Here is a 115,343-nt window from a genome sequence, read left to right on the forward strand (position 1 = left end):
ATCCAAATCCATGCCGCGCACGCGCCAGTAAAGCGGCTTTTTGCCCAGCAAATCTGCCGCAAACGACTGCAGCGGCGCATTATAATGATTCTGGAAGATGGCATAACTGCGGAAAATCGCCTTATCCGACTCCTGGGTCGGCGACAAAAACATTGGCTTATCGGCAAAAAACTCTATCTCATAATACACCGACTCGCTGTCCTTATCCCAGGCCAAAACCGGTGAATACGAGAGCGGCTCTGTGGCCGTTGTCTCCGTAAGTCCTGTCGGTTTTTGCGCCAGGGCAAAGTAATCCTGTTGTGCCTTAATAAAAAAGCCCAGACAGATACATATTACGGCCAGCATCACCACCAGTCCCGAATATTTGATGTATTTCTTACGGCTGCACATATACAAGGCATACCTCTCTTTCTTGTCAAAGAACACTATCTACTATTATATACGAAAAGATTAAAATTACCAAAACGTATTCGGGATGACGCCAAACTATTTTTCGTATATAATGTCAATAAGCAACAACGAATTAACAGAAAGACAGATGAGTGGGATGAAACCAAAAGATAATTTCATGCTGGTAAAAAACCAGCGAATCGAAAGCAATCGGCGCCTCTCGGCCAAAGCCAAACGCCGTCTCGAAAAATCGAAAGCCGATAATACCTTAAAAGCCTATTCCTCCGATTGGAGTGACTTTTCCGATTGGTGCCAGCATCACGGAGAACGCGACTTGCCGACAGCGCCGGAAACCATCGTCAACTACATCAATGACCTTGCCGATGATGCCAAAGCCAACACCGTATCACGCCGCGTCACGGCCATCTCCGAGAACCATATCGCCGCAGGTTACGGCGGCAAAAATAATCCGGCCAAAGATGGCATCGTGCGCGCGGCCATGGCAGCCATCCGCCGCGAAAAAGGAACGTTCCAGCGTGGCAAATCGCCGATTCTCATGGAAACGCTCTATCTGCTCGCCGACTGCTTTGAAGATAATGACCTCGTCTCACTGCGCGACCGCGCGCTTATTTTCCTCGGCTTTGCCGGGGCCTTCCGCCGCTCGGAGCTCGTGCGCATCCAGTTCGAGGAGCTGACGTTTACGCCGCAGGGCCTGATGATTTTCGTACCGCAGTCCAAAGGCGACCAGTACGGCCGTGGCTCGACGATTGCCATTCCCTACGCCCCTGACGAAGAAATCTGCGCCGTACGCGCCCTCAAGGCGTGGCTCACGGCCGCTCAGATCCATAGCGGCCCCATCTTCCGTCCGTTCACCAAAGCCCACAGCCTGCGCGACACGCAGCTCTCGGATAAATCCGTGGCCCTCGTTGTCAAGAAATACGCCAAGATGGCTGGACTCGACGAAAAACAATTTGCCGGCCACAGCCTGCGCCGCGGCTTTGCCACCAGCGCCGCCCAACACGCCGTCGACGCCCTCTCCATCATGCGCCAGACCCGCCACAAATCCGAAAAGATGGTCCATCGCTACATCGAGCAAGGCAACATCTTCAAAGAAAACCCGCTCAATCGCATGTATGGGAAGTAAAAAACTGGCCCAACGAGCTGACTTTTTCAAACACGAAAACAAGGGGGTAAAAACCATGTGTGAATTAATGCAAAAACTACAGGACGAAGGGCGTGCGGAGGGACGTGCCGAAGGACGGCTAGAAGAACAAACTTCGCTTGCGATAAGCATGCTACGTGACAAGGAACCCATCGATAAAATTATAAAATACTCACGTCTTAGCCCTGAGCGAATACATGAACTTGCTGAACAAATTCGCTAAACATTTTCCAAAAATGACCGGTCAAATTGACCGGTCATTTTTTTGCCCTCTGGACAGCGTCTCCCTTTGGCATATCCCCCAGCGCATACTCACAACACTGCTGTACCAGATTGTTGACCGACACGTCTTGAGATTTCGCAACCTCCGTGAGCCGCTCCACCAAATCCACTGGCAAACGAAACGTCTTATTGATCATCTCAGAATTTTTCTTTACCACAAACATCCAATCACCTCACGATACGAATCAACTCTAGTTGACATGTCATTTTTGACAAGTCAAAAAATTGACAGGTCAATTCCCCTGAAAATAAGCCATCGTCCGCCGCAAACCATCTGTTAACGAAACTTGCGGCTCCCAGCCAAGACCTTCTTTTGCTTTCTGATTCGAAAGCATTGAACGATAAATATCTCCCTCACGCACCGAACCAAATTTCGGCACAATGTCGCATCCCGAAACCTTACCCATGATTTTCACCAAATCAAGCAAACTTGTCTCGGTCTGTGTGCTAAGGTTATACACGGTATTTACGTTTTCTGTCGTCATCGCTTTGCAAATGCCGCTCGCTATATCGCCGGCATACACGAAATCACGCGTCTGGGTACCGTCTCCATAGATAGTAATGTCCTTACCCGCGGCAATTCGCTTCGCAAAGATGCTGATTACACCACCTTCGCCGGTATCTCCTTGACGTTCGCCATAAACATTAGCAAACCGGCAAATCACATAATCAAGACCATAGTGCCGATGATAGAGCTCCAAATATTTCTCAACACCGACTTTCGTCAATCCATAAAACGACTGCGGGGAAAGCTCCTGTGACTCTACCACTGGCAAATCATCTTCAAGCACATCGCCATAAGCAGCTGCCGTTGAAGCAAAAACGACTCGTGCTCCACACTGGCGTGCAGCCTCTAGTACATTAAGTGTCCCCATAATATTTTCAGATGCATCAAAAACCGGATCTTTTATGGATGAATCTACCATTGTTTGAGCTGCTAAGTGAACAATAACATTTGGCTTTTCATCGACTATTTGTTTTACTATTTTCTGATCACAAACATTTTTCTTGATGAGATTAACATCACATGTTCTCATACGTATAATATCACCAGTATAACCATTATCTACTACGGTTACAATATGCTTTTTTTCTATTTTTCCAATAAGATGCGAACCAATAAAACCAGCACCTCCAGTAACTAGAACATTCATATCTACGCCTCCTAATCCATCCCTAAAGCACAAAATATATTTTAAAATTTACTTATCCTCATGGATTATAAAACATTCATAAGACTATTTTCATTTATCTGTTGTCATTGAATATACCTTATCGCACATCAAAATCACTACCACTTATATTACTTACAGTAGTTAGGAAAAAATCAGTATACTTAAAGTAACCAAGCAATGGAACATAATGAACATCCCAATAACCGTAGAAAATAAAAGATGCTAAAACCAATACTAATGTAGACGCACGATTACATATATATTTTGCTGTCAAGAAAAAAGCAGCAAAGGTTACAGGCAGGTAAACCAAAATAGACACATACGAATTAAAAAGCACAGAAAATCTACTTCGAAGAGCACCTTGAGTTATCCTAAACTCACTCTTTTTTTGCTTCAGACTTTATATCCTTCCATACTTTCTTTAAAATTAATCTGCATTTATTTTCTTGGGCACGAATACGACATAATAACTTTGCAGTTGCGCCTTTATCCGTTCCTTTTATTATGGCTTTAACATCATTTACCAAACAACATATCTCGTCACAAAACACATTTTCGTCATACGGAAGGTATAAAATCAATTGTGAACTATATAAGTCAATATCTTTAATAATCTTGTACCTATCTTCTCTGTTTTCCATAGTATAAGTTATATATGTTCTTTCCGATGCATGAAGCTTAGCCATAACCAAACGTGTCTTTTCAAGCCATTGATAACGATTTTCTGTAATTATTTTTTTAATCATTTCATTCTTTTTTATTTTTCGCTCTCTATAGGCATTAGCTGCTGTTACTACAGATGCAACAATCACCGCTATAACAGAAATATTTGTTATATTCTTTTCGATAATATAGCTATATCCAAGCAAGTATAAAACTAAACAAATAAACGAAATTATTATGAATAGACTTAACCCACCTATAAGACTAGACAATACAAAATCTCTAGCTACATATTTCATAGGTTTAGAAATCATTTTCATTGATAATCTCTCCTACCATAATGAGTAAATAAATGAGCATACATATAACTTAACTTAACAAACCATCACCCAGTTTTGTTATCTATTAGACATGTAAATCTTACTTTTTAGATAAGCTAGTCCGCCGAACAATAATTGACGATTAGTTTTTCTAACGATTATTAGCAATATATAACAAACAATAAATACTAATATAGCACTCACTATCGCGAATAAATCATAAACATCAACTAATATTGCACGAGTTTCCCACGCGAAAAAACCCGCACCCCCTGCCGGTATTGCAGCATTTACTATACCGACCATCATTTTTCGTAAGGAACATCCCAAGACCTGTCGAAGAATAACTCCTTTAACAAGGTCGAGCCAAAGCGAACTTGCACATAATCCCAATGCTACAGCATCAAAACTATATTTTGATCCATACCATAAACCGAACCACAACACTGGAAAATGCAATGCCTGCGATAATGCAGACAAACGAGGCATTCCCTTTGCACGCAAAGCTTCACTAGCAAAAGAGTTGATAAGAATAGAAACTGCAGAAGTAAGCGCTCGCAGTCCAAAGAAAAAGTCTCCTTCGTGCCATTGGTTTCCTAGCATAATTCCCACAAATACATCAGCAAATACAAAGAGAAATACTCCTAATGGCAATATTACCAAAGCAGTCTTTTGTTGCACGTTATAAAACATCTGTCGGAACGCTGACATATCATTCTGCAATCTGGACAATGCCACAAAGAATACTGGAATAATCGCTCCACTAATCAAAGATAAAGCCGCTCCGGTCAAAGTCAACATCCCACGGTATAGCCCCAAGTAATAACTGCTCAATAGCGTGCCCACCAAAAACATGCCACCATAGGTACTGAACCATATGGTAACAGATTCCAGTAATGTCCACAGCGAAAAGCTCAGCATCTTTTTAAGCATTGATAAATCTATACTCTTAGACAACGGCATGCCAGTATAATGCCCTTGTATTATGCATGTTGCTCCTTGCTGTACCAACATTCCCCATACCAACGCCCAAAATCCAGCACCAAAATATGCCAATGGGATCGTAACCAGTAACGGAACCGATAACGTAATCATCCTCAATTTGAACAACAACTTAAATTGGAATCCGCGCTTAAAAATTGCTGCCTGCATTCCATTAAAGGAAGTAAGTACCAACCCGAAGCCTGCAACCCTTATGCCATCTGCCACTTCCTTTGTCCCCAGTAACGTTGCTATTTCAACCGAAAACACTGCAATCAATAACCATATAAAAGCAGCAGCCAAACATGAAGTCAACAAAGCCGTCCCAAAGCACTTACGTTTCTCTGCTTCATCGTAGAATTCATGCTGCATAAAATATTTCTGAAAGCCCGCATCCGCAAACATTTCCGCAAAGGAAGTCACCACCATAATGGCAGCCATCACACCAAAAGCCTCCGGCGTAAGCAAACGTGCTAAGACCATGCCCGTTATCGGCGTAATAAACTTAGCCATCAACTCGGTCAGAAATGACCATTTGGTGGAGTTTTTCACTTTGCTATCAATATCGTCTTTAATTCAATCCACTCTCCCAACCTGTAATCCCATTTCTCGGGCGAAAATTCTTCGGTTCCATTTCCCGGGAAAAAAGTAATCTCGCCAAAGTAAATCCTGCCGTTTATCTCATAAAAGTCTACTCTGGCAAATTTCAACGGTGCCGCTAATTTTTCTGCCAGCTGCACCATTTTTTCATAATTGCGCGGCTTGGGCATGGCTGCTCGTTCTGCCGGATAATGACGGGCAAAGGGCATTTTCTGCCAATCCCTGTCATAAAAAGTAACGTGCAGGCCTGCCTCCGAATTGCGATTCGTACAGGTAAAACTGCATTCTACTTTGCCGTTAAAACACATCAGCTTATAATCCGTCAAATCACTTTGCGACTCGGCTATCCGAATTATCAGAATATAGCCATCACCGATCAGCAACCCCCCCCCTGAATATTCACACAATTTCCTAATTTCTCATCAATTTCTTCAGGAGTCCATTTGCCGAAACCAGCTTCAGGATAGAACGTCATTTCACCAAAATACAACTTATCGTCAATACTGTAAAAATCCGTTCGCAGAAAAGGATGTTTTTCAGCAAGCTTGCGAGCAAGGTCTAACATTTCAGCAAGCTTCTGCGGGCGATTCACCTCATGACCTGAATTCATGGCGTACATCAACGCATACTCCAGCTTCTCCCAATCCGCACTATACAAGTCCCGCTTATGCTCCACGAATCTATCATAATCAACCTGAATTATCTTCGGCTCACCGTTGAAATTAAAGACCTTATAATCCTTCAGCTCCGTCCGGGATTCATCCACCATAAATTTTTCGGCTATAATCCGTGGCTTCACATTTTTATACGGCCATTCAAAGCCACCGCGATAATAATAATTATAGCGGAGCCCCCGCTCCAATTTTTCCCTGGCCGCTTTTTTATCCAGCTTATCCTTATCCTTGCAAATCACGATGCTGCCGCTGTCGTGAGTACATTTCAACACAAACTGCTGCGGCAAAGTGTCAAAATCGATTTCATCGAAATGCTCCCAAACACCTAAAGTTGGGATAATATATTCCTCACCGATAATCTCCGCCACATACTTTTTCGCTTCATACTTATCCACCATTTTCGTATACAACGGATTGCGGTCATGCAGTTTCAGCCATTGCAGCTTCTCATTGAACGTCCGCGGATTGTCCAGATTCAGCGGATACCCCACCAATTTCTCAAACTGCCGCTTCAGATACCACTCCTCCGGCACCACATGCATAGCAGCATAATGCACATCATCATACACCCGTCGCAACGGCTCCAACATGGCTGGCGGCAAAGTTTCTTTTAGCATTGTCCTGATACTCAAAAATATTCCCCCTTTACACGCCGTAATACTCACGATACCACCGCGCAAAATTACCTAACCCTTCAGCAATGGCAGTACACGGCCGGAAATCAAAATCCTTCTCCAGCTCGCTGACATCGGCATAAGTCTGGTACACATCTCCCGGCTGCATGGGCAAATATTCTTTTTCCGCCGTCTTTCCTAATGCTTTTTCCAGCGTCTCAATAAAGTCCAGCAGCTTCACGGGGCTATTGTTACCGATATTGTAGACCTTGTAGCGGTCGCCATCTTTATTGGCCTTGGGCGGGTTGCAAAGCATATGCTCGATGCCCGTGACAATATCATCCACATAGGTGAAATCCCGAAGCATATCGCCATTGTTGTAAATCTTGATGGGCTTACCCTCGCGAATCAGATTCGCAAATTTAAAATAGGCCATATCTGGGCGACCATAGGGACCATACACCGTAAAGAACCGCAACCCCGTTGCCGGAATGTTATATAAATGACTGTATGTGTAGGCCATCAATTCATTGGACTTTTTCGTTGCCGCATAGAGGCTGATAGGATGGTCAACATTATCCGTTGTGCTGAAAGGCGTTTTCTCCTGATTGCCGTACACCGAGGAACTGGACGCGAACAACAGATGTTCAACCGGATTATGCCGACAAGCTTCCAATATATTGAAGAAGCCAATCACATTAGAATCAATATAGCTACGCGGATGATCGATACTGTACCGCACGCCCGCCTGCGCACCGAGATTCACCACAATATCTGGTTTTGACTTGTCAAACAGAGCCTTGATTGCTGACTCGTCAGCCAAATCCCCCTTGATAAACTCATACTTCGGATATTCTTGTAAAATAGCCAGCCGACTTTCCTTCAACGACACGTCATAGTAATCATTGCAATTGTCAAAACCTACTACTTCTGCACCAAGCTCAAGAAGCCGCTTTGACAGATGGAAACCGATAAAGCCAGCTCCGCCAGTCACTAATACTTTTTTGCTGTTATCAAATTCTTTGTATTTTGCCAATTTATTCACCTCATCCAAGCTCTACATGCCATCTTTCTCAGACAGAAAGACTAATTTCAATCTCTGCTGAAAATATCTCTTGTAAAAACCTTGTCTCGCACATCACTAAGCGCATCATTCCAACGGTTGGCCACAATCACATCACTTCGATTCATAAAGTCTTCCAAATCGTTGACAACTTCAGACCGGAAGAAATTATCTTCCTTAAGTGTCGGCTCATATACAATGCAGGGAATACCTTTGGCCTTGATTCGCTTCATGATGCCCTGGATGGCACTAGCGCGGAAATTATCCGATGCCGTCTTCATCGTCAGACGATAAATCCCTACAACCTTTGGCTGCTTTGCGATAATCGCATCAGCAATAAAATCTTTACGAGTACGATTAGCTTCCACTACTGCCCCGATGAGATTTTGGGGCACATCCTTATAGTTAGCTAAGAGCTGCTTTGTATCTTTTGGCAAGCAGTAACCACCATACCCAAAAGATGGATTGTTGTAGAAATCACCGATACGCGGATCAAGACTAACACCACGTATAATCTCCGCTGTATTAAGACCACGAGCCTCCGCATAAGAATCAAGTTCATTAAAGTACGCCACTCGCAACGCCAAGCAGGTATTCGCAAAGAGCTTTATAGCTTCTGCTTCAGTAGAGCCCGTAAACAGTGTGGGAATCTCTTCTTTTACGGCCCCTTCTGCCAACAAACCTGCAAATAACTTTGCCCGTTCCGACCGTTCGCCAACAATAATCCGGGATGGATAGAGATTGTCGTGCAAAGCCTTCCCCTCCCGCAGAAACTCCGGCGAGAAAATGATATTATCCGCCTTATACCGCTTCTTCATCTGCTCCGTATACCCAACAGGAACAGTAGACTTTATCACCATCACCGCCTGCGGATTAATATCCAACACTTCCTCAATTACTGACTCTACCGAAGAAGTATCGAAGAAATTTTTATCCGGGTCATAGTTGGTCGGCGTGGAGATAATCACGAACTCTGCCCCCTCAATCGCTTTCTGCGCGTTCAAAGTAGCTCGGAAGTTCAGCTCCTTATGCGCCAGAAAATCCGAAATATCCCCATCCACAATCGGAGACTGCCCCTGATTCAGCATATCCACCTTCTCTGGCACAACATCCAGCGCCACTACCTCATTATGCTGTGCCAATAAGATACCATTAGACAGGCCAACATAACCTGTACCTGCAATTGCGATTTTCAAAACACACTACTTCCCTTCAATTTTTCATGATATAATATAGGTAAAGGAGGTCATTATCATGTATGCTATACAAGAAGATCCTAAGATTGAACTGATTCAAGGACGTGAAATAGCTATGAGTCCAGCTAGCATTAAGCACATACTCATACAACGAAATCTTTCCGGTATACTTTGGCAATTTTTACGTGGTAAAAAATGTCAAGTACTAACCGAAGCTGAAGTTATCTTCGATGAAGACAATCACTTCATTCCAGACTTAATTGTTGTCTGCGATCCGGACAAAATCAAAAAGAACAATATCGACGGTGCACCAGACTTTATCGTAGAAGTTCTATCCCCCAGCACCCACCGACGTGATATAACCATCAAAAAAGAAATTTACGAAAAGTACGGTGTCAAGGAATACTGGATTATCAGCCCTAAAGATGAAGCTATCGAAGTCTACATCCTCCGCAACGGAAAATACGAACTCGATAACATCTACCACCACTTCGATGAAGAAGACTGGGCAGCCCTCAGTAAATCTGAAAAAGCTGAACAACAATTATCACTAAAAATCAGCCTTTATGATGATTTAGAAATCCAAGTAAAGGAAATATTTGAATAAATTCTTACCGCCGTATATCCGGCGGTTTTTATTTTTTATAGACATTATATATAAAACCTACCACGCAACATACATACCAACAAAGAAATGATTAACTTTATAAAAAATTCATGTTAAACATTTTATTATTTTTATACTATCGATTATGTCCATTTATAACAAATCTAGGATTAAAATGTTCATCATTTCCTAATATATATATATCATCTATAGTCATACCATTTTTCCATAATACATATGGTAAACTTATCTGATCACGAGGACTATATTTAATAAACTCATCCCACCAATCCTCCATCACTTTTATACATTTATTATGATTATGTTTTCGTACAATAATAGTTGCTTCTAACAAAGGGATATCATCATTATAACCACGGCTTTTATATTTATGGATCTGATTGTATAAGGTTTTTCTATCAATATTCTTTTTTGTTTTTACAATAGCCTTTGCCTCAGTTTTTATATATTTTCTTATGCCATGTTTATGTATTCCTATAAAACTACCTGACTTTATCATCTTTAGCACCAACGGAACAATATCAGCTACAATTAAAACGCTGCCATCAATATAAACAGAATATTCATATTGAGGAAAAATGTTATGTGGGTGCATTTTACACCATCTATTTATGTATGTAAAATTAGTTTTATTCTCAACATGTGGTATAAATTTTTCATACTCAATTCTATTCCATATACTTTCACTATCTATATCAAAATCTGTAATTGCATAATAATCACAATAGCTACTTCTATAAAGAGGCTCCCATAATTTATCATATCCACCAAGAACACATGTATAAACAGCTATTCGTGGTATATGTTGCAAATCAATATCTACAACTTTATCCGTATTACTCATCTCTTCTAATGATAAATGATTTTCTTCATCTATAATTGACGCTCTTAATATTTTTGCTATAAACTTTTTTATATACCAAGAAAAACAGTATACAAGATCACTCTTTGTTTTATTAGGGTTAATTATCGGATTATATAATTTTATTAATCTATCTTTATTTAATTCATACAACTGCTTACTTAATACACTTTCTCTATATTTCATATTGCCCTCTCTCACCCAGCAATTATTACTTTTCCAATCTATCATTTGCATAATATAGTTTAGAATACCATCCAAATGGTTCAGAACCAAAAAGTGGATTACCAAAGCATGACAAAAGCAGTATTAACAATAAATAAATTTTCTGTATATAATTTGCTACAACAAACCAACTAATCATTATCATCAACAGTGTACTAAGTCCAATTATTCCAAAGAATAAATAATACTGCATCAAACCGCAAAAAAACAATCCGTTATCGTCAGGCAATTCAAACATCCCTTGGCCAAAAGGATTTGTAATTATCCAATTCATATTTGGAGTATATTCCAAGAATCCATTTATCCTTTGATATATCCCAGATGGATATCCACTATCATTCATATCTGAAAGCAAAATATGATCTAAAATTCTATTTGTAATGCCCATATTTATAGCTATATAACATAAAATCATCACTATTATCGAAACAGGAATTACTTTATTATAATGTTTTCTAATTCGAACTTTAATCAAAGCAAAAAGAATTATATCAAAAAACAAAATTGTAAATCCAGCAGACGAGACTGATACTATTATTCCAAGCACCAAGAGTGAAATGATTATTTTATTATTTTTTCCTTGAAATAAATACAGCAATAAAAAAGCCCCTACATACGTTCCATAATGAGATGGTTCTGCAAAAAACGACGAAGGTCTATAACGTGTTGAATCCCATCCTTGCATCTTCACAGTATCGTCAGTATAAATCGTATCAAGGAATGGTAAATATCCAGATATAATCACTCCTGTTGTCCAAAACACCGTCATTTGAACGAGAATAAAGATTGATGAAACAACAGCAAATAACTTCCATAATTTGTATCCTAATATTGGTTCATAATTTGATCGGCCACAGAGAGCTGTAACCAACAAGAAGAATATGTAATTTATTAACGAATTATATTTTAAGTCTATTTCATTATTTAAAGTCATAAATGCAGAATTAATTATTATGAGCAACAACAATATAAATAAGCCTAAATCTATATTTGGTTTTCTTAGTTCTGCTTCTAATAAAATATTCCAAAACTTAAAAATTATCCAAATTACCATCAAAATACTTATAAGTGGGACTGTTCCAATATAATAAAACGACAAAAACGGAGCACATATAGATAACACTGTATATATTTTTTTTAGAAGAAATTCCATTATAATCTCCTTGATTATAATACTTAAATTTTATATTTTCGCCTAATGTCCAAAACCTTTTCTAAAAAATTATAAATACTAAAGGGTAAGTATTTAAAAAAAGCTCTCCGTATGCGAACTTTCCTTGGTAAGGAAGTATTTGAAAAATCAACTTTTATTGGTGAAAGTCTTATCATCCATCTAAACACCCCTGCATATGGATGCTTACATGGCAAATTCATAGGTTTTCCATACAAAAACTTAGTAAAATGCACTATCACCGGATTATATACAGCTTCATCAACTTGATGCTGTGTATAATATTTATAAAAATCATATCTTTTTTTTATTTTTTCCACACTACGTATTGCGAACAATTCAGCTAACACATTAAATTTAGGGGGTAGTACATATATACTCCCATTACATACTTCATTTATAATCCCTTGATCATAATTCAATATCTTCTTAGTATCCAATAAACGCTTCATTATTTTTTCATTAATCTTTTCGTCTCTCCATTTCTTCAAATTCATTAGCAACATCCCACCATTCACATAGCTGTCTTTCCAATTCATTTTTGAAGCTATTCTATGATATGCTGGTAAATTTTCGACAACGCCCGCAATAAGATAATCGTCTATACATGTCGAATATAATTCATACAAATCATCTAAAACTAGTACATCTGGATCTAAATACAAAATCTTGTTTAAATTAGGAAACATTTCACAAAACCAAAATTTTGCATAAGTCGTATTAGTCGTTTCAATAACATTAGGCAACGAATCATCCATAAATTTAGGCAATATCTTGTCATATGGAGAAGGCAATTTAAACGGTATAACTGTTATTTTTATATTATTTTTTTGAAGTTCTTTTAAATATGATAAATTTTCATCAGTCACATTATCTTCAATATAGTATAAATCTATTACATTATTTTCATTAGATTGAATAAGTGTTTTTATGGCAACATATATATATGGAAAATAATTATTGTCACTTGCGAGTACTACGTGTATTACATCTTTATTATTCATACTTCTCCCTACCGTTTAAATTACTGATTGTTTTTTTCAGCCTCGGATAATAACTGAATAAAACGTTTTATGTTCTTGACCATTAAATTCTTCTTTAAAACGTGTGATATTCTCCATTTTCTTATCCCGAGATACTCCTCCCCAATCGTAAAATGACACTCCACGCTCACGCAATGAACACATGTCTTTAAAATGCAATAACCTATTTGCCCAACCAATCATCATTTTTTTCTCAGGTTCTTCGCGAAAAACACTAACTGTATGTAACAATCTAGCAATTTTTTCTCCAATAACATAGCTATGATACGCTGCAATTGTCCCATCCGGTAAATAAGCAATACTAATAACCAATTTTCCCACTTTTGCTATACCATATAATCTATGTGCAATACTTTTCCCTTTTTGACCTTTATCATAGTACATTTCCATATACGCCGCATCGAACTCACTTATTATGTTATTTTTTAATATCTCTCTTGATTCAAATACCTTGACAGTTATACCTTCTCTTGTGGCTCGTCGTATCTTATTACGCAATCTACTCTTGAAATTTGCTAATATCTCTTCCGGAGTTTTTGAAATATCTGAAACCAAAGTTTGACTTTGCCACTTCTTTAGTATGATTCCTCTCTCATCCACAATAGGCTTATAGAAGTTATACGCTATATTGATAAAACTAAAATCTACGGCCTCATGTGTATTGGTAAACCATATATCACGAATTGGCACTCCCCATTTTTTCCTAATAAAATCCAACATTATACCTCCTAACCACATATACTTCTATATTTTTCATTTATTTCTTCTGTAACATTTTTAACTATATAAGGGTTATTAATCATTTTTATCGTATCATTGTCTTTTCTTAATGTTTCTATCTTTTTTGCCCATTCATTAGCAGATAAAGTTAACTGTAAAAATTTTATCTTATTCGATATGACTACTTCTCTTGGAATTACATCTGAACCTAAACATATTTTCCCGTTAATCTGAGCCTCTATCATAGCTACTGATAGGCCTTCATACAACGATGGATAGCAAAATACGTCTATCGCAGATAAGTAATCAGCAGGATTCTTCACTGCGCCGATAAAAATCACCTCATCCATCAATCCCATTTCTTCCGATTTTTTTTTTATATCTTTCCGCATTGGCCCATTACCAAGCAACAACAGTTTTGAATCCATATTTATCTGCCTATATGCTGCAAAAATTTCCAATAAAAACTTGTGATTTTTGGCAGAAACCATACGTCCTACATGACCAATTACCACTGTATGTTCCGCTATACCAAGTTTTTTTCGATATTCTTTTCGTTTCTCCGCTGAAAATTTAAATTTTTCCGTATCGATAGCATTATGCCAAAGGAAATAATTACTACGATTATGCGTACCTTTACCAAAACGATAATCAGCGGCAGCTGCCGAGCAGGCACAGAGATAATCACTTATATAGCGCAACGGATATTCCAACAGGCGCTTCACTCCATACACGATTCGTCCCCCGCTTGTGCTTGTACTATGGCTATGCGCAATCGTTATGCGGCCATATTTTTTCGCTAAACATAAATAAATACTGGCGGTAGATGTCATATGCCCGTGGATGATTTTCAACTCAGGATGACAGACAAACAAATTTCGCCATGCAAGTAGATATGTAAAAATATTTACTCCAACAAATTTAGGCAAGTGATATATCTTACCTCCTAATTCTTTAATTTTTGGCTCATGGATTCCAATAGTCTCACCATGAACAGCAAAATCAAAAATTATCCCTTTTTTCCGCATATAGGGCATTAAAGTCATCAGCATATTTTCAATACCGCCAATATTCATTGCCCCAACTACATGTAGAACGTGTAATTCTTCTGCCAAGATTATCCTCTTTTCAGCCTACGTCTTTTCCGATAAAAATACATTTCATGAATTGCTTTATCCAGCTTTCCATAAGGCCGAGCCTTTATTACACTACTAAAATCCACAAATTCTTTGCCATGCTTGATCAAAAAATTTTCTAATTGAATAAAGTCCACTGGAGTCATTTCATTGGGATGGTAACAAAAAGTTGTAACTTTAAAAGGCAAAGCACGGCATTTACCAGATTGCTGTGGCACAAAAGTTATGTCATTTTTTACATACACATCATTTGCTACCGTATCGGAAATGATACGAATTGGTGTTACTTCTTTTAATGCTTTGATTGTATTGTCATCAAATGTATGGGATGGTGCAAAAAACGTATCGACTGTGATTCCTTCTATCAATAGCTTTTCATAGCCCTTCTTCAGCATTTTTATTTGCGTATCCAAAGAGACACCTGCAAACTCTGACCGCTGATTTACTGGATTTATCCCACCACTTGTTGTGTGGTATACATGCTGATATCCATGCAGCGCTAAATGGGCAAAACCTGAGTTTTGCCACTCTCTCATCTTCTGCCAAAAATCTTTATTTTCTTCATATACAATAAGATCTTTATCCTGCACATCGGGAATTATGCCAATAAGGGGATGGATATAAAACTTACGTAGTATAGCTTCCATTTTGTTCCATCTAAAATGGTGCATGCGTGGAGCCGCATCATCCAAGCGTATTATATAGGACATTCCAAACCTTCTTTCCTCAATACTCTGCCAGTCTGTTGATCTCTTTCATATAAGAATTAACTACTAACTGCCGATCAAATTGATTTTCCATTTTCTTCCGGCCATTTAATCCCATCGTTACTTTGTCCGAATATGGTAATTCGATAAATTTCTTTATTACTTTAACCAACGCAGTAACATTGCGAGGCTCGAAGATATATCCGGTTTTGCCATCGTCTACAGTTTCCTTGCATCCTAACCAGTTAGTAGTAATCACTGGTCTCCCCGTTGCTGCTGCTTCCAGACAGACATTTGACATTCCCTCCATGTAAAAGGACGGATGAATAAGCGCATGTGATTTTTTCATAAAACTATGTACATCCGGCTGCGCACCGTGGTAAATGATATCGCCCTGCTCGGCCCATTTCGCTACCTGTTCTTCATAACCAAATTCACAATTGCCAATCACATGAAACTCCGCCTGCGGATATTGTTTGCGAATAATCCGAGCTGCATCTACATATTCATGGATACCTTTATCCTTCATGATTCGGGCTACAAAAAGAAATTTGGGTGGTTCATTTTCTGCTGGATATGGTTCCAAGGTATTTGCTTCCAAATTCACCCCCGAGCCAGGAATTATCTCCGAACAAGGGAAGCCTATCCCCAAACGAATGAAGGTGCTGCGATTCGTTTTGTTTTGAAAGAACACGCAAGTTGCATGCTTCATTACCCGACGGTAAAGAACTACGATGGTCTTTTGCAACATATTTTTATTATCAAAAACCACTCCTAAACCTGTAATATTCACCAGGTATGGTATGCGTAATAATCTCGCTGCCATCCCGCCATAAATATTGGGCTTAATGGTATAGGTAAGCACACAGATAGGTCGTTTTGCCTTCATCACACGAAAATATTTCATAAAAAGCGCCATTTCCTGAAAAGGATTCTTGCCATGGCGATTAACCGGGATTTCGATAACTTGACAACCAGCTTTTTGCTTATAGGGTAGCAATCTTTTCCCTGCGGGTGATACGATGATGACTTCATAATTCTCTGCCAGCAAGCCTTCAATAATCTCATTACGAAAATTTGCCAAATTCGTGGCAGCATTAACGATAATCATAACTTTACGATTGTGGCGTCGTCTCAATTTGTCATCCCCCGTCACACGTTTTCTTCTCGTTTATAGCATATGAGTCCATAACCAAAGCTAATCAGACAGCCAATGACAAAGCCAATAATTGCAATAAGCATTTTGCGTGGTGCTGCCGGCTTGTCTTCGTCGGGGAGATTGGCGGCGTCGATTATCTGGATATCCATGCTCTCCATGGCTTCCTGGATTTTATCCTGTTCGCACTGCTGGACGAGGCTCAGATATATCTGTTGTTTGATTTTGGCATCGCTTTCGAGCTGGATATAGTTCATCATGGCATCGGGAAGTTTGCCAATTTCGGCTTCTTTCTCAGATTTTTTTGCTTTGATGGCTTCTTCACTGGCAGTAGCGGCACTAGCCTCGGCTTGGGCCACCGCCTGATTCTTGAGGATTTCCATCTGCGCTGCGTTAAGGCTGGCAGCGTTGGAGCCAACGACTGCGCCAACTTCATCGGAAAGTGCCTGCTGGAGCTGGGCTAGCTGATTCTTAGCGGCGATTACATCGGGATGATTATCGGTATATTTCTGACGTAGACCGACGAGTTCGACTTCCTTCGCGACAATCTGCGCACGGATGCTCTGGACGGTGCTGTTATCGTTGATGTTGTAGCTAGCGGCTCCAGCTTTCTGCTCCCCGAGTTTCTGGGTAGCGACGTCGTACTGAGCCTGGGCCGATTTCTGCGCTACCTGCATTTCACCAATGGTTTTGTCATAGGCGTTTAACTGTTCGATAGCGAGCTTTGCCTGGTCACTGGGACTATAGAGCTTATGCTCTTTCTGGAAAGCAGCCAGTTTTGCTGCCGCATCGTCAGCTTCCTGTTTGGCATTTTCGATGCGGTCGTTTAGGAAGGTTACCAAGAGGCTCTGCGTCTGCTGACTGTTCTCGGTCTGCATGGTGAGGAAATTATCCACGACTCCCTGCGAGATTAGCTGAGCTTCTTCTGGCGTACGGCCCGTGGCCGTTACCGTGATGAGATTGGTCTGCTTGGTATTCTCGATTTTGAGGTTCTTCTTGGCAAAGGCCTTTGCATCCGGTTTCTTATCATCCGGCCACTCGATTTCATCGATGATTGGTTCGAGAACACGGCGGCTTTTCATCAGCTCGATGTAATTGAGCGGCGAAGCATTGGAGCTGCTGCCACCAATGTTTATTCCCATAGCGGCAGCCATGGCAGCCGCACCACCGATGTCCTTACCCGCGCTGCGCGTCTGGACGAGGGTTGTCGATTCGTACTGTTTCGGCAAGATAAATGCCGTACCAATCGCCAGTGCCGTACAGCCGGCGACGATACCCCCTACTACCTTCTTTCGCTCCAGCATGATCTGCATGAGTCGTCCCAGGTCAATGCTCTCTTCGTTTTCCATATCGTTACGCTGCTCCTTTTCCTACGGTTCAATTTCATGTAGTTTATACATCTACGAATAAGTGCTATATTTATCAAAAAGTGTACTTTTTGAGACAAGATAATCACAAGGATTATTATAGCATTCACACTGACATATGTCCATTTTTGTTTGTTTTTAGCTCTTTATAAGCCCCAAAAGGCAAAAGATTAAAAGTAAATAAGAAAAATGCACCTTTATCAAAAAGTACACTTTTTGAGACAAAAAACGGCCCTACATCCTAGTGCTATTAGGATGTAGGGCCGTTTCTGGTCTATACGGGTGATATTATTTATCCCTTTCTATAAATTCCAGGCTGGAAATACTCGCCTCCATTTCGTAATCTTTTCCTTGCTTCTCGCCGGTGAAAGAGTAATGCCGGACACCGATGTTCGACTGATTCGTTTCCCCCTGTATGACGTTAAATTTCATACCATCGGCACGGCGAATCCCCGTATCATTTACTTGCAAATTCCTGGCTCGCGATAAATATCCCCAATCAATCAATTTGAAAAGATTTTTGTACTCGCCGATAATCTTTACGATGTATATACAAATGTTGTATAATATAGTTACGGAGGTGTTAGATATGGCACAGGCAACCATTAATCTGCGTATCGATGCGAATTTGAAACGTGAAATGGAAATAATCTGCAAGGCAATGGGCATGAATCTTACGACCGCCTTTACCATCTTTGCCAAAAAGGTTACCAATGAGAGACGTATTCCTTTTGAGATTACAGCTCCCGCAGATCCCTTTTATAGTGAAGAGAACATTGCTAGACTCAAAGAATCCATCTCGCAATTAGAAAAGGGGCACGGAACCATTCATGAGGTTGACTTATGATAAAATCATGGTCGGATGCCGCTTGGGATGATTTTTGCTATTGGCAAAAGCAAGACAAAAAAACGTTAAAACGAATCCTTGCACTTATAAAAGATATTGACCGCAATGGCTATACTGGCATTGGCAAACCGGAACCATTGCGAGCGGATTTGTCAGGCTATTGGAGCCGTCGTATTGATAATGTAAATCGCATCGTCTATAAAATATTGGATGATACCATCTTTATTGCCCAATGCGGCAGTCATTATCGGGATAAATAACAAAAGACGCTGATGAAATGCTTATCCATTTCATCAGCGTCTTTTTCGATATCGTTTATTGAATTAGAGACAAGCCTTATGGCTGAGGTTTACGCGGCCTTTGTCGTCGATTTCAACGACTTTGACCTGCAGCTGATCGCCAATCTGGACGACGTCTTCGACTTTTTCGACACGATGGTTCGAAAGCTGCGAGATGTGGCAGAGTCCTTCCTTGCCCGGCAGCACTTCGACGAACGCACCGAATTTCATCAGACGCGTTACTTTACCAGTATATACCTCACCGACTTCGACTTCGCGGACAATGTCTTCAATCATCTGTTTTGCCTTCTTCATGCCTTCCGCATCAACGGAGGAGATAAAGATATTGCCGTCTTCGTGGATGTCGATTTCGACACCAGTCTCATCGATGATTTTCTTGACAACTTTGCCGCCCGTACCGATGACGTCGCGGATCTTGTCGACTTTGATCTTGATGGTCTCCACGCGCGGTGCATACGGCGAGAGGTCAGCAGCCGGCTCAGCGATGCATTCGAGCATCTTGCCGAGGATGAACGCACGGCCACGTTTTGCCTGCTGCAGGGCCGACGACAGGATGTTGCGGTCGATGCCAGCAACTTTGATATCCATCTGGATAGCAGTAACGCCTTCGGTCGTACCAGCGACCTTGAAGTCCATATCGCCGAGCGCATCTTCCATGCCCTGAATATCGGTGAGAATTGTATAGGCATCGCCCTCTTTGACAAGGCCCATAGCAACGCCGGAAACCGGACGTTTGATAGGAACACCGGCATTCATCAGCGACAGCGTGGAGCCGCAGACCGAGCCCATGGAGCTTGAGCCGTTGGACTCGAGGATTTCCGATACCAAGCGAATCGTATACGGGAATTCTTCCGTGGACGGGATAACCGGTACGAGTGCGCGCTCTGCGAGGGCACCATGACCAATTTCACGGCGGCCCGGGCTGCGGATTGGTTTAGCCTCACCGACCGAATAGCCAGGGAAGTTATAGTGATGGATGTAGTGTTTCTTTGTCTCAGGTCCAAGGCCATCGATAATCTGCTCGTCACCGAGAGAGCCGAGCGTCGTAACCGTAAGAACCTGCGTCTGACCACGCGTGAAGAGACCGGAACCATGCGTGCGCGGCAGCAGGCCAACTTCGCAGCTTACCGGGCGGACTTCTTCGACTTCACGGCCATCCGGACGAATCTTCTCATGGGTAATCATGTGGCGGACAATGGATTTTTCGAGGTCATGCAGTGCCATGGCAATCTCTTTATCCATTTCCGGATAGTCGACGAGGAAGTGCTCCATGACGTCGGCATTGATGTCAGCGATATGCGCATCGCGGTCGAGTTTATCCGGGTTGCGGGTTGCCTCGTCAAGACGGTCTTTGGCGTAATCGCTGATAGCTTTTTCGAGCTCTTCCGGCACCGTAAACAGTTTGACTTCGCGTTTTTCCTTGCCGCAAGCCTGCTGGATTTCTTCCTGCCAAGCGACGATGCGCTGGATTTCCTTATGACCATAGAGGATAGCATCGAGGATGACGTCCTCTGGCAGTTCGTTGGCACCAGCCTCAACCATCATGACGGCGTCTTTCGAGCCGGCAACGGTCAAGTTCAGCGTCGAAACCTTGCGCTGTTCTTCAGTCGGGTTGATGACGAACTCGTCATTGACGCGGCCGACGCGGACACCGGCAATCGGGCCCATAAACGGAATATCCGAAACCGTCAGCGCTGCCGAAGCACCAATCATAGCCGCGAGCTCCGGAGCATTGTCCTGCTCTACCGACAGAACCGTAGCGACAATCTGGACGTCGTTGCGGAATCCTTTCGGGAACAGCGGACGAATCGGACGGTCGATAAGACGCGCGCAGAGAATGGCGTCGCTCGACGGACGGCCCTCGCGTTTGATAAAGCCACCCGGAATCTTGCCGGCAGCGTACATCTTTTCCTCATAATCAACCGTCAGCGGGAAGAAATCTACCCCCTCGCGCGGTTCAGCGGAAGCCGTAGCCGTAACCAGCACAACCGTATCGCCATAGCGAACCAGTGCCGCACCATTTGCCTGTTTCGCCATTTTGCCGTTCTCAATGACGAGCTTGCGGCCACCCAGTTCCATTTCGAAACTCTGCATGAATCTATTCCTCCTAGTATGTTAGTACGATAATTATTTCCAACGTAATGTATCTTGTTCGACGTATTTGGGAATAATCCTTTATGGTAAAGTAAAAAAAGCGGGAATAAACCCGCTTTTTTATCAGGAATCGCCTGTTAATTAGCCAATCGTAGCGCGGATGCCGAGCTTAGCGATGATGGAACGATAACGCTCGATGTCCGTCTTGTAGAGGTAGCTGAGGAGACGGCGACGATGACCAACCATTTTCAGCAGGCCACGACGGGAATGATGATCCTTTTTGTGCTCCTTCAGATGGTCCGTGAGGTACTGGATGCGAGCCGTGAGAACAGCGATCTGTACTTCCGGCGAACCCGTGTCACCCTCGTGAACGGCATACTTCTGCATGATTTCCTGTTTTGCTTCCTGAGTTAACATGTGAAAACTCCTCCTATAAATAAAATATTAGCCATCAGCTAAGGGTGCGTCGGAGTACTTCGCAAGCTGAGCTGAGGTCCTATGGTGAAAAATCACCTTTGCTAGTATAGCATAAATACGCGTGTTTTGTAAATGCCTGCGGCAAAAAAACGCCAGCATTATTCGTTACTCGATTGCACGCCAGTAACTCTGCGCGTTTTCTTTATCGCGGTGCATTTGGGCGACCAGTGCGTCGATACCGTTAAATTTCTTCTCCTCGCGCAACTTGCCAAGAAAACGTACCTCGATGACTTTATCGTAGATGTTCTGGTTAAACTGCTGGATGTTTACCTCGAGCCGGCGGTTGCAGCCTTCAAAGGTCGGATTCGTGCCGATGTTGGCAAGGCCGGCGTAATGCTTGCCATCGTAAACGACTTCACAGGCGTAGACCCCGTTCGGAAGCATGACCCGTTCATCGGGGATGGCAAGATTGGCCGTAGGAAAGCCCAAAGTCCTCCCCCGTTTGTCGCCATGAATTACGCGGTCAACGACCGTAAAGGGATAACCCAAAAAGTCATTTGCCTCGGCCAGATTTCCGAGATCGAGAAGCGCGCGGATGCGCGTACTGCTGACTGGTCTGCCATCCCGCAGGATTGCCTGACAGACTTCGGCTGTAAAGCCGTAGTCTTTGCCCTCGCGGAGCAATTGGCGCTGCGTACCTTTGCCTTTGGCGCCAAAGGTGTAATTAGGGCCCGTCACCACATAACGAGGCGCAAAATACGATTTTAACATGGCCAGAAATTCTTCGGGGCTTTTGGCCGCAAAGTCTTTCGTAAACGGAATCGATACGAGCGCATCAACACCGATTTCAGCGAGGCGGCGCTGCCGAAGCAAATTGTTGCCAATCTGTTTCGGCAAGGCGATGGGAGCAATGACGGACATCGGATGATTGCTGAAGGTAAACACCACGGCCGTTCCATCGATTGCACGAGCCAGCTCTACCGCCCGGCGAATGATACTCTGATGCCCGATGTGCACGCCGTCAAACATGCCTAACGCCACGACAATATTTTGATATTCCTTGCTCAAAGCAGTAAGCTTCGAGTAAATTTTCATGATATCACCTGTTTATAAAGAAATTTCCATCGATATATTATAACGCCATTGTCCCAATTTTGCCAAGGGCAAAACGGAAACAATGGCGTTTGATCAGTCGGTATTGAGTTCGGTAACATCGGCGAGATAAACGTAATAGACGTATTCCGTCCCGTTAAATACCTTGTAGCCCACATCGGCCACATGGCGGATGGCACCATCTTTGCGGATAATGTCGTAGTCGATATAGTCGAGGTTGTCGCCCGACTCCTGCTGCTGGGCCTCAATAGACTGCTGCACGGCAAAGACGTCTTCGACATGAACCATCGTTTTAAAGGACCCGCCGACAAACTGCATAAACTCGGCTACCGTTGAGCAGCCAAAAATAGCTGCCGTATCGGCATCGGCATAAATGATTTGTTCATCAAAGCCAGCCCGATAGACAAAAAAGCCGCATAGGCAACCAAGCTGCTCATATTTCTCACGAAACGCTTCGAGTGCGTCGTGATGGACGTAGCGGTCTTTTTCAAGTAACACCTCTTCAATGGTATCGTAGAGTTTATCGATCTCAAATGGTTTGGGCACATGGGCATTCATTCCGGCCAATACGGCACGGTGCTTATCTTCATCGAAGGCATTGGCCGTCATGGCGATAATCGGGATTCCAGTCTGATAGGGCTTCGGCAGTTTCCGGATCTTGCGCGTTGCCTCATACCCATTGAGCCTTGGCATTTGGATATCCATGAGGATCAAGTCGTACTGTCCCTCCGCAGCCGCTGCCATCATCTGCACGGCAATCTCGCCATCGGCTGCATGTTCAACGTCAAAGCCTTTCTCGCTTAGAATCGCCATAGCGATTTCGGCATTGAGCTCGTTATCCTCGGCCAGCAGGATTCGCATGCCACGGAATTTCGTGTAATCCCGGACGACGTTTTCCTGTTTGCCAGCGTACACAACGCGCTCGGTAATGCGGAACGGGAAAGTTACAACAAAGGTCGTTCCTTTGCCAAGCTTGCTGGACACTTCAATGGTCCCGCCGAGCAAATCGACGAGTTCCTTGACGATCATCATGCCAAGGCCCGTGCCCATAATGCCGCTCTGTGTCGTCGTCTTCTCGCGGGAAAAGGCTTCGTAAAGATGCGGCAGAAATTCTTCCGGCATGCCCATGCCGGTATCGGCTATCGTAATCTGATAGAAGGCCACGCCCTCCTTAACGGACGGAATCTCGCGGATATCCATCGAGACGCTGCCGCCAGCCGTGGTGTATTTATAAGCATTGCTTAAAAGATTCAGCATGATTTCGCGGAACTTGGTAAAATCCACGAGCAAGTCTTCATGCTTGACGTCGAGCGTATGCGAAAACGTCAGATTCTTTTCGCGCATCTGCGTTTCAAAAACCGAGCAAATCGCATGATAAATCTCGCGGGCATTGCCATAGGATTCGTCAATCGTCGTCTTACCGCTTTCAATGCGGGCCATTTCGAGAACATTGTTGATAAGCGACAGCAAAAACTCATTGGATGCCTGGATTTTTTTCAGATACTCCCGTACCTGTTCCTTGTCGTCAAGATTTTTTTCGATGAGATTCGTGAAACCGATAATGGCATTCATCGGGGTACGGATATCGTGCGACATGTTAAAAAGGAACGCTGTCTTGGCTTTGTTGGCCGCATTCGCCGCATCTCTGGCAATTTCGAGTTCGTCATTGAGCACGCGGATTTCTTCGAGCTGGGCTTCCTGTGTCTCGTAAGCTTCGGCCAGCTGGCGGCGCCGCTCCTGAATCTCATCCTGCTTTTTCTTTTCCTTCTCGACAATATCACTGACATCACGGCAGCCATAGAAAAAGGCAACGTTGTCGTTCTCGTCAATAATGCGCGAATACGTCCCCTGATAATAACGCCGTCGTTCGCATTCATCTACGAGCATAAAATTGATATGATACAAATTGCCGTTTTTCGTTTTTTCCATCAAGGAATCGATGGCGACATCGCGTTTTATCCGGGCACGGTCCTCGGGGATAATATACTTTTCACAAAGATTTTCAATGAACTCCTCATACGAGCCGCCATCGAATGCGGCGAGTTCCTCGTTGGCATTTTCCGCTTTACCGTCATTGCGGACGACTCGTATGCTATGATTCAAGGCGTCAATAATATAAGTCGTCAAAAATTCCTGCGCGAGCACTTTATACATTTGCCGCTGTAATTCGAGCTGTTTCTGCTCGGTAACATCCGTGATAATTCCAGCGGCCAGCCACGGATAACCGTCCTGATTCCGAAGTTTGCGCACAGCAATATGAAACCAGCGGGCAATATTATCCTTGCGCCACATGCGAAATTCGATATGAAAAACAGCGCCATTCTGCCGGCAATGATCGACTTCCTCGATATGTTTAAAAATGCGTCCCCGGTCTTCGGGCAAAACATAATCGAGCCAATGCATCATAACCTTGGTAAATTCCGCATCATCTTCATAGCCCAGCATGACTTTGAAAGAATCACTCCAGGACATTTTGATGATATTGCCCTGCTCATCATACCCAATCTTCCATTTTCCGGTATTGCGCGCCGAATAAAGCACCTCAAAAGGATTTTCATTGGCTAGCATATTTAAAAAGCTATCACTGGTCTTTTCGATTTTGTCGTTAAATTTATCCATGATTCAGCCCATCCCATCGCGATAGAACTCTTACGGACATCTTTCGTTTTCTTAGGTAAAAAATTAGACAAAACTAGCGAAATTCCTTTTTATGGCGCAAAAAAGACCCGACTCCCATGAGAAATCGGGTCTATCGTTATGTTATTGCTTTAACACCTTGACGGGAACGACTTCCATCGTTGACCGGTCAAAACGGCCAATGCCGATGAATTTGCCGCTGGCATAGACTTTTAATGTGTCATGCTCCGGAATATGCTTCCGCTCGCCGGTCGAAAGGCCATTACAAAAAGCCTTTTCGCGCAGCGGATTCAAATCATAGCGCTCCAGATGACTCAAAAAATTTGACGGGTCAAGCAAAGCGTTTATCCCCTGCTCCTGGAATTCTTCCAAGGTCAGTGCATCTTCCAGGCGAAAATCCCCCACGCGGCGGCGCACGAGAAAGGCCATTGTCGCAGGAATGCCAAGCGCGGCGCCAATATCGGCACAAAGGCTGCGGATATAGGTGCCCTTGGAGCAATCCGTATCGATAAGGATTGTATCGGCTCGCTGAGCGAGCAGCTCTAACCGATGAATCATGATTTCCCGCGACGGTATCTCGACGCTTTTGCCTTCGCGAATCAAGTCACAAGCCCGGCGGCCGTTAATCTTGATTGCTGAGTGCGCGGGCGGCACCTGCGTGATGCGGCCCGTAAACTTTTTCAGCACAGCCTCAATTTGTGCTGCCGTTGGCGGTACAAAATCCGTCATGGATTCGATGATTTCCCCGGTGTCATCGCCACTATCCGTGGCAATGCCCAGCTTTACCTCGGCCCGATAGGTTTTATCAGCCAATTCGAGGTATTCAATCAGGCGGGCTGACTGGCCGACGGCAATTGGCAGGACACCTGCGGCGGCAGGATCAAGAGTTCCCGCATGACCAACGCGTTTGATGTGCAGTACGCGCCGCACGAAGCCGATGACATCATGGGAGCTCATGCCTGGTGGTTTTAAGATATTTAAAAAACCGCCGATTTCGGGATTCACCGGAAATTCCGGTCGTCTCTCCCTCATGCTTGCTGCTCCAGAGCGTCATTGATTGCCGCCAAAAGTTCGGCCTTTGCCTCGGCAAACGGCTTTTTAATGGCACAGCCAGCCGCGCGGACATGACCACCGCCGCCAAACTTCGTGGCAATCTTCGTGACGTCCAGGCCCTTTGAGCGCATGCTGACGCGGCAGCTGTCCTTTTCCTTTTCCTTTAGCACGACGGCAAGCTCCGTGCCATCGATGACGCGAATCATATCGATAAGTCCCTCAGTGGATTCGAGTGCCTCAATCGTTGCAAAATCAAGGAAGACGCCAACCGCCCTGCCCTCATGGAACAGTTCGATATGCTGCATAGCATCGGCCAGCCCCTTGACGCTTTCATACGGCTTGCGCTCAAGCGCCTCGGAAATGATATTCGGCTCGACACCAGCTTCTATCAATTCCGCCCCGGCCCGCATGGTCGCCGGCGTCGTATTGGAGTAACGGAACCAGCCGGAATCCGTTGCTAGCCCCGTATAGAGGCACATGGCGCATTCCTTCGTGAAGGTTCCCTCCATTTCTTTTACCAGTTGATAGATTATTTCTGCGGCAGCTGCACAAGTTCCATCGAGATAGAGCATATCGGCCGTATCATCATTGGTGATGTGATGGTCGATGTTAAGGACCGGCGCTTTGACCACTTCGCTGACTTTGCCGATGCGGTCAAGACTCACATCGAGCGCGACCAGCAGGTCGGCTTCGATGCTCTGTCCCTCTTCCGGTTTCCCTATATGCTCATATCCCGGCAATACATCAAATATTGCCGGGATATCATCATCGATGAGAACCTGCGCCTCTTTGCCAAGCTCCTGCAAAAAATGCATCAATCCGAGCGACGAGCCGATAGCATCGCCATCGGGATTCGTATGCGCCGTGATGATAATTTTCTGCGCCGCTGACAATTTAGCCGCAGTTTCCCTCAATGAAATTTTCATGTATTTTTATTGCTCCTCAGTCGGATTCGCTTTTTCTTCCTCGTCTGCTTTGATTTTAATCAGCAGTTCCTGGATATGCGCACTGTAATCAAGCGACTTATCCAGCGCGAAAGAAAGCTCCGGCGTGAAGCGCAGGCGGATGCGTTTGCCGATTTCGCGGCGGATGAACCCGAGACTGCTCGTAAGTCCAGCCCAACAATCCTTAACCTGCTGCTCGCTGCCCATGAGGCTCACGTAGATTTTTGCTTCCCGGAGGTCCCCCGTACACTCGACGGAAGTAACCGTCACAAACCCAATGCGCGGGTCTTTCAACTCCTGCAGGATAATCTGGCTGATTTCCTGCTTCATGAGCTCCTGTACTTTTTCTACTCGAAGCTGACTCATCGGCACACGCCCCCTTTATCGTTCGTCGTAATTATCAATCTTCCATCTCTTTCTTGGCTTCTGCCTGTGCCTTGCGTTTCTCAGCAGCTGCCTTGTTGGCCTCGGCGATAGACGTAGCAATCTCTTCCATCGTGTAAGCCTCGATGATGTCGCCTTCCTTGAAGTCGCGGAAATCGACAATCGAGATACCGCACTCATAGCCCTCGCGGACTTCCTTGACCTCATCCTTGAAGCGGCGCAGCGAATCGATTTCGCCATCGAACACTTCGATGTTGTCGCGGATGATACGGATTTTCGAGTTGTTGCAAATCTTGCCTTCGAGGACATAAGAACCAGCAACGAGAGCCTTCGAGAACTTCATGACCTGACGGATTTCGACGCGGCCCTGAACGACCTCTTTGTATTTCGGCTTGAGCATGCCGCTCATAGCGTCTTTGACATCGTTGAGTGCATCGTAGATGACGCGGTAGGTGCGGATGTCGACATCCTCAGTGTCAGCTACCTTGCGCGCATTGGCATCCGGACGGACGTTGAACGCGATGATGATAGCATTAGCAGCCGAAGCGAGCATGACATCGGACTCGTTGACGGCACCGACACCAGAGTGAACGATGGAAACGCGAACCTCGTCGTTCTTGTTGAGTTTGAGGAGCGAACCGCAAAGTGCCTCGACCGAACCCTGAACGTCGGCTTTGACGACGATGTTGAGGTCCTTGATTTCGCCTTCCTGAATCTGCTGGAACAGCGCATCGAGGGAAACCTTCTTGCTCTTCATGAGCTGGTTGCGCTCGCGCTCTACGCGGGCTTCCGCAATGCTGCGGGCCTGTTTCTCGTCGAGGACAGCCAGGATATCGCCGGCAGCCGGTACATCGTTGAGACCAAGGATCTCAACCGGAACGGACGGGCCAGCCTTCTTGACGTTGTTGCCGCGGTCGTCGGTCATTGCACGGACCTTACCGTAAGTCGTGCCGCAAACGATGGAATCACCGATGCGCAGCGTACCGCTCTGAACGAGAACCGTAGCCACCGTACCACGGCCTTTATCGAGTTTTGCCTCGATGATTACGCCGCGAGCCTCACGGTTCGGGTTAGCTTTGAGCTCCTCGACCTCAGCGACGAGCAGGACGTTTTCGAGAAGGTCATCGATACCCATCTGTTTCTTGGCCGAAACCGGAACCATGATGGTATCCCCGCCGTATTCCTCCGGCACGAGACCATGCTCCATGAGTTCCTGTTTGACGTGGTCCGGATTAGCGCCCGGTTTATCAATCTTATTGATAGCCACGATGATAGGAACCTCAGCGGATTTGGCATGGTTGATAGCCTCGATGGTCTGCGGCATGACACCGTCGTCAGCAGCGACGACGAGGATTGCGATATCCGTAATCTGGGCACCGCGCGCACGCATAGCCGTGAAGGCCTCATGACCCGGGGTATCGAGGAAGACAATCTTCTTGCCCGAGCAGTTGACCTGATAAGCACCGATGTGCTGCGTGATACCGCCAGCCTCGTGCGTCTGCACATGCGTGTTGCGGATGCAGTCGAGGAGCGACGTCTTACCATGGTCAACGTGACCCATGACCGTTACGACCGGCGGACGGAGTTTGAGGGATTTCGGATCGTCCTCGATCTCCGGGATTTCCGTTGGGTCTACATCTGGCGGCAGTTCCTCACAGGTAACGCCGAACTCCGAAGCAACGAGTGCTGCCGTATCGAAGTCGATTTCCTGGTTGATGGTTGCCATTACGCCCATCATGAAGAGCTTCTTGACGACTTCGGCAGCCGTGTAGCTCATCTTCGAAGCGAGGTCTTTTACTGCGATGCTCTCCGGCAGCTTGATGTGCTTCGGACGAGCGATCTCGACCTTCGGTGCCGGCTGCTGGTTGCCGCCACGGCGGTTGTTGCGGCCATTGCGGCGATTGTTGCGGTCGCCTCGATTGTTGCCGCCACGGTTATTGCGCTCATTGCGATTGTTGCGGTCGTTACGTTTGTTGCCGCGTTCGTTGCGGTCATTGCGCTCATTACGGTCGTTACGGTCGTTACGGTCGTTGCGGCCGCCGTTGTGATTTCCCCCATGATTCTGGCTGCTTTCCGTACGGCGTTCCCCATTGTTATGGGCGCCATTGCCGCCATTGTTATGGTTATGGTTGTGGTTGTGGCTGTTGTTGTTATGCGAATTGTTCTGCTTCTCCGCATGAGCCGCCTGTTTCGGCTGCTCTTTTTTTACTGGAGCAGCTTTTGGCTGACTCTTGGCAGCTGGTGCCGATTTCTTCTCGAAATGTGCTTTGATTGCGTTACGTTCTTCGTCACCGACACTGCTCAGATGATTTGCCACTTTATAATTACCTTTCTTCAGGATATCCAGTACTACTTTGCTCTCCGTATGGAACTCTTTAGCCAATTCAAAAACTCTGTATTTGGACATCAATCCACCCCCGATTATATCATAGCGATTCCTCCATAAGCTGGTGCAGTTTCTTGGCAAAACCCGCGTCAGTAAGTGCGGCAGCGGCCCGGTATTCTTTCCCGAGGCAGCTTCCGAGCACTTCGCGGTTAAGCCCTTCTGCATAAGGAACCTCATATCTATTTGCTAAACCTATGTAGGTCTTTTTCGATTCATCAGCTGCATCTGCGGCAATCAAAAGATATACTGCCTGTTTTTTCTTCATCGCCTGCTCAACGGCAAACGAACCGGAAACAATCCGGCGCGCCCGCTGGGCCATGCTCAAAAGATTGGTGATGCGCTGTTCATTTGTAAATGCCATAGTTATTCCTCTGTCCGAACCGTCGCAAGGTTCTTGAGCTGCTGCTCGAGCTCCTCATAAACGGCAGGATCGATAGCATTCTTGAAGGAACGCTCGAGGCCGTGATTCTTACGAGCGGCCTCAAAGCACTCCTGCTTTGGACAGATATACGCCCCGCGGCCGGCTTTCTTGCCCGTGGTATCCACAGAATACTCGCCTTCCGGACTGCGTACAATACGAATTAGTTCCTTTTTCGGATGACTTTCCTGGCACCCCAGGCACATCCGCTGCGGAATTTTCCTCGTTTTCAAAATCATTCACCCTCTGCCGTGAAAGACTCATCGCTCTCGACCTCGACTTCGTTCATGTTGGCATCAAGCTGTTCATCAGCAGCCTGAGACTCACTCTTGATATCGATTTTCCAGCCGGTAAGTTTGGCGGCCAGGCGTGCATTCTGGCCCTCTTTGCCGATGGCCAGCGAGAGCTGATAATCCGGAACGACAACGCGGGAGACTTTCTCCTCTTCGTTGACGGCAACCGATACAACCTTAGCCGGGCTCAGTGCATTGGCAATGAACTTGGCCGGGTCTTCGCTCCATTTAACAATGTCGATTTTCTCGCTGCCGAGTTCATCGACAATTGCCTGAACGCGCATGCCGCGGTGACCGACGCAGGAACCAACCGGATCGACATCCTCATCCTTGGACCAAACGGCAATCTTCGAGCGGTTGCCCGGTTCGCGGGCAACCGACTTGATTTCTACAATGCCTTCCTGAATCTCCGGAACCTCGAGCTCAAAGAGGCGCTTCAAAAGGCCTGGATGCGTACGGGAAACGACAATCTGCGGGCCCTTGTTGGTCTTTTTGACTTCGACGATATAGGCCTTGATGCGATCGCCATGCTCATAGCTTTCCGTCGGAATCTGCTCAGCCGGCGTGAGTACCGCTTCCGTCTTGCCAAGGTCAATGAAGACATTGCGGTTTTCGATGCGCTGAACAAGGCCCGTCAGGATATCGCTCTCGCGGCTCTGGAATTCTTCGTAAATAATCCCACGCTCTGCCTCACGGATGCGCTGTACAACAACCTGTTTTGCCGTCTGGGCAGCAATGCGGCCGAAGTTAGCCGGCGTTACCTCGATTTCGATAACATCGCCAACTTCGTAATCCGGACGAATCGTGCGAGCCTGAGCCAGCGAAATCTCCGTAATCTCGTCTTCCGTATCCTCGACAACCGTCTTGATTGCGTATACGTGATAATGCCCCGTCTCGCGAGAAAGCGTAACACGGACATTCTGGGCCGAACTGAAGTTGCGCTTGTACGCAGAAATCAATGCTGCCTCGATAGCTTCAAACAGCACCTCTTCATCGATGCCCTTCTCCTTACCGAGCTCACGCAGTGTCTCTAGGAACTCCTGTCCATTATCCTTCGCTTTCGTTGTTTTTCTTGCCAAAATCTTATCCTCCCAATTATAAAAGGCCTTTGGTTACAGCCTTAAAAATCAATATGCAGGCGAATCTGCGCTGCCTTCGAAAGTTCTACCACCGTAGAATCGTCCAGCGTAATGGCTTTGCCATCAAAGCCGGTCAGGACTCCAGTCAATTCCTTTTTGCCATCCATTGGCGCATAAAGGGAGACATCAACCTTCTTGCCCTGCTCGCGCTCATAGTCGCGCGGCTTGCGCAGTACGCGGTCAATTCCCGGTGATGATACCTCCAGGATATAGCTGTCCGGAATCGTGTTTTTCTCGTCCAGCACTGCTTCCAGCTTTTCGCTGAGCTCCTGACAATCCTCGATATCAATGCCACCGTCTTTATCGATGTAGACACGCAGATACCAGTCGGTATGCTCTTTGACGTACTCGACATCAACGAGCTCTACGACATCCTGTCCCGCTAAAAGTTCAGCTGCCATAGCCTCTACTGCCTCTTCGATATTCTTCGCTGCCATACATCCACCTCCCAATAAAATCTGTTTCCATACATACGATTAAAGAGTGGGTTTGCACCCACTCTTTAACATAAGATAACTTAAATTAACTTTTAATAGTATAACACGCGCCAGGCCTTGTGTAAAGGGCTTTTTATGCTTTGCGCGAAAGCTTTTCGCCGCCATCAATGGAAATGTGTGGCTCTACATAGGTGTTATTCTCCCAATAACCGCCTTCCCACTGAATGAACATATCATGCTCGCCGTTTGCTTCAAGAATGACATAATGCCCCGAGCCCGGATTCGTATTCGTGATTCCGTAGGTACGGATGATACGGCAGCTGTTAATGACGCCCGGCTGGATGTTTACGACGAAATGGCCATCTTTGTCATACCATTTCCCCGTGAAGGACTGTTCTGCCGATGCGGCACTGGCCGTAGAAACCATGCCCCAATCCGGTGCCACATCGGACACCGCACCAAAAGAAAGTACCGATACTGCCACTGCTGCCGCTACACAAAAACGTTTCATAATATATACCTCCTAGTGTTGATATATATGTTATTCGCGGGACTTAGGCAATATCCTTCTTTTTTCTTTAGCCCATGGCCACAACATAACGGCTTTGTACGGCATCCATCATCTTTTCATAGCAGGCAAAGAGATTTTCGAGAACCGTCAGGCTCTCATCGTACTCGCGGCGGCCAAACATATTGCGGATTTCCTGCCGGGCGGCAATGTTGTCATCGTCGTAGATGTCCAATAGCAGCCGCATGCTGACGCGATGCCCCGAACTCCGGTCACTGCTCAATTTGTTAAGCAGCAGGCTGTAAAGGACTTTGAGCCGTTCGGTAAAATCGTGAAGACCCTTTGCCGGATAGCGCTTGAAGTGAATCGAAATGATTTGACCAGTCAATAATTTAAGCTCCTCCCACTTGTCATCATCGAACACCCAGTCATCACGCAGCCGCAGGTCTTTCTCAATAAATGCGTACGCACGCATACGCTCGGTCCAAGAGGTCGACAACAGCCATCGATAAAACCTTTCCACAAAACCCCCTCACTTTCTTAGTGCTCTTCTGCAGAATCCTTATCGATTCCAGTTCCACCTGAATTGGTTGCTGTCTTCTAGTTCTCTAGACCTATTATACTGTATTTTTTTAATATTCGCAATATGGTCAGGATGTATACACCGCCCATACATCGGCCAGGTTTTGTAAAAAAAATCACTCTCCGCTGCCGGTGGCTTTAGAGAGTGATTTATCCTTGTATTTATGCTTTGGTTATTGGCGCATATTTCTGCATGAGACCTTTAACGCCCTGCCCTGGGAAGGCAATCTTGAGCTCGACTTCTTCGCCGCTGCCCTTGACCGATACCACGGTGCCGACGCCCCATTTGCCATGGCGCGCCTTATCGCCGACTTTCCACTGGATGCTCGTGTCCGGACGAATGACGCCGCCGCTTGGCTGTACGTTGACGTTCTTCTTCTGCAGAGACGCCATCGCCTCGAGCGCCGACTGCGGTTTGCCACGGAAATGAACGCCATTTCCCATCTGGTTGGCACTGGGCTTGAAGCTCATAAAGCCGCTCTGCTGCTGGGCGCCATAATGGTTGGCATTGGCAAAGCCATAGGCATTGGCCCTGGCTACCAGCCGTTCCACATAATCGTCAGGAATCTCCTGCAAGAACCGCGACGGCGGAAAAGCATTGGACTTGCCATAAATCGTACGCTGACGCGCATTGGTCAGATAGAGCTTGCGCTCGGCACGGGTAATGCCGACATAACAGGTGCGGCGTTCCTCCTCAATCTCATTTTCATCCATAAGCGTGCGCGAATGCGGGAAAAGCCCCTCTTCCATGCCAATCATGAACACAATCGGAAATTCGAGTCCCTTGGCCGAATGAAGCGTCATGAGTGTGACGCGGTCGTCTTCCATGTCCGCATTGTCAATATCAGAAACCAGTGAGAGCTGTGACAGGAACGTCTCGAGATTCGGGTTGTCTTCCGTCTTTTCAAAGTCTTTGGCCACGCCGATGAACTCGCGCAAGTTTTCAATACGCGACTCGTTCTCGGGCTTATTTTCCGACTTGAGTTCCGCCAGATAGCCAGACTCTTCGAGCACCTTATCGATGAGGTCGTCAAGATGCATATTGGCCTGATAGCCCATAAACTGGAAAATAAACGTCGAGAAAAGCTCAAGTGGTTTCTTGACGCGGGCCGTTATCCCCGGAATCGAATCGAGCACCTCCGGATTGGAGATAACATCGAACAGCGACAAACCATTTTCATCGGCATAAGCCGTAAGTTTTGCCAGCGAAGTTGCACCGAGGCCGCGCTTTGGCACATTGATGATGCGCAAGAGGCTCACCGTATCGAGCGGGTTATAAATCACGCGCAGATAGGCAAGAATATCCTTGATTTCCTTGCGGTCGTAGAACTTGAGGCCGCCGACCATCGTATAGGGAATCCCTGAGCGCATGAACATTTCCTCGATGACACGCGACTGGGCATTCGTGCGGTACAAGATGGCCATATCGCCATACGACGCATTGAAGATGGTCTTCTGCTTGGAAATCGTCGTGGCGATAAACTGTGCCTCATCGCGCTCGTCACGGGCCTCGTAGCTCGTAATCTTCTCGCCCGTCGCATTTTCGGTCCAGAGGTTTTTCTTCTTGCGGTTGATATTATGCTCAATGACCGCATTGGCTGCCGCCAAAATATTTTTGGTAGAGCGGTAGTTCTGCTCGAGTTTAATCGTCTGCGCTTCCGGATAATCCTGCTCGAAATCCATGATGTTGCGGATATCGGCACCGCGCCAGCCATAAATCGACTGGTCGGCATCACCGACGACACAGAGATTGTGATGCTGCGCGGCGAGAATTTTCGTCAGCTGGTACTGGGCGCCGTTGGTATCCTGATACTCATCGACGAGAATGTATTTAAAGCGGCGCTGGTATTTCGTGCGGATTTCCTCATTTTCCTCGAGCAGGACAACCGACACCATCAAGAGATCATCAAAGTCGAGCGCGTTGTTGGTGCGAAGTTTCTGCGCATAGAGTTTATAAACTTCCGCGACCTTTTTCTGGTAGAAGTTATCGGCATCGCGCTCCATGGCCTTGGGGCCCATCATCTGGTTTTTCGCATTGGAAATCGCATTTTGGATAGCGCTCGGCGCATATTGCTTCGGGTCGAGATTGAGCTCTTTGAGGCAGTCCTTGATAACTACCTGACTGTCGCTGGAATCATAGATGACAAAGTTTTTCTTGTAAAGGTCTGTCGCCTCAATCTCGCGGCGCAGGAAACGGGCACAAAAGGAATGGAACGTACTGAGCCAAACATCTTTTGCTCCCTCGCCAATCATGCGGTCGACACGCTCACGCATCTCGGTGGCAGCTTTATTGGTAAACGTGATGGCCAAAATGTTCCAGGGCTGTACCCCCTGCGCCAGCAAATTGGCAATCTTGCAGGTAAGTACCTTCGTCTTTCCTGAACCGGCACCGGCCATAATCAAAAGCGGACCGTCCGTATGCTTTACTGCTTCTGTCTGCGCGGGATTCAAACCTTCAAAAATATCCAAAATGTCCTCCTGTATCCTAAACCTACGGAATAATAAGCCTTCCCCATACGGGGAAGGCTTTAATTGCTATCGTATTGTACCCTGCCTTAGTTGGCGATGCGTTTTACTGCCTCGGAAAGTGGCGGGATAATCTGCTTCTTGCGGCTCATGACGCCCGGCAGATAAACATGGGTGCCACTGGCATCCTTCTTGAAGGCCTCGCCGATAAGCGTCTTCGGCGAACCAGCGTACAAGAGATACGTTGCCTCTTCGAGGATATCCGTAACCATGACCAGGCTCATGTCGAAGCCCTCTTTTTCGCAGATATTCGTCATAGCTTCGATCATCTGCGGCTCCAGGTCCATAACTTCTTTCGGGTCCATAACCGAAATCTGGCTGACAATAATGCGGTAGTCACCAATCTGGAATTCCTTGAGGTCGTTCTTAGCAATTTCGACCGGTGTCATATCGCCAATGCCCGAACCGGCTTTGAGCATAGCCATGCCGTACTCGTTAATGTCAACGCCAGCGATTTCAGCCAGGCGCTCCGCCGTCTTCTTGTCGTATTCCGTGCAGGTCGGGGACTTGAACAGAACCGTGTCGGAAAGGATAGCCGAAAGCAAGAGGCCGGCAATCGAAGCTGGGATTTCGACATCGTTCTGCCAATGCATGTTGGCAACAATCGTCGCCGTGCAGCCAACCGGCTCAGCATGCGTGTAAATCGGCTCGCTCGTCTGGATGCCACCGAGGCGGTGATGGTCGATAATCTCGACAATCTTAGCTTCCTCAATGCCTTCAACGGCCTGGCCGCGCTCGTTATGGTCGACGAGAATGACCTGCTCACGCTCCGGCATAACCATGTTGTCACGGGAAATGATGCCGACAAGACGGCCATTTTCGATAACCGGATAGTTGCGGTAATTCGTCTCTTCCATTGCACCCTTGATATCCGAGAGCATGTCGAGCGGCTTGAAGCAAACCGGGTCAGCATGCATGATACGGCGGATTGGTACGCACTGGTTAATCAGGCGGGCAATCGTATAGGTGTCATACGGCGTCGACAGGACGAAGGTGTTCTGTTTCTCAGCCATTTCCAGGACTTCTGCACACACGCGGCCGCTGCCCGTGATAATCATGCAGGAAACGCCCTGTTTTACGATATCAATCATCGTCTCATCATGACGGTCACCGACGAGAACGATGTCTTTCTTATCGATAACTTTCTTGATGGTCTCAATGCTGCCAGCTGCAATGCGGACACTGCCCTCGATGAAAGCGCCTTCATCTCCGGCAACGAGCACTTCACTGTCCGTAGCGGCGATGATATCACGATAGCGCACGCGCATCTCCGAAAGATTCTGCATCGAAAGTTCCTGGAAGTAGCGCTTCGCAAGATCCGAAACCGTGACGATACCAACGAGCAGCCCCTTGCTGTCCGTTACCGGAACCGATTTGAGCTCATGCTCGCGCATGACTTCGCCCAGATGACGCAGCGTATCATGCTGTTTTACCACAATCTTGCAATCCATCGTGATGTCTTTTACGCGCGGGTAAAGATCCGTCAGCAGCAGCGGCTGCTCAACCTTGAAATATTCCAGCGCGTATTTCGTCTCAGCATTTACTTTGCCAGCACGAGCCGGAACAACATTCTGTCCCAGCGCCTGCTTCAAGTGAGCATAGCCAATAGCCGAGCAAATCGAGTCCGTATCCGGATTGCGATGTCCGATTGTGTAAATTGGTTTCGTATTCTTCATGGTTTGGAAAAACCTCCTCAAAATATCTAAGCGTGACCTGCGCCACGATTTTTACAAAGTCTAATAAGTATTATAACGCCTTCCGTCTAAACTCGTCTAGTCATTAGAAATAAAAAATCTGCCATAAGCTGGCAAAACCAGACTGGCAGATTGAAAAAACAGATTATTTGACAAGCTCGCCATAAAGTTCCGGACGGCGGTCGCGGAATATGCCCCAGCTCATGCGGTCTTCCTGGCATTTGTCGAGGTCAAACGATACGGTGAGTATCGTCTCGTCGCTGCGGTTGGCTTCAGCGATGATGGCACCGGTGTCGTCGGTGATAAATGACGAACCGTAAAAGCTAAGCGACGACGACTGGCCGCCGTTTGCTTCGCTCGGTTCCACGGTCTCGACGCCGACACGGTTGGCGGCAATGACCGGCACGAGGTTGCAGCCCGCATGGCCCTGCATGCAGCGTCGCCAATGCGGCATGCTGTCCGCGCCTAGGATTGGCTCGGAGCCGATGGCCGTCGGATAGAGCAAGAGCTCGGCGCCTTGTAATGCCATCGCGCGCGCGGCCTCAGGGAACCACTGGTCCCAGCAGATGCCGACGCCAATCCTGCCATAGCGCGTCGCCCAGACCTTAAAACCGGTATTGCCTGGCGTAAAGTAGAATTTTTCCTGATAGTAATGGTCGTCAGGAATATGCGTCTTGCGATAGACGCCGAGCACCTTGCCGTCCGCATCGAGCATCGCAATGCTGTTAAAGAGCCGCGTGCCATCCTTTTCATAGAAACTGATGGGCAGTACGACCTCAAGGTCACGCGCCACCTGCTGAAAATGCTGCACCGCCGGATTTTCCTCGACCGTTGTCGCAAAATCATAGAACTCATACTGCCGCTGCTGGCAAAAATACGGCCGCTCGAAAAGCTCGGGCAGCAGGATGACATTTGCCCCCTGCTTGGCCGCCTGCCGCACCAGCGCATCGGCCTTTTGGATATTTTCCTGTACATCAGCCGTCATCTGCATCTGCACGGCAGCTACGGTCACATTTCGCATCGAATCACCTCGTAAAAATCATACTGCTGGAATCTGCTGGGTCAGGCAATGGAAATTGCCGCCGCCGACGATAACGGCCCGCGCGGGAAGTCCCACGACCTTGCGCGCAGGGAAACACTCCCCTAAGATACGCAACGCCTCAGCGTCCATCGCATCGCCAAACTGCGGCACGATGACCTTGCCGTTGCAGATATAAAAATTGACATAACTTGCCGCGAGCCGTTCGCCGGGCTCGCGCATGTCTTCGCCATCCACAAAGGCAAAGCTAGCCGCCTCTTCGGCGGTAATGCAGACAGGCTGCGCAGGAATCGGCAGCTTATGCACCACAAACTTACGTCCCTTGGCATCCGTTTCCCGTTCAAGAACGGCAAAATCTTCCTGACTAAGCGCATACTGCGGGTCTTTTTCGTCATCGGTCCAGGCCAGCACCACTTCGCCGGGCCGGATAAACGCAAAGACGTTATCGACATGTTCATTGGTTTCGTCGTTATAAATGCCGCGCGGCAGCCAAATGACTTTGGTGACGCCCAGATAGTCCTTGAGTTTCTGCTCAATTTGCGCTTTACTGAGTTGCGGATTGCGGCCGGCGCTTAACAGGCAGGCCTCCGTCACCACGGCCGTGCCCTCGCCATCGACGTGGATAGAACCACCCTCGAGCACGAAATCACTAGCATCGTAGCATTCATCCCCTAATGCGTCTGCCATCAGCGGCGCCGCCGCATCGTCGCGCGCAAAGTCTGGATAGAGACCATCGACAGCGCCGCCCCAGGCGTTAAACCGCCAATTGACGCCGCACCGGCTGCCCTTGTCATCGACGACATAGGTCGGCCCCATATCGCGGGCCCAGGCATCGTCGGTCGGAATCGCCAGATAATGGATATGTTCCTGCGGCAAATGGGAAAGCATTGCCTCGGCCTGCACGCGGTGTGTCTCGTCAACGAGCAGATAGAGTTCCTCCACCGCCGCGATTTCTTCGATGAGACGCACAAAGACCGGCTGCACCTCACGGCCGCCATTGGTCCAGGAACCTGGCCGCACCGGCCAGATCAAAAACGTTCCCAGATGCGGAGCAAATTCCGCGGGCATGTAAAAGCCATCATCTACTGGCGTAGTATTTTTAATCAACATATCACGACAGCCTTCCCTTGAAATCCTCATAGCCGAACTTCTTCACGAGCGTGCAGGCACCGTCTTTATCCATGCGCCAGATAGCCGGCAGCGCCATGCCGTTAAACGTATTGTTCTTGACCATCGAGTAGATGGCCATATCCTCAAAATAGAGCCGGTCGCCACTGACAATTGATCGGTCAAACGAGTAATCGCCAATGATATCGCCCGCAAGACAAGTGCACGAGGACAGCCGATAGGTATAGGCCTTCTCGCCGGCCTCGCCAGCATCTTTGAGCGGCGGCCGATATGGCATCTCGAGCACATCGGGCATATGGCAGGCCGCTGACGCGTCAAGCAGCAGGATATGTGTCCCGTGATTTTCGACGATATCGAGCACCTCGGTCACAAGATAGCCTGCATTGAGCGCCACGGCTTCGCCCGGTTCCAGATAGACCTCGACGGCATATTCCTGCCGCGCCTTCTTGACAAGGTCAATGAGCAATCCTCGGTCATAATCATCACGCGTGATATGATGACCGCCGCCCATATTGAGCCAGCAAATATTATCGCGCACGAGCCAACTGCCAAACTTTTCGCGCACTGCGTCCAAAGTCACGGCTAGTGCCTGGCTGTCCTGCTCGCAGAGCGTATGGAAGTGCAGGCCGCTGAGCAGGTCAAAAAGCTCGGGCGTTTCTTCTACGGCCTTGGCAAAGGCTTCGGCCGTGACGCCAAGGCGCGAGCCCGGCGCACACGGGTCATAGATCGCATGATCCTGTGTCGAGCATTCGGGATTGATGCGCAGGCCGATGCCATGCTTTACGCCGCGCATTTCCTGAATGCGCTTTACGAGCGGGCCAAAGCGGCGCAGCTGATTAAAGGAATTGAAGATGACATGGTCGCAGATGGCCGCAATCTTTTCGATTTCTTCAGGACGGTAAGCGGGCGAAAACACATGGTTCTCGCCGGCCATCTCCTCATGGCCAAGTCTTGCCTCATAGAGTCCGCTGGCCGTTGCGCCGTCTAGATAGCGTCCAATCAGCGGATACTCGGCAAACATCGAAAAGCATTTCTGGGCCAGAAGAATCTTGCAGCCCGCCTGCTCCTTGACGTCTTTTAATATCTGTAAGTTCTTTTCCAGTGCCCCCTCGTCGACCACATAGGCCGGCGTCGGCACCTCTTTGATTGTTATGGACATGCTTTCTACCTATCAGTCGACGAGTACCGGATTTTCCACGACCTTCCATGGCAGGCCCCATTTGTTGAGGGCATCCATATACGGGTCCGGATCGAACTCATCGGTCGTGAAGACGCCCGGCTTCTTCCACTGCCCGGTCACGACAAGCATCGCGCCAATCATCGCCGGTACGCCCGTCGTATACGAAATGGCCTGCGAGCCGACTTCCTTATAGCACTCCTGATGGTCGCAGACGTTGTAGATGTAGATGGAGCGCTCCTTGCCATCCTTCTTGCCCGTGAAGATGCAGCCGATATTCGTCTTGCCCTTCGTACGCGGGCCGAGCGATGCCGGGTCCGGCAGCAGAGCCTTGAGAAACTGGATTGGCACGATTTCCTGCCCGTTGTAGTTAATTGGCGTCGTCGAGAGCATGCCGACGTTTTCGAGGCAATTCATATGCGTGAGATAACTCTGGCCAAACGTCATGAAGAAACGGATGCGCTTGACTTCAGGCATGTTGCGGCCGAGGGCCTCGATTTCCTCATGATGCAAGAGGTACATATCCTTCTTGCCAACGCCCTCGAAGTCGTATTCCCGCTTGATGCTCATGGCCGGAATCTCCACCCATTTGCCGTTTTCCATATAAGACCCCGGGGCCGAGACCTCGCGCAGGTTGATTTCGGGGTTGAAGTTCGTGGCAAACGCATAGCCGTGGTCGCCGCCGTTGCAGTCGAGGATATCAATCGTATCAATCGTATCGAAGTAATGCTTCTTGGCATAGGCCGCAAAGACCGACGTAACGCCCGGGTCAAAACCCGTGCCTAACAGGGCCGTAAGGCCAGCCTGTTTGAATTTATCCTCATAAGCCCACTGCCACGAATAGTCAAAGTAGGCCGAAAAGCCAAGCTCCTTGCAGCGCTTGTCGTAAATCTTGCGCCATTCCGGATCTTCGGTGTCCTCGGGCTCATAGTTTGCCGTATCGATATAGTCAACGCCAGCAGCCAGGCACGCATCCATGATCGTAAGGTCCTGATACGGAAGTGCGACATTCAAGACAGCATCGGGCTGATATTCCTTGATGAGCTTCGTCAAGGCCTCTACATCATCGGCATCAATCTGCGCCGTCGTGATTTTCGTCTTCGTCTGGCCCTGCAGTTTATCTTTCAGCGCATCGCACTTGGAAACCGTACGGCTGGCAATCAAGAGTTCATCAAATACACCATCATTCTGGCAGACTTTATGGATGGCAACACTTGCCACACCGCCACAGCCGATAATCATCAATTTGCTCATTTTCTCGTCTCCTCCTCGGACAGAATATCTTCAACATACTTGGGCAGCATAAAGGCGCCCTTGTGCAAATGCGTGGTATAATACCAGGTCTTGAGCTCGCGCTTGTTCCAGCGCTTGGCATCAAAATCCCTGAGCGGATGATATTTCTTCGATGCAAAGCCAAACATCCAGATGCCTGCGGGGCAGGTCGGGATGCTCGCCTGGTAGACGCGGCTTACCGGAAAGCTCTGATAGGCCTTGCGGTGCATCGCGCGAAACGCCGCCTCATCCTCATCGTAGAACGGGCTGCCATGCTGATAGACCATGATGCCATCGTCATGAAGCGCGCGATAGCAGTTGCCATAGAACTCGCGCGTAAACAGGCCCTCGGTATGACCGAACGGGTCAGTCGAATCGTTTATAATGAGATCATATTTATCGCGACAGCGGCGCAAGAAACGCAGGCCATCCATATTCGTAATCTTGACGCGTTCATCGTCAAAACCCTTAGCCGTCTCGGGGAAGAACTCCCGCGAGACCTCGATGAACATCTCATCGGGCTCGACGACATCAATCGACTCAATCTCGGGATACTGCGTGAGTACTTTCGCCACACCGCCATCGCCACCACCGATAATCAGAACGCTCTTTACCTCGGGATGAACAGCCATCGGCACGTGCACGACCATTTCGTTATAGATGAATTCGTCAGCCTCCGAGAAGATGATTTCGCCATCGAGCACAATCATGCGGCCAAATTCATTTGACGCAAAGACATCAATCCGCTGATACTCGCTCTGCTTCGAGAACAGCTGCTTATCCACACGCACGGAAGTCTTGACGTTTTCCGTATCCATTTGTGAAAACCATATTTCCATTGCTTCGGTTCCTCCCCTTTTGACAAGTCAATCTGACTTGTCAAGTTTCCGTCAAAATGCGCAGTTCCCGGCACTCCGGGTCCTGCGTTCCCTGCAGGGAACAGCCTTTTTCCCGCGCGTATTCGATATAGGTAAGAATCTCTTCGGTAATGCGCTCGCCCGGCGTCAAGATAGGAATGCCCGGCGGATAGCACATGAGCATCTCGCCCGAGATACGCCCCACCGTATCCTTCAGCGGCAGACGCTCGCCCTTGGCATAGAACGCCTCCTTCGGACTCATGACGAGCTCAGGCGCGATAAACTCGCCGCAGTAAAGCTCGCGCTTGTCCTTGGCAAAACGGCCCGCAATGTCCTCGAGCGCGCCGACCAGCCGCTCGATGTCGCGGATGCGGTCGCCAATCGAGATATAGGCCAGGATGTTGCCGATATCGCCAAACTCAATCTGGATGTCGTACTCATCGCGCAGCATGTCGTAAACCTCAATGCCCGTCATGCCAATGCCCTGGGTGAAAACCGAAAGCTTCGTCACATCAAAATCGTAGACGCTGTCGCCGTCGATAAGCTCGCGGCCATAGGCGTAAAAGCCGCCAATCTCATTGATTTCCGCCCGCGCATACTCGGCCATCGAGCTGACCTTCTCGAACGCCTCAGCGCCGTGCAGCGCTAAGTTGCGGCGTGACAGGTCAAGACTTGAAATCAAAAGATACGAGGCACTCGTCGTCTGCGTGAGGTTGATAATCTGCTGGACATACTCGGCATCGACGCCCTCGCCGCAGAGCAAAATAGAACTCTGCGTCAGGCTGCCGCCCGACTTATGCATCGATACCGCCGCGAGGTCGCCGCCAGCTGCCATGCCCGAAATCGGCAGATTCTTGCCGAAGTAGAGATGCGTGCCATGGGCCTCGTCGACGAGCACCTTCATGCCAGCTGCATGGGCGACGCGCACGATGCCCGCAAGGTCCGAGGCAATGCCATAATACGTCGGATTGTTGACAAAGATGGCCTTGGCATGCGGATGCTCGCGAATCGCCTTTTCAACATCGCTCAGCGCCATGCCCGTTGCAATGCCAATCTGATGATTGACGCGCACGGGCACATAGACCGGAATGCCGCCGCAGAGCACGAGCGCATTGATGACGCTCTTGTGGACGTTGCGCGGCAGCAGGATTTCGTCGCCAGCACGCACGGTTGCAAGCACCATCGCCTGCACGGCCGACGTCGTGCCATTGACCATAAAGAACGCATGCTGCGCACCAAAAGCATCCGCGGTAAGCTCCTCGGCTTCGCGGATGACCGATATCGGATGACTGAGGTTGTCGAGCATCTTCATCGAGTTGACATCGACGCCTACACATTTCTCACCCAAGAAATCGAGCAGCTCCGGATTGCCGCGTCCGCGTTTATGACCGGGCACATCAAAAGGAACCATGCGGCGCTTTCTAAGCTCCAGCATGGCTTCATAAACCGGTGCCGTATGTTGATTGATTCGATCCAATTTAGTCCCCCCGGGCAAAACAATCTGACGATTATTACTTTTTATTCTTCTGTTTAGATTTTATCATCTATGATTGAACCAGTCAATTTTTTGCTTTACACTGAAACACCTTTTCAAAAATCAAAACACTTGCCGCCTATTGCTGCAAATTCCATACGAGCTTGCCGTCCTTTATCACTTGCTGAACCAAATTCATTCCTGTCTGATACGCCAAGAAACGATAGTCCGGCGCCGCAAGCAAGAGAATATCTGCCTTCTTCCCGGCCTCAATGCTGCCAATCTCAGCGGCTCGGTTCAGAGCGGCTGCACCATTCAGGGTCATGGCGGTCAGCGTTTCTGCTGATGTCAATCGCATCTGGATAACTGCCAAGGCGAAAAGCAACGCCGTTGAATAGGTAAAACAACTCCCGGGATTGAAATCGCTGGCTAAAGCCACAGCCACATCATGCGCAATCAGTTCTCTCGCGGGCGCATAAGAGCAGCGCATGCAAAAGGCAGTAGCTGGCAATAAGACTGCTTTCGTATTTCCCGTTGACAACCGCAGGATATCCTCCTTACGTATCGACAGCAAATGATCGGCCGATACCGCACCTAATTCATGGGCTAAACCTGCTCCGCCCATGGAACTCATTTCATCGGCATGAAGTTTTACGGCAAAGCCCAACGCTTTTGCGCGCGTCAAGATTCGCCGGCTTTGCTCAAGCGAAAATACGCCCTGCTCGCAGAATACATCAACAAAATCAGCCAAGCCTTCCTTCTTTATCAGCGGCAGCATCTCCTCAAGCATGAAGTCTACATAGCCATCACTGTCTTCCCGGTATTCTGGCGGAACAGCATGTCCCCCCAGATACGTGCTTACGATATCAAGCGGCAGATCCTTATCGAGCCGCCGCATGACACGCAGCTGCTTCAGCTCATCCTCACGATTAAGGCCATAGCCGCTTTTCCCTTCCACGGTCGTGATGCCATACCGTAACATATCCTGAAGGATTTTCTTCCCTGCATGGAACAACTCTTCTTCCGAGGTTTCGCGGACTGCCTGCATCGTACTGCAAATGCCACCGCCACGAGCTAACAGCTCAAGATACGGCACGCCAGCCAGCCGGTCATCAAATTCTTCGGCCCGGCTCCCGGCAAACAGGAAATGCGTATGGGCATCGACAAAACCAGGGATGGCACATTTCCCGCTGCCGTCAATCCATTGGATAGCGTCTTTTTCCCCAATAGCTGCCATGACCTCCTTATCGGTACCTACCATGCGTATCCGGTCTTGCTCAATCCAAATGGCACCATCGGCAATCAGATGCAGCTGATTCATTTCCTTTCCCTTGCGTTCCGTTTTTCCCTCTGGCGTCGCAATCTGCTGGATATGGCGCAAAACAATCTGTTCCACAGCACTCACCTCACCTTGGAGAAATATTTTTCTACTGCTGCTGCGACAGCAGCACCATCAGCCAGACATGGTTCTGTGATATGGCTTTCGTCCGCATAATCTTCATTATATTTCCGCACCGTTTCCAGCGAATGCTCGTTGCGTGCCCAGCTGCGACGAGCCACACCGCCCATAACATCCCAAAGCATGGCACTGCGAATGATTTCATCCACGCGCGAACTGCCATCCAAGACCAAACCAAAACCACCATTTATGGATTTGCCGATACCAACACCGCCGCCATTATGCAAGGCACAAAGGCTCATGCCACGAGCAGCATTTCCGGCAAAACATTGGACGGCCATATCGGCCATGACATTGCTGCCATCCTTGATATTTGCCGTTTCACGGAACGGCGAATCCGTGCCACTGACATCGTGATGATCACGGCCAATCATGACCGGGCCAATCTTGCCTTCACGGACAAGTTCATTGAATTTCAACGCAATCCGCATACGGCCTTCCGCATCCTGATATAAAATGCGCGCCTGCGTTCCTACCACCAGCTGGTTCTTTTCTGCATCACGGATCCAATTATAATTGTCAAGGTCCTGATAACGCCGCGCCGGATTGATGCAAGCCATCGCCGCCTTGTCGGTAGCAATCAAATCTGCCTGTTTACCGCTGAGGCAGACCCAGCGGAACGGGCCATAGCCATAATCAAACAGCTGCGGCCCCATGATGTCTTCTACATAAGAGGGTAAGATAAAACCATCCTTATCATCGATTCCATTTTTGGACAGTTCTTTTACTCCGGCATCGTACACAGCCTTCAGGAAGGCATTCCCGTAGTCAAAGAAGTACGTACCATCTGCTACACAAGCCTTGATGAGCTCATAGTGATGGCAAAGGCTTTCCTTGACTTTGTCCACAAAGCCTTCGCGGTCATCGGCCAGCATCGCTGTGCGCTGCGCAAAGCTTATCCCCTGTGGGCAATAACCACCATCATAAGCTGCATGGCAAGACGTCTGATCGCTCAATAAATCCACATGGATATGGTGAGCCACCACATACTCGAGCAAGTCAACCACATTGCCATGATAGGCAATGGACACTGCTGTTCCTGCCTGCTGATGCCGCCTTACCGAACCGAAAACAGCATCGAGGTCATCATAACTTTCTTTCACCCACCCTTGTTTCCTGCGCGTTTCGATACGTGATACATCGACCTCGGCAATAACACCGATGCCATTGGCGATTTCAACCGCCTTAGGCTGGGCGCCACTCATCCCGCCAAGACCGGAACTTACAAACAGCTTGCCGCGCAAATCACCATCATGCGGAATCCCTAGATGCAAGCGGCCAGCATTGAGCAAAGTATTATAGGTACCATGAACAATGCCCTGCGGGCCAATATACATCCAGCCGCCGGCTGTCATCTGCCCATAATTGGCCACGCCCATCTCCTCAGCGATTTCCCAATCCTTCTGGTTGTCAAACATACCTACCATCAGAGCATTTGTGATGATAACGCGCGGTGCATTCGGGTGCGACTTGAAAAGCCCCAACGGATGACCAGACTCTATTACGAGCGTCTGTTTAGCAGTCATGACCTGCAGGTATTTTTTGATCAGACGATACTGCAGCCAGTTCTGGCAGACACTTCCTGTTTCGCCATACGTTACCAACTCATACGGATAAAGCGCCACCTCAAAATCCAGGTTATTGTCCATCATGACCTGAAACGCTTTGCCTTCGATACAATTTCCCTGATATGCATCGATTGGTTTGCCGAAGATACGCCCCTGCGGCCGGAACCGATACGCATAAATCCGCCCATAAGTAGTCAATTCTTCGAGGAATTCCGGAATCAATGCTTCGTGCAGGCTTGGATCGACATACCGCAGCGCATTCTTCAAGGCAACCTCCGTCTGCGCCTTGGTCAAATGAAAACCACGCGATGGCGCCCGGCGGATACCAGGCTCAAAACGCGGTTTTTCCGGCAATTCTTTTTCCGGCTCTATCGCATAAATTTTTTCTTCACGCATTTTTTCCAACTCCTCATGCTTCCAAATACTTCATTGTTTTCTGCACTTGCTCTACGATACATTCTTCCGTCTTCTTTTGAAGTTGCCCCCCGCGTACGGTTTCTATGCCATTGACCATAACCCGGTCAATGGCCGTGGGCTGCAGCGAGTAGACAAGATTGGGCAGGAACTGTCCGGCCGAGCTAAGTGGCTGCAACGAAAAATCGGATAACCGTACTCCCACAAAATCGGCTTTTTTACCAACGGCGACTTCACCAATCGGCAAATCGAGGACAGTTGCGCCATTCTCTGTTCCCATCGCCATGGCGTCATGATAATTGACGCAGAGCGCATCCAAAGTCCTCGCTTTTTGCAATAATGCTACCATCCGCATTTCTTCAAAAACACTGATGCGATTATTCCCGCAGGCACCATCACTGCCTAGGGCAATCGTCACTTGCTGTTTCATCAGTGCCGGGATATCGGTAATGCCATCTGCTAAAAACATATTGCTGGAGGGACAATATATGAGCTTGCAGCCGCGTTTCCCCATGAGCTCGATTTCGTCTGGCTCCAGCCAGACACCGTGTATCATGCACATGCGTGCATCGGCTACCCCCAACTGATCCAGATAGCGTAAAGGTGTCGTGCCGTACTCCTTGCGCACCATTTCCACTTCAAACCGTTCCTCTGACACATGGATATGAAATGGCGTGTTATACGCCTTGGCCAAAGTCCAACCAGCTTTTATCATCGCGGGACTTGCCGCATGCAGGCTGTGCGGTGACGGAAGTACCTTAGTCATCTCCCCGTTATACGTTTTCATGAGCTGTTCGGTATTATCGTAAGCTTGCTGCACACTTTCCACATAGCCAGCTGGTGCCCCCTGCCAATCATACATGGTACGTGCCAGCACCAGCCGTATGCCAACATCCTGGGCAGCGCGGATGACTGCTTCATCCCCAGCGATTCCATTGTTGTGTAAATAAAAGAAATCGCATACGGTAGTGACACCGCATTTCATCATCTCAGCAAAGGCGAACAAGGCACCTGTATAAATATCCTCAGGCCGCATCTTGGGCGAATATTTATAGAGGGATTCATCGCGCCATTCCAAGAAAGGACGATCGGCAGCTATCCCGCGCAATAAACTCTGAAAGCTGTGATTATGCGCATTGACGGTTCCTGGAACAAGTGCGAGCTCTTCCCAACGAATCACTTCATGCTGAGGATATTTTCTTTCCATATCTTTGGCCGCCCCGATAGCAACAATTGTTCCCTCTGCAACTACGACCCCTAAATCTGGCTGGAGTTTCCCTTCCCAAAAGCAAAACAATGGCTCAATGATTTTAACTGTCATACGCATCCAATCTCCTATCCAGTATACGAACAGCTTCCAACATGGTATTGGCAGCGATTTCGATTGCATCTGCCGCAGCTTCTTCCTGCGGGCAATGACTGTAACCGTTTATAGTCTGTACAAAGAGCATGCCAGCTTTCGTCACCCTGGCCATATTCGCCGCATCATGACCAGCCATACTCACCAAGGCTTCCGGCTCCTGTCCATTTGCAGATGCAGCATCTTCCAAAGCCTGGATTACCATATCATCCATCTTTTTCTCCGGCTGGTCAAGATTCATCTCCCGCTGTATGTTTACCGCGCGGCGGCTGCTGATGTCGCGGAGCTTCCCCTGCCATAACGCCAATGCTTTTTGGCGCAGTTCTGCATCAGCAGTCCGCATATCAAACGTCATGACCACGTTTCCGGGAATGATGTTTGACGCATTTGGCGTCAGTGTCAGCCTGCCTATCGTAACCGATACACCAGCAAAGGCCGGATCTTTCATGATGGCTTCGGCCGCCAAAACGACTTCTGCTGCTGCCGCTAAGGCATCACGCCTGTCCTTTGGCTGTGTCGTACCAGCATGATTAGCCTCACCGCAAACCGTAATGACTTCCCGATAAATGCCCGTTATGCAGGAAACTGCTGCCACAGCATGCTGCTCATCATAAAGCACACGCCCCTGTTCGATATGACACTCTAAAAATGCGGCCAATGCATCTGTTCCTAAGCGTGCGGCATCGACCTTATCGATATCGCCGCCCAAGCGTTTCAAGGCATCCGGCAAGGACTCACCAGTCTTGCGATGCTTCATTTTCCTGACATCATCTGCGGTAAGCCGTCCCGCGATAACCTTTGACCCTAGCGTCGATACCGAAAAATCATTTGGCTCCTCTCCCGTAAAGGAAAGCAGCCAAAGCGGATGCGCTAGTTCCACCTGCTGTTCCTGCAAGGTCTGCAGGACTTCTGTGCCCAGCAGCACCCCCAAGGCTCCATCATACTTGCCGCCATTTGGAACCGTATCATGATGCGACCCCAGGACAATCGGACGCTTGCCGTCTTTTCCCGCTTGCTTGCCCCATAGATTGGCAATGCCATCTGTTTCAACCGTCAGCCCCAACGACTCTTGCCAGCATTGTGTCAGCCACGCCCGCGCCTCTTCATCGGGCAAACTCCCCAACTGGCGGTCAATGCCGCCTTCATCATTCCGGCCTATGCTGCTGAGCGCGTCAAGACGCGCCAACAAACGCTGCCGGTTTATCTTTATACCTTCTGCCATGCTTTCATCACCTTTTCACGCCTGTCACAGCATATTCCGCAAAAAATCCTGTGTACGCTGCCGCTGTGGGTGGTCAAAGATTTCTTCCGGCGTCCCGGCTTCCACGACATTTCCATCGGCCATGAACAAGACCTTATTTGCAACTTCGCGAGCAAAATTCATCTCATGGGTCACCACCACCATCGTCATATGTTCCTCGGCCAATTCGCGCATCGTATGCAGCACCTCGCCAGTAAGCTCCGGATCGAGTGCCGATGTTGGTTCATCGAAAAGCATGATATCTGGCTGCATCGCCAGCGCTCTGGCAATCGCCACACGTTGCTGCTGCCCGCCGGAAAGCTGGCTCGGATAAGCGTCCTTCTTATCCGACAACCCCACGCGCGCCAACAAGTCTTCTGCCAGTGGCAGGATTTCTTCTTTCGGCTGTTTCTTTACATGAATCGGCGCTTCGAGCAGATTCCCCATGACAGTCATATGCGGGAATAGATTGAATTGCTGGAAAACCATCCCCATACGACCTTGGATTTCTTTTGATTTCTCCTTTGGCGCATATATGACCTCGCCAATATCATTTTCCTGAACAAACATATCGCCTTCAATCTGGATCCAGCCGCCATCGACTTCCTCCAGGCGGTTCAGGCAGCGAAGAAGGGTTGATTTTCCTGAGCCGCTGGGACCGATGATAGCCAGGACATCACCCTGCTCGACTTCGACATCGATACCGGATAAAACGTTTTGTCCATGGAACTGTTTACGGATACCATGCGCATTTATCATCTTCTTTTTCATTACGTCCCCTCCTATTCATATTGGCTGAAATATGCCTCTAAACGCTTGAACATCCAGGTCAGCACAAATGTCATCAATAGATAAAAACCAGCTGCCACGACAAATGGCGTCATATCGAACTCCCGCTGGACAATTGTACGGGCAGCACGCAACAAATCATTCATAGCCAAAATGTAAATCAAAGAAGTATCTTTTACGAGATTGATGGTTTCATTGCTCATTGGCGGCAGTACCCTGCGCACCATCTGTGGAACAATGATGCGCCACATCGTCTGAGAATAGCTCATCCCGAGCATCTTCGCCGCTTCATATTGTCCTTTGCCAATCGATTGGATGCCGGCCCGGAATATCTCCGCAAAATATGCCGTATAGTTGAGCGTAAAGGACAATAGTGCTGCAACCATATCTGGCAATTTGATTCCTGCCAGCGGCAAAGCGAAATAGACAAATAAAAGCTGCAGCATAAGCGGTGTCCCACGCATGACCCAAATATATAGTTCGAGCAGCCACTGCAGCGGACGGCACTTCGCTGTCCTTCCTAACGCTACGAGCAAGCCAATTGGCAATACCATGATAAAGGTAAGCAGGAAAATCTCCAGTGTTACCTCCGATCCTTCCAACATAGGCTGTAAATACTGCAGAATCTTGTCCATATAGCTATGCCCCCTACCAGCGAATCATTTCTTCATGATATCCTTGCCAAACCACTTTTCCGAAATCTTGGCCAGCGTACCATCGGCCTTCATCTCATCCATGACTTTCTGTACCTCGGCACGAAGTTCCGTATCTTCTTTCCGGAACCCAATGCCAAAATCACTGATGGGGCCGACAACGATTTCCTGTGCTGCTAAATTTTCCGGATGTTTGCTCATATAATAACGTCCAGTAATCTCATCGGCGACAATCGCATCAAGACGGCCATTTTCAAGATCCATGAACGCCGAAATATAGTCCGTATATTTCTTGACATCTTTCATGCCCTGTTTGAACGATTGATGTTCATCGATATATTCCTCGGCAGTACCACCGCTCTGAGTGCCTACAACTTTGCCCTGCAGATCTTCAACGGATTTGATGCTGTCTGCCTTATCTTTCCGCACAAAGACAATCTGACGATTTTCCATATATGGTTCCGAGAATGCCATATTCTCCTTGCGCTTTTCGGTAATGTCCAGACCATTCCAAAGCACATCGACACGTTTGCTCTTCAGCTCTGCTTCCTTGCTATCCCAATCAATTGCCTTGAATTCTACTTCGCGTCCCAAACGCTTTGCTGCCTCTTTGGCTACATCGACATCAAATCCTGTTATTTCATTGTTTTCATCCTTAAAGCCCATCGGCGGATAATTGTCATCAAGCCCCACGACAATCTTTCCCGAACCACTGCCTGACGACGAGCCAGACTCTGCTGCCTGATTGCCGCCACAGCCAGCTAAAGCAACCAAACTAAATACGACCATCGTTGCTAGCATAAATAATCTTTTCATTTTCTGTCCCTCCTGAACGAAATATCAAACCTTCAATGAACCTGTTTCTGTTTCAACCATTTTGACGAGCTTACCACTGGCAATGAAATCATGGATTGCTTTGATTTCCGGTGACAAGAACCGGTCTTTTTCCAAATGCGGCAGGATAGCCCGCACCGCTTTATGTGCAGCTCCTGTACCCTTGCCCGGCTGCAATGGTTTCAGGAAATCAATGCCCTGCGCAGCTGCCATGACCTCAATGGCCAGCACATTGAGCACGTTGTCAAGGATTTCCCGCACTTGCCGCGCGGCAATCGTTCCCATGCTGACATGGTCTTCCTGATTGGCTGATGTCGGAATGGAATCCGCACTTGCCGGATGGACCAAGACCTTGTTTTCCGATACCAAGGATGCGGCTACATACTGCGTAATCATCAACCCTGAATCCACGCCTGGAAAAGCAGTAAGGAATGCTGGCAAATCACTAAGATGCATATCCAGCAGACGATTGGTTCTGCGTTCAGAGATGTTTCCCAGTTCAGCAATCGCCAGTTTCAAATAATCCATAACCAAGGCAATCGGCTGCCCATGAAAATTGCCCCCGGAAATGGCCTCGCCGGTATCGGGCATAATCAGCGGATTATCCGTAACCGCATTGATCTCGATATGCAACGTCCGCGTGGCCTGTGCCAGTGCCTCTTTCGATGCTCCATGAACCTGTGGTACGCAACGAAGGGAATAGGCATCCTGGACTTTATGGCAATGCTTATGCGAGGCAATGATGGCACTGTCCTCCGTCAGTTTCAATATATTTTCTGTCGTCGCCAACTGGCCAGGATATGGCCGCACCAGACTGATTCTCCGATCAAAGGCAGCACGGGTTCCCTTCAGTCCTTCCAGACTCAACGCTGCGGCTATATCAGCGGCCTTCATGAGATTCACGGCTTCTTTCCAGGCAATACAGCCAACAGCCGTCATGATCTGCGTGCCGTTGATCAGCGCCAGGCCTTCCTTGCCGCTCAATACGACCGGTGACAGGCCCTTGGCTTCCAATGCCTCCCGCCCTGACATCCGCTTGCCGTCAACATAGGCCTCGCCTTCGCCGAGCATCACCAGGACCATATGCGAAAGCGGTGCTAAATCGCCGCTGGCACCGACAGACCCCTTGCAGGGAATAACTGGTGTGATTTTCTGATTCAAAAGCTCCAGCAATAGGTTTACTGTATCTAACCGGATTCCTGAATACCCTTTCGCCAAGGAATTTGCCCGCAATACCATGGCAGCCCGGACGACTTCCTGGTCTAAGGGGGTTCCCACGCCTGTTGCGTGACTCAAGATCAGATTCCGCTGCAGCTTCGAGCGTTCTTCCTTTTTGATGAACACCTTGCTAAAATCGCCGAATCCTGTCGAAACACCATAAACAGGCTTTTCCTCCTCCAGGATGCCATCGACAATCTTGCGGCTTGCAACGATCTGTTCTTTCCCCTCAGGACTCAGCTCTACCGCCTCGCCTTCACAGGCAACGCGTATGACTTCTTCTAACGTTAAAGAATTCCCATCTAAATAAACCATATTTCCTCTCTTTCTCACCGCAACCGGCTGCCATTGATGAAACATTTTATATTTCCTTTAGTTGATGAAACCATTTATCTTAGGCTAAATAAAAAAGCGTCGAGACAAAAATGTTGCCTCGAACGCCATTGTTCACCAAAAGGAAATAAAAAAGGCAAAGCGACTGATATGTCCATATCAGACCACTTTGTCCTTTGCATGTGTATAAATTAACACATATACCACGCTATGTCAATATGTTTATACTCTTTTTGTAAAGTATACATGATACCGCTCTTCCATCGCTTCCACTGCCTCCAAGCGTTCCTGGATTCCCGGTATCCCCGCTGCTGTCTCGCGCAATAGCAGATTGAAGTAAGTAAGCGGCGCACTATATGAATCAAACACAGACGAGGTTACCACGTTGATAAAAACCGCTGCATCCGCGTAGCGATTCAATGGCGACAACCGGCTGTCAGTCACAAGCTGCAGCGAGAATCCTCGCTGATGAAGTTCCTTGCATTTCCGTATGAGCTCATTGGCATAACGGGGAAAAGACACGACAAGGATATTGATATCTGTCGGCTGGCATAACTCCAGCTGTTCCCATTCCATTGTCCCCGGCGTTGCTACAAAGACATTTTCGCGCATTTTCTTCAGGATATAGGCGATATACGGCAGGATTGTCGCCGACATCCGGGCTGAAACAAGATACAGCGGCGCCGGCGATTGTAAGATCTGGATTATCTTTTTACTAGCTGCTTCCTGCAAGATATCATCCAAGGCCAATATATTCTGGATTTCCTTATCCAAAAGACCATTCCATTGCTGACGCCCCCGCTCACGGCTATATGCCAAGCGTCTTGGGGCCGTCAGCTGTTCAGATACCACCTGCTGCAAATTGCGCAGAAAATCATTATAGCCATGATAGCCCAAGGTCATGAAGAAACGCGACACGCTGCCCTGGCTTACCCCCATCTGTTCAGCCATTTCACTTGCTGTCAAAAAAACGACTTTCAGGTAATTCTTTTCGATGTACAAAGCAATCCGCTGAAACGTTGGTGATTCTTTCGCAATACGTTCCAACAGGTGCAGTAACTCATCCGTATTTTCAAAATCTCTCTTACGCATAGATAATCTACCACTCCCTCTTATATCGCAAAATCTTTAACCAGTATATCATAAAACAGCTGTTTACTGTCCCGAAAAAGAAAAGAACCCGATACAAAAAGTATCAGGTCCTTATCGCTGTCCACATTTCAAGTCATGCTTACCAGCCGCCCGAGGCACCACCGCCGCCTGAGCTGCCGCCGCCATAGCCGCCGGAGTCATCGGAATCCGAGCTGCTGGAGCTGTCATAGTCCGAGCCGCTGTCGTCAGCAGAAAAACTACGCGAGCCGCTGCCAAACGAGAAACTGCCCCAATGGCCGAGTGAAATAATGTAGAGCAGCGCATTGCCGACAAAGAACAGCACCATGAGGACGAACGATGCCAAAAAGCTCGTGATGGGACCGAAGAACAACACGCAGAGCCCTATGAGCAGGAACAAGGCTGCCGTGATGATGAGTTCAATCAGCTCCCCATCCTCGTCATTGCTTAACTGCAGCGCCTCGGGCGGTGCGGTATCATACTCAGTGTAAATCTTCTTGGCCAGGCGCTGATAGGCACTGCTTATGCCCGCTGAATATTCGCCGTCCTTGAATTTCGGTTTCATATCATCGAGCACTTCACCGGCAAAACCATCAGTGATTGCCCCCTCAAGACCATAGCCGACTTCGACACGGAACTTGCGGTCATCTTTTACAATCAGCAGCAGCACACCGTTATTTTTCTGCGCGTCGCCAATGCCCCAGGTGCGGAACAGGCGGTTGGCATACGACTCGATAGCTTCGCCAGCCAGCGTGTCCACGGTCACGACCACGAGCTGCGCCCCAAAGCGCTGGTCAAGGTCTTCGCCAAGGGCAAGGATTTTCTGCCTGTCCATACTGCGCGTCAATCTCAATCCGTGCACTCTTGACCGAGTTGTAGGTGCTGATACCAAAGACAGCCACAAAAGCCACCAGGACCAGCAGTATCAAGCCTGACTTATTCATAGCGGTATTGCCCTCCTGTCAGTCTCACTTTTCGCGGATTACTGGCACCTGCAAGTAGCTGGCGTACTTGCCGCCTACATGCAGGATATGTTTCCCCTTATTGCGCGAAGGCGGTACCGCAACAACATCCTGCGGAGCACCGACCTCCGTTTCATTGCCGCCGAGCGTCTTCATCGCTACTGGTTTTGCCGGATCATACGTATAGCCGTCAGCCGGAACCGTGACCTTGGCCTTGCCAAACGGCGGCACCGTGTTGCGATCCGGCGCCTGATACGGCGCAATCGTCAGCCGCAGTTTCTCGCCCTTATGGTATTTCATGCCCATCGGCCAGATGGCGATATCGACGGGCACAACCTGACCTGGCTGTAAGAGTTCCTCTTTGGTACTTGCCAGTACCGGGTCGTAATCCGTCGAGAGTTTCTTGTCGAGCGCGCGCTGCGATACGCGCAGGAATCCCATGGACTGGATCGGCTGACCGGTCATCTTATCGGGAATCTGCTTGCCATCCTTATCGAGCTTTTCGGTCAATACGACAAGCTCCATATCATCCGAGCCGTCCGCCTCAACATAGGCATGGAGTTTCGTATAGCCCGTAAGCTCCGTGTCCTTGTCAAACGTCATGGTAAACGACGTGCCAAACGGCTGGCTGACCGGATACGCGACGCTTGCCGCCTTGGCCGCAGGCTTAGCACTCAGCGAGTTATCGGCCTGCAGGTAGAGCTTTTCATAACGCGTCTGCGGCAACGGGAAATCCTTCTCGACGCGGTCAACGACATCCTCATGGCCTGGGTCTAAGACCGAGATGCGCACGCGCGGCGTCTTTTCCCAATCGTTATCCACGCCGCCGAGATAATGGTCAAAGAACTTGCGCAACTCCTCGACAGGCTCAGGCTGATAGTAGTCCATCCACTCGTTGGTGTTATGGACGCGCAGCCATTTATCCTTGCTCGGAATCTGGCGGAATCCTGCAAACGTGCCATGCGTATGCACAGGGTTCGTGTAGCTGGCCACGACATAAGCAGGGATATGAATGTTCTGGAGCTTGGCAATCTTATCCTGCCAGTAGTCATCCATCAGCGTATGCGTGACGACCATGCGCGGCTGATCCTCGATGAGATTGCGGCTTGCAAACGTGCCGAAGATGAGTTCCGGAAAGACGGGGTTGGCGATGCCGCCGCGGTTGGCTGTCTCACGGAAATGGTCGACAAAGCCCTCCCAAGGCGCAATGGCCGCCAGATGCTCCGGCTGCTCGCCTGCGATGAACCACTGCGAAACCGTCAGCCACGAATTGCCCGACATGCCAATCTTGCCATTTGACCAGGGCTGTTTAGCCGCCCATTCGATGGTATCCTTGCCATCGTTGGCGTTCTCAGCCCCCCAGTAATTGAGATTGCCGCCCGACTCATAGGCACCACGGCTGTCGGGATTGATGATGACATAGCCATGAGCGACCCAGTACGCAGGGTCCGGGCCCTCGAATTTTTGCAGGCCTGACACGGCATCTACGGGCACCCCCGAGCGCCCCGGCACATCGTCAAGCCACTGCCCGCCAATTTCCTTGCCATAAGGACTCCACGCCATGATGGCCGGATGCTTTGCCTCATCGACAGGACGGAAGATATCTGTGTAGATGACCGTGCCATCGCGCAGCGTAACCGGCACATCCTTTTCAAACAGGATGTCACAGCTGAGTGGTTTTGCCCCTGGCATGCGCACCGTACCAGCTTTCAAGATCATCGACTCCGTCTTGAAGACGCTGCCGCGGGCTCTTGCCGCCTCAGGCGAAAGTCCCTTGCGGTAGTAGACATCGATGGTCTTGCCATTTTCCATGACCTTGGGCATCGTCACGACAGTCGATGCATTCCCCTCAGCACCACAGACACCGCCGAGTGCCCCCATGGCCAGCAGACTTCCGAGACATACCGCCGCTTTTAGTTTCCGTTTCTTTCTCTTATACATAAAACATCCCCCTTTTGACAACTATAAGTATTCAAGGAAAATCGGCCGATTCCTTCATGGGATATTATGAAGGTGTTTTCCCTTTTTTGTCGAAACAAACAGCAGATTCACCAGTAAACATAAAGGAGGAATACTCTATGCGTGACATCACATCGCCCACCGAAACAACCACAGCCAATCGCGACAGCATCATTATCAAAACCAGCATCATTGGCATCCTGACCAATGTGCTTCTGGCAGCGTTCAAGGCAGCGATCGGGCTTATGTCCAATTCGATTGCCGTAATCCTCGATGCGGTAAATAATCTGTCGGACGCCCTTTCGTCCATCATCACGATTGTGGGAACAACACTAGCAGGAAAACTGCCGGACAAGGAACATCCCCTCGGCTATGGCCGGATTGAATACTTGAGTGCCTTGACTGTGGCGGGGATTGTGCTCTATGCGGGTATCACCTCTGCCGTAGAATCTGTAAAGAAAATCTTTAACCCCGAGGTGCCGGACTACGACACGATTGCCCTTGTCATCATTGCGGCTGCCGTGGTTGTAAAGATTGTCCTGGGGAAATATGTAAAAGCGCAGGGCGAAAAAGTAAACTCCGGCTCCCTTGTTGCCTCTGGGGCGGACGCCATGTTCGATGCGGTTCTTTCCTTCTCCGTGCTGGTTTCGGCCATCCTCTTTCTCACTACCGGCATCTCTTTGGAAGCCTATGTGGGTGCAATCATCTCTGGCTTTATCATAAAATCCGGCATCGATATGATACGGGAAACCTTGGACGAAATCCTGGGAAAACGTGCTGACAAGGAACTAGCAAAACAAATCAAGGCTATCCTGAGCGCCGAGCCAGAGGTGCGTGGTGCCTATGACCTTGTCCTATACAACTACGGCCCCAACAAGGATTTAGCTTCCGTCCATATCGAGCTTCCCGATACCATGAGCGTCAAAGATGTCGACAAGCTCACGCGCAGGTTGGAGACCAACGTCTATAAGCAGACAGGCATCATCCTTGCTGGCGTTGGGGTATATTCCTACAATACCAACGATAACGAGACAGCCAAAATACGGAATGATGTGCAGGAAAAGGTACTCGCCCACGACTGGGCATTACAATTCCATGGCTTTTATGTTGAAGTTGAGAGTAAAGACATGCGGTTTGATGTAGTTATGAGCTTTGACATCAATCCCCAGGAAGGTCTAAACATTCTCTATGAAGAATTGGCGCAGGCCTACCCGGATTACACCGTTCATATCGTACCAGATGTAGATATATCAGATTAAAATAGGGTTGTCACCCACTTGCTGTCAGATAAGATAGCAACATGCGTGACAACCCTTATTTATGTTTGGCACTGCTTCAGCCTGCTTCAGCCTGTTTCAATCAGCGTTTAACGTCATGCCTGTACTTTGACGCGAATGGCGATGTCTTCCTTCTCCTTTGGCTCCGGCTCGGCGACGATGCCGCCAAACGGCATCTGTGCGATGAGTTTCCACGATGCGGGCAGGTCAAACAAATTCTGCACAGCCTTATCGATGACTGGATTGTAGTGCTGGATATTGGCACCGACATCCAGATCGCGCAGTGCCGTCCAAATCGCGAACTGCAGCATGCCATTTGCCTGCTGCGCCCAAATCGGGAAGTTTTCCGCATACATGGGGAACTGGCCCTGCAGGTTCTTGACGACTTCCTCATCATAGAAATAGAGCACGGTGCCAGCGCCAGCCTTGAACCCGTCAATCTTCTCGCGTGCGACCTTGCCGCCGAACGCATCATAGACAGCATCCCAAAGCGCGTCCTGTTTCACACCGAGTGCGACGACAACGCGGGCCGATTTCATGTTGAACGCATCAGGCGTAAGCTCTGTTGCCTGCTCCACTACCTCGCGGATTTTCTCTGCCGCAACCGGCAGCTCCTTATTGATCTGATAATACGTGCGGCGCTTGCCGATGGACTCCAGGATTCCCATAGAAAAACCTCCCTTAGCATGTATGATTTTCTTCACTATACGCTAGTATTCGCGTATGGAATGGAAAATCCTGCCAAGGGAGGCTGTCGTTATTTTTTAAGTATTTGCCGTCTTGACGAGGCCAGACGAACGGCTGCCATGCAGCTTGAGCACGGTTGCAATCAGGAAGTTGAGCACAAAGCAGCCGGCAAAGAACGTCAGCGTCGTCGTATAGCTGTGCGTATGTTCCCAGAACCACGAGACAATCGTCGGACCGACGACACCGGCAACGCCCCAGGCCGTAAGCACACGACCATGGATGGCGCTCAGCTCACGCGTGCCGAAGATATCAGAAAGATAGGCTGGCATGCACGAAAAGCCGCCGCCATAACAGCTGATGATCAAAAACACGAGCAGCTGGAACAGCATCGCATCGCTCGTGCCAGCCAGCAGATAAAATGCACCGACCTCGAGCGCGAAAAACACCATGTAGGTAAGCCCGCGGCCAAGATAATCGGAAAGCGTCGACCAGACGATGCGCCCGCCGCCATTCAAAAGGCCAATGATGCCGACCATCGACGCGGCCTGCGCCGCATCCATGCCGACAACCTGCTGAGCCATCGGCGAGGCCACGGCCAACAAGCCGATGCCGCAGGTGATGTTGACGAAGAACACCCACCAAAGCGCACCAAACTGCCAGGTCTTCACGGCCTCAGCTGCTGTAGCCCCATGCTGCAAACGCGTAACCTGTGCCTTGCCCGTTTCCTGCACGGGCGGTTTCAAGTAAAGGGCCGACGCCCCCATGAGGATCATGTAGACCGCACCCAGAATCAGGAAATTATTGACAAGACCGACGCGTGCCACCAAAAACTGCATGACGGGCCCTGCCACGAGCGCAGCAAAGCCAAAGCCCATGATGGCAAGGCCGGTTGCAAAGCCGCGATGATTGGGGAAATACTTGACGAGCGTCGACACCGGCGTGATATAGCCGACGCCAAGGCCGATACCACCAATGACACCGTAGAAAAGATACAAGAGCGTAAGGCTGTGCAGCTGCAGCGCCAGCGCCGTGCCAAACATGCCCGTACCCAAAAACAGCATGGCCAGAAGGCCGCTCTTCTTCGGTCCGTGTTTTTCGACAAAGCGGCCGAGGAAACCAGCCGATGTGCCGAGAAACAGGATTGCCAGAGAAAACGTCCACGTCGTCTCCGCCAGCGTAAATCCCATCTCGTTCATGATAGGACGCGTCAGGACACTCCAAGCATAAACACTGCCGATGGATATGTGAATACCAACAGCTGCTAACGCAATAAGCCAACGATTTCGCATGAAAACCATCCTTTCTGCTGCCAGGCAGCAACGAGAAAAAGAGCTTTCATCCAAACAAAAACCGCCTGGACAAAAACTCTCTGCCCAGACGGTCGGCGTTAAAAACTCTGCAGTACATGTGGTCAATTCCACGAATCCGTCAGTCCTGCAAAGCATTATTTACTTGTTACACTCAGTTTAGCAGGTAGTATTTGACCTGTCAAGCTTTCTCGTACTTGACGGGTCAATTTTGACCGGTCAAATCTGACTTGTCAGATTGACTTGTCAAACCGCATCCTCAGCGATTGGCCGGGTCTTCGACGCCGTTGGCACGGAAGGCGGCGGCGCGGTCGATGCAGGTGCCGCATTTGCCACAGGGCTTTTCGCCGCCCTCATAGCACGACCAAGTAAGTTCGTAGGGCACGCCGAGTTCAAGGCCAATTTTCACGACTTCGGCCTTGTTGATGTTGACAAACGGCGCCTCAATCTTGAGCTGATGGCCCGAACCTTCCCAGATGGCTTTATTCATTGCATCGTTAAAGACTGGCGAACAGTCGGGATAGGCAAAGCCAGCGGCGTCGTCCGCATGCGCGCCGTAATAGATGATGCCGCAGCCTTTGCTGAGCGCAATGCTGGCTGCCGTCGACAGGAACAGGCCGTTGCGGAACGGCACGTAGGTGCTGACCGGTGCCTCGCCCTTCGTTTCTTTTATCTGCTCAGCGTAGCTTTCCTCAGGGATTTCTTCATCCGACTGCTTTAAGAGCGAGCAGTTGCTGTACTGGAATATCTTGCTGAGGTCCAAGAAAAGCTGCTCGATGCCATAGTGGGCGGCAACTTTTTTGGCCGCTTCAATTTCCTTTTCGTGTTTCTGTCCATACGAAAGCGACAGGGCAATCACATTTTCCCTGCCGTATTTTTTTATTGCGAGCCCCAGGGCCGTCGTGGAGTCCACGCCGCCGCTGCTGAGTACCATTGCTTTCATTTGTCTACTTCCCTTCTTTTACGGATGCTGCATTCAATATCTTGATTCTACTCGCTCCCCGGCCGGTTCGCAAGCGGTGGTCACCAGTTAAATCAAAATTCCCTGGCAATGGTCGATTTCATGCTGGATAATCTGTGCCGTAAAGCCGCTGAACTTTGCCTTTTGCTTTGCAAAGTTCATATCGCGATATTTGACCTCTATCGTCTCGAACCGTTCCGTTTCGCGCTCCCCAACCAGCGACAGACAGCCTTCCGTCGTCTTGTACCTTTTGGCCGAATGCTTTACAATCTCTGGATTCAACATGGCGATATCCGTATCGCCAAGATTTACGGCAATAACGCATTTGGCAACACCAATCATATTAGCTGCCAGGCCGACACAGCCCTCGCGATGCGCCGCGAGCGTATCCAAGAGATCCTGGGCCACGGCAATATCGTCTTTGGTTGCCTTGGCCGATTTTTGTTGCAGGAAAAACTCATCACGGACAATTTCTTTTACCATTTTTCTATCCCCTATATCATTATTTCAACAACGAAAAAGCGCGCTGTTTTGTCCCCCAGCCTTTCAGCCGCCAGAAGAAGAACACGCAGATGACCACCGAAACCACCGAACCAGCACAGGTTGCCAGTCCCATCGGAAAAAGTGTGTCGGGATACCAGTTAGACGCCAGCCAAACCAGCGGTATCCTCGCCGTAACGATGGCAATCAGATTGTGCAGGAACGAAAACTCCGATCGGCCCAGCGCGCAGAAAAAACCACTGAAGGAAAAATGTATTCCGGCAAAGATGCAGTCAAAGATATAGCCTTGCAAATACAGGGCTCCTGCCGCGATAACAACCGGTTCCTGGGTAAAACAACCGACAATTTCATCCGCCGTAAACTGCGTGATCAGTGAAACCAGCAGGCCAAAGACGATGCAAATATCGAGCGCATACCAAAGCGTCCTGCGGGCGCGAATCATCTTGCCTGCCCCGATATTCTGCGCGCCCAGAGCTGACACCGTAGCCAGCATCGAAGACGGCACCAGGAAGACAAAACTGATGAACTTTTCCACAATGCCGACCGCGGCGGCATCCGTAAGCCCGCGCATATTCGCGATAATGGTGATGACCAGAAAGGCAATCTGGATGAATCCGTCCTGCAGCGAAATCGGAATACCGATGCGCAGGAGCCTTCCCATGACTTTCCGCTGGGGGCGCAAATCCGGCCACTCAATCGCAATGACCTTTTTCCGCCCAACGTATAACAGTGCCAGCGCCACACTGATGCCCTGCGCAATCAGGGTACCATAGGCGGCTCCGACCGGCCCCAGCCGGTAGTATCCCATAAACAGATAGTCGAGCAGAATATTGCCAACGCAGGCGATAGCCACGAAGTACATCGGCGATTGGGAATCGCCAAGACCGCGGAAGATGCTGCTTATGATGTTGTACGCCGTTATCAAGGGTATCCCGAGGAAACAAACGAATAGATACTCACAAGTTCCCGGAACCGCTTCCGCCGGAGTCGACATAAGGCGGGTGATGGGCTCCGTGCCAAATACCAGCAGCATCGCTAGTACCAGCGACACGAGAAAAAACAGCGTGATGGTATTGCCAATCGATGCCCGGACACTGCGCTTATTCCGCGCCCCGACAGCCTGGGCAATCATAACCGTCGTGCCCATGGCCAGCCCCACGAGCATGACCGTAATCATGTGCATGACCTGACTGCCAATGGAAACCGCCGTGATACTGGCCGCCCCTTCAAATTGACCGATGATAAAGAGATCGGCCATGCCATAGAGCGTCTGCAAAAAATAAGAGCAGAAAAACGGCAGGGCAAACACGAAAATGTTACGAAGCACACTGCCAGATGTCAGATTCTTTTCCATCGTTCCCCATCTCATTTAAATATGAAAATATTTTTCCAAATCGTTGCGCTTGCCGATTACGAGCACCGTATCCTCTTGGTTCATCGTGGTCTCAGCCGTTATCTCCACATCGAGTATGCCCGCCTTCTTGATGCCGAGGACGTTGACATGATAATGCTTGCGAACCTGAAGCTCTCCGAGCGTTTTGCCATCCCACTCCGCTGGAATCGGCAATTCGTAGACGGCATAGCGGTCGCTTAAACGGAAATAATCCAGAATATGGTCATAACCAAAGCGGATAGCCGTCCACTTGGCCAGCTGCTTTTCGGGATAAACCGCCTCATCAGCGCCATTGCGCAGCAGGAATTTTTCGTGAATGCCCCGCGAGGCACGGGCAACGACGTATTTTGCCCCGAGTTCCTTTAAAAGAGAGGTCGTCTCCAACGAACTCTGGAAATCATCGCCAATGGCCACAATGCACAAATCAAAATCGCGGATTCCGAGCGACTCCAGGAAACTTTTATTCGTACTATCGGCCATCAGCGCATTCGTCACATAGGGCAGCACCATATTGACGCGCTCTTCATCCTTATCTACCGCCAGGATATCGTGCTTCATTTGGTAAAGTTCCTGGGCTACATGCCGTCCATAACGGCCAAGACCAATCAGTAATACAGATTTTTTCATGAGAACCTCCTGCCGTCATCCGACGGTAATCTTCTCCTGGGGCAGACGCCCCGTAACGGGAATACTTCGCTTATTCAGCGCATAAATCATCGTCAGCGCTCCGACGCGGCCAAAATACATCAGCATAATCAGGATCAGCTGGGAAAAAGCCGACAACTTTTCGGTCAGACCAATGGAGAGCCCAACCGTACCGAGCGCTGACGACGTCTCGACCATACAGTCCACAAGCGAAAAGCCATCCACTACACTGATGAGCCAACTGCTCCCAACGAACAGCAGCAAATACATCAAAAAAATCGTCAAGGCCTGCTCATTTGTTTCATCGGCAATGCGGCGGGAAAAGAACGTCACATCCCGCTTGCGCCGCAGCGAAGCAAACGCCGACGTCAGCAGTACAAACGCCGTCGTCGACTTGATGCCGCCAGCCGTCGATCCGGGGGCGCCGCCAATTAACATCAACACCACCAATAGCAGCCGCCCCGATTCGCTGAGCAGATTGATGTCCACCGTGTTAAACCCGGCCGTTCTGGCCGTAACCGATTGGAACAGCGCCTGAAACAAGCGAACCTCTTCGGGGAAATCCTGAAACTCCAAAAAGAAAAACAGCGTTGCCGGAACAAAAATAAGCCCCGCCGTCATCAGCAAAATAATTTTCGACTGCAGCCGGTAACGGGAAAACCGCATCCCATTCCAGTGGATATCCGCCCAGGTGATAAAGCCAAGACCGCCCGCCACAATGAGGCCCATTATCGTCAGATTGACCCAGGGGTCACTGGCATAGCCCATCAGCGAACCGCCGCCATGTTCTCCCATAAGGTCAAAGCCCGCATTACAAAAAGCCGAAATCGAATGAAAAAATGCCATCCACAGGCCATTTATCCATCCGTAATCCCGTGCAAAAACTGGAAAGAGTATCGCCGCCCCCAGTCCCTCGACCAAAAGCGTAAACTTCAAAATAAAGCGCAAAATGCGAACGATACCGCCGAGCTGCGGCGCAGCGATTGCCTCCTGCATCGTACTGCGCTGCATCAAATCGATGCGGCGCCCCGACGCCATGACAATCGCCACCGCCATTGTCACGACGCCGAGGCCGCCGATTTGTATGAGCAGCAGAATGATAAGCTGACCGAATCCTGACCAATAAAGCGCAGTATTTTCCAGCGTGAGGCCTGTCACACAGGCAGCCGACACCGTCGTAAATAGCGCCGTCAAAAACGGAGCGGACTGGCCGCTCTTCGTCGCCACCGGCAGCATCAGCGCGAATGTCCCGATAGCTATAAGCAGCAAGAAACTCAGCATGATAATCTGAAATGGTGATAACTGGTATCCCCAGTGAATTAAGCGCATAAATATCCCCTTTCCACAAAGACCACTTTAGGATACTACGCAACTACTCACCTGTAAAGCCCTTTTGACGTTTTCCCACGCAACAAGGACGGAATAACACCGGCAAAGCAAAGTACCGAAAAGAATAAGAACGAAATCACGATATTGCGGGTGAGCATCTCGACCGGCGAAAGCTCCTGCCAAGCCAGCGAAAGAATCACCGTAACGAGCGCCATACTGAGCACCTGCCCGCTCATGCGCATGGTACTCAAAAGCGATGACGCCATGTTGTAATACTCCCGCGGCAGGGAACTCATAATCGCGTTATTGTTGGGCGCGGCAAAAAAGGCAAAGCCAACGCCGATTCCCATGATGCTCGGAATAACCAGCCAAAGCGACCGGCAATAGACGAGCACAGCCAAAGTCATAAGCCCAATCGTAATAATTCCCATGCCAATCGAGCACAAAAGCGATGCCGGTTTACGGTCCGACAACGCGCCCGTTAACGGCGACAACACCATCATGAGCACCGGCTGCGTCAGCAGGATAAACCCGGTCATTTTCGCACTGATATCAAGCACGCTTTGCAAATATAGCGACAGCAGAAAGCTGATGGCAAACGTCGCACTGTAATTGAGCATCGCCGTAAGGCACGAGAGCGAAAACTCCCGGTTATCCGCAAAGAGCTTCCACGAAATCTTTGGCATATTTCCCACCGGTTTCTTTACTCGATGTGCCAAAGGATTTAACACCTTCATGGCCACTGCCAAAACCAGCCCGGCATAAAAGGCCATGAAGAAAAACAAACTCCGCCAGCCAAGGCCATCATTCATAAAACCGCCAATCACCGGTCCAAACGACAGCCCAGCATAGACGACCGAAACCATCCAGCCCATGGCCTTGCCGCGATTCTTCCCCGGATACGCATCGGCAAGAATCGAGGTGCTCGTAGCAAAAATCATCGAAGACCCCAGCCCTTGAAGACCGCGCGCCAACAATAGCAGCGCGAACGAATCATACAGCACGGGCAAAAAGGAAAACAACATAAACAGAAAATTGCCGAGTTCAAACACGCGCACCTTTCCCCAACGGTCAGCGGCCCTTCCCATTGGCAGTAAAAAGACCAGCGAGGTAATTAGATAGATCTCAATCACCCAGCTAAGCGTGTCCGCCCCGACTTGAAACTCCCGCCCCATCGCTGGCAGGGAAAGAATCAACGCACTGCCGGAAAAGGGCGTAAGAAACGAAGCCATCATGATAACAGCCAATATATTACGACTATTCATCCCGCAATAAGTTCCTCCTTTGTAATCTAAGACCTTATCCGTTATAATAAACCTATTATTCCTTTTTAGCAAAGAAAATCGAGGTATCTTATGAAAATAAATCTTCCCCAGTCCTATTTCAGCAAATTATTGCGCGCCGTTGTCGAATTCGATATGATTCAGGACGGCGACCATATCCTGCTCGGGATTTCGGGCGGCAAGGACAGCATTTTCCTCGCCTATGCCATGAAAATTCTCCAGCAGCGGTTACATAAAAAATTCGAATTGTCCGCTTTGACCATCAATCCGATGTTTAAAGACGAAAACGGACAACCCGCTTTTTTTGATATCGACCGCGCCCGCGCGTTCATGCAGGAAATCGGCATCCCCTACGACGTCATCGATGTCGATATCGAAGGAGCTATGGCTGAGACCAGCTACAAAAGCCCCTGCTTTACCTGTGCCTTTTTCCGCCGCGGAGCCATGAACCGCTATGCTAACGAGCACGGCATCAAAAAAATCGCCTATGCCCATCACAACGACGACGCCGTTGAAACCTTCTTTATGGGACTCTTATACTCAGGGCAGCTGCATACCTTTACGCCGGTTACCTACCTTGACCGCACCGATATCACCGTCATCCGTCCGCTCGTCTATTTCCGCGAACAGGAAATCATTGACGCGCAAAAATTCCACGGCTTTGACCCGGTCAAAAATCCCTGCCCCCACGATGGCAATACCAGCCGTCAAACGGTAAAAGAGCTCATCGCCAAACTTGACCAGTCAATCCCCGACTGCTACGACCACCTTGCCGCCGGCATGCGTCAGGGAGCATTAGGACAGCTCTGGCCAGCGGCCCAAAGCCGGAAAGAAATGCGCGAAACCTATTACCGCTATATGGGAAACCACATCAAGCAAAAAGACTAAAAGCCCCATCTTACGACAGGGCTTCCATCATTCCGAGCAATGGCAGCAGCACCGACAGGGCAAAAAAGAATACCAATCCGCCGACGATAAAAATCGCCACGGGTTCCGCCAGCGCTTGCAGCCGTCTTGATTCATTTTCTGCAATCACAGCACAAAGCCCCGCGCCTTTTGCCAGCATACCTTCCAACTGGCCGGAATTTTCGCCGGCCATAACCATTTCCTTTAAAACAGTTGGAAAAGCATCACACAAATGCCAAGTCTTCCATAGCATCGTTCCATGCTCCACCGCAACCCCCGCCGACGAAACAACCTGGCGCAAATAGTAGTTAGTAGTTACTTCCGGCAGCAGCTTCAGCGCCTCATGCAGGCAGATTCCATTCTCGAGCAGCACCGCCAGCGTCCCCAAAAGCATCTGCCACTCCGCATAACAAATCAACTGCCCATAAAGTGGGATTCGCAGCCGCCACGCATCAAGGTGCAGCCGAATCGACGGCTGCTGCCAAGCCACTGCCATCGTCAATACCAGCAGGCCAATTAGCGTCAGCACCAGCACACCATCCTGCTGGATTATTGCCGACAATTGCAAAAGCAACCTAGTCGGCAGTGGCAGCTCTGCCCGGAAATCCGTCAGCAATGACGCAAACGTTGGCAGAACGAAAACCGTCAGTCCCAAAATCGCTAACAAAGCCGTTGCCCCCAAGATAAGTGGATAAAGCAATACCGACTTCAACTTCTCACGAGCTGCGAACGATTTCTCCAGGAAATCCGCCAGCCGCAGGAACATGACCTCAAGCGACCCTGCCACCTCTCCTGCCTGGACCATACGGATAATCCGTGGCGAAAACACCTGCGGAAATCCCTGCATTGCCCCATGCAGAGACTTCCCTTGCTTAACGTCCGTCAAAAGCCTGCCAAGCATTTGCTGATATGCCCCCTTGCCCGCTGGCTGGTACAACGAGCGCAAGGCCTCGTGAACTGGCAGCCCGGCAGAAAGCATCACCGACAGCTGGCGGCAAAAAAGTACCACTTCCAGCCGGGACGGATTCGAATGCCAACGAATTATCTCCTGCCTGCTCGTTACAGGCTTTGCTTGTTCCAGCTCCCGTAAACTGGCCACCCATAAGCCCTTGGCCCGAATCTGATGTGCCGCCTCTCGTCGTGAGGCGGCTTTTATTTTGCCAGTGAACAATTCGCCGCTGCGATTCCGCGCTTCGTATGCGTATGCCGCCATCCTCTCAGCCTCCTATCCGGACCTGCCGATACTCCGTCCCCATCGCCCGCGTAATAAGTCCCGCCCGGTAAAGCTGTTCACGGGCCATCTTTTCTGTCTGCATCCCCTGTGCCTGATGACTCATCATCACCGATTCCAACTGACTGTTTTTTCCTTGACGGATAAGACTCTGCACCGCTGGATTCGTGAGCAGCACCTCTGCCATGCACACGCGGCCACCACGCAAACAGGGCAGCAGCCGCTGGGCGAAAACGCCAACCAACACCTCAGCGATCTGTGCCCGGATCGAATCCTGCTGGTCTAACGGAAACATGCCCTCTATGCGCGTAACAGCCTCCATCGCTGATAACGTATGCAGCGTTCCGAGCACCAGCGCGCCCGATGCAGCTGCCATAAGCGCCGTCTTCATCGTTTCACAGTCGCGGATCTCGCCAACTAAAATGACGTCTGGCATTTCACGCAGCGCACTGCGAAGAGCCTGCGAAAACGAAAAAAAATCGCGGCCCAATTCCCGCTGGCTGATAAAGCACTGCTTTGGTTCATAAAGGAACTCCACCGGGTCTTCCAATGTGATGATATGATACGATTTCTCACGGTTCAGCTCCTCAATAAACGCCGCCAGCGTCGTAGTCTTGCCCGAGCCCGTCCGGCCCGTCACTAAGATAAGCCCCTGCTCAAGCGTCAGCATCTTCTGCCACGCCTTAGGCGCCCCAATCTCCGCGAGGCTCGGAATCCTCTCCGGCAGCAAGCGGATAGCAAGCGCAAGGTGCCCTTGCTGATAATAAGCATTGACACGAAACCGCCGCCCCGCAAAGCTCCATGACAAGTCAATATCCTTTTCCCTTACTAGCCGCTCCCTCTGTTCCTCACTCATAATGACCGAACAGAACTCTGACATAAACTGCTCCGTCAGCGGGCGGTCATCCATAGGCACCAAGACACCATCACAGCGCAAATGCGGCCGCTGGCCTACGGTCAAATGAATATCCGACGCTTCTTTTTCGATTGCTTTATTGATAAAATCCTGCCACCTTATGTCATCGCCCATATTTATACCCCCAACCGAGTCCGAACATCCATCAGCCACTCCCCGTTATACTTAAAATATCTTGGGCCAGCTACTGACCACTTGCTATTAGTAAACATAGTCGCCAAAGCAGACAAGGAATACGACTTGCCATCATAAGTTACATGTTTTTCATCCGTCACCATACACAGCACGCCATTATGCGCATCCTCAGACGAATATGGAAAAGATAGATTCGTCATGATGTAGATATCCCCCTGACTCCTGGCTATCACTTAGAATATTTAAGATATTGTACATTCTTCTACATACACAAGCAAATACCTGCATGAAAAAAAGCACCTCCAACCGGAAGTGCTTTCTTTATACCCTGACCTCATACGAAGTTGTTTTGTTAATCCTTAATGCCGGTCTTTGAGCAGTACCTTGACCTGCCGCAAGAAGTCAATCATACTACAGGCTATCACGTTTTTTTCGCTCATGAGTTCTTTGAGGCCCTGGATATTCTGGCGCATTGAGGTAACGAGTCCACCGACGGAATTCGTGCCGTCGGTCACGCTGCCCATCATATCACTGGTCTTATGGATGCCCGCTGCAATCTTGCTGCTATAGCTGTTTACGCTTTCCGTATTTTTCGCTACATCAGCAAAACTTGCCTGCACGCGATCGACAAATACTGCATTTTCTGCCGCCTTTTCCTTCGTTTCCTCAATGACCGTATTGAGGTTCGAAAGCGACTGACGCAGCGAGCGGATATTGGTATCGATGCCTTCGACCATGCCTTTCGTCGACGCCGCCAGCTCGCGGATATTTTCTGCTACGACACTGAAACCGCGGCCCGCCTCACCAGCCCGTGCAGCTTCGATGGAGGCGTTGAGCGACAACAGGTTGGTACGCGTGGCAATCCCCTCGATGCCTTCCGACATTTTATTGATGTTATCAAAGTTTTCTTCGAGCTGCTTGAATACCAGCATGATGCTGTCGAGTTTTTCTTCGATTTCCTGCGTCTTGACCGACAGCTCGCCAACTTCCGAGCCAGCAACACTGACTACTTCATGCGATTCCTGCATGATTGTCGAAATATGCTGCGCATAGTCATTCAAATTGTTGAAGTTCTCATTGAGCGACGAAAAATCTTCATTGACCTGACCGATTCCCGCATACGTCTCACTCATCTTGCGAATGTATTCCGCAATGCCAGCCTCAGCCTCAGTGAGTTCATTCATGCGCGTGTCCAGATATTCGATACCATAGGCCAGCTGCTTATCGTTGCTCGCCGCTGCTGGCTTATGCGATGATGCAGCAGGCTGAGGAACTCTGGCCTGTGCAACTGGTTTAGCCGTTTCTTTTGCCAATGCTTTTTCTTTTGCCCGCTGATTATACAGCGGCTCTTTTGGTTTACCAAAATTAAAAAATCCCATGCCCGTTCCTCCTTACTCGAATACAGCCGCAATCATCGTCTGGTTGAAGTGCTGTTCGTAAATCTGCTCACCATAGCCGCCCCAGCCGATATAGCTGCCCAGCGCCGTTCCCATGCTGCGGAAGAACTCATCGGCATACCCTTCGCTCTTGAAGAGCAGCGTCCGTGCCAGGCAGTTGACCATGATTGAAAGCGACGGCTGCGGAACATCGCGGCGAATCCGTGCAATAGTCGCCTGATTGACCTGACGGTAATCATCGGGCTGCAGCATGACAATCTGGTCGTTCTCATAAATGCGCGCATGATACTTCATGGTCTGCCGATCATTATCGAGGTCATCGTTGGCGATGATATACATATCCTTGCCGATGATGCGCCCGACCGGATTGCTGTCGAGGAACGTGCGGTCCATCTGCGATGCCGTAAGGTCATGCATCTTAGCCTCCATCTCCGAGGCCGGACAGCCATCATAGGCCATGACCTTGCGCGAGAAAGCATCGACTTTCGTCGCTGTAAGCGGTTCGCAGATAGGCTTGTAGATATTCTCACGATAGAGATGAATCCGTCCGCCAAGATTGCGCAATAACACAAATACGCAGGCCGTATCATAGACTTTGCCATTGAGTGATACGAACGTCTTCTCAGCAAGCCCCTTGTCACCTGCCGTTCCGCCAAAGACCGGGATATTTTCCTTACGCAATACGGAGTTGAGCACCGACAGAACCGATTCCTCACAGGCAATCAACCCATTCGTCGCCGTAAGGCAAATCGTATCGCCGCTACCGTGGCTGCCCAAAGCACGCACAGCATCCTGTACGCGCCCGACATATTTCAGCGGGCAGTGATTCGCCTCTTCGAGCACATCCGCCACACAGTTGATACCGCTCTTGATGGCCAGGACTTCCAACGTATCATGGAAGATACCTTCATGGGAGAACGCCGCAATCGATGTCGTCCCCATGACGATGCTATGAGGAAACCGCTGGTGCATCTTTTCCGATGTCTCCCGGAACGTCTCCACAGTCGTCGTAAACCAAACAAATTTCGGATCTGTCATTCCCTGACAGGCATTTTCTACAGCAGAATCAATTGGCCGTGCTGCACTGCGGCCAATCTTGAAGTCTATCATGCTCATACCACCTTCCATATCGTTCACAACTATTATCTTACTATACCGTCAATTTTTTTCCAATGTATTTTTTAATGTTTTCTAATTATTTTTCCCCACTCTTGCCTGAATAAAATTCAACACAAAATCAAAATTATCCGCATCGACATAAACCTGATTGTAATTAAACGGTTCGTTTAGCTTTATGAGATTTCGCTTCCGCAAGATTTCCATGCTTTTTACCTTGGCAAACTCAGAGTACAAATACGTATGCGAAGCCGCAAGCAGACCGGAGCCCATTGTAGTGAGATTTCCTGCGGCCGCACCTGTCATAACGGCCAGCACACCAATGACCTGCGCTTTTTTCACCTGATGCGGCAACTGGGTATGTTTCACGCCCCGCTCATCCATCTCAAATAACACACAATATTTCCCGCCCATAAGAAACGCATAGACCAAGTAACCCACGCCAGCCAAAATCAGCATACCCACCGTAAAAACAGCAAACATAACCGCACAATCAAGCAGACGTTCCCAATCAAAACCATCTTCTAGTATCTCCAATCCTCCGACAAACAAAAAAATCGCCAGCCCAATGCCAAGGAATATTTTGCTGATCAAAAGAAATATCGTTGGATTCGTGTATAAATTCAACTCATAAACCCAACGATACGTACCATCTTTTCCCTGTTGTATTTCCTGCATAATCATCACTCCTGACTTGTCCGCACAATATAGTCATCATCAATCCTCTAACTTTATTCTCCTCATATTTTTATCCCTGCTTAAAAATGAACTGCTACGATAGCTTTGGAGGTGTTGATAAAATGAATGAAGACGAAAATTTTATGACTTCAGCCCGCTATCTGATATACATCGGGCTGGTATTGCTGGCTTTATTCATCGTCGATGAACAGCATAAGATGGAGGTGTTTGTATTTGCCGGGGCCGTGGGATTTTACTTGGAATCACGAAAAGAGGGCTGGCAGAGTCCTTTGATTGAATGGCCAGATGAACTATCCTTTCTTGCCACCTGCTATTATGCCTCGCTAAAATTCATCAAATTCGGTATAATCCTTGAGGCGGTCGTACTTATCTATCTGTTCCATAACGGTCTGATACAAATTCACAATTTCAGTCATATAGTAGCCATTGTATATATTGTTTCCCTTATCTGGCTGACTGCTACTGCCAGCGTACTTTCTATCTGCTGGTCAATACACGACCAATGGGCAAAGCGGACAGGCAGTACCACCATTGCCTCATTAAATCCACCCTTCACGCAAGGAACTAAGAGTTTTAAAACCTGGAGCTGGCTGCTCTTTGATGGCATTATCATCGTAGGGTTAGGCGTCATGTGGTGGGACAACTTAGTGATGCATCTTTTCGACGTCTTTGAGCTCACAGCCATCGCTACGGTCTACTTCCTTTTGATGGTCCCCATGCAATTATGGATGTATTTCCATTACAAAGGACTTCTCCCACAGAAACCAGCCAGCATCGAACAATAACTACGAGCAAAAAATTCCATAACTATGATGCCGACAGCCATGCAGGTAATCAAGGGACCTGCATGGCTGTCTTTCTGTGCGCATCAATTCTGCCAAAAAAGATACATCAAACCTGCAACCTGCAAGATAAGTATCAGCGGCACACCATATTTAAATTTCCAATGCAGTGTCTTATGATGAAATACCTGAATGGCTATCATCGCACCAATGCTTCCCCCAGCTAATGCCAAAAGCAAAAGTGTCAGTTCCGGCACCCGCCACCAGCTGCGAATAGCACATACCTTGTCCCAGCCATAAAGCAATATGGCCACCACATTCAAAATCACCAAATACCAGGTTATTACATTATGCCCATAAATTTCCATTGTCATCCTCCTAATTTTAGACGAAGCGACCATCAATTACCGTAAAGCACACGCCGGACTTCTGTCAAAGTAGTAACCCCTTGTTTTACTTTTTGGATACCATCCTGCCAGAGCGATTCCATTCCACCAGCAGCGGCAATACGGGAAAACTCCTGCCGCTCGCACTTATGAAGCAATGCCTGCCGCAAACTATCGTCCATGACCAGCACCTCTTGTAGTGCCATCCGCCCTTGATAACCAGTTCCGCCACAAGCGTTGCATCCCGTGCCATGCCAGAGTACAAGTCCCGGCTCATAACAGTCTCCGAGCAGCGCTGCTTCGCGGGAACCCTCCTCGACCACATACGAACTGCGGCATTCCGGGCAAATGCAGCGCACCAGCCGTTGCGCTACTATCCCCGACAATGTCGCTGCCAGCAAATATGGCTTAACGCCCATATCAAGCAAACGATAAATTACGGCCGTCGCATCCTCGGTATGAAGTGTCGTCATGAGCAAATGCCCTGTCAAAGCGATGCGCACCGCCATCTCTGCCGTCTCGCCGTCACGAATCTCCCCGAGCAGTACCTTTTCGACATCCTGCCGCAAAACCGCCCGAAGGCCTGTCACATAGTCAAGTCCCGCTTTGGGATTCATCTGTACTTGATTAATTCCCGAAAGCTCCCTTTCCACAGGGTCCTCCAACGTAATCAAACTGCATTCCGGCACATTCAAAGCATTCATGGCTGCATAAAGCGAAGTTGTCTTACCGGAATTCATCGGGCCACAAATTACCAGAAGTCCTGCCGGCGCATGGATAAGCTTCTCAAACTTTTGCCGATTCTTCTCCGAAAAGCCAAGTTCTGACACCTTCAGCATCTCATCCTCAAGATTCATGAAGCGCAAAACCATCATCTCGCCATCAGTAACCGGCATAGATGCCACTCGAATATCTAGCGTTTTCTGCCCCTCGCGCACATAACGAATATGTCCATCCTGTGGCCGTTGCCGCTGAGCAATGTCCATCCCCGCCATCACCTTAATGCGCGAAACAACAGCTGCTTCTACTCCCCTCGGCAGCTTTCGGTCATCCTCCTGCAGGATACCATCCCGCCGGTACCTTACCCGCATCCCGCCGGTCATCGGTTCAAGATGCAGGTCGCTGACCCTCCAGGCAATTGACTGGTCAATCAGACCATTTACCAGACGCACCACCGCCGATTCCGCCCCACTGCTTCCTCGCTGTACCTCCCGCATTGCCTGCCCAATCCAAAGAGACCACAAGCACTCCGCGTCTTGCATAACATCACTATCCTTATCAAACAGACTTTATCGCTTGCGTCTCCATTTCGCTATGGCAAGGACAAACTCCTGCCCTCTCATTTTCTTTTTCTTGCAAGATGACTAAATTTTAAGTAAAATTATAATTGAATTTAATGATACGCTAAAGGAGATGATTTGATGACCAGGATTTTTATTATGTTCATTCTATTCTTTACGGTTATGACTCCTGTCACGCATGCTCAACTCGTACAAATTTCCGATTTAACGCCTGCTGCCTTTTATTCACAAATGAACCAAGCACTCCGTGCCTCCTTTGCCGATTCCAATAATACAAATTCTTTTGAACCACTCTCGAAAGGCATTACCATGAGTGCTGATGCCGATTATATCGCGTACATGACCGGACTGAAAAACGGCCGCTACGGTGCAGTGGTGACCCTCTATGCCAACCGGGCTGGCTATGTATCAAAAGTAACGGTTGCATCGCTCGATGATGATAAAAATGCCTTTCAAGCCAATCTGCTATCCTGTTATGTTATCATGCGCGCCGTTGGACTTACTGAGGCAGAAACGCAACAACTTATTTCAAATTCAAACGAGGCAACATCAAGTATCTGGTGTTCACGAAGCAACCGCCGGATTATCTTTAGCATGAACAAACAACAGCCAAACATCGCCTATATGCGCTTTCTGGCTTCCGACGAATAAAACACGACACGTTTCTTCGTCCACAGACTACTAAATAATCCCGCACAAAAACAGTTCAAGCACTGCAACTGAATCGTCGCAGTGCTTGAACTATTTTTTTATTTACTTTTGAAATTCTGCCAGGATCTTTTTCTTGGCAATCTTGCCGGTTGTCGTGCGCGGTAATTTTTCCATGAGGTGGAATTCCCGGGGAATCTTATAAAGAGCGAGGTTATTTTGCAGGAACTGCTTGAGTTCACGAATATTGACCGTCGCGCCTTCATGAACGCTATAGAAGCAGGCGCCTGCCTGTCCGCGCAGTTTATCGTCGATGCCGATGACAGCCGCCTCATGAATGCCGGGGAACTGATAAATCACTTCTTCGACTTCACGGGGATAGACGTTCTCGCCCATGCTGATAATCATATCCTTGATGCGGTCGACGATGTAGATATAGCCATCCTCATCTGCTCTGGCAACATCACCGGTATGGAACCAGCCGCCCCGCATGGCATCATGCGTCACATCGGGAAGATTCCAATAGCCAAGCATGACATTTTCGCCCTTGACGATGAGCTCACCGACTTCACCGCGCGGAACTTCCTCGCCTTCATCGTCGATAAGTTTCCATTGCAAATCTGGGACCACAGGACCACAGGACCCGACTTTGGTCTTCCCCAGCGGCGTCATCGTAACAATCGGCGCCGTTTCAGAAAGACCATAGGCCTCACAGATATCCAAGCCGAATTTCGCGGTAAAATCCTGCTGGATTTTCAGTGGCAGGGTCGTACCAGCGCTGACTACGAGCCGCACGCTCTTCATATCCTCCGGCGTGCCGAGTTTGGTCAGCAGGCTGCAAATAGACGGCACGATGTAAAGTTCGGTAATGCCCTCCTCGCGAATCGTGCTGATAGTCGTCCGCGGTGTGAACGAATCGAGAATCACGATTGCCGCTCCGACGCTCAGCGTATAAAACACCGCACAGGTAAGACCATAGCAGTGATACATCGGCAGTACGCAAAGCGCTTTATGTCCCGGCTTACATCCCATATAGTCAATCTGCTTCGTGTTGAAGAGGATATTGTGATGAGAAATGACAGCGCCCTTCGGATTGCCCGTTGTCCCCGACGTATAGATAATCTGGCAGGGATTTTCGGCGCTGAAATACTCCGAAAGCTCCGGTGCCTCCTCGATTCCCTTTTTCGGCTTACCAATCGAACGGATGTCATACTGTGCCACTTTGAGCTGGCAGCGCAACTGCGCCAGCGCATCCACGAGATTCAGCGGCTGATACGTCAGCATCACCCGGATTCCCGCATCTTTGATGATATAGGCAATCTCGCGGCTGCTGAGCTGGAAGTTGATGGGAACGGCAATGGCTCCCAGCGAGGTAATTCCCATATAGGCAAAGATAAATTCGGCACTGTTGCGCGTAAAGATACCCACGCGGTCACCTTGATGAACGCCGCAGGCATAAAGCCGGTCGCGGCAGGCTTTTACGGCATCCTGAAGTTCTTTATAGGTAAAACGGCGCTCATGGTCAACAATGGCCAAATCAGCTGGCGCACCTTGATAAATCAAATCATGAATAAGCATTTTTATCACTCTTTTCTCTTTGGACACAAAAATTAGTACCTGATGCTAATTTTATACCAGGTACTAACTTTTGTCAAAGAGAAACTGAAATAAACGCGCTTGACAATTGACACAAATATTATCTTTTAGGCGTTGAGTTTTTTATCGGCATACTGGAGCAGGATATGCGCACTCTTGCGGTTCGTTGCCAACGGGATATTGTGAACATCACAGAGGCGAAGCAGTGCATTGATATCCGGCTCGTGCGGCTGGGACGTCAGCGGGTCACGCAGGAAGATGACATAATCGACCTGCTCGGTGGCCACGCGGGCACCAATCTGCTGATCGCCACCTAACGGACCAGACATCATAGTTTCCACATCGAGCTGATAGTTTTCGTTAATCAGCGTCCCCGTCGTCCGGGTCGCAATCAAATGGAAGTGTTTGAGGAGGTCCTTATGATGACTGACGAAATCGAGCATCTCTTCTTTTTTCTTATCGTGTGCAATAAGTGCAATGGTCTGCATGAAACCACCCTTTCTAACTATTTTTGTTACGTTATTTATTATAACGCAGGAACCGCCACCTTTTCAATGGATATTCTTAATTTTACAACAAATCCGAATAGTAAAAAGGAGACCTTTTACGGCCTCCTCTATTATTACTTATGCTGTGGTGTTTTCAACAAGCCATCATGATAGAGTAAATTCGCTCCCTGATACCAGGAAATAGCCTGCTGCCGCATTTCGTCACTCGTCGGAATCGGCGAATAATCGGCAGTTGACCAGTCATTTATCCGATACGATTTCACGCCCTGATTCGGCGAGAGAATCGTCAGCTGGTCATCCTTCACGAGTCCGAGCAGCTGATAGGTGCTGATGAAGGCGCGGTCCTCAGACTCCGGCACATTGAATACATCGTGACCGAAGAACCGCGACGTATAGGACATACCGAGCAGCCCCAGAAGCGTCGGTCCCACATCAATCTGACTCATCAAGCGGTTGCACTGCCCGGCCTTGATGAGTTTCGGGGCGTAAATCAGGCACGGGATATGATAGCGGTTAATCGGCAAATCGGCCTTGCCGGCCGCTAAGGCCTGATGGTCCGCCACGATGACAAATACGGTGTTATCAAACCACGGTTTCGTCGAAGCTTTATCCAAAAAATCCTTGATAGCCCAATCGGTATAGCGCACGACACTGTTGCGCACGCCCTGCGGTGCATCGATGCGGCCCTTGGGGAATTTGAACGGCCGATGGTTTGAAGTAGTCAGAACCATCTCAAATGCCGGCTCGCCCTTTGCCTGATGTTCATCCAGGGATTTTACCACCTGGTCAAAGAGGATTTCATCGGGAACGCCCCAAACGGTTTCATCATGGATTTCCTCTTCGGGGATATTGTTGCGATCCTTTACGGTATAGCCATTGCCCGCAAAGAAGTCATTCATATTGTCAAAATAGCCATAACCGCCATAAATGAAGTCCGTCTGGTACCCATTTTGACGGAAGGCATCGCCCAGGCTTTCCATATTGCCATTGTCCTGACGGCGGACGATGGATTGGCCCGGCGTCGGCGGTACCGAAAGCGACAAAGCTTCCAAACCACGAACCGTACGCGTTCCCGTTGCATAAAGACGGGTAAAGCTCAAGGAGTTTTGCGCGACTTCATCAAGATTCGGCGTCAGACTGTTGGCAAAGCCGAGAAAGCCCGCGTAATCGGCACTGAAACTCTCGACGGTTATCAGCACGACATTGGGCTTTTTGCCCGTCAGTTCATTTTGATTCTCAACCCGGCGGGTTACCCCGGGATCTCCCTGCAAGACTTCGTTGTTCCCCTTTACCTCACTGCGCAGCCGCTGGCGAAGCGAATCCGTATCCGACGCTTTGGCATAAAAAGAATCATAGTCGAGCTCGTTGGTAAAATAGGCGCGAACAAATTCATAGGGGCCATTTCCGGCAAGTTCCTGATTGATTTTGTCCGCAGCTACCTGCATACGCCATGCCGACTGCGGCACGACGGCCGCCACCAGCAGCAGTAAAACCATCAGCCCGGCTGCCATAGCGAATTGGCGCCAGCCACGGGGACTCGGAAAAAACGTCAATTTGCGAAGCTGCCACCAGGTTATCAAAAGCGTTGTAACCAGCATTACAGGTACGAGGATACCCAGCGGGAAAGATTCCTGAATCGTTCCGAGCATTTCACTGGAATAGATCAGATAATCAACGGCAATGAAGTTAAAGCTGGTATGAAATTCCTGAAAGTAGAAAAAAAGTGTCACGCCTGTACTGACCATGAAACCATTCAGCAGGAACAGCAGTCCCTTCCCCAGCCGTTTTCCCCAACCAGCTGAGAGAAATTTTGCTGGCAACAGCAAAAAAAGTGCCAACGGCAGGCAGAAAAAAACGCCTGCGGAAGCATCGTAGACAAGTCCGAGCAAAAAGGTCCGCAATAAATCCAGCGGGCTCCATGAGAGCTCAGAATAAAAGCGCAGCGCGATCAGCAAGCGGATAAAGCTCTCCCAAATCATCCAGCTGCCAAATAAAATCTGCAATAAACCAAGACGTCCCACCGGCCGCCTGGAATACTGGTTAAAACGAAGCATAGCAAAACCACCTTTGTAAAATACAATACATTAAATTATAACAAAATATTGCTGAGAAAAAAATGAAAAACTGTTACATTTTCTGCTGCTTGCTCCGATTATAGCCATTTGTTACAATGTAAACATGAGCAAAAGATTGGAGGGTTTATCATGAAATTTGCAATTGTCGGAACCGGCGGCACCGGTGGAACGTTAGGTGCTTATCTTGCCAGCCACGGACAGGATGTAACGTTTATCGCCCGCGGCAATCATCTGGCGGCCATCCGCCAAAACGGCCTGACCATCCGCACAGAGCACCGCGGGGATATCGTTATAAAACCGGCCAAAGCCTGCACAATGGATGAGTATACCGACACGCCGGATGTCATGCTCGTCTGCGTAAAATATTACAATATCGACGATGCCATTGCCCTTGCCCGCCGCACCGCCAATGCCGATACCCTTATCGTGCCAATTCTAAACGTATTCGGCACTGGTGAAGTCATGCAGCAGGCTCTGCCTGGCCTTACTTGTCTCGATGGCTGTATGTATATCTTCGCCAAAATCCAGGAACCAGGCGTTATCGTCCAGCCCGAGAAAATCCTGCGCGTATTCTTTGGCTTCCGCCCAGGACAAGATGACCGGCTGTCCACGAAGGCAAAGGAACTGGAACAAATCATGCAGGCCGCAGACATTCATGCGCATTTTACCAAACATATCCAACGGGACGCCTTGCAGAAATTCGCCTTCGTCTCCCCGATGGGCGCCGCCGGACTCTATTTCGAGGCCGTCAGTGATGATTTCCAGCACGAAGGCCCTCTGCGCGATTTCTTTACGGGGCTTATCCGCGAAGTCGTCGCTATTGGCCACGCTATGGGCATTATCTGGGAAAACGATTTAGTCGAAACCGGCCTCAAAATGATTGATGCCTTCAAGCCCGGCCTGCGCACCTCGATGCAGCGCGACGTGCTTGCGGGCAAGCCCTCCGAATTCTCCGGTCTCGTCTCCCGCATCGTCGCCCTGGGTAAAAAATATGACGTCCCCACCCCGCTCTATCAAAAAGTTGACCAATGGGGGCAAGAATATCATATCCGATAAGGGCACGAAGATTTGACTTTTGACTTGTCAATCTTAGAACGCATGACGATAACCAAGGGACAACCCACCACCGTTATAGCCGGGGTTATGCGTTTTGAAGCCGTTTGAGGCATGATGGACGAGATAGGCGGCGCTTACGGAATCACTAGCCGTGAAGTGATACGTTACCCGCGGCCCAATCCGCCATAAGAAACCAAAGGCTCTGCCATTAGCCGGGTGCGCGTGATTATATGCGAGAATGGAACCTGCCCCATCGATCGAGGCCGACCATTTCTTCGATAAGTTTTTCTCCCAGCGCATCATATAGGATGGCCCGAGCCCCACGGCTTCGGAGTCGCGGGCGATGTCATCATCGGTTGTCTTGCCGAGCGGCCGCGTCACGCTTAGGCCGTAGTGAAACGATACGTCCTTTACCTTTTTATACTGCCGGTAGACATGAAGATTATATAGGTCGATGTCGCGCCTGGCAAACCAACGTCCCTCCAGATATTCCAACTGGACTTCCACGGCGCGCTCCTTATCCGGCTGCTGCTCCTTTGATTCCGCCTCAGCGGCCATCGCCGTATGGGCCAATAGCATAACCATTACCGCCATCGTCAATCCCTTGCCTAGTATCTTGCTGCTATCCATAATCATCACGTCCTTTACTCGCATTGAAAATGTAAACTGCTGCTTGCGTTATGTATTACTTCGCCACCAAAAAAAGAATCCCTGTCAAAAGGGATTCTTTTCGTTTCCATATAATATAATTTATTCTTCGTTATAACGCTTGGCGAGCAGGCGCCGTTCGTTTTCGAGTTTGCGCTCCTGGATGTAGCGATGAATAAAAATATTGGGAATCGCCACGCCGACGGCAATACTGATGATGATGATGATGGCCTCGACGCCGCTTCGGATGCCATCGAGCAGACCGCTCGAAGTGATGAACTGGATGTTCAGCAAGGCAAAGAGCAGGCGATAAAGCAAAACCCCCGGAATCATCGGAATCGCCGACGGAATCGTCATGATGATATTCGGCGTATGGAACCAGTGAATGGCCCGCAAGGCGATGACGCCGACGACGGCCGCCCCGAAGAATGAACCAGCTGCCTGGGACCAGCCCAACTCCATCACCGTTACGTTGCGAAGCAGTACCGTGATGATGCCGCCAATGCCCACGACAGGCAGCAGCCGTTTCGGAACGTTAAAGATGATGGAAAAACCAATCGAGGCAATCGCAGCCGCCAAAGCCTGCGAGATATACGAAGTCTCTGCCGCCGACAGCCCCACGGCCGTAAAGTCCGTAACACCGCCCAAGCGGATGGCCATTACAATGCCAAAAGTCATCGAGCCGACAACCAAAAGCGTATGCATGGCTCTTGTCATACCCGAAACAATGAAGTTATTAAGCAAATCGTCCACGGCATTGATAAGCGGAATGCCTGGCACCAAAAAGAGCGTGCAGGCAATCAGCGGATACCAGTTGAGTCCTCCAGTCAAAAACTGCGTGGACCAGGCCAGCATCGTAGTCGCAAAAGAGGTAATGGCAATTGCCGCGTAGGTGTTAAATCCATAGCCCAAGCAGACGCGGCGAATGAGAAAGCCCAACATTGCGCAGACAGCCGTCAGCAAAAAATCCAGCCAACTGCCGCCAAAGAGTTTGCAGAAACCGCCACAGGCAGCGCCCGCCCCCATTGCCGTCAGCCACACAGGATAATTGCGTGGCAGCTTGCGGATGTTATCGAGCTGGCGTTCAAAGTCCTGCAGCGAATAATTTTTCGCCATAGCTCGCCAGGTCAGCTTGCTGACTGCCGAAAGCGTCGTCATATTGACGCCATGCTTGGTGCATTTGCGAAACTCCGTATAGGAATGCCGGTCATCGTTGACGTTGAGCATCAGCGTCGTATACATGACATGCTGATGGATGCGGTCTTTCGGGATTCCCATAAAGGACGCCGCCCGCATCATATCCCGCAAGGTGCGGTCCGAATCGGCACCATTTTCCATCAGCAACTGTCCCGTGTGCAATAAAAGATGCATTTTGGGACCTATTTCGGCAAACGGCTCGCTAAAGATGCGTTCCTTTTCTTCCTTTTTATCCAAACTATTCATAGGTTATCTTGCTCATTCCCCTATCTTTTCTTACGTTTCCGGACCAAAAAATTCTACAATCTTTGCAATGGCCAAGGCCATATGATTCTGATTCTGGAAGGGATGATTTGCCCCCTCCACAGAAATAAATTCAATGACATTGTTCTCCGCGAATTCTTGAGAAATCGCAAACGGAATCATTTCATCCTTTGTGCCATGCAAAATCAGCATATCATCCGCAAAATCAAAATATTCCTGTTCGCGAACATCAAAGGACTTCAGCGAGTCGAGCAGGCTGTTATCAATTTTGAGTTTGCGCTCGAACCCGACTTGAACCTCTTTTCCCTTGGCCAGTTTTGTCCGATTTTCCTCAGTAAGATGCTTGTCCATGGATTCAAACATATTAACCGCCGGACTGCGCAAAGCGATCTTGGCGAAGGGATTTTCCTGCTCTATCATATAACGCAGCGTCAAGTAAGCCCCAAAACTCGTGGAATAATTGTAGACGCGCTCCGCCTGCAGCTCCGTTTTCGCATAAGCCGTCACAAGCCGCAGATAGGTCATGCACTCCTCAATTTCCAGTTTCTTGCGCGCATCTTCGCCATGACAAGGCCAATCAAAGGCAATGACCGCATAGCCTTTATACTTGTTCACCATATGCTCGCCAAAATTAGCGGTTCCGGCCGTATCCTTGTGACTGCCAAAACCATGTGTGACGATAACCACATCATCAAACGTACGCACCGTCTTATCACTATCACGGGTAAAGAGCTTACAGCGAATGCTAAAGCCCTCTTCATTGATGTCAAACTTCTTTTCCATAACCTAATGAGACTTCCTTTTAACCTTTAACCTTAATTTTTGTTGCGCATATTTCTATAGGCACTTGCTTCGATGTATTGTGCTTCTCTTGCGAAGGCATCCGGCAGACGATAGTAATCGCCTGTGTAATCCGCGGTATCGGCATGCTTGATGAAGAAGGTGCCATTCGGTTTTTTCCAGACATAGAAATATCCATGCGGGGTAAGAACCGGAGTTGATTTTGTCCACTCATACGCACAAGCGACAAAAATCGTATCGGAGTCGTTTGTCTGCACTTTGGTTGCCGAAGTCAAATCGGCAAAGTCAGCGACCCCAGAACCCGAGTAATGGGTTATGCGCAGGTAATTATTCGCATCATCATAAAAGAACAAGCCGTTATGATAATGCCCTGCTTCGGCAAAGCGAAGCGGCAGCAACAATAACAATAAGCAACACAACATCCCGATTTTTTTCATAAGCTGGCCTCTTTCCCTTTTCGTCTATACCATTAACTAAACAATGCAATCTGGTCGCTCTCACCCATGCCGTCGAGGCAGCCATGACCGCGCAGGATTTCGATGTTGGTCTTGGAAATACCCGTGCGGCGGCGGAGGTCTTCGATGCTCGTGAATACGCCGTCTTTGCGGGCTTCGACAATGCTCTGCGCCGCTTTGGTTCCCATGCCGCTGAGGCTGGCAATCGGCGGCAGCAAAGATTTTTCATGGATGATGAATTTCTCAGCGTCCGACTCGTAGATGTCGACGTACTCGCAGCTATAGCCGCGCAGATACATTTCCCAGGCAAGCTGCAAAACGATAAGCGTTGCATTCTGCTTGGCATCGAGCTTCTTCTCCTTGGCGGCAAGTTCGAGCTGATGAATCTGGTCGCCCACATAGTCCTTGCCACGCGCGATGACATTGGCATCGAACTCGGCGGCGCGAATCGAGAAATATGCCGCATAGTAAGCCAACGGATAATGCACCTTGCAGAACGCGATGCGATACGCCATCATGACGTAAGCCGTCGCATGAGCACGCGGGAACAGGTACTTGATTTTCTGGCACGACTCGATATACCACTCAGGGATACCGCCCTGGCGCAAAATCTCAACCGTATCCTCGGCAATGCCCTTGCCCTTACGGACTTTCTCCATCGTCTTGAACGAAAGCAATGGGTCGATGCCGTTATGGATCAGATACATCATGATATCGTCACGGGCCGAGATGGCATTTTTGATCGTGCACTGGCCGCCGCGGATGAGGTCCTGCGCATTGCCGAGCCACACGTCGGTACCATGGGAGAAGCCCGATATGCGCACCAAATCGGAGAACACATCCGGATTGGTATCATCAATCATCTGCCGTGTGAACGGCGTGCGGAACTCCGGGATACCAAAGGTTCCCGAGGTAGCGCCGAGTTCTTCTGGCGTGAGCCCCAGCGCCACCGTCGAGTTGAAAATCGACATCGTCGCCTTGTCGTCAAATGGAATCGTCTTCGGGTCACGGCAGGTAAGGTCTTCAAGCATCTTGATAACCGTCGGGTCATCGTGGCCGAGAATATCGAGCTTGACCAGACGGCTGCTGATGGAGTGATAGTCGAAATGCGTCGTTATCGTACCGCAGTTCATATCGTTGGCCGGATGCTGAATCGGCGTGAAGAAATGAACGTCCATGTTGCGCGGCACAACCATGATGCCGGCCGGATGCTGGCCTGTCGTCGATTTGACGCCCATGCAGCCATGGGCCAGACGGTCGATATAGGAACCGTGCTTTTTGACGCCCTTTTCCTCGAAGAATTTCTTGACGTAGCCAAAGGCCGTCTTATCGGCAACGGTCTGGATGGAACCTGCGCGATAGACGTTGTCCTTGCCAAACAGAATCTCCGTATACTTATGGGCCACCGGCTGATACGTACCCGAGAAGTTCAAGTCGATATCCGGGACTTTATCGCCATCAAAGCCGAGGAATACGGCAAACGGGATATCGTGACCATCTTTTATGAGCGGCTCGCCGCAAACCGGACAGTTCTTATCCGGCAAGTCATAGCCGCAGCCGTAGGAACCATCGGTGATGAACTTGCTGTACTGGCAATGCGGGCAGCGCCAATGCGGCGGCAGCGGATTGACTTCCGTGATGCCCGTCATCGTCGCGATGAACGACGAACCAACGGAACCACGCGAACCGACCAGATAGCCGTCGTCGTTGGATTTCTTAACCAATCGCTGCGCGATGAGGTAAAGCACCGAGAAGCCGTGGCCGATAATCGGCTTTAACTCCTGCTTGAGGCGGGCTTCGACGATTTCGGGCAGATTCTCGCCGTACATTTCTTTGGCCTTGTTATAGGACATCGAACGGATTTCTTCATCGGCACCCGGAATCATCGGCGAATACAGGTCGTCAGGAATCGGCTTAAACGATTCAATCATATCGTTGATTTTGCGTGGATTCGTGACGACGGCCTCATAGGCCAGCTCCTCCCCGAGGTATTCAAATTCCGCCAGCATTTCTTCGGTGGTCCGCAGATAAAGCGGCGGTTGCATCTCAGCATCATCAAAGCCCTTGCCCTTCATGAGAATGGCACGGTATATCTGGTCCTCAGGATTCAAAAAGTGAACGTCGCAGGTTGCCACGAGCATTTTCCCGAGTTTCTGCGCGAGTTCAGCGACCTTGAGGTTAATATTTATTAGGTCTTCGTCCGTATTGATATCGGGGAATTTATCACTGCGCTTTAAAAAGTCGTTGTTGTGGATTGGCTGAATCTCAAGGTAATCGTAGAAATTGGCAATCTCGATGAGCTGCTCATCGGACTGCCCTTCGACAATCGCGCGGATGAGTTCGCCTGCCTCGCAGGCCGAACCGATGATGATACCCTCGCGGTATTCCTCAATGATTTTCTTCGGCAGGCGCGGCTGACGATGGAAATATTTGACATGCGCGAGCGATACCATCTGATAGAGGTTGCGCAATCCATTGGGGTTCTTGGCCAAAAAGATAATATGGTTGGCCCGCTTCTGCTCCCAATCATCGCCAGTAAGATAGCCTTCCATACCATAGATGACCTTGATGCCGGCATCCTTGGCGGCTTTGGCCGCATCCGGATAAGCCTGAACGACACCATGGTCCGTGATGGCAATCGCTGGCCAGCCCCAACGGGCCGCCGTCTTGACGAGGTTCTTGACCGATACCACGGCATCCATGGCACTCATGGTCGTATGCGCATGAAGTTCCACGCGCTTGACCTCCGCATTATCCATGCGGGATTCCGTCTCTTTCTTCGCCAGCGAATCCATGAAGAGCACATACTCGTTCATATAAGTATCAAAGCGCACAGAACCGCGGATGCGAACTTCCATGCCCTCTTTGAGCTTGCCGATGATTTCGTCAAAATCCTCTTCCGGCCCGTTCTTGCCGCGTTTTGGCTTAAAGAACTTCTTGCAGGCAATGCCGTTGCTCTCATCGGAAAGGCAGAAGGACAGCAGTTTCGTTCCGGTTTTGAACTCATTGGTCTTGATACCTGAAATTGCCCCCTCGCCGATAAAGCCTTCGAGAATGACATTTTTCATCTCGCCGTCGAGCTCATCGATGAGTTTGCGCTCCCCCATAACGCCGCGGCCAAAGATGAGGTTGCCGGCCCCATGGACCACCACGGGCTTGTCGAAATCGTCGTGATGTTTGGGAACCTTGGGCAGCTTCGCTTTGTCCTCGGCGGCCGTTTTGGCGGCAGCCGCTTTTGGTTTTGGCGCTGCAGCTTTCTTCTCCGCCACGCGTTCATGCTGAATGGCTGCGCGGTATTCGGGCGTATTGAACGAATCGTCCACCTCAAGATTTTGCAACACTTCGTCGCTTGCCTGGCATTCTACGGGGCAGCGATAGCCGAGCATTTGCTTGATGGCCTTGCTCATGAGCTGGGCCACCGAATGAGCGCGCATGATTTCGCCGCCGAGCTCGCCCGGCACATCGAGAATCAGGCGGCTGCCATCGACGCGGTACTTCGAGCGCTTCAAGAGCTGAAATACCGTCGGGTTGCCTTCCGAAACCACCGTTACGAGTTTGGTCCAGATTTTCTGGATGCCGTCTTCCACATCGATAACTTCCTGATAGAACACGACCTGGTCGAGCTGGCATTTGCGCTGAATCTGCGCCGCCGCTTCCTGTAAAAGGGCATCGGGAATAAGCGTCTGGCTGATGAGTACGATTTCCCAGCTGTTCGTCTTGGTGCAAACCTCGACATGACGAATAGACGCAGACTTCATGAGCTCTTTTTGCTCATCGTCAAGCGCCATTCCCTGAACCAGCTGCCAAAACATATTCTCCTGTTGCGGAACGATCCGATACTTCTGCATTCCCCAAGCTCCTCTTACTCTGGATAAAGCTCCCGATACTTCTTCTCATCGGCCAGAACCTGCCGGACATAATCGCGAGTCTCTGCAAAGGGGATCGCGTCGATATCCGAAAAGTCCTCTGGCCAATCATATTGTTTAATCCATTCCTGCACATTTCCCCGGCCGGCATTATACGCCGCCAAGGCCAGTACATTATTGCCGTGGAACTCCTTCTGCAGGGTCGAAAGATACCACGTTCCATACCGGATATTGCGGTCCGGTTCATGAAGTCCTTCCTCCGAGTAGTTTGTATCCCCAAGCTGCCCGGCAATCCACTTTGCCGTATCCGGCATAATCTGCATAAGCCCGATGGCCCCGCGATGCGAATGTACTTCGCGCTTGAATTTGCTCTCTTTCTTGATAACCGCTGCCGTAAGATTGCTGTCGACGTTATACATCGAAGCATACTTCATCACCGTATCGTGATACGGATAAACATAAAAATAACTGCGCTGTACGGGTTCAAACTTCAGAACAATAAACGCGCTCAGGCTTGCGAAAATAATGAATAACGCAACACAAAAACAGGACACCATGCGCCGATGCTGCATCTTCCTGCTTTGACGGACCCTGTCATGAAACTCCGTCATGCGTCCACTCCTTCCATAGACGATCCACCTGCCGCAGGGTTGACGGCAAGCTTCCACTGTTATCAATCAGGCAATCTGCCCGTTTCTTTTTCTCTTCGAGAGGCATTTGCGCGGCAATTCTGGCCGCCGCTTCTTCCCTTCCATAGCCGTTGCGCTTCATAAGGCGCTCCTGCTGGATTTTTTCCTCTGCATATACGAGGCAGACCTTCTCTGCCATTTTATCCCATCCCGACTCAAAGAGCAATGGAACATCCAGTACAATCAAAGATTTTTTCTCGGCTTGATACTGCCTGACCCGCTGGCAGATTTCGTGCTGTATCAGCGGATGAGCCGTCGCATCAATCCATTCCCGCTCGGCCGGGTCAGAAAAGACAAGCTTTCCGATGACCCGGCGGTCAAGCTGTCCATCGGAAAGCAGGATTTTGTCCCCAAAATGCTGGCGATAAGCCTCGTATAACGGCTTTCCCGGCGCTAATAGCTCATGGGCAATCGCATCGGCGTCGATGATACTGGCACCTTTTTCCTGCAAATACGCGGATACCGTGCTCTTGCCCGAGGCAATGCCGCCCGTAAGGCCGATGATTTTCATAGGCTACTCCTTTTGTCAGCTTTGGCAGCGCGGGCAATAATGCGTTCCCCGCCCGCCTAAGGTTATCTTTTCAATAGGCGAACCACACTTGCGGCAGGGCTGTCCCTTCCGGTTGTAGACATAGAGATGTTCCTGATGGCTTCCCTGTCCGCCCTCGCCATTCTGATAGTCGCGGAACGTCGTACCGCCATCGCGGATTCCCGCCGCGATAACCGCATTAATGGACTCATACAAGCGCTGGCATTCTTCCCGCGTAAGGGTACTGGCCGGCCGTTCCGGCCGGATGCCAGCTAAGAACAACGCCTCATCATCGTATATGTTGCCAATGCCGCCAATATATTTCTGGTTCAGCAGCAGCGACTTGATGACGGTCTTTTTCCCCTGCACGAGCTGATAGAGATATTCGGCCGTAAACTCGTCAGACAACGGCTCCGGGCCCATTTCGGCAAGGCCGTGGATGCGCCAGCGCTCGCCTGGGGCCAGCGCATAGACTGCCCCGAGCGTGCGCGTATCGCCATAGACGAGCAGGCCGCCGCCATCGAGATGGAATAAGAGCCGCGCATAGGAATCGTGCGGCTCTCCCTCAGGCTCAAAGACCAGGCGCCCGGTCATGCGCAGATGAAAAATCAATTCATTGCCGTTATCGAGCGCCATGATGAGATATTTCCCGCGGCGCTTCATCGCACGTATCGTCCGGCCAATGGCCATCGCCCGGTACGATTCCGGTTCGGGCCATTTGATCTGCCGTGGCAGCAGAATATCGAGTTGCATGATTTTTTGACCAGTCAAAACGGTATCGAGATACCGGCGGATAATCTCCACCTCTGGCATTTCCGGCATATTACTTCGCCTCCGCCCAGTTCTTGCCGCTGTGAATATCAATCAAAAGTGGCACCGAAAGCTTCGCCACCTGTTCCATCGATTCCTTGAGGATTTTGCTGACGGTTTCGCGTTCTTTCTCCGTCGTCTCCAAAACCAATTCATCGTGGACCTGAAGCAGGATGCGGCTCTTGACGCCCGCGTCCTGAAGGCGGTGATAGGCCTCAATCATGGCCAGCTTGATAATGTCCGCTGCCGTTCCCTGAATCGGCGTATTCATTGCCATGCGCTCAGCCAGCGACCGCTGCATGAAATTCCGGCTCTTGATGGCCGGTAGCTCGCGGCGGCGGCCGTAAAGCGTCGTGACACAGCCCGTTTCATGGGCCGCAGCCACGGTATCATCCATAAATTTACGAATGCCCGGATAGCGCGCAAAATAACTGTCGATATAGCTTGCCGCTTCCTTCTTCGGAATGTGCAAATCACGCGAAAGGCCGTAGTCGCTGATGCCATAAACGATACCAAAGTTTACGGCCTTTGCCCGGCTGCGAAGCGTCGGCGTGACTTCTGCCAAGGGCACCCCGAACACTTCAGATGCCGTCCGGGCATGAATGTCCTGATTCTGGCAGAACGCATCGATAAAGCTCTCATCGCCCGACATATGTGCGAGCAGGCGCAGTTCAATCTGGGAATAATCGGCCGAAAGAAGGTAATCATAGCCTTCGCCGGGCTCAAAAAGCGCGCGAATCGTCTTGCCCTCTTCCGTGCGGACCGGGATGTTCTGCAGGTTCGGGTCAGAACTTGAAAGCCTCCCCGTCGCCGTGACCGTCTGATTGAAACTCGTATGAACGCGGCCCGATTCCGGATGGATGAGCTCGCCAATCGCATCGAGATAGGTGGACTTGAGTTTCGTCCACATGCGGTAGGCCAGAATCTGTTCGATAATCGGGTGCTGATACCGCAGCGATTCCAACACCTCGGCATTCGTGGAGTAGCCCGTCTTGGTCTTCTTCGTCGGCGGAAGTTCCAGCCGCTCAAAGAGTACCTCGCCGAGCTGTTTCGGCGAATTGATATTAAACTCCGTGCCCGCCAGTGTATAGATATCCTGCTGGATTTCCTCAATCTTCTTGCCAACCTCGGCGGCTTTCTCCTCAAGGTTTTTGCGATTTACATAAACGCCATTCTGCTCCATAGCTGCCAGAACTTCTACGAGTGGCAGCTCAATTTCATCATAGAGCTTTTTCATGCCAAGTTCCTCAAGCTCCGCGGCAAGCTTTGGCTGGAGTTTGGCGATGAGCTTTGCCGTCCAGACGGCCTGGGAAACCTCATCCGCAAAGGACTCGGGCACACTCTGCCCGGGGAAATACTGATGGGAAAGATTGGAAAGCTCGTATTTTGACAGTTCCGGATGAAGCAGATAATCGGCCAGTTTGATGTCAAAAAACGATGACTGCGCCTTGATGCCCGCATGATAATACTGCTTGAGCTCGTAGAAGGTCGCCGGTTTATCCGCTTCGAAAAACCGCAGCAGCTGCTGCCCGGCAGGCGAATCCAAAGCGATTAGCCCCGTATCGCCAGCCGGAGAAGTCACCACGACCGCACGGCTGAGCTGTTCAAAGGGCACACGCCCGGTAAAAATACCGCAGACAGCCACCGACTCGGCTTTAGCCAGGGCAGCTGCTGCCTGTTTTTCTTCCCACTCGTCGTAGGATAGGTCAACCGGTGCCGCCTCCTGGATTTCCATGCCGGCAAACAGGCCGCCATCTGACTCGCCATAAAGTTTAATAAAGTTCTTCCAGACGCCCTTTAACTCGTAGCGGTCACAGAATTTCTTCATGGCCGCATGATCAGGCATAATGGCATAATCGTCCATCGTAAGTTCCATATCCGGAACCTGTAATTCGATTGTAGCAAGCTCCTTCGACAGAACTGCCTGGTCGCGATTTTCCGTCAAGCGCTCCTTGAGTTTTTTGCCGGAAATCGCTTCGATATTTTCCAGGACATTTTCAAGGGTGCCATATTCCAGCAGCAGCTTCGTTGCCGTTTTCGGCCCCACCCCGGGAACGCCTGGGATATTGTCGGAAGTATCGCCCATGAGTCCCTTGAGGTCAATCAGGCGAATCGGCTCAAAGCCGTATTCCTCGCGGAATACTTCTTCATCGTAGGCTTTGAGCTCAGAAATCCCCTTCTTCGTCAGCATGACACGAAGATTCGGGCGCACGAGCTGCAGTGCATCCTTATCGCCCGTGACCACCATGACATCATGACCAGCCGCCGCAGCCTTGGTTGCCAGCGTGCCAATGATATCGTCAGCCTCATAGCGTTCTTTTTCGATAAAAGAAACGCCAAAAGCTGCTGCAAATTCATGCAGCAGCGGGATTTGGGCGAGGAGCTCTTCCGGGGTCTTGTCACGCGTTCCCTTGTATTCCGGATAACGTTCGGTGCGGAACGTCTTCTTTCCCTTATCAAAGGCAATAACCAACGCATCCGGATTAAGTTCTCCCAAGAGCTTGGTAAGCATATTGGAAAAGCCAAAAATCGCATTGGTCGGTTCGCCCAGGGAATCCGTCAATGGTGGCAGCGCATAAAACGCACGATACATAAGGCTGCTGCCGTCCAAAATCACAAAACGCTTGTTCAAGCAGGATTCCTCCTCAAATTGTTCAGTTTATAGGTTACGATAACTTACAAGAAACTATTTTACTTCTTCGTTGCTTCTTTGTAAATCTGTTTCAGGGATTTTTTGCTCTTGCTGCCATCGACAGCTTTGTCATCAGCTTTCGGCTGCTCAGCTTCTACCTGTTTCGGTGCCTCGGCCGTTTTCTCCTCTGGCTTTACTTCCGGCGTTTCTGCCTTCGGTGCTTCAGCTTTCGGTGCTTCCTGCTCAGCCGCCGACGTCAGAACAAACTGCTTGGCATCGTTGATGCTGCCCGTCAGGTTGAACAGCGTTTTCGTATCGTCGGCTTTGCAGTAGAGGACATCGCGTTTGTCAACGCCCTCAGCGCTTCCGAGCGTGCTGATCAGTTTTTTCGTAGCGGCATCCCAGCCAAGATTGATGTTGGTGGCATTGGCCAAATCAATAGCCGGCAGATACGTTACACCATCTTTGCTGACGGCATTATTCGCAAGCTTCTTGCCATTGACATAGAGCGGATAAACCTTGCCGATATACGTCGGGTTGCCATCCGAAGCGTTGATTTTCGCCTGGATATCCTCATCCGATTCAAAATTGCCAACGCCATAGCCAGCCAGCCATTTGTGAACATCGGCTACCGACAGCTTCTGCCAGCCGTAACCATCCGGATAGATGTAATAGACAACCGTATCATCCGGAGCCTTTTCGACAACGACGCGGTTATAGGTAATCTCAACCGGCGTGCCTACCTCAACGAGGTCATAAAGTGCCTCAACGTCCTTTTCGAACATGCGCATGCAGCCATGGGAGGCATAGGTTCCGATGGAAGCCGGATTATTGGTACCATGAATGCCGATATTGCCCGTAACCGTCATCCAGCGGTAACCGAGCGGACAATCCGGACCCGAAGGAATGGAATAGCCCGTAGCCGGGTCCGTCCAGGTCGGGTTTACTTCTTTCTCGCGAATCTTATAATAACCGGTCGGCGTCGGCGTGTAAGCCGTACCCGGGGCAATCGGATACAGGCGAATCTTCGTCGATCCCTGATAAAGCGCCAGCGAACGGGCAGCCAGATTAATGCTAATCTTCAGCGGCTGCTCAACCTTCTGCTCCTGAGCTGGCTGTGCAGTCGTCTCAGCAGCCGGAGCAGCACTGACTGTATTAGCCGAAAGACCAGCTGCCGAGCCCGTAATCATCATAGCGCCCAACATACCTGCGCAAATTTTTTCCCACATAATTCATAATCTCTTTTCTTTCTAAGATTAACTGTATGTAACAGTCACTTTTAATATCCTAACATCTTTGGTCCCTATTTGCAAGTTAAAAGGCCCTTCCGATTTTATTAGGAAAGGCCTTATTCCTTCTTAATTGTAACCAATACTATCTTGCATTTGCCGCCTCGATAATGGCTTCGGCCGCCCGCTCAGGTACCGGCTCATAACGGGCAAATTCGAGTTCATAGGATCCGCGGCCCTGCGTCAGCGAGCGAAGTTCCGTAGCGAACTTATAGAGCTCGGCCTGCGGAATCAACGCCTGAATCTCACTCATATCGCGTTCCTTGCTGTCAACGCCAAGAACATGGGCGCGCTTGCTGTTAAGCCGTCCCATGACATCACCGAGGTAATACTCCGGCGTCAGCACCTTGATGGTCTCAATTGGTTCCAGCAAAATCGGCGATGCCTCCATGACACCTTTCTTTATGGCAATGGCGGCCGCCGTTTTAAAGGCTGCTTCAGACGAGTCAACGGGATGATACGAACCATCGTAAAGGTTGACCTTTACGTCCACGACCGGATACCCTGCCAGCACCCCCTGTGCCAGTGTCTCGGCCGTTCCCTTTTCCACGGCTGGAATATACTGCTTGGGCACACTGCCGCCGAAAATCGTCTCGGAAAATTCGTTGCCCGTTCCCGCATCACGCGGTCCGATTTCCAGCCAGACATCGCCGAACTGGCCATGGCCGCCACTCTGTTTCTTATGACGTCCCTGAACTTTGACTGTCTTGCGGATGGTCTCGCGATACGGAATCCTTGGCTCTGCCAAATCAAGCTGCGCGCCAAATTTCCGTTCGAGTTTTTCGGCCAGGATTTCCAGATGAACCTCACCAATGCCGCGGACAATCGTCTCACCAGTTTCCTGGTTCTTTTCCACCAGCAGCGTCGGATCCTCATCCTGCTGCTTTGCCAAGGCACCGAAGACTTTGTCTTCTTCGCCCTTCTTATGCGCCGATGCAGCCATTTCCAGCATGGCCGTCGGATACAGAATCGCTTCATACTGGATGGCATCGCTCTTATCGCAAAGGGTATCCCCCGTCTTGACCTGCTGCAGTTTTGTCGTCACCACGATATCGCCAGCGGCTGCCGTATTCAGATTATGCTGCTGTTTGCCCTGCAGCGTGAACAGCGTACCAATTCGCTCCTCGGTGTCCTTGTTCGGATGACTGTAGGAAGCATCGCCGCGCATTTCGCCCGACAGGATGCGGATATAGCTCTGACGGCCGACAAAGGGGTCGACAATCGTCTTGAACACCTGCGCTGAAAAAGCATCTTCGGTATGACGTTCCTTGAGCTCCCCACTTACGGGATCCATGCCGATGGATACCTTAAAGTACGGCGTTGGCATATACTCGACCAAATCGTTCATGAGTTTGCGCATGCCGATGTTCTGTTTGGCCGAGCCGCAGAATACCGGGAAAATCTTGCCGGCCTGAATGCCTTCAATCAGGGCTGCCGCCGTCTCCACTTCGGTGATTTCCGTGCCTTCGATGTATTTTTCGAGCAGCTCATCGTTGAACTCCGAAATCGATTCAATCATCTTCTGACGTGCCTGCTCGACTTCGTCTTTCATGTATTCCGGCACATCGTCTTTGACGATTTCCTTGTCATGGGTGACAATTTTCATGTGCAGCGACAGCAAATCGACTACGCCCTGGAAGGCGGCTTCTTTGCCGATTGGCAGCTGTACGGGCACGACACCATCGCCGAAGCGTACGCGAAGCTCTTCGACTACGCCATAGAAATCAGCATGCTCGCGGTCCATCTTGTTGATAAAGAACGCGCGCGGCAATTCGTTTTCTTCAGCATACCACCAGGCATTTTCCGTGCCGGATTTGATACCGGACGACGCTGATATGACAATCAAGGCACTGTCGGCTGCCGCCAGCGCGCCCTTGACATCACCGACAAAATCAGGATACCCCGGCGTATCGATGAAGTTCAATTTGAAGTCACGCCATTCACAGGCTGCCAGTTTCATATTGACCGTCATGCCGCGTTTGGTTTCTTCGGGCTCATAGTCCAGCGCGCTGGTGCCATCCTCGACATTTCCCAGGCGCTTAACTGCTTCTGCATCAAACAGGCAGGCATCAAGCAAACTGGTCTTGCCCGTTTTTCCGTGGCCTACCACAGCAATATTCCGGATATTGGCACTTTTATAGTTCTTCATCGATATTCCCTCCCATTGTTATGATATTATCAGTATTCTCCGACTTTTCTCATATTCCTGCTAAAGTTTTCAGATTATGCAAAAAAAAGGAGTCATCTCTACGAGATGACTCCTCTTTATTCATGTTCTTCACAACGCATCAGCAAAAAGCAATAGTCCGAAACGCGATTTAAAAACAAGCGGTCGGATTCAGCGACAGGCGTTTCCTGTGCCAACCGGCAGGCAGCGCGCTCTGCACGGCGGGCAATCGTGCGCGCCATATCAAGCATCGCCCCAGCCTTTGTATCCCCGGGAATCAGAAAACAATTAAGCGGCGGCAGCTTTTCTTCGAGAGCTGCAATTGCCCCTTCGATATCAGCCACCGTCTCCGCCGTAATATATGGCGTTTTCCCAAGGCTCGCAAAATCAGCCATCAGCAACGAAAGCTGTTTTTGCAGTGCCAAAATACGGTCTTTGACCTCAGGCTTCTGCGCAAAAGCTCTGGCCATCGACAGCGCCGAGCCGGCCTCGTCAATCGTGCCATAAACTTCCACCCGCAGGCAGCCCTTGTCCACCCGTTCGCCTGTATACAGGCTCGTCATTCCCTTATCACCGGTCTTTGTCGTAACGCTCATGCTATCGCGCTCCTTAGGAATTACTCCATGGCCTCATACTGACCGTCTAAAATCTCAGTCTCATTAAAGAAGATATGAATCTCACGGTTCGCACTCTCCACCGAATCCGAAGCATGGACCGCATTGCGGCGGCCATTGGCCGCAAACTGTTTGCGGATTGTCCCCTCTTCTGCCTCAGCCGGATTCGTTTTGCCGTTGAGCTTTCTTACCTTGGCAATGACATCTTCGCCTTCGAGAACCATGGCAATAATTGGTGCCGAGGTCATAAAGCCAACCAAATCATTATAGTACGGACGGCCGATATGCTCCTCATAATGAATCGAAGCCAGCCGCTCATCCATCTTCAAGAGTTTCATGGCGACAATGCGGAAGCCTTCCGCCTCATAGCGTTTAATGATATCACCGCTGTAATGTTTGGTAAAAGCATCTGGTTTGATGAGTACGAGTGTTTTTTCCATTCCTGTAAAGTCCCCTTGTTTCAAGATTAAAATCAATCAAAGCAATTCTGCTTTGTAATTTTCTGCCACCTGCTGATAGTTCATGGCCGATTCATGAAGCGCCTGCAATTCATCTTCCCGCAGGGAACGGATGATTTGCGCCGGATTGCCATAAACCAGCGAATTGGACGGAATCTTTTTATGCTGCGTCAGAATCGTTCCGGCCCCGATGATGACATTATCGCCAATCTCCGTATAGCCAAGGATTATCGAGCCCATGCCAATCAGGCAGTTGTTCCCGATTTTCCGCGCATGGATGATCGCGTTGTGTCCAATGATAACCTCGTCGCCAATCTCCGTTGGCACATCAGCCATTACGTGAATCGTCGCGTTATCCTGAATATCGGTATTCCGGCCAATCGTGATTGGCTGAAAATCGCCGCGGACTACCGTGCTAAACCACAGGCTGGAACCCTCACCGATTTCAACATCGCCGATTACGGCAGCCGTCGGCGCGATAAATACGCTCGGGTCAATTTTCGGGGCAACAGATTTGTACGGAATAATAGTGCTCATGAGAAATCGCCTCCTCAAGATTCAGACATCAACTATTTTGTGAACCAATTCTGATATCTTTGTTCTTAATTATAGCCTTTTTTCGACAATTCTGCAACCGTCAATCGGCAGAATCCGAACGAACTACGAGACTTCGATAAATTTTTAACTGTTCGCTGCGAATCCACTCGCCAATTTTTTTGCCCGTCAAGCCCTCAGGACAGTCGCGCCCACTGACCTGTTTCATTTTCCTCACATAACCTTCTCCGTTTTGCAGATAATCCGGTAAACTTTGATGGTCGGCCATTATTACGGCCAAAAACTCTTCCCAGGAAAGATTTGACCGGTCAATCCTGAGCAGCAAATCGACAATCTTCGCCTCTTTGCCCAACAGCGGTGCCCGCATGTGCTCCGCAATCACGAAGCCCCCTGCCTGCAGCCAATCCCGCGGCAGGGTCATGCGCTGGTTCCATGCAGTTAGCACTTCAAGCCCGCGTTCTTCGTGTCCGTAATGGTGTGGTTCCATTTCCTTTGGCGTCGTGCCCTTGCCCAAATCATGAACGAGTCCGGCAAAGCGGGCCAGCACTGAACTTGTCTGCGCTGCCACTTTATCGACGACCAGCATCGTGTGTTCAAAGGCATCGCCCTCAGGATGAAACGCTGCCGGCTGCGTTTTCCCGATGAGTGCCGCCAGCTCGGGAAAGGTGATCGCCAATATGCCCGCGCGGTTCAGACAGCGAAAGAAAACAGACGGCTTTGGCGCCCGCAGGGCACGCCGAAGTTCGCCCAGCAGCCGCTCGGCCGGTTCCCCGGCCAGTTCTTCGCGGCACGCTGCCATCAAGCGATAGGTATTGTCTTCTATCGCAAAGCCGAACTCAGCGGCCTGACGAGCTGCCCGCAGCGCCCGGACAGGGTCTTCACAAAAATGCTCCGATATGGCCCGGATTATTCCACGGCGGGTATCGGCTATTCCGCCATATAAGTCATGAATTTGCCGGCTGGGAAGTTCCATGGCCAGACTGTTCATCGTCGTGTCACGGCGGTACAAATCTTCCTCGAGCGTAACTGACGGATCATATTCCACCGCGAAGCCGCAGTACCCGCTGCCCGTTTTCCGTTCCTTGCGGGCAAACGCGACTTCGGATTTTTTGCCATCAATGGCCACCAGATAAACGGGAAACGATTTGCCGACTTTTTCTGCCTCAGGAAATAAATTGGCAAAGGCTTTTTCCTCAATCCCCGCTACCATGTAATCTTTGTCGTGTGCCTTCACGCCGCGAATCTGATCGCGTACCCAGCCCCCCACGATAAAAACCCGGGCACCGCACTTTCGGAGTGCAGCCACAAAATCCTCTTCTCTCATACACGATGCCTCCTCATTCCTGTATTGTAACAGAAAACGCGCCCGAAAAACAATCCACGAGCCCCACTGATGCCAAAAGACCTGCCAGCTCCCATAGGAACCAGCAGGTCTTTAACGCTAAGCGTTTATTCTTTGTTTTCATTGACGATATGCGCGCCGCGGTTATCCAAATCCATAATGAGGATTTTAGACGCTACGCCGTGCTGCTGAAAAGCTTTTTTCATGGCTTCCCCCACGGCCTCTTCACACTCGCGCTTTTCCAGCGTGTAAGCGATAAGACAAGGGCCGGCCCCGCTGAGATTAGCGCCTAAAGCGCCAGCTTTACGGGCTGCCTGGAACACGTCATACATGCCCGGGATAAGCTCTGCACGATAGGGCTGATGAAGCGCATCTTCAAATACATTGCGCAGGAACTTGTCATTTCCCTTGCAAAGTGCCGCTACGAGCATAGCCGCACGGCCAATGTTGTTGACGGCGTCCTTCATCGGAACCTTCTCCGGCAATACCGCCCGCGCCTTGCGCGTCGAAAGCGGAAAATCCGGCACAGCTACGACCAGCTTCATGCGGAACTTCGGCATAAACGTGAAGCATTCCACATTGCCGCGGGTCACGGTGCTGATGGTAAAGCCGCCAAAAATCGCCGGTGCCACGTTGTCGGGATGCCCCTCAATATCCGTAGCAAACTGCAGCAGCTCACGGCGGTTGAAGCGGTTGCCAATCAAAACGTTGGCAGCTTTCAGGCCAGCGACGATGGCCGTGGCACTGCTGCCCAAGCCACGCGAAAGCGGCACATTGTTTTCCATGTGAATGATTGCGCCCGGATACTCTTTGTCGAGTTTCGCCTTGCGCAGTAAATACTGGACTGAACGCCAAACGATATTGCGATTGTCGCAGGGAATATTTTGCGCGCCTTCCCCTTCGATGGTAATCGAAAGCTCGGGCTCCTTCAACAAAGTAAGTTCCAAATCGTTATAGACGGTACAAGCGAGACCGATAGCATCAAAGCCAGGGCCGCAATTGGCACTGGTTCCCGGCACCCGAATGCGGACAGAACGGTTTGTCATGTGTTTACCCCCGTTCTTTCTCTACACGGATAACATTACGGATTTCGTCGACTACCGACAGCTGTTTCAGCGCATCAAGCGCCTTCTGGATGCTGGCATGACGGACAATGTGCGTGACCGCGACAATCTCTGCATGGTCCACCACATTGCGCTTCGTCTGGATAACGGATTTCAAGCTGACTTCGGCATCGCCAAAAGCTGTGGCAATCTGTCCCAAAACGCCCGGCTTATCATCCACCAGCAGGCGGACATAGTACGAGGACTCCGTCTCCTCAATCGGGCACATTGGCTTCTGCTCATAACAGGTGCAGCCAATCCGGCCGAAGGCCTTGTTGACAATATCCCTTGACACGTCAATAATATCCGATACCACCGCGGAAGCCGTCGGCAGCGAACCTGCGCCCTGACCATAGAACATGGCCTCGCCAATGGCATTGCCGCGGACAAAAATCGCATTGAACACGCCATTGACTGCAGCCAGCGGATGCTCCTTCGGCAAAAATACCGGATGAACGCGTACATCGACGCCATGCTCTGGCGAGTCCTTGCCGACCGCCAGGAGTTTTACCACATAGCCAAGGCTCTTGGCATAATCGATATCGTCGGGCGTTATCTTCGTGATGCCCTCTACAGAAACATCCTTGAGCTCTACCCGCGTATTGAAGGCCAGCGAAGAAAGGATTGCCGCCTTGCGGGCCGCATCAAGGCCATCGACATCGGCCGACGGATTGGCTTCGGCATAGCCCTTTTCCTGGGCTTCCTTCAGTACGGCATCATAGTCGCAGCCCTCGTCCGTCATCTTCGTGAGCATATAGTTCGTCGTTCCGTTGACAATGCCCATGATTTCAGTGACTTTATTGGCCGTCAGGCATTGTTTGAGCGGTGTGATAATCGGAATACCGCCGCCAACGCTGGCCTCAAACATAAAGTCAACGCCATGTTTTTCCGCTGCCGCAAACATGTCTTTGCCGAACTGCGCCACCACGTCCTTATTGGCCGTTACGACGCTCTTGCCATGTTCCATGGCCTGCAGCATGTATTCACGGGCTGGATGAAGCCCGCCCATGAGTTCTACGACGATATCGATTTCTTCGTCGTTTAAGATATCCTCGTAATTATCGGTCAGCTGATAGCCCGCAAGCTGCGGACGCTTCTTGGCAAGGTCACGGACCAAAACGGTTTTCAGTTGAATAGGCGCGCCGACGCGCTCGGTAATTTGCTCCCGATTCATCTCAAGCACTTGAACCACGCCGGAACCAACGGTACCGGACCCCAACAAACCTACACGAATCACTTTTTCCATATCGACGCACCTCCTTTCACTGATTAAGCCTGACCGAGAACTTCCAAGCGTTTCACGCCATCAACCATGCGAAGCTTGTCGAGCAAAGCTTCGAGGTCAACACTGAGATTGGCCGTCTCAATCGAAACCGTCGCATTGGCAACGCCCTGCAGAGGAATCCCCTGATTGATGGTCATGATGCTGCCGGAATCCGACGAAATCGTGTTGAGTACACTCGAAAGAACACCCTTCTTATGCTCAAGCAGGAACGTAAGCGTAACAATCTTGTTCTGGCTTGCCTCATAGAACGGGAAAACATAATCTTTATATTTATAGTAAGCGCTGCGGGAAAGCTCCATCTTCTCAACCGCTTCGTTGATGGTGCGAGCATCGCCACGCTTCAGCATTTCTTTGACTTTGATCGTCTTCTTGATTGCTTCCGGGAGAATCTCTTCACGAACGAGGAAGAACCCACTCTTCTGATTATTCATATATAGCGCCTCCAATGGATAAATTTCTACTGACAAAAGATAGTATACCACAAGTGGTGGACGGATAGCAACTTTATTTTTACAAATGTCCACTTCACCTGTAATATCTATTTATTTTTTGTATGCTTTGTAATGTTTTCTGTCAACGATGTCCTGCCTTGATTTTACTTTCGGTTCCGCTGAGCAAACGTCCGATATTGGCATGATGGCGGATAATAATGAAGGCGGCTGCCAAAATGCCAAAGCCGATATACTCAGCCGGATAGCCGAACTTCCAGGCAAGAACCGGCACCAGGGCGGCGGCAATGATGGACCCCAGCGATACATAACCACTGAGTTTTACCACGCCGAGCCAGACCAGGAAAACGATGAGCGCGGGAACCGGCATCATCATGACAATGACACCAAGTCCCGTTGCTACGCCCTTCCCGCCTTTGAACTTCAGGAAAAGCGAGCAGGAATGGCCGACGATGGCAAAAACACCAGCCAACACACAGGCCAGTGCCGTGTCACCGAGCCGCATGCCAAGATAAACACTGATGGCTCCCTTGAGGAAGTCCAGCAGGAAGATCAAAAAGCCCGGCCCCTTGCCCAGCGTCCGCCAGGCATTCGTCGCCCCGATATTGTGACTGCCGTGTTCGCGAAGGTCAACATGCCAAAGCAGCTTGCCAAAGACAAGGCCATTTGGAATCGAACCCAGAACATAGGCAATCAAACAAGCCAGTACCATATTCATCAGTACTCATCCTCCTCATCCCGGGCGCGCACAATCAAGCGGATTGGCGTGCCCTCGAAACCGTACATCTCGCGCAGACGGTTCTCAATAAAGCGCAGGTACGAGAAGTGCATGAGTTCCGGGTCGTTGACGAAAATGATGAACTTCGGCGGCTTGACATCTGCCTGCGTCATGAACAGGATCTTCAAGCGACGGCCGCGGTGCATCGGCGGCGGATTAATGGAAACCGCATCGCGGATGAGTTCGTTCAATACGCTGGTCTTGATGCGCATGGACTGCTGTTCCGCGACGTATTTGACCAAATCGGTAACACGGCCGACGCGCTGACCGGTCAAAGCCGAAGCGTAAAGAACCGGTGCATACTGCAAGAAGCCGATTTCATCGCGCAAGTCCTCGGTAAAGCGAAGCGTTGACTTGTCATCTTTGCCCGGGTAGATATCCCATTTGTTGACGACAATGATGACGCCGCGGCCGGACTCATGGGCATAACCGGCAATTTTCTTGTCCTGCTCCGTGATGCCTTCCGATGCGTCAATCATCATCAATACGACATCGGCACGGTCAATGGCACGCAGAGAGCGCATGACACTATAACGCTCAACCGGTTCGTCAATCTTGCCACGGCGGCGCATGCCAGCCGTATCAATCAGCATGAACTTCATGCCATCTTTGACGAAATGGGTATCGATGGCGTCGCGGGTCGTGCCAGCCATATCGCTGACAATGACGCGCTCCTCGCCTAAAAGCTGATTGACGATTGAGGATTTACCGACATTCGGGCGGCCAATTACCGCAATGCTGATTTCGTCCTCATCCTTGTCCTCGGCTTCATGCTCAGGGAAAGCCGCTACCATCGCATCGAGCAGGTCACCAAGGTTCATGGCATTCGAAGCCGACAGCGCAATCGGGTCGCCAAGACCCAGGTTATAGAACTCATACGAATTCATGACGAGCTGCGGGCTGTCAATCTTATTGACGCCGAGAATAACCGGCTTTTTCGTGCTGCGCAGCATCTTGGCCACTTCCTCATCGGCCGTCGTCAGGCCGGCGCGGCCGTCGACGAGGAATAAAATCACATCGGCCTCTTCCATGGCCAGCTGTGCCTGGCTGCGCATGGATTTTAAGATATGGTTGCTTTCATCGAATTCGATACCGCCGGTATCAATCATGGTGAACTCATGATTCAGCCATTCTGCATCGAGATAGATGCGGTCACGGGTAACGCCCGGCATGTCATCGACAATCGAAACACGTTTTTTGCCAATCTGATTGAACAGCGTAGATTTTCCCACATTCGGACGGCCAACGATAGCCACGATTGGTTTACTCATGATATTACCTTCTTTCTATATAAATTCCTATCAATATTGGATATTTTTCGTATAACCGGCATTGCTCTGCCAGGTGTAGGCAGTCTCCCCATTGCGGTTCTTATGATACCCATGCCAGCCGGTGAGCGCCTGGCGGAAATCCTTGCCACCCTGCACGGGCTCAATGCGCGCCTCGGGATAATGTGCCTGCAGTTCTTCGAGCGTCACATCATCGAGGAAAATATCTTCGCCCGAACGCAGTGCCGACTCGGGGATGAGGATGCCGGTGCGCTTGCCGGTAAGACCATCCAGCGTCTTCATAATGTCCTTAGCGGTTAACAGCCCCGAAACATTGACCGTATGACCAAAATGGTCATTGGCCACCGGCACGATGCGAATGTGCAGGTTCTCCTGCTGCACCGAATCGGCCAGTTTCGCCAGAATTGGTGCCACCGAAGTTCCCGCCACTACATCGAGGTAGACCGGCTCCTCATAGGAACCGGCCGAAGCCTCAGTTTTCTCCCAATCGTTGATAAAGCTTCGCGTAAGTCCGATGCCATTGTCGAGCTGCGGGAACCCATCGTAGAACTCGGTTGGCGGGACCTCACGGCCGGCAAGCAGGTAGAACTCATCGCCCAAATAGATAAAGGTGCGTCCCTCTTCCTCGCGAATCTTTGCCTGCCACTTTTCTACTTCATCGATGACTCTGGCTGCTCCTTCGGCATCAAACTGCTTCAAAGGGAACGGGTCATCACGGTATTTGGTAAGGCCCACGGGAACAATGGCCATCGACAGTGCATGCGGGCGGCGCGCCACAATATCGCGAATCGTGCGCTCAAGCTCTTCCCCATCGTTTAAGCCAGCGCATAACACCACCTGGGTATGGTAGTCGCAGCCTGCCTGTTCGAGATTGTCAAGCTGCTCGGCGATTCTTGCCGCACCTTTGCAGCGGAGCATCTGCGCCCGAAGCTCCGGATTCATGCACTGAACCGAAACATAGAGCGGCGACAGATGATATTGCTCAATCCGCTTGAAATCCCTTGGCCCCATATTGGTCATGGTCACAAAATTGCCGTAAAGGAACGACAGGCGGTAATCGTCATCTTTTATCGAGAGACTATTCCGCATATCAGGTGCAATCATATCCACAAAGCAGAAATAACAATTGTTCGCACAATTGCGGATGCCGTCAAATACTGCCGATTCAAACTCAACGCCCAATTCTTCGTCAAAATCCTTATCAAAGGATATCATTTCCTGCTGGCCGTCGGCATGCTCGATGAGCATATCGATTTCCTCATCGGCCATGGCAAAACTCAAGTCAATGATATCGTTTAACTCCTGGTCATTGATGGCTATGATTTTGTCGCCTGGCACAAGTTCGAGTTCTTCGGCCAGACTGCCCGGATATACCCGCAGGATTACACCGGCATGTTGCTTGCTCATGTCTCTTTCTCTTTCTCTTTCTTTCGATTCAGTTCTTTACATCTTTTCCCATCAAAAACAAAGGAGTGATGCTTGTATCATCACTCCTCTGAGTCATTATCCAATTAAATTGCAGCTATTAGTCTTTAGCTTTCGTGATGGACAGGGAAATGCGTTTGCGTTTCATGTCGATGCGGAGGACTTTAACTTTAACCTCATCGCCAACATGAACAGCTTCGTCAGCGCGCTCGATGCGTTTCTCAGCGAGCTCGCCCATCGGGATCAGGCCATCGAAGCCCGGCTCGATTTCCATGAATGCACCGAAGTCCGTCAGTTTGATGACTTTACCTTCGATGATGTCGCCCTCAGCGTATTTCTCAGCGTTGTCGAGCCACGGATCACGCATCGTGTCTTTAACGGACAGGGAGATACGTTTTGCTTCCGTGTCAACGGATTTAACATATACATCGAGCTCCTGGCCAACTTCGAGAACATCCGACGGATGTTTTACACGGTGCCAAGCGAGGTCGGAGATATGAGCCAGACCATCTACGCCACCGATATCGATGAATGCACCATAGTCAACGATGCGTTTAACCGTACCGCGAACAGTGGAACCAGCCTCGAGGGTGGAGAAGATCTCGCCCTCTTTCTCAGCGCGCTCAACTTCGAGAAGTGCACGGCGGGAAAGAACGAGACGCTGTTTGTGAACGTCAATCTCAATGATTTCGCACTCAACCGTCTGGCCAACATAGACAGACAGGTCTTTTACGAAATGAAGCTCCATCTGGGAAGCCGGAATGAAGCCGCGGAGGCCATTGACAGAAGCAACGAGGCCACCTTTGACAACCTGGTTGACCTGAGCCTGAACATGCTCGCCACGCTCTTTGATTGCTTCCATGTCTTTCCAAGCAACCATGCGGTCAGCTTTTACCTTGGAGAGCATGCCGCCGTTGTCGCCACCGAGGGAAACAACATAAACATCGATTTTGTCGCCAACCTTAACAACATCAGCTGCGGACTCCGGAGCCGGGTAAGCGAGCTCTCTCTTCGGAATAGCGATTTCCTGCTTGTAGCCGATATCAACATAGGCCTCATCGCGGGAAACCTGGATAACGGTACCTTCAACAACCGTACGCTCCTGGATATCCGGCATCGAGTTCTCTGCCTCTGCTAATAATTCTTCCATGTTCATCTGTTCTGACACTTTTTATATACCTCCTTGATAATCCAGTCAGGCGTAGAAGCGCCCGCTGTAATACCAATTTTTTCAATTTTATCAAACCACTCGTCCTGCAGCTCAGCTGCCGTTTCGATATGGTAAGTAACACATTTTGTTGCACAAAGCTGTGCGAGACGTGATGTATTGGCACTGTTCTTACCGCCAATAACCAGCATCCTATCAACCTTCGCAGCTAACTCCATAGCTGCTGCCTGTCGCTGATCAGTCGCCGTACATATCGTCCGCAGGATTTTCACCTCGCGGGACTTTTCCAGCAAGTGCGTGACGATTTCCCGGAACTTGGCGCCCGAAAATGTCGTCTGGCACACGATACCAAGCTTAGCACAATTCGGCAATGCATCGGCTTCCTCAACGGTCTCGATGATTTTTGCCTCGGCGTTTGACCATTCAAAGATACTGCGTACCTCCGGATGTTCTTTTTCGCCGATGATGACGACACTATATCCTTCATCCACCAGCGATTTGGCCGAAAGCTGTGCTTTCTTGACATGCGGGCAGGTCGCGTCCACCACCGTTAAGCCACGTTTTTCAGCATCCGCATAAATCTGCGGCCCGACTCCGTGGGAACGGATGATAACGGTGCCCTTCTCCATCTCATCCAGGCTGTTTACCGAACCTACGCCCTCATCGCTGAGGCGCTCCACCATCTGTGGATTATGGATGATTGGCCCTAATGTACAAGCGGTGCCATCAGCGGAAGCATTTTCTCTGGCAATCGTTATCGCGCGCTTGACGCCATAACAGAAACCAAGATAATCTGCTAAAATGACTTCCATACATCAACCACCAATTATTAGTCATGCGAATTAGGTATATTTTATATTCTTTTTCGCAATCTAACATCTATGATACTACACGTCCATACCGTTTGGCAAGGCCTTTTTGACATTTTTTACGGCACATATTCCATATTTTTTTACCTATTCCACGATATTAGTTGGTCAAAGGTTGGTCACGCCAACTGCCGTATCTTTCGCAGCTCTGCCTCTATTTTCCTTATTTATATTATATCACCCTTTTACATCCTAAGAAAATAGTCCGGCATTGTCCACCCCCTCGATGCATATTATATATTTCCCATCAGTCGTCGCTATCAGCAGTACCGTGCCACTCACTCCTTACCATGTATAGGCTACTTTGACATAGGTCTTGTGATTATCTACATTATGGTTGACGCCAACGCCGATATATTTTCCATCGTCTGTAATTTTACGGGCAACCGAGGCTCCCACTTCACTGATTCCGCAACCGCCTGCCTCAATATCCGGCACAACCTCAACCGTTCTTAATATTTTTTTATACGCATGAATATTATATTGATTAAGATTCACTGTCTTGTCTTTATCCAATTTTGTGATATCTACCGCTACATTAGGATTGTCTTTATCCGCTACGATGGAAAAATCCGCTCCAGCACGTTTTTGTGCATCCCTTGCCGTGCTAGGCGCCTTATCTCCTGTTGTTGTGATTGTGTATGATGGTTTCTTATCATATTTATAAATATGCTGGATATCTTTTGCAGCTTCCTTTGCTTGTGATGAATCTATATTGATTTTGGCGTTATTGGCAGCTTCCCATACGCCACCTGATGTTTCCGCTGTAATCTGACTTACTGGCGTTACTTTTTCCGTTTTACCTTGACTAAGAAAGTACCATATCAGTCCTCCCAAGAAAACGATGAGTATTCCAACTGCTATATAGTATTTATATCCGTTCCATTTTTCAAACATAAAATTACCTCCTTAATAAAAAACGGCCACGGCTAGTTTTGCCGCAGCCGCCGTCTTCCGCTTACTGGTTAGCATAGAAATTTGCTTTGCCAATAATAGTTTCCAGCATATTATAAAGATTGTCCCCTGGACAGTCCGTGCTCATGAGGTCACAATGGCCCACAATATGGTCACGATCGATGGGAATATCATAATCCGTGCAGAGATTGGCCAGAAGCATGGCGCACATCTCAATCTGTGCATCCGTCGGTTCTGCTTCCATGAAATCTCCAGACAAATGTACTCCAAGAGTATGGTTGTTTTCGCCGTACGCATGGCTGCCAATCGCCCATTCTGGGCGACCACGTTCGATTGTCCCGTCCTTGCGAATGACAAAGTGGTAACCAATACCAGCCCAGCCATTATTTAGATGCCATCCATGAATTTGTTCTGCGCTGGCGTCAATATCGTTGCCACCCGTATGATGGATGACAATCATGTCGGTGTAACTCCGTCCACTCAGTGTTTTGAAATTCAGATTGGTTTCTACAATGTTTGCTCGTTCCATTCGTATCATCCTTTCAATAAGAAATCACATTATCGTTATCATCGAATTTAGGCAACGTCGGCGGACGCAATCCACATCGATATCCATCATCAAAAGCTTTTTCCCTTTCGGTCTCAAAATATTCCCAGACTTTCGGGAAATATTTCTTAATGATTTTTATTTGATTCTGCAGATTCACGATGTACACCACCTTTTTCTTCATACGGCTTTTGACCGGCTAAGGAATTATATTTGCTGTCCGTTGCATATTTGCTCCACGCCGCCCGTGCTAGTGCTGCAACGCCGCCCAACCCAGTAACAACTACCGTTATCCCTTGCCAACATGAGCTAAGTTCGAACTTTGTCCCACATAATGCGTTCGACCAAAACCCATACAGCCACGAGAACATAACGGTACACAAAAACGACATCATGACGAAGAGCAAGAAGATAACCAGCGCCAGCCAATTCTTTTGAGCCCAGCGACTGAACCTAATCAGCTTTTCTTTCATTCAATCACCTTCTTCGTGCACTGTCGGCAATAATTTGACTTTTTCATATAGTCTCGATACGATTCCATTTCCGCCAAGGTCCGAATATGCATCATACATCATGCCGATGCTTCCCAATTCATGTACTGGTATCCACCCTTGACCAAGAAAATACTGGCACGACTGAGTAAGTCTATCCGTCAACACCGCCAGCATTCCACGCTTTATCGACGTGTATTCTACCTGGCGGGCCTTTTCCTGATCTGCATGTTTTTTCTTTGATTCTTCTTCTTCTCTATCTCGTTTAGAATCTCGTCGCTGCATCTTATAAAGCAGATACCCCGTCAAGAGTCCAACGATAAGTTGAAATGTCGCCGTGATTATAATCACGGTTATTTCCATCTGCAGCATCCTCTCTCCCCCTTATGTGCCAGCATAAACCCTGACACCACTGCTATAATGCGCTTCATACCACTGGCCAAATCTTTTCGCCAAGAACCACCGATGTATGCCGTTGCCCTTTACCGTCATCAGTAGTGATAATTCCTTCCACGGCAAAGGTTCCCCAGCTAATATTTCGCGGAATGTCAATAACCATTTCGCTATCATCACTTTGCTGGAGTAACTTTATTAGCTCGCTCTTTTTCATTGTTAACCTCCTGTTCTTCGTTCTGCTCTTGCTGTTCAGGTACATACACTGCTATGAGTTTTTTCATTCCGGTCTAGTCTCAGGATAATCGGTACCCGTGATTTCCTTGTATTCATCAGCAGTAATCCAGCGTCCTACGGCATCCCATACCTTTTTAATGTTCCACAGTTTCATGTCGTAAAATCCTTTTACCATTGCGTAATGTCTGCTGTGTTCCATGGTGTTAGCCCTCCTTTATAGTTCAAGGTCAGCCATCATTGCAAGATAATGCAAATTGGACTGAAATTCATCGTTCTCGATTTCCTGCTTGCTGACAGGTGCAAATGCAAGATAGAACTTGTTATCATCCCATGCGTACTGCACCTGCTGTAAGAGCTTAGCATGTTCAAATTCTTCGGTGGTGTTCCCCTCGCTATCCTTTGCCGTGAATTTGAATATGGCAGGCAGATTGCTTACGTCAACTTCGGTTTTGCTGACATAGTTACTGCCGTTGATAGTTAAGCCCTCTGCAAACTTTACGTTGTCTATGTAGAGTGTGTACTTTTTATCCATTTTTCTAGCTTCCTTTCTTCTGAGTCTAATCTGCGCAGCGTGCGGTAAGCATGGTAACGCTTTTTATCCCCGCGCCATGATTTATACTGTGTCTGAAATTCTTTGAGGGTTATTTGCCCTTCTGCGGCCAACCTTGCCATTTTCCGCATTTTGCGCTGTTGTCTTTTGACTACGTCTTTAGGAATCTTTTTGATGAGTTTTCCTGTGTCCGTTAGAAAATAGCGCGTTTTTAGGAATACAAATGGTCGGGTCAGCTTGATTATTTGTGTCTTGCGACTATTGATATGAATACCTACAGTTTCTGCGATTTGCATAATATCCGCTAAGATTTGCCGCAAAAACTGTTTATCGTGGTGAATGATGATCCTATCATCCATGTATGCGTGATAGAACTTGCAGCCCTTGACTGTTTTGCACCATGAATCAATCCTGTGTGGCAGGTATATCCCTGCAATTTGTGAGATTGGAGCACCGATGGCCAGCGACTTGTGAAGGATTGTTTTACCTTCCAATTTGCCGCCTGCCGTGTAGTGTTCCAGTGCATTGTAGATATTATCCATAGTGTATTTATCTTCAAAGCCTGTCACATCGACTGCGTTGTTTTGCAGGATAAGCTTCAAGAGTTCTATGGTTTCCTGCGGTATATGCTCGGCAAATTCTTTCAACAGCACATCATGTCTGATGTTATCGAAGAATTTGCGAAAGTCGATTTTGAGAATATACCCGTCTCGCCCGTACTGCCTGTAAAACTTGTGTAGATGCTGTTCGAACCGCCGCCTTGTGAAGCTAATCCCTTTGCCTACCATGCTTGCCCCGTTATCGTGGATGATATAAGGCTGTAACGTAGGATTAAGGATATTATCACATAAGGCGTGTTCCAGTATCATATCCCTTGGTTCTAAGGCTCGTATCAGACGAAGTCTGCCCTGCTCATTGAGGATGAAAGATTTGCCCTTGCCCGGTTTGTATTCTTCTGTCCTCACATCATGCAACAAGCCTGTCACCTCACTCAGAAGATTTATCCCGAACCGTTGTGTACTGGCTTTCCAGCCCGAAGCCTTGCGTAATCTGCCATAGGCTTTTATCAATTGGTCTGCATTAATCATTATTCACCTAATGCCGCGCTTATAGAAACAATATCCGTAGATAGTCTCGTCACGGCTCTCATTTACCACTTGGAAGGATTGCCACTCATTCCCTGCTAAAGACAAACGGCGTATAGCCTTTTATTGTCTTGTGAGAAGCGGGCGAACGCCGTTAGAGTTCGCAGCGTCGTTGTTGTTCGCATTGCCGTTGTCGTTCACATTGCAGAAGTTGGAAGAATTGGCAACAGACTTTAGTGACAACCCTATCATCATTTCAAATCTTTGAATCGTTTATTGTCGGCTTTTCGCCAGCCCTTGATTAGTGCTATCTCCTTGTCGATTTTTTCAACGTAAGAGATATACTTTTCAACGTTAACAGGAAGAATGTCAATAGCTCCTTCGAGGTCTTTCTTTAGGCACTCGCATGATGATATAGCTTTATCCATTTCCACACGCCTATGGTCGTATTCTGCCTTGCTTGTCGGCCATACGGAATAGGCGTATGTAATGTGGTCTATCATCTGGTCTAAATGCTCCCATATCGCATTACGGAGTTTCTCAATCACCCACTGCGGGTATTCGGTGCTGAATTTCTCCATGTTGTACTTGCTGGCAAGTATGATAAATTCTACGCGGTCATCTTCGCTCATATCTTTGGTGAACTCGTGAACCTCACGGACTTTATCTTTTATGCCTAAATCACGAAGCAGTAAAAACCGCATGGATTTTCTGAGCTTTAGTGCATTTACATAAAATTCATATTGCGATAGTTTTCGCATTCTAGCTAATACTGACATTCAAAGTCCTTTCTCGGTACGCCTCGCACCCCACGAGGGGGTGCGGGCTAGGGTTAACGGAGCAGGGCAATCGGGCGAACGCCGCTAGAGTTAGCAGCGCCGGTGCCGTGCGCATTGCCGTTGTCGCCCACAAGGCAGAAGTCGGAAGAACGGGCAACAGACCTCAACCACCACCAATACCGCTTAGAGCAGATAAGCCCGTGATTAAGACGGAACGCCGCAAGCTGGCTATTGCACTCCCCCGTGTCATAGAGCGAAGATGAAAGCACTGGTGCTCCATAGACCATATTTTCATTCGCAAGATTAGCTTTAACGCTTGTCCATGCCCAGTTACTTGCCGCACCGCTCCAACCATCATAAGAATTCGACTTCACGTTAGCGTCTATAGCGTTACTAAGCAGCTCTCTATGTTCCAAGATATGAGCCGCACCAAACGCCGCTTCAAATCCTGCGACCACTTTCGGAATATGTGTAGTCCACATCGCAGAACCTACATAGCCGCCTGTCGTAGTATGTGAGCTGTTCATCTGCGCCGTGCCTAGTTGTTCTTCTGGCATAATTGCTACATGGTGTGCTGTAGTTTCAGTATCACCGCAATGCAAATGGTAGTCTAAATCCATGATGATGAATTTCACGTTACTGTAAGTTGTGCCGTCAATCGTGATAGATTTAATGATGTAGTCACCGGGATAGATATTACGGAAAGAACCATCCGCGATTGCCGCCGACATTTCGCCGCTGTTGAAATATGCAGTTAAATCTTCGCCGCGATAAAT

113 protein-coding genes and 1 riboswitch (2 of these 114 only partly in view) are annotated in these 115,343 nt (G+C 49.3%); of the genes, 10 read left to right on the forward strand and 103 right to left on the reverse strand.

Going from position 1 to position 115,343, the window contains the following annotated elements:
- Positions 1-390: the start of an SGNH/GDSL hydrolase family protein gene (locus FZ040_RS01995; RefSeq protein WP_255448697.1), read on the reverse strand. The gene continues 990 nt to the left of window position 1, outside the view; 390 of the gene's 1,380 nt are visible here — the first part of the coding sequence; the start codon lies at positions 388-390; the stop codon falls past the left edge of the window.
- Between the two features lie 178 nt (positions 391-568).
- Here FZ040_RS01995 and FZ040_RS02000 point away from each other — a divergent pair, with 178 nt between their 5' ends.
- Entirely contained in the window at positions 569-1,534 is a 966-nt protein-coding gene (locus FZ040_RS02000) for a site-specific integrase (RefSeq protein ID WP_255448698.1), read from the forward strand.
- A gap of 55 nt (positions 1,535-1,589) precedes the next feature.
- Positions 1,590-1,775 carry a hypothetical protein gene (locus FZ040_RS02005; RefSeq protein ID WP_149170458.1) on the forward strand — a complete coding sequence of 62 codons (186 nt, stop codon included), beginning with the start codon at positions 1,590-1,592 and terminating at the stop codon, positions 1,773-1,775.
- A gap of 34 nt (positions 1,776-1,809) precedes the next feature.
- On the opposite strand, the gene FZ040_RS02010 is transcribed toward FZ040_RS02005, so the two are convergent.
- The 8 genes from FZ040_RS02010 to FZ040_RS02045 all read right to left on the reverse strand — a co-directional run bounded on the left by FZ040_RS02010 (position 1,810) and on the right by FZ040_RS02045 (position 9,120).
- On the reverse strand, positions 1,810-1,998 hold the full coding sequence (locus FZ040_RS02010) for a type II toxin-antitoxin system HicB family antitoxin (protein WP_149170459.1): 189 nt from the start codon (positions 1,996-1,998) through the stop codon (positions 1,810-1,812).
- Between the two features lie 69 nt (positions 1,999-2,067).
- The gene (locus FZ040_RS02015; protein ID WP_149170460.1) at positions 2,068-2,988 is read right to left on the reverse strand and encodes an NAD-dependent epimerase/dehydratase family protein; all 921 of its coding nucleotides are present in this window, start codon (positions 2,986-2,988) and stop codon (positions 2,068-2,070) included.
- A gap of 398 nt (positions 2,989-3,386) precedes the next feature.
- Positions 3,387-3,992 (reverse strand): hypothetical protein, encoded by a 606-nt coding sequence (locus FZ040_RS02020; protein WP_149170461.1) that lies wholly within the window; start codon positions 3,990-3,992, stop codon positions 3,387-3,389.
- 78 nt (positions 3,993-4,070) lie between these two features.
- Complete coding sequence (locus FZ040_RS02025) at positions 4,071-5,525, reverse strand: oligosaccharide flippase family protein (RefSeq protein ID WP_255448699.1); 1,455 nt, start codon at positions 5,523-5,525, stop codon at positions 4,071-4,073.
- Positions 5,522-5,956, reverse strand: a complete 435-nt coding sequence (locus FZ040_RS02030; RefSeq protein WP_222930928.1) for an ATP-grasp fold amidoligase family protein — start codon at positions 5,954-5,956, stop codon at positions 5,522-5,524. The genes FZ040_RS02025 and FZ040_RS02030 overlap by 4 nt, the downstream gene beginning before the upstream one ends.
- On the reverse strand, positions 5,950-6,879 hold the full coding sequence (locus tag FZ040_RS02035) for an ATP-grasp fold amidoligase family protein (RefSeq protein ID WP_149170463.1): 930 nt from the start codon (positions 6,877-6,879) through the stop codon (positions 5,950-5,952). Before FZ040_RS02035 ends, FZ040_RS02030 begins: the two co-directional genes overlap by 7 nt.
- Positions 6,880-6,892: 13 nt before the next feature.
- Positions 6,893-7,906 (reverse strand): NAD-dependent epimerase, encoded by a 1,014-nt coding sequence (locus tag FZ040_RS02040; protein WP_439653901.1) that lies wholly within the window; start codon positions 7,904-7,906, stop codon positions 6,893-6,895.
- Between the two features lie 47 nt (positions 7,907-7,953).
- A complete protein-coding gene (locus FZ040_RS02045; protein WP_149170465.1) occupies positions 7,954-9,120 on the reverse strand; it encodes a nucleotide sugar dehydrogenase in 1,167 nt (388 codons plus the stop codon).
- 58 nt (positions 9,121-9,178) lie between these two features.
- Between FZ040_RS02045 and FZ040_RS02050 the strand changes: the two genes are divergently transcribed.
- Entirely contained in the window at positions 9,179-9,727 is a 549-nt protein-coding gene (locus FZ040_RS02050; protein ID WP_149170466.1) for a Uma2 family endonuclease, read from the forward strand.
- Between the two features lie 136 nt (positions 9,728-9,863).
- Here FZ040_RS02050 and FZ040_RS02055 read toward each other — a convergent pair whose 3' ends face one another.
- The 9 genes from FZ040_RS02055 to FZ040_RS02095 form a co-directional block, all read right to left on the reverse strand.
- On the reverse strand, positions 9,864-10,796 hold the full coding sequence (locus FZ040_RS02055; RefSeq protein ID WP_187620205.1) for a glycosyltransferase domain-containing protein: 933 nt from the start codon (positions 10,794-10,796) through the stop codon (positions 9,864-9,866).
- Positions 10,797-10,821: 25 nt separating this feature from the next.
- On the reverse strand, positions 10,822-11,988 hold the full coding sequence (locus FZ040_RS02060; protein WP_149170468.1) for a hypothetical protein: 1,167 nt from the start codon (positions 11,986-11,988) through the stop codon (positions 10,822-10,824).
- 23 nt (positions 11,989-12,011) lie between these two features.
- Positions 12,012-13,010, reverse strand: coding sequence for a glycosyltransferase family 8 protein (locus FZ040_RS02065; RefSeq protein WP_149170469.1), 999 nt, complete (start codon positions 13,008-13,010; stop codon positions 12,012-12,014).
- Positions 13,011-13,046: 36 nt separating this feature from the next.
- A complete protein-coding gene (locus tag FZ040_RS02070) occupies positions 13,047-13,766 on the reverse strand; it encodes a hypothetical protein (protein ID WP_149170470.1) in 720 nt (239 codons plus the stop codon).
- A gap of 11 nt (positions 13,767-13,777) precedes the next feature.
- On the reverse strand, positions 13,778-14,884 hold the full coding sequence (locus tag FZ040_RS02075; RefSeq protein ID WP_149170471.1) for a glycosyltransferase: 1,107 nt from the start codon (positions 14,882-14,884) through the stop codon (positions 13,778-13,780).
- Between the two features lie 2 nt (positions 14,885-14,886).
- On the reverse strand, positions 14,887-15,615 hold the full coding sequence (locus FZ040_RS02080) for a DUF2334 domain-containing protein (protein ID WP_149170472.1): 729 nt from the start codon (positions 15,613-15,615) through the stop codon (positions 14,887-14,889).
- Positions 15,616-15,631: 16 nt separating this feature from the next.
- Positions 15,632-16,750 carry a glycosyltransferase family 4 protein gene (locus FZ040_RS02085; protein ID WP_149170473.1) on the reverse strand — a complete coding sequence of 373 codons (1,119 nt, stop codon included), beginning with the start codon at positions 16,748-16,750 and terminating at the stop codon, positions 15,632-15,634.
- A 14-nt stretch (positions 16,751-16,764) separates the two neighbouring features.
- Entirely contained in the window at positions 16,765-18,117 is a 1,353-nt protein-coding gene (locus FZ040_RS02090; protein ID WP_149170474.1) for a GumC family protein, read from the reverse strand.
- A gap of 306 nt (positions 18,118-18,423) precedes the next feature.
- Positions 18,424-18,606 (reverse strand): hypothetical protein, encoded by a 183-nt coding sequence (locus FZ040_RS02095; RefSeq protein WP_149170475.1) that lies wholly within the window; start codon positions 18,604-18,606, stop codon positions 18,424-18,426.
- Positions 18,607-18,724: 118 nt separating this feature from the next.
- Between FZ040_RS02095 and FZ040_RS02100 the strand changes: the two genes are divergently transcribed.
- Positions 18,725-18,982 carry a type II toxin-antitoxin system RelB/DinJ family antitoxin gene (locus FZ040_RS02100; protein WP_149170476.1) on the forward strand — a complete coding sequence of 86 codons (258 nt, stop codon included), beginning with the start codon at positions 18,725-18,727 and terminating at the stop codon, positions 18,980-18,982.
- On the forward strand, positions 18,979-19,242 hold the full coding sequence (locus FZ040_RS02105; protein WP_149170477.1) for a Txe/YoeB family addiction module toxin: 264 nt from the start codon (positions 18,979-18,981) through the stop codon (positions 19,240-19,242). Before FZ040_RS02100 ends, FZ040_RS02105 begins: the two co-directional genes overlap by 4 nt.
- Positions 19,243-19,305: 63 nt before the next feature.
- Here the strand turns inward: FZ040_RS02105 and FZ040_RS02110 are convergent, their stop codons facing one another.
- The 34 genes from FZ040_RS02110 to FZ040_RS02275 all read right to left on the reverse strand — a co-directional run bounded on the left by FZ040_RS02110 (position 19,306) and on the right by FZ040_RS02275 (position 58,734).
- The gene (locus FZ040_RS02110) at positions 19,306-21,375 is read right to left on the reverse strand and encodes a polyribonucleotide nucleotidyltransferase (RefSeq protein WP_149170478.1); all 2,070 of its coding nucleotides are present in this window, start codon (positions 21,373-21,375) and stop codon (positions 19,306-19,308) included.
- 141 nt (positions 21,376-21,516) lie between these two features.
- Positions 21,517-21,792 carry a 30S ribosomal protein S15 gene (gene rpsO / locus FZ040_RS02115; protein ID WP_033169248.1) on the reverse strand — a complete coding sequence of 92 codons (276 nt, stop codon included), beginning with the start codon at positions 21,790-21,792 and terminating at the stop codon, positions 21,517-21,519.
- Positions 21,793-21,957: 165 nt separating this feature from the next.
- Entirely contained in the window at positions 21,958-22,887 is a 930-nt protein-coding gene (locus tag FZ040_RS02120; RefSeq protein ID WP_149170479.1) for a bifunctional riboflavin kinase/FAD synthetase, read from the reverse strand.
- A gap of 93 nt (positions 22,888-22,980) precedes the next feature.
- The gene (locus FZ040_RS02125) at positions 22,981-25,524 is read right to left on the reverse strand and encodes an ATP-binding protein (RefSeq protein WP_149170480.1); all 2,544 of its coding nucleotides are present in this window, start codon (positions 25,522-25,524) and stop codon (positions 22,981-22,983) included.
- 141 nt (positions 25,525-25,665) lie between these two features.
- Positions 25,666-26,574: a tRNA pseudouridine(55) synthase TruB gene (truB, locus tag FZ040_RS02130; RefSeq protein WP_255448700.1), complete on the reverse strand. Its 909-nt coding sequence runs from the start codon at positions 26,572-26,574 to the stop codon at positions 25,666-25,668.
- Positions 26,571-27,521 carry a DHH family phosphoesterase gene (locus tag FZ040_RS02135; protein WP_149170481.1) on the reverse strand — a complete coding sequence of 317 codons (951 nt, stop codon included), beginning with the start codon at positions 27,519-27,521 and terminating at the stop codon, positions 26,571-26,573. The genes truB and FZ040_RS02135 overlap by 4 nt, the downstream gene beginning before the upstream one ends.
- Before the next feature lie 6 nt (positions 27,522-27,527).
- Positions 27,528-27,905: a 30S ribosome-binding factor RbfA gene (gene rbfA / locus FZ040_RS02140; protein ID WP_149170482.1), complete on the reverse strand. Its 378-nt coding sequence runs from the start codon at positions 27,903-27,905 to the stop codon at positions 27,528-27,530.
- 34 nt (positions 27,906-27,939) lie between these two features.
- Positions 27,940-30,330, reverse strand: a complete 2,391-nt coding sequence (gene infB, locus FZ040_RS02145; RefSeq protein WP_149170483.1) for a translation initiation factor IF-2 — start codon at positions 30,328-30,330, stop codon at positions 27,940-27,942.
- A gap of 19 nt (positions 30,331-30,349) precedes the next feature.
- Positions 30,350-30,670: a L7Ae/L30e/S12e/Gadd45 family ribosomal protein gene (locus FZ040_RS02150; protein WP_149170484.1), complete on the reverse strand. Its 321-nt coding sequence runs from the start codon at positions 30,668-30,670 to the stop codon at positions 30,350-30,352.
- Between the two features lie 2 nt (positions 30,671-30,672).
- Entirely contained in the window at positions 30,673-30,966 is a 294-nt protein-coding gene (gene rnpM / locus FZ040_RS02155; RefSeq protein ID WP_439653899.1) for an RNase P modulator RnpM, read from the reverse strand.
- Positions 30,963-32,099, reverse strand: coding sequence for a transcription termination factor NusA (gene nusA, locus FZ040_RS02160; RefSeq protein ID WP_033169242.1), 1,137 nt, complete (start codon positions 32,097-32,099; stop codon positions 30,963-30,965). Before nusA ends, rnpM begins: the two co-directional genes overlap by 4 nt.
- 41 nt (positions 32,100-32,140) lie before the next feature.
- Positions 32,141-32,596: a ribosome maturation factor RimP gene (locus FZ040_RS02165; RefSeq protein ID WP_033169241.1), complete on the reverse strand. Its 456-nt coding sequence runs from the start codon at positions 32,594-32,596 to the stop codon at positions 32,141-32,143.
- A gap of 133 nt (positions 32,597-32,729) precedes the next feature.
- Positions 32,730-33,107 carry a hypothetical protein gene (locus tag FZ040_RS02170; protein WP_149170486.1) on the reverse strand — a complete coding sequence of 126 codons (378 nt, stop codon included), beginning with the start codon at positions 33,105-33,107 and terminating at the stop codon, positions 32,730-32,732.
- A 67-nt stretch (positions 33,108-33,174) separates the two neighbouring features.
- Positions 33,175-33,627, reverse strand: a complete 453-nt coding sequence (locus tag FZ040_RS02175) for a hypothetical protein (RefSeq protein WP_149170487.1) — start codon at positions 33,625-33,627, stop codon at positions 33,175-33,177.
- A gap of 221 nt (positions 33,628-33,848) precedes the next feature.
- Positions 33,849-36,155 (reverse strand): DNA helicase PcrA, encoded by a 2,307-nt coding sequence (gene pcrA, locus FZ040_RS02180; RefSeq protein ID WP_149170488.1) that lies wholly within the window; start codon positions 36,153-36,155, stop codon positions 33,849-33,851.
- Positions 36,156-36,241: 86 nt separating this feature from the next.
- A complete protein-coding gene (locus FZ040_RS02185) occupies positions 36,242-37,888 on the reverse strand; it encodes a putative manganese-dependent inorganic diphosphatase (protein ID WP_149170489.1) in 1,647 nt (548 codons plus the stop codon).
- A 163-nt stretch (positions 37,889-38,051) separates the two neighbouring features.
- Positions 38,052-38,927, reverse strand: a complete 876-nt coding sequence (aguB, locus tag FZ040_RS02190; protein ID WP_149170490.1) for an N-carbamoylputrescine amidase — start codon at positions 38,925-38,927, stop codon at positions 38,052-38,054.
- Between the two features lie 18 nt (positions 38,928-38,945).
- Positions 38,946-40,055: an agmatine deiminase gene (aguA, locus tag FZ040_RS02195; RefSeq protein WP_187620206.1), complete on the reverse strand. Its 1,110-nt coding sequence runs from the start codon at positions 40,053-40,055 to the stop codon at positions 38,946-38,948.
- Between the two features lies 1 nt (position 40,056).
- On the reverse strand, positions 40,057-41,232 hold the full coding sequence (nspC, locus tag FZ040_RS02200) for a carboxynorspermidine decarboxylase (protein ID WP_222930929.1): 1,176 nt from the start codon (positions 41,230-41,232) through the stop codon (positions 40,057-40,059).
- A 12-nt stretch (positions 41,233-41,244) separates the two neighbouring features.
- Complete coding sequence (locus tag FZ040_RS02205) at positions 41,245-42,504, reverse strand: saccharopine dehydrogenase family protein (RefSeq protein WP_149170492.1); 1,260 nt, start codon at positions 42,502-42,504, stop codon at positions 41,245-41,247.
- Entirely contained in the window at positions 42,501-43,361 is an 861-nt protein-coding gene (gene speE, locus FZ040_RS02210) for a polyamine aminopropyltransferase (protein ID WP_149170493.1), read from the reverse strand. The genes FZ040_RS02205 and speE overlap by 4 nt, the downstream gene beginning before the upstream one ends.
- A 40-nt stretch (positions 43,362-43,401) precedes the next feature.
- The gene (locus FZ040_RS02215) at positions 43,402-44,856 is read right to left on the reverse strand and encodes an aminotransferase class I/II-fold pyridoxal phosphate-dependent enzyme (RefSeq protein WP_149170494.1); all 1,455 of its coding nucleotides are present in this window, start codon (positions 44,854-44,856) and stop codon (positions 43,402-43,404) included.
- 136 nt (positions 44,857-44,992) lie between these two features.
- Positions 44,993-46,249, reverse strand: a complete 1,257-nt coding sequence (gene hutI, locus FZ040_RS02220; RefSeq protein WP_149170495.1) for an imidazolonepropionase — start codon at positions 46,247-46,249, stop codon at positions 44,993-44,995.
- 5 nt (positions 46,250-46,254) lie between these two features.
- Positions 46,255-48,276 (reverse strand): urocanate hydratase, encoded by a 2,022-nt coding sequence (hutU, locus tag FZ040_RS02225; RefSeq protein WP_149170496.1) that lies wholly within the window; start codon positions 48,274-48,276, stop codon positions 46,255-46,257.
- Between the two features lie 13 nt (positions 48,277-48,289).
- Complete coding sequence (locus tag FZ040_RS02230) at positions 48,290-49,615, reverse strand: amidohydrolase family protein (protein ID WP_149170497.1); 1,326 nt, start codon at positions 49,613-49,615, stop codon at positions 48,290-48,292.
- Entirely contained in the window at positions 49,605-50,876 is a 1,272-nt protein-coding gene (locus FZ040_RS02235; RefSeq protein WP_149170498.1) for a hydantoinase/carbamoylase family amidase, read from the reverse strand. The genes FZ040_RS02230 and FZ040_RS02235 overlap by 11 nt, the downstream gene beginning before the upstream one ends.
- Positions 50,877-50,900: 24 nt before the next feature.
- Entirely contained in the window at positions 50,901-51,665 is a 765-nt protein-coding gene (locus FZ040_RS02240) for an amino acid ABC transporter ATP-binding protein (RefSeq protein ID WP_304621456.1), read from the reverse strand.
- A gap of 11 nt (positions 51,666-51,676) precedes the next feature.
- A complete protein-coding gene (locus tag FZ040_RS02245) occupies positions 51,677-52,318 on the reverse strand; it encodes an amino acid ABC transporter permease (protein WP_149170499.1) in 642 nt (213 codons plus the stop codon).
- 24 nt (positions 52,319-52,342) lie between these two features.
- A complete protein-coding gene (locus tag FZ040_RS02250) occupies positions 52,343-53,152 on the reverse strand; it encodes an amino acid ABC transporter substrate-binding protein (protein WP_149170500.1) in 810 nt (269 codons plus the stop codon).
- Between the two features lie 24 nt (positions 53,153-53,176).
- Positions 53,177-54,703, reverse strand: a complete 1,527-nt coding sequence (gene hutH / locus FZ040_RS02255; protein ID WP_149170501.1) for a histidine ammonia-lyase — start codon at positions 54,701-54,703, stop codon at positions 53,177-53,179.
- A 240-nt stretch (positions 54,704-54,943) separates the two neighbouring features.
- Positions 54,944-55,813, reverse strand: coding sequence for a MurR/RpiR family transcriptional regulator (locus FZ040_RS02260; RefSeq protein WP_149170502.1), 870 nt, complete (start codon positions 55,811-55,813; stop codon positions 54,944-54,946).
- A 139-nt stretch (positions 55,814-55,952) separates the two neighbouring features.
- Positions 55,953-56,666: a TPM domain-containing protein gene (locus tag FZ040_RS02265; RefSeq protein WP_149170503.1), complete on the reverse strand. Its 714-nt coding sequence runs from the start codon at positions 56,664-56,666 to the stop codon at positions 55,953-55,955.
- The gene (locus FZ040_RS02270; RefSeq protein ID WP_149170504.1) at positions 56,626-56,775 is read right to left on the reverse strand and encodes a LemA family protein; all 150 of its coding nucleotides are present in this window, start codon (positions 56,773-56,775) and stop codon (positions 56,626-56,628) included. Before FZ040_RS02270 ends, FZ040_RS02265 begins: the two co-directional genes overlap by 41 nt.
- A 24-nt stretch (positions 56,776-56,799) precedes the next feature.
- Positions 56,800-58,734, reverse strand: coding sequence for a CocE/NonD family hydrolase (locus tag FZ040_RS02275; protein ID WP_149170505.1), 1,935 nt, complete (start codon positions 58,732-58,734; stop codon positions 56,800-56,802).
- A gap of 137 nt (positions 58,735-58,871) precedes the next feature.
- Between FZ040_RS02275 and FZ040_RS02280 the strand changes: the two genes are divergently transcribed.
- Entirely contained in the window at positions 58,872-60,011 is a 1,140-nt protein-coding gene (locus FZ040_RS02280) for a cation diffusion facilitator family transporter (protein WP_149170506.1), read from the forward strand.
- Positions 60,012-60,124: 113 nt separating this feature from the next.
- Here the strand turns inward: FZ040_RS02280 and FZ040_RS02285 are convergent, their stop codons facing one another.
- The 8 genes from FZ040_RS02285 to FZ040_RS02320 all read right to left on the reverse strand — a co-directional run bounded on the left by FZ040_RS02285 (position 60,125) and on the right by FZ040_RS02320 (position 68,117).
- Positions 60,125-60,697: a nitroreductase family protein gene (locus tag FZ040_RS02285; protein WP_149170507.1), complete on the reverse strand. Its 573-nt coding sequence runs from the start codon at positions 60,695-60,697 to the stop codon at positions 60,125-60,127.
- A gap of 96 nt (positions 60,698-60,793) precedes the next feature.
- Entirely contained in the window at positions 60,794-62,005 is a 1,212-nt protein-coding gene (locus tag FZ040_RS02290) for an L-lactate MFS transporter (RefSeq protein ID WP_149170508.1), read from the reverse strand.
- 75 nt (positions 62,006-62,080) lie between these two features.
- Positions 62,081-62,162: riboswitch (ZMP/ZTP riboswitch) on the reverse strand.
- A gap of 120 nt (positions 62,163-62,282) precedes the next feature.
- Positions 62,283-62,966 (reverse strand): 7-cyano-7-deazaguanine synthase QueC, encoded by a 684-nt coding sequence (gene queC / locus FZ040_RS02295; RefSeq protein WP_149170509.1) that lies wholly within the window; start codon positions 62,964-62,966, stop codon positions 62,283-62,285.
- An 87-nt stretch (positions 62,967-63,053) separates the two neighbouring features.
- Positions 63,054-63,467, reverse strand: coding sequence for a peptide deformylase (locus FZ040_RS02300; protein WP_149170510.1), 414 nt, complete (start codon positions 63,465-63,467; stop codon positions 63,054-63,056).
- Positions 63,468-63,486: 19 nt separating this feature from the next.
- Positions 63,487-64,839, reverse strand: a complete 1,353-nt coding sequence (locus tag FZ040_RS02305) for an MATE family efflux transporter (RefSeq protein ID WP_149170511.1) — start codon at positions 64,837-64,839, stop codon at positions 63,487-63,489.
- 15 nt (positions 64,840-64,854) lie between these two features.
- Positions 64,855-65,505 (reverse strand): potassium channel family protein, encoded by a 651-nt coding sequence (locus FZ040_RS02310; protein WP_149170512.1) that lies wholly within the window; start codon positions 65,503-65,505, stop codon positions 64,855-64,857.
- Between the two features lie 15 nt (positions 65,506-65,520).
- Complete coding sequence (locus FZ040_RS02315) at positions 65,521-66,852, reverse strand: TrkH family potassium uptake protein (RefSeq protein WP_149170513.1); 1,332 nt, start codon at positions 66,850-66,852, stop codon at positions 65,521-65,523.
- 47 nt (positions 66,853-66,899) lie between these two features.
- On the reverse strand, positions 66,900-68,117 hold the full coding sequence (locus tag FZ040_RS02320; protein ID WP_149170514.1) for an MFS transporter: 1,218 nt from the start codon (positions 68,115-68,117) through the stop codon (positions 66,900-66,902).
- Positions 68,118-68,207: 90 nt separating this feature from the next.
- Between FZ040_RS02320 and FZ040_RS02325 the strand changes: the two genes are divergently transcribed.
- The gene (locus FZ040_RS02325; protein ID WP_149170515.1) at positions 68,208-69,023 is read left to right on the forward strand and encodes a tRNA 2-thiocytidine biosynthesis TtcA family protein; all 816 of its coding nucleotides are present in this window, start codon (positions 68,208-68,210) and stop codon (positions 69,021-69,023) included.
- A 10-nt stretch (positions 69,024-69,033) separates the two neighbouring features.
- On the opposite strand, the gene FZ040_RS02330 is transcribed toward FZ040_RS02325, so the two are convergent.
- The 5 genes from FZ040_RS02330 to FZ040_RS02350 form a co-directional block, all read right to left on the reverse strand.
- Positions 69,034-70,254 (reverse strand): type II secretion system F family protein, encoded by a 1,221-nt coding sequence (locus FZ040_RS02330; protein ID WP_149170516.1) that lies wholly within the window; start codon positions 70,252-70,254, stop codon positions 69,034-69,036.
- 4 nt (positions 70,255-70,258) lie between these two features.
- A complete protein-coding gene (locus FZ040_RS02335; protein WP_149170517.1) occupies positions 70,259-71,302 on the reverse strand; it encodes a type IV pilus twitching motility protein PilT in 1,044 nt (347 codons plus the stop codon).
- Positions 71,303-71,682: 380 nt separating this feature from the next.
- The gene (locus tag FZ040_RS02340; RefSeq protein WP_149170518.1) at positions 71,683-72,702 is read right to left on the reverse strand and encodes a methyl-accepting chemotaxis protein; all 1,020 of its coding nucleotides are present in this window, start codon (positions 72,700-72,702) and stop codon (positions 71,683-71,685) included.
- Between the two features lie 12 nt (positions 72,703-72,714).
- Positions 72,715-73,830 carry an FIST signal transduction protein gene (locus FZ040_RS02345; RefSeq protein WP_222930930.1) on the reverse strand — a complete coding sequence of 372 codons (1,116 nt, stop codon included), beginning with the start codon at positions 73,828-73,830 and terminating at the stop codon, positions 72,715-72,717.
- An 81-nt stretch (positions 73,831-73,911) separates the two neighbouring features.
- Positions 73,912-74,520, reverse strand: a complete 609-nt coding sequence (locus FZ040_RS02350; protein ID WP_149170519.1) for a hypothetical protein — start codon at positions 74,518-74,520, stop codon at positions 73,912-73,914.
- A 116-nt stretch (positions 74,521-74,636) separates the two neighbouring features.
- Here FZ040_RS02350 and FZ040_RS13920 point away from each other — a divergent pair, with 116 nt between their 5' ends.
- Positions 74,637-75,320, forward strand: coding sequence for a hypothetical protein (locus FZ040_RS13920; protein ID WP_187620207.1), 684 nt, complete (start codon positions 74,637-74,639; stop codon positions 75,318-75,320).
- Between the two features lie 83 nt (positions 75,321-75,403).
- On the opposite strand, the gene FZ040_RS02360 is transcribed toward FZ040_RS13920, so the two are convergent.
- Together FZ040_RS02360 and FZ040_RS02365 are read right to left on the reverse strand one after the other, a co-directional pair.
- Positions 75,404-75,685 (reverse strand): DUF1294 domain-containing protein, encoded by a 282-nt coding sequence (locus FZ040_RS02360; protein ID WP_149170520.1) that lies wholly within the window; start codon positions 75,683-75,685, stop codon positions 75,404-75,406.
- Positions 75,686-75,717: 32 nt separating this feature from the next.
- A complete protein-coding gene (locus FZ040_RS02365) occupies positions 75,718-76,965 on the reverse strand; it encodes a GspE/PulE family protein (protein WP_149170521.1) in 1,248 nt (415 codons plus the stop codon).
- 159 nt (positions 76,966-77,124) lie between these two features.
- Here FZ040_RS02365 and FZ040_RS02370 point away from each other — a divergent pair, with 159 nt between their 5' ends.
- Positions 77,125-77,655 carry a hypothetical protein gene (locus FZ040_RS02370; protein ID WP_149170522.1) on the forward strand — a complete coding sequence of 177 codons (531 nt, stop codon included), beginning with the start codon at positions 77,125-77,127 and terminating at the stop codon, positions 77,653-77,655.
- Between the two features lie 102 nt (positions 77,656-77,757).
- Here FZ040_RS02370 and FZ040_RS02375 read toward each other — a convergent pair whose 3' ends face one another.
- The 3 genes from FZ040_RS02375 to FZ040_RS02385 all read right to left on the reverse strand — a co-directional run bounded on the left by FZ040_RS02375 (position 77,758) and on the right by FZ040_RS02385 (position 81,811).
- On the reverse strand, positions 77,758-79,230 hold the full coding sequence (locus tag FZ040_RS02375; protein WP_149170523.1) for a class I adenylate-forming enzyme family protein: 1,473 nt from the start codon (positions 79,228-79,230) through the stop codon (positions 77,758-77,760).
- 125 nt (positions 79,231-79,355) lie between these two features.
- Positions 79,356-79,736, reverse strand: a complete 381-nt coding sequence (locus tag FZ040_RS02380) for a methylglyoxal synthase (protein WP_149170524.1) — start codon at positions 79,734-79,736, stop codon at positions 79,356-79,358.
- Between the two features lie 134 nt (positions 79,737-79,870).
- Positions 79,871-81,811 (reverse strand): LTA synthase family protein, encoded by a 1,941-nt coding sequence (locus tag FZ040_RS02385; protein WP_149170525.1) that lies wholly within the window; start codon positions 81,809-81,811, stop codon positions 79,871-79,873.
- 150 nt (positions 81,812-81,961) lie between these two features.
- Here FZ040_RS02385 and FZ040_RS02390 point away from each other — a divergent pair, with 150 nt between their 5' ends.
- Positions 81,962-82,888, forward strand: coding sequence for a ketopantoate reductase family protein (locus FZ040_RS02390; RefSeq protein ID WP_149170526.1), 927 nt, complete (start codon positions 81,962-81,964; stop codon positions 82,886-82,888).
- A gap of 33 nt (positions 82,889-82,921) precedes the next feature.
- On the opposite strand, the gene FZ040_RS02395 is transcribed toward FZ040_RS02390, so the two are convergent.
- The 33 genes from FZ040_RS02395 to FZ040_RS02550 form a co-directional block, all read right to left on the reverse strand.
- Positions 82,922-83,518, reverse strand: coding sequence for an acyloxyacyl hydrolase (locus FZ040_RS02395; RefSeq protein ID WP_255448701.1), 597 nt, complete (start codon positions 83,516-83,518; stop codon positions 82,922-82,924).
- 120 nt (positions 83,519-83,638) lie between these two features.
- A complete protein-coding gene (locus tag FZ040_RS02400; RefSeq protein ID WP_149170527.1) occupies positions 83,639-84,979 on the reverse strand; it encodes a threonine/serine exporter family protein in 1,341 nt (446 codons plus the stop codon).
- Between the two features lie 30 nt (positions 84,980-85,009).
- Complete coding sequence (locus FZ040_RS02405) at positions 85,010-85,780, reverse strand: alpha/beta hydrolase (protein WP_149170528.1); 771 nt, start codon at positions 85,778-85,780, stop codon at positions 85,010-85,012.
- 32 nt (positions 85,781-85,812) lie between these two features.
- Positions 85,813-86,235 carry a hypothetical protein gene (locus FZ040_RS02410; RefSeq protein WP_149170529.1) on the reverse strand — a complete coding sequence of 141 codons (423 nt, stop codon included), beginning with the start codon at positions 86,233-86,235 and terminating at the stop codon, positions 85,813-85,815.
- A 32-nt stretch (positions 86,236-86,267) separates the two neighbouring features.
- Entirely contained in the window at positions 86,268-90,101 is a 3,834-nt protein-coding gene (locus tag FZ040_RS02415) for a PolC-type DNA polymerase III (RefSeq protein ID WP_149170530.1), read from the reverse strand.
- Between the two features lie 14 nt (positions 90,102-90,115).
- A complete protein-coding gene (locus tag FZ040_RS02420; RefSeq protein ID WP_149170531.1) occupies positions 90,116-90,730 on the reverse strand; it encodes a lytic transglycosylase domain-containing protein in 615 nt (204 codons plus the stop codon).
- Positions 90,714-91,319, reverse strand: a complete 606-nt coding sequence (gene coaE / locus FZ040_RS13925; protein ID WP_187620208.1) for a dephospho-CoA kinase — start codon at positions 91,317-91,319, stop codon at positions 90,714-90,716. The genes FZ040_RS02420 and coaE overlap by 17 nt, the downstream gene beginning before the upstream one ends.
- 15 nt (positions 91,320-91,334) lie before the next feature.
- Positions 91,335-92,159, reverse strand: a complete 825-nt coding sequence (gene mutM, locus FZ040_RS13930; protein WP_187620209.1) for a bifunctional DNA-formamidopyrimidine glycosylase/DNA-(apurinic or apyrimidinic site) lyase — start codon at positions 92,157-92,159, stop codon at positions 91,335-91,337.
- Position 92,160: 1 nt separating this feature from the next.
- Entirely contained in the window at positions 92,161-94,779 is a 2,619-nt protein-coding gene (gene polA, locus FZ040_RS02430) for a DNA polymerase I (RefSeq protein ID WP_149170532.1), read from the reverse strand.
- 59 nt (positions 94,780-94,838) lie between these two features.
- On the reverse strand, positions 94,839-96,008 hold the full coding sequence (locus FZ040_RS02435; RefSeq protein WP_149170533.1) for a L,D-transpeptidase family protein: 1,170 nt from the start codon (positions 96,006-96,008) through the stop codon (positions 94,839-94,841).
- Positions 96,009-96,153: 145 nt separating this feature from the next.
- Entirely contained in the window at positions 96,154-98,217 is a 2,064-nt protein-coding gene (fusA, locus tag FZ040_RS02440; RefSeq protein WP_149170534.1) for an elongation factor G, read from the reverse strand.
- Positions 98,218-98,333: 116 nt separating this feature from the next.
- A complete protein-coding gene (locus tag FZ040_RS02445; RefSeq protein WP_149170535.1) occupies positions 98,334-98,831 on the reverse strand; it encodes a cob(I)yrinic acid a,c-diamide adenosyltransferase in 498 nt (165 codons plus the stop codon).
- Positions 98,832-98,851: 20 nt separating this feature from the next.
- Positions 98,852-99,289, reverse strand: a complete 438-nt coding sequence (gene ndk, locus FZ040_RS02450; protein WP_074514995.1) for a nucleoside-diphosphate kinase — start codon at positions 99,287-99,289, stop codon at positions 98,852-98,854.
- Positions 99,290-99,325: 36 nt separating this feature from the next.
- Positions 99,326-99,844, reverse strand: coding sequence for a gamma carbonic anhydrase family protein (locus FZ040_RS02455; RefSeq protein ID WP_149170536.1), 519 nt, complete (start codon positions 99,842-99,844; stop codon positions 99,326-99,328).
- Positions 99,845-99,944: 100 nt separating this feature from the next.
- Positions 99,945-101,186 carry a tRNA nucleotidyltransferase/poly(A) polymerase-related protein gene (locus FZ040_RS02460; RefSeq protein WP_149170537.1) on the reverse strand — a complete coding sequence of 414 codons (1,242 nt, stop codon included), beginning with the start codon at positions 101,184-101,186 and terminating at the stop codon, positions 99,945-99,947.
- A 125-nt stretch (positions 101,187-101,311) separates the two neighbouring features.
- A complete protein-coding gene (thrB, locus tag FZ040_RS02465) occupies positions 101,312-102,250 on the reverse strand; it encodes a homoserine kinase (protein ID WP_149170538.1) in 939 nt (312 codons plus the stop codon).
- A gap of 4 nt (positions 102,251-102,254) precedes the next feature.
- Complete coding sequence (locus FZ040_RS02470) at positions 102,255-103,553, reverse strand: homoserine dehydrogenase (protein ID WP_149170539.1); 1,299 nt, start codon at positions 103,551-103,553, stop codon at positions 102,255-102,257.
- Positions 103,554-103,576: 23 nt separating this feature from the next.
- Positions 103,577-104,023, reverse strand: coding sequence for an ACT domain-containing protein (locus FZ040_RS02475; protein WP_033170805.1), 447 nt, complete (start codon positions 104,021-104,023; stop codon positions 103,577-103,579).
- Between the two features lie 142 nt (positions 104,024-104,165).
- Positions 104,166-104,759 carry a glycerol-3-phosphate 1-O-acyltransferase PlsY gene (plsY, locus tag FZ040_RS02480; protein WP_149170540.1) on the reverse strand — a complete coding sequence of 198 codons (594 nt, stop codon included), beginning with the start codon at positions 104,757-104,759 and terminating at the stop codon, positions 104,166-104,168.
- Entirely contained in the window at positions 104,759-106,090 is a 1,332-nt protein-coding gene (gene der, locus FZ040_RS02485; RefSeq protein ID WP_149170541.1) for a ribosome biogenesis GTPase Der, read from the reverse strand. Before der ends, plsY begins: the two co-directional genes overlap by 1 nt.
- A 30-nt stretch (positions 106,091-106,120) precedes the next feature.
- The gene (locus FZ040_RS02490; protein ID WP_149170542.1) at positions 106,121-107,515 is read right to left on the reverse strand and encodes a DUF512 domain-containing protein; all 1,395 of its coding nucleotides are present in this window, start codon (positions 107,513-107,515) and stop codon (positions 106,121-106,123) included.
- Between the two features lie 118 nt (positions 107,516-107,633).
- On the reverse strand, positions 107,634-108,683 hold the full coding sequence (gene rpsA / locus FZ040_RS02495) for a 30S ribosomal protein S1 (protein ID WP_255448731.1): 1,050 nt from the start codon (positions 108,681-108,683) through the stop codon (positions 107,634-107,636).
- Positions 108,684-108,685: 2 nt separating this feature from the next.
- Complete coding sequence (gene ispH / locus FZ040_RS02500) at positions 108,686-109,513, reverse strand: 4-hydroxy-3-methylbut-2-enyl diphosphate reductase (RefSeq protein WP_149170544.1); 828 nt, start codon at positions 109,511-109,513, stop codon at positions 108,686-108,688.
- A 342-nt stretch (positions 109,514-109,855) separates the two neighbouring features.
- The gene (locus FZ040_RS02505) at positions 109,856-110,467 is read right to left on the reverse strand and encodes a hypothetical protein (protein ID WP_149170545.1); all 612 of its coding nucleotides are present in this window, start codon (positions 110,465-110,467) and stop codon (positions 109,856-109,858) included.
- Positions 110,468-110,528: 61 nt separating this feature from the next.
- Positions 110,529-110,945, reverse strand: coding sequence for a peptidoglycan recognition protein family protein (locus FZ040_RS02510; protein WP_369407131.1), 417 nt, complete (start codon positions 110,943-110,945; stop codon positions 110,529-110,531).
- Positions 110,946-111,160: 215 nt separating this feature from the next.
- Positions 111,161-111,505 carry a hypothetical protein gene (locus tag FZ040_RS02515; protein ID WP_149170547.1) on the reverse strand — a complete coding sequence of 115 codons (345 nt, stop codon included), beginning with the start codon at positions 111,503-111,505 and terminating at the stop codon, positions 111,161-111,163.
- Positions 111,506-111,895 carry a Z-ring associated ZapG family protein gene (locus FZ040_RS02520; RefSeq protein ID WP_149170548.1) on the reverse strand — a complete coding sequence of 130 codons (390 nt, stop codon included), beginning with the start codon at positions 111,893-111,895 and terminating at the stop codon, positions 111,506-111,508. It lies immediately after the preceding gene.
- Between the two features lie 55 nt (positions 111,896-111,950).
- Complete coding sequence (locus FZ040_RS02525; RefSeq protein WP_149170549.1) at positions 111,951-112,133, reverse strand: hypothetical protein; 183 nt, start codon at positions 112,131-112,133, stop codon at positions 111,951-111,953.
- Between the two features lie 63 nt (positions 112,134-112,196).
- The gene (locus FZ040_RS02530; RefSeq protein WP_149170550.1) at positions 112,197-112,352 is read right to left on the reverse strand and encodes an XkdX family protein; all 156 of its coding nucleotides are present in this window, start codon (positions 112,350-112,352) and stop codon (positions 112,197-112,199) included.
- A 15-nt stretch (positions 112,353-112,367) separates the two neighbouring features.
- Entirely contained in the window at positions 112,368-112,685 is a 318-nt protein-coding gene (locus FZ040_RS02535; RefSeq protein ID WP_149170551.1) for a hypothetical protein, read from the reverse strand.
- The gene (locus tag FZ040_RS02540) at positions 112,658-113,791 is read right to left on the reverse strand and encodes a reverse transcriptase domain-containing protein (RefSeq protein ID WP_149170552.1); all 1,134 of its coding nucleotides are present in this window, start codon (positions 113,789-113,791) and stop codon (positions 112,658-112,660) included. Before FZ040_RS02540 ends, FZ040_RS02535 begins: the two co-directional genes overlap by 28 nt.
- 248 nt (positions 113,792-114,039) lie before the next feature.
- On the reverse strand, positions 114,040-114,567 hold the full coding sequence (locus FZ040_RS02545; protein WP_149170553.1) for a hypothetical protein: 528 nt from the start codon (positions 114,565-114,567) through the stop codon (positions 114,040-114,042).
- A gap of 53 nt (positions 114,568-114,620) precedes the next feature.
- On the reverse strand, positions 114,621-115,343 hold the 3' portion of the coding sequence (locus tag FZ040_RS02550) for a DUF6273 domain-containing protein (protein WP_149170554.1). 372 nt of this gene lie beyond the right edge of the window; only the last 723 of its 1,095 coding nucleotides appear in the window; the start codon falls outside the window, past its right edge; its stop codon occupies positions 114,621-114,623.

The sequence above is a fragment of the Pseudoselenomonas ruminis genome, assembly GCF_008271295.1.
In the GTDB taxonomy this organism is placed as follows: Bacteria; Bacillota; Negativicutes; order Selenomonadales; family Selenomonadaceae; genus Selenomonas_A; species Selenomonas_A ruminis.

Coding starts and splice junctions, on each gene's coding strand:
- FZ040_RS02270 (WP_149170504.1), bottom strand. CDS start 56,775: ATGAATAAGTCAGGCTTGATACTGCTGGTCCTGGTGGCTTTTGTGGCT.
- FZ040_RS02345 (WP_222930930.1), bottom strand. CDS start 73,830: ATGATAGACTTCAAGATTGGCCGCAGTGCAGCACGGCCAATTGATTCT.
- FZ040_RS02165 (WP_033169241.1), bottom strand. CDS start 32,596: ATGGCAGCGAAGAATATCGAAGAGGCAGTAGAGGCTATGGCAGCTGAA.
- FZ040_RS02530 (WP_149170550.1), bottom strand. CDS start 112,352: ATGGAACACAGCAGACATTACGCAATGGTAAAAGGATTTTACGACATG.
- FZ040_RS02395 (WP_255448701.1), bottom strand. CDS start 83,518: ATGGATAGCAGCAAGATACTAGGCAAGGGATTGACGATGGCGGTAATG.
- FZ040_RS02410 (WP_149170529.1), bottom strand. CDS start 86,235: ATGAAAAAAATCGGGATGTTGTGTTGCTTATTGTTATTGTTGCTGCCG.
- FZ040_RS02000 (WP_255448698.1), top strand. CDS start 569: ATGCTGGTAAAAAACCAGCGAATCGAAAGCAATCGGCGCCTCTCGGCC.
- FZ040_RS02290 (WP_149170508.1), bottom strand. CDS start 62,005: ATGCGAAATCGTTGGCTTATTGCGTTAGCAGCTGTTGGTATTCACATA.
- FZ040_RS02205 (WP_149170492.1), bottom strand. CDS start 42,504: ATGAGCAAATTGATGATTATCGGCTGTGGCGGTGTGGCAAGTGTTGCC.
- FZ040_RS02340 (WP_149170518.1), bottom strand. CDS start 72,702: ATGGGATTTTTTAATTTTGGTAAACCAAAAGAGCCGCTGTATAATCAG.
- FZ040_RS02405 (WP_149170528.1), bottom strand. CDS start 85,780: ATGGAAAAGAAGTTTGACATCAATGAAGAGGGCTTTAGCATTCGCTGT.
- FZ040_RS02515 (WP_149170547.1), bottom strand. CDS start 111,505: ATGAAAGAAAAGCTGATTAGGTTCAGTCGCTGGGCTCAAAAGAATTGG.
- FZ040_RS02380 (WP_149170524.1), bottom strand. CDS start 79,736: ATGCAGACCATTGCACTTATTGCACACGATAAGAAAAAAGAAGAGATG.
- FZ040_RS02055 (WP_187620205.1), bottom strand. CDS start 10,796: ATGAAATATAGAGAAAGTGTATTAAGTAAGCAGTTGTATGAATTAAAT.
- aguA (WP_187620206.1), bottom strand. CDS start 40,055: ATGTTGATTAAAAATACTACGCCAGTAGATGATGGCTTTTACATGCCC.
- FZ040_RS02435 (WP_149170533.1), bottom strand. CDS start 96,008: ATGTGGGAAAAAATTTGCGCAGGTATGTTGGGCGCTATGATGATTACG.
- FZ040_RS02420 (WP_149170531.1), bottom strand. CDS start 90,730: ATGACGGAGTTTCATGACAGGGTCCGTCAAAGCAGGAAGATGCAGCAT.
- FZ040_RS02490 (WP_149170542.1), bottom strand. CDS start 107,515: ATGAGCAAGCAACATGCCGGTGTAATCCTGCGGGTATATCCGGGCAGT.
- FZ040_RS02415 (WP_149170530.1), bottom strand. CDS start 90,101: ATGCAGAAGTATCGGATCGTTCCGCAACAGGAGAATATGTTTTGGCAG.
- FZ040_RS02535 (WP_149170551.1), bottom strand. CDS start 112,685: ATGGATAAAAAGTACACACTCTACATAGACAACGTAAAGTTTGCAGAG.
- FZ040_RS02110 (WP_149170478.1), bottom strand. CDS start 21,375: ATGCAGAGTTTCGAAATGGAACTGGGTGGCCGCAAGCTCGTCATTGAG.
- hutU (WP_149170496.1), bottom strand. CDS start 48,276: ATGCGTGAAGAAAAAATTTATGCGATAGAGCCGGAAAAAGAATTGCCG.
- FZ040_RS02285 (WP_149170507.1), bottom strand. CDS start 60,697: ATGGGAATCCTGGAGTCCATCGGCAAGCGCCGCACGTATTATCAGATC.
- FZ040_RS02400 (WP_149170527.1), bottom strand. CDS start 84,979: ATGAATAGTTTGGATAAAAAGGAAGAAAAGGAACGCATCTTTAGCGAG.
- FZ040_RS02310 (WP_149170512.1), bottom strand. CDS start 65,505: ATGAAAAAATCTGTATTACTGATTGGTCTTGGCCGTTATGGACGGCAT.
- FZ040_RS02475 (WP_033170805.1), bottom strand. CDS start 104,023: ATGAATAATCAGAAGAGTGGGTTCTTCCTCGTTCGTGAAGAGATTCTC.
- FZ040_RS02150 (WP_149170484.1), bottom strand. CDS start 30,670: ATGGCATTTACAAATGAACAGCGCATCACCAATCTTTTGAGCATGGCC.
- FZ040_RS02335 (WP_149170517.1), bottom strand. CDS start 71,302: ATGGGCGATGACATAAGGTGGCAGGATTTTATCAATAAAGCAATCGAA.
- FZ040_RS02375 (WP_149170523.1), bottom strand. CDS start 79,230: ATGCTTATTCATGATTTGATTTATCAAGGTGCGCCAGCTGATTTGGCC.
- FZ040_RS02320 (WP_149170514.1), bottom strand. CDS start 68,117: ATGAATAGTCGTAATATATTGGCTGTTATCATGATGGCTTCGTTTCTT.
- FZ040_RS02240 (WP_304621456.1), bottom strand. CDS start 51,665: ATGAAAAAGAAGATGATAAATGCGCATGGTATCCGTAAACAGTTCCAT.
- FZ040_RS02105 (WP_149170477.1), top strand. CDS start 18,979: ATGATAAAATCATGGTCGGATGCCGCTTGGGATGATTTTTGCTATTGG.
- FZ040_RS02385 (WP_149170525.1), bottom strand. CDS start 81,811: ATGCTTCGTTTTAACCAGTATTCCAGGCGGCCGGTGGGACGTCTTGGT.
- FZ040_RS02185 (WP_149170489.1), bottom strand. CDS start 37,888: ATGAAGAATACGAAACCAATTTACACAATCGGACATCGCAATCCGGAT.
- FZ040_RS02470 (WP_149170539.1), bottom strand. CDS start 103,553: ATGGAAAAAGTGATTCGTGTAGGTTTGTTGGGGTCCGGTACCGTTGGT.
- FZ040_RS02100 (WP_149170476.1), top strand. CDS start 18,725: ATGGCACAGGCAACCATTAATCTGCGTATCGATGCGAATTTGAAACGT.
- FZ040_RS02120 (WP_149170479.1), bottom strand. CDS start 22,887: ATGAAAATTTACTCGAAGCTTACTGCTTTGAGCAAGGAATATCAAAAT.
- FZ040_RS02260 (WP_149170502.1), bottom strand. CDS start 55,813: ATGCGTAAGAGAGATTTTGAAAATACGGATGAGTTACTGCACCTGTTG.
- FZ040_RS02230 (WP_149170497.1), bottom strand. CDS start 49,615: ATGACAGTTAAAATCATTGAGCCATTGTTTTGCTTTTGGGAAGGGAAA.
- FZ040_RS13920 (WP_187620207.1), top strand. CDS start 74,637: ATGAATGAAGACGAAAATTTTATGACTTCAGCCCGCTATCTGATATAC.
- FZ040_RS02520 (WP_149170548.1), bottom strand. CDS start 111,895: ATGCTGCAGATGGAAATAACCGTGATTATAATCACGGCGACATTTCAA.
- FZ040_RS02545 (WP_149170553.1), bottom strand. CDS start 114,567: ATGTCAGTATTAGCTAGAATGCGAAAACTATCGCAATATGAATTTTAT.
- FZ040_RS02125 (WP_149170480.1), bottom strand. CDS start 25,524: ATGGATAAATTTAACGACAAAATCGAAAAGACCAGTGATAGCTTTTTA.
- der (WP_149170541.1), bottom strand. CDS start 106,090: ATGAGTAAACCAATCGTGGCTATCGTTGGCCGTCCGAATGTGGGAAAA.
- FZ040_RS02235 (WP_149170498.1), bottom strand. CDS start 50,876: ATGGCAGAAGGTATAAAGATAAACCGGCAGCGTTTGTTGGCGCGTCTT.
- truB (WP_255448700.1), bottom strand. CDS start 26,574: ATGAGGGAGAGACGACCGGAATTTCCGGTGAATCCCGAAATCGGCGGT.
- FZ040_RS02250 (WP_149170500.1), bottom strand. CDS start 53,152: ATGAAAAGATTATTTATGCTAGCAACGATGGTCGTATTTAGTTTGGTT.
- speE (WP_149170493.1), bottom strand. CDS start 43,361: ATGGAAATATGGTTTTCACAAATGGATACGGAAAACGTCAAGACTTCC.
- FZ040_RS02350 (WP_149170519.1), bottom strand. CDS start 74,520: ATGATTATGCAGGAAATACAACAGGGAAAAGATGGTACGTATCGTTGG.
- FZ040_RS02005 (WP_149170458.1), top strand. CDS start 1,590: ATGTGTGAATTAATGCAAAAACTACAGGACGAAGGGCGTGCGGAGGGA.
- ispH (WP_149170544.1), bottom strand. CDS start 109,513: ATGGAAGTCATTTTAGCAGATTATCTTGGTTTCTGTTATGGCGTCAAG.
- rbfA (WP_149170482.1), bottom strand. CDS start 27,905: ATGAGTCAGCTTCGAGTAGAAAAAGTACAGGAGCTCATGAAGCAGGAA.
- fusA (WP_149170534.1), bottom strand. CDS start 98,217: ATGAAGAACTATAAAAGTGCCAATATCCGGAATATTGCTGTGGTAGGC.
- FZ040_RS02445 (WP_149170535.1), bottom strand. CDS start 98,831: ATGAGCGTTACGACAAAGACCGGTGATAAGGGAATGACGAGCCTGTAT.
- FZ040_RS02305 (WP_149170511.1), bottom strand. CDS start 64,839: ATGGAAAAGAATCTGACATCTGGCAGTGTGCTTCGTAACATTTTCGTG.
- FZ040_RS02280 (WP_149170506.1), top strand. CDS start 58,872: ATGCGTGACATCACATCGCCCACCGAAACAACCACAGCCAATCGCGAC.
- FZ040_RS02525 (WP_149170549.1), bottom strand. CDS start 112,133: ATGAAAAAGAGCGAGCTAATAAAGTTACTCCAGCAAAGTGATGATAGC.
- nspC (WP_222930929.1), bottom strand. CDS start 41,232: ATGTCCATAACAATCAAAGAGGTGCCGACGCCGGCCTATGTGGTCGAC.
- FZ040_RS02325 (WP_149170515.1), top strand. CDS start 68,208: ATGAAAATAAATCTTCCCCAGTCCTATTTCAGCAAATTATTGCGCGCC.
- FZ040_RS02390 (WP_149170526.1), top strand. CDS start 81,962: ATGAAATTTGCAATTGTCGGAACCGGCGGCACCGGTGGAACGTTAGGT.
- FZ040_RS02365 (WP_149170521.1), bottom strand. CDS start 76,965: ATGCAAGACGCGGAGTGCTTGTGGTCTCTTTGGATTGGGCAGGCAATG.
- plsY (WP_149170540.1), bottom strand. CDS start 104,759: ATGAATATGGTACTGGCTTGTTTGATTGCCTATGTTCTGGGTTCGATT.
- FZ040_RS02080 (WP_149170472.1), bottom strand. CDS start 15,615: ATGTCCTATATAATACGCTTGGATGATGCGGCTCCACGCATGCACCAT.
- FZ040_RS02060 (WP_149170468.1), bottom strand. CDS start 11,988: ATGGAATTTCTTCTAAAAAAAATATATACAGTGTTATCTATATGTGCT.
- FZ040_RS02460 (WP_149170537.1), bottom strand. CDS start 101,186: ATGAGAGAAGAGGATTTTGTGGCTGCACTCCGAAAGTGCGGTGCCCGG.
- aguB (WP_149170490.1), bottom strand. CDS start 38,927: ATGCGAAATGTGACCGTAGCTGCCGTGCAGATGCAGATGACGGCTGAT.
- FZ040_RS02540 (WP_149170552.1), bottom strand. CDS start 113,791: ATGATTAATGCAGACCAATTGATAAAAGCCTATGGCAGATTACGCAAG.
- FZ040_RS02170 (WP_149170486.1), bottom strand. CDS start 33,107: ATGAAACGTTTTTGTGTAGCGGCAGCAGTGGCAGTATCGGTACTTTCT.
- FZ040_RS02065 (WP_149170469.1), bottom strand. CDS start 13,010: ATGAATAATAAAGATGTAATACACGTAGTACTCGCAAGTGACAATAAT.
- mutM (WP_187620209.1), bottom strand. CDS start 92,159: ATGCCGGAAATGCCAGAGGTGGAGATTATCCGCCGGTATCTCGATACC.
- FZ040_RS02050 (WP_149170466.1), top strand. CDS start 9,179: ATGTATGCTATACAAGAAGATCCTAAGATTGAACTGATTCAAGGACGT.
- thrB (WP_149170538.1), bottom strand. CDS start 102,250: ATGACAAACCGTTCTGTCCGCATTCGGGTGCCGGGAACCAGTGCCAAT.
- FZ040_RS02010 (WP_149170459.1), bottom strand. CDS start 1,998: ATGTTTGTGGTAAAGAAAAATTCTGAGATGATCAATAAGACGTTTCGT.
- FZ040_RS02370 (WP_149170522.1), top strand. CDS start 77,125: ATGACCAGGATTTTTATTATGTTCATTCTATTCTTTACGGTTATGACT.
- ndk (WP_074514995.1), bottom strand. CDS start 99,289: ATGGAAAAAACACTCGTACTCATCAAACCAGATGCTTTTACCAAACAT.
- queC (WP_149170509.1), bottom strand. CDS start 62,966: ATGAAAGCAATGGTACTCAGCAGCGGCGGCGTGGACTCCACGACGGCC.
- coaE (WP_187620208.1), bottom strand. CDS start 91,319: ATGAAAATCATCGGCCTTACGGGCGGCATTGCCTCGGGCAAGAGCACG.
- FZ040_RS02135 (WP_149170481.1), bottom strand. CDS start 27,521: ATGAAAATTTCATTGAGGGAAACTGCGGCTAAATTGTCAGCGGCGCAG.
- FZ040_RS02315 (WP_149170513.1), bottom strand. CDS start 66,852: ATGCGCTTAATTCACTGGGGATACCAGTTATCACCATTTCAGATTATC.
- infB (WP_149170483.1), bottom strand. CDS start 30,330: ATGTCCAAATACAGAGTTTTTGAATTGGCTAAAGAGTTCCATACGGAG.
- FZ040_RS02275 (WP_149170505.1), bottom strand. CDS start 58,734: ATGTATAAGAGAAAGAAACGGAAACTAAAAGCGGCGGTATGTCTCGGA.
- FZ040_RS02360 (WP_149170520.1), bottom strand. CDS start 75,685: ATGGAAATTTATGGGCATAATGTAATAACCTGGTATTTGGTGATTTTG.
- FZ040_RS02020 (WP_149170461.1), bottom strand. CDS start 3,992: ATGAAAATGATTTCTAAACCTATGAAATATGTAGCTAGAGATTTTGTA.
- FZ040_RS02090 (WP_149170474.1), bottom strand. CDS start 18,117: ATGGAAAACGAAGAGAGCATTGACCTGGGACGACTCATGCAGATCATG.
- FZ040_RS02455 (WP_149170536.1), bottom strand. CDS start 99,844: ATGAGCACTATTATTCCGTACAAATCTGTTGCCCCGAAAATTGACCCG.
- hutH (WP_149170501.1), bottom strand. CDS start 54,703: ATGGTTTATTTAGATGGGAATTCTTTAACGTTAGAAGAAGTCATACGC.
- rpsO (WP_033169248.1), bottom strand. CDS start 21,792: ATGTTAACTCAGGAAGCAAAACAGGAAATCATGCAGAAGTATGCCGTT.
- FZ040_RS02510 (WP_369407131.1), bottom strand. CDS start 110,945: ATGATTGTCATCCATCATACGGGTGGCAACGATATTGACGCCAGCGCA.
- rnpM (WP_439653899.1), bottom strand. CDS start 30,966: ATGATTTTGAAAACGAGGAAAATTCCGCAGCGGATGTGCCTGGGGTGC.
- FZ040_RS02265 (WP_149170503.1), bottom strand. CDS start 56,666: ATGGACAGGCAGAAAATCCTTGCCCTTGGCGAAGACCTTGACCAGCGC.
- rpsA (WP_255448731.1), bottom strand. CDS start 108,683: ATGGAAGAATTATTAGCAGAGGCAGAGAACTCGATGCCGGATATCCAG.
- FZ040_RS02300 (WP_149170510.1), bottom strand. CDS start 63,467: ATGGTAAAAGAAATTGTCCGTGATGAGTTTTTCCTGCAACAAAAATCG.
- FZ040_RS02505 (WP_149170545.1), bottom strand. CDS start 110,467: ATGTTTGAAAAATGGAACGGATATAAATACTATATAGCAGTTGGAATA.
- FZ040_RS02015 (WP_149170460.1), bottom strand. CDS start 2,988: ATGAATGTTCTAGTTACTGGAGGTGCTGGTTTTATTGGTTCGCATCTT.
- FZ040_RS02245 (WP_149170499.1), bottom strand. CDS start 52,318: ATGGACAAGATTCTGCAGTATTTACAGCCTATGTTGGAAGGATCGGAG.
- FZ040_RS02330 (WP_149170516.1), bottom strand. CDS start 70,254: ATGGCGGCATACGCATACGAAGCGCGGAATCGCAGCGGCGAATTGTTC.